The organism is Kitasatospora sp. Ki12, from assembly GCF_054601375.1.
This window is the reverse complement of sequence record NZ_BAAIHT010000002.1, coordinates 224908-340250: the sequence shown is the minus strand read 5'-3', so window position 1 is coordinate 340250 and position 115343 is coordinate 224908. Positions and strand designations below refer to the sequence as shown.

Sequence of the window (115343 nt, the reverse complement as noted above, 5' to 3'; positions counted from 1 at the left end):
GCGCACCGGGTCCGCATCGCCACCGGCGGCGGACAGCTGCACCGGTACGACGAGCAGACCCGGACCCTGCACCTGTCCGACCGGCTGCGCCCCGGCCAGCAGGCCTTCCGGATGGCCACCCAGCTCGCCTACCTGGAACACGACGGGCTGCTGTCCGAACTCGCCGCCCAGGACAGCCCGGAGGCCTCCACCACCTGGTCGCTCACCCGCATCGGGCTGGCCAACTACTTCGCCGCCGCCCTCGTACTGCCGTACACCGCCTTCCACGCGCAAGCAGAGTCGGCCCGCTACGACATCGAGCACCTGGCGGACCACTTCGGCGTCGGCTACGAGACGGTCTGCCACCGCCTGAGCACCCTCCAGCGCTCCGGCCTGCGCGGGGTGCCGTTCTCCTTCGTACGCGTCGACCGGGCCGGGAACGTCTCGAAGCGGCAGTCCGCCACGGCCTTCCACTTCTCCCGTACGGGCGGCACCTGCCCGCTGTGGAACGTCTACGACGCCTTCGCCTCGCCCGGCCGGGTCCACGTCCAGGTCGCCGCCATGCCCGACGGCCGCCGCTACCTGTGGACCGCCCGCGCCGTCACCCGCTCACCCGGCGGCTGGGGCCGCCCGGGCAAGACCTTCGCCATCGGCCTCGGCTGCGAGCTCCGCCACGCCGGACGGCTGGTGTACTCCGCCGGACTGGACCTCGGCGACGAGGCCGCCGCCACCCCGATCGGCCTCGGCTGCAAGGTCTGCGAACGCCCGGCCTGCCCCCAGCGCTCCGCCCCGGCCATCGGCCGCCCCCTGGCCGTCGACGAGGGCACCAGCACCTTCGTCCCGTACGCCGCGCTCGAAGCACCGGGAGAAAGGTGAACCCCGCTGCCCCGGGCCATGGTTGGGGGAACGCCGAAGGCCGGCCGGGGCGACGTGGTGTCGCCCCGACCGGCCTCCGGCGTGGTCGGACGGTCGGACCGGTGACGGGCCTCAGCTCGCCGAGGCGGCCGTCTCGGGGGCCGGGTCCGAGCTGGTCTCCCGGACGGCCGAGGTGACCGGCTTCGGGTTGAGGAGACGTTCGGCGAGGTGGCCGAAGAGCAGCCCGAAGGAGGTCCAGAGGGTGAGCTGGATGGCGAGCGCCGCGAGGCGGAACTGCCAGAGCAGGGTGGCCGAGAAGTCCTCGGGCACCTCGTTGACCGCGGGCAGGAAGGCGTAGGCGAGGCCGACCGCGACGGCGAAGCCGAGGACGGCGACGACGGTCGCGTACCAGGTGCCCAGACGGGGCGCGAGCCGCTTGCCGACGATCACCGCGGCGACCGCCAGCAGCACGCTGAGCGCCATCATCAGGAAGTACAGCGTGGTGCGCTTGCCGATGGTCTCCGGGTCGCCCACCGACGGCGGGTTGGCCGGGTACTTGAGGAACGGCACGACGTAGACCGCGACCAGCGCGACGCCGGACAGCAGGGCCGCCGTGGCGCGCGGGGAGAAGCGGCCGACCCGGCCGAGGGCGAAGCAGTAGGCGAGCGCGGCGATGCCGCCGAGCGAGACGCCGTAGATGAGAACGCCCGTGGCCAGCCCGGCAGTCGACTGCAGGGTGCGGCTGACGATCTCCATCGCGGGTTCGCCGGCGGAGTGGGCGTCCTCGTAGGCGATCGCCGCGTCCACCCGGGGCTCACCGAGCAGGTAGGCGACGACCAGGGCGAGCAGGCCGGCACCGAGGCCGGCCAGCATGCCGCGGACGAGCAGGGATCTGACGGTTGCGGAGTTCATGTGCGGGGGCCCCTGATCAGTGGCAGGGGAAACCGAGCAGGTGGCGGCCGTCGTGCACCCACTCGTGCACGTCCTCGCCGGAGATGAGGGAGGTGGCGCCCTGCTCGGCGCCGACGAAGTAGATGAGGGCCATCAGCAGGATGCCGAAGAACACGGCCCAGGGCAGGATCGCCTTGACGGAGATGGGGGTGATCGCCGGAGCGGCGGGGGTTGCGGTGGCGATGGGGTGAGCCATGGCCGACCTCCTTTGGGGAACACGCGTCCCGTTCGATGGAGCACACCGACGACGGAGGTGGGTCTGACTCGACCGGCCCGGGACGTCAGGTCCGGGGACGAGGCGTCGGGGGACGGGTTCACAGTGGCGCGACCGTGCCGGGTTCTCACCGGGCTTCCACGTACCGTCGTCTTGAGTTGTGGCAGGGACGGTACCGTGTCGCGGGTGCCCGGCCAAGGGTTTCGTACCGGCTCGCGGGCGCGCGACGGGCGCGCGACGGGCCACGAATTCTCGTCCGTATGCGCGCGACGCTGCAGCTGGGGGACAGGAGGAGGGCGAATGACCGTACAGGTGATCTTCGTCGCACCGGCGATGGGGGCGGAACTGCGCGAGGCCAGGTTCGGCGACGACGGGCCGCCGGACGAGGCGGGCCTGGCGGCCGCCCGCGCGGCGGCCGGCTCGCTGCCGGCGGTACCCCGCGGCTTCGCCTCCCCCTCGAACCGGTGCCGGCTCACCGCCGGTGCGCTCGGCGTCACCGCCGAACCGGACGGGGCGCTGGCCGACCTCGACGTCGGCAGCTGGCGGGGCCGCCGCCTCGACGAGCTCGCCGCGACCGAACCGGCGGAGGTCGCGGCCTGGCTGGCCGACCCGACGGTGGCGCCCCACGGCGGCGAGTCGGTCGAAGCCCTGTGCGCCCGGGTCGGCGGCTGGCTGGCGGCCGTGGCCGGGCAGCAGCAGGGCCGGGTGCTGGCGGTGGCCGAGCCCGCCGTGGTCCGGGCGGCCGTGGTCCACGCGCTCGACCTCCCCGCGGCGGCCTTCTGGCGGCTCGACGTCCGTCCGCTCTCCGTCACGGAACTGTCCGGGCGCTCGGGACGGTGGAACCTGCGCTGCGGGGCCGAGCTGACGCACCCCTGAGCGAACGGTCCGCACCGCCGACCGTTCGTCAGCATGCGACGGGCGCGGGCGGCTCGACGGTGGCCCGGACCTGGGCTTTCGGGCTTCGTCACCGTTCTGTCACGCCCCGGTCCGACGGGAACCGGCACCGCGGCGGCGGTGTGTATCGGGGGCAGATGCCGGCACCGACCCGGCACCACCCACCCTCGGAGGAACGTCATGCGGAACGCGCGGTACGGGAAGAACGCCAGAAGAGCCGCCGTCGCCACCGTCTCGGCCGCCACCGCGGCCCTGCTGCTCACGGCCTGCGGGCCCGGCGACGACGGAGCGGGGACGGCCGCGGCCCCGACCGCGGCACCCACCGCGGCACCCACCGCGGCGCCGACCTCGGCGCCCGGCGCCGCGCCCGGTGCGGGGGCGACCGCCCCGAGCAGCACGGCCCCGGCCCCCACCAAGGCCGGAGCCCCGTCCACCGGCGGCCCGTCCACCGGCGGCCCGTCCACCGGAGCCCCGTCCGCCTCCGGCACCGCCGCTCCGGCCTGCGCGGCCGGCGACCTCAAGGTGGAGGCCCACCAGGCGAAGGTGCGGCCCGACGGTACCGGCGTGGGAGCGGCGATCGTCGCCTTCACCAACTCCTCCGCGCACCCGTGCACCGTGCAGGGCTTCCCGACGGTGGCCGGGGCGGCCAACGGCTCCCCGGACCACAACGCCCCGCTCACGGTGACCCACTCCGGCGCCGCCGCCCCGGTGCGGGTGGGCCCGGGCGGGAAGGCCTGGCTGAAGCTCACCTTCGTCCAGGTCCAGGGCGAGGCCGACGGCTACTGCGTCTCCGGCGCGACCCCGGTCGCCTACCCCACCCTCGTGCTCGGCCTGCCCAGCGCCGGCGCCCACCAGGTGGCCCTGGACGACGGCCTCTTCGCCGAGTGCGACAACAAGGTGACCACCACCGCCCTGCTGGCCACCAGCCCGTCCTGACCCGGCCGCCCCCGGGCCGGTCCGGGCTGATCCGATCCGGTCCGGGTCGATGCGGCCCGGCTGAGGAGACGTCAGTCCTGCCGGGAGCCGGCCGGCTCCCGGTCGGGTCAGGCCGCGGGCCGGGCCTCCGGGAGGGCGGGGATGTCGGCGACGCCGTCCAGCACGTAGGTGTGGGGGTGCCCGTCGAAGGCCTCGCGGGTGAGTTCCCCGGTCAGTACGCCGATGACGACCCCGGCCCCGGCGTTGGCGCCGGCCTCGACGTCGACGACGGTGTCGCCGGCGGTCAGCACCCGGCGGGTGTCGATGACGCCGGTCTTCTCCATCGCCCGGTGGATCATGTGCGGGGCCGGACGCCCGCGCGGGACCTCGTCCGAGGTGACGACCGCGTCCAGGTTGCCGCCCTCGCCGACGGACCAGCCGAGCGACTCCAGCAGCGGGTAGGCGACGTCCTCGCTGAAGCCGGTGGTCAGGGCCACCTTGATGCCGCGTCGGCGCAGCTCGGCGAGGGCGGCCTCGACACCGGCGATGGCCCGCGGGGGAGTGGTCCGGTAGGCCTCGCGCAGGAACCCGGCGAAGGCCGCGTAGCTCTCCTCGACCAGCTCCGGGGTCGGGGTGCCGCCGCCGAGGCGGACCAGGGCGGTGATGGCCTCGCGCTTGTCGGTGCCCATCCAGGTCTGGAGGTCGGCCTCGGTGACGCTCACGCCGGTCCGCTCGACGGCGGTGCGCAGCGCCCGGTAGACGGCACCGGCCTCGTCGATGGTGGTACCGGCCATGTCCAGGGCGGCGAGCTCGATCACGGTGTCAGTCCTCTTCGGTGCGGTAGCGGCCGATGACGGTACGGCCTTCGATGGTGTTCTCGATGGTGAAGGTGGCCATGGCCGGGAGGTAGCGGTCGTCGGCGTCCTCCAGCGGCACGCCCTGGCTCGACGTGGTGAGCCGGCGGACGCGCAGCAGCGGGTCGCCGACGGAGACCCGGAGCAGCTCGGCGTCCCGCGGCTCGGCGGCGACGGCGTCGATGGTGTGCCGGGCGCGGTGCAGGTCGACCTCGCGGCGCAGCAGTTCCTGGTAGACCGAGCCGGTGTCCGGGTCGAAGTCGAACAGGATGCGGCCGACCTCGTGGACGAAGGTGGAGCGTTCCAGCATGGCCGGGACGTCGTCCAGCAGCCGCAGCCGGACGAGTTCGACGACCGGCGCGCCCTCGGCGAGGCCGAGCCGGGCGGCCGCCTCCGGGGAGGCCCGGCGCCGGGCCACCTCGACGGTGCTCTGCCCGGGCTCGCGGCCGATGGTGCGGGCCCACTGGGTGAAGGACAGGAACGTGCCGAAGGGCTGGGAGGGCGCCGTACGGCGGGCGACGGGCGGTTTGCCGCGGCCGCCGACCAGGCTGCCCTCGTTGCGCAGCAGGGCCAGGGCCTGGCGGACCGGGCCGCGGGAGGTGCCGAACTCGGCGCAGAGCTGCGACTCGCTGGGCACCGGCCGGCCCTCGGGCCACTCGCCGGACTCGATGCGGCGCTGGAACTCGGCGCCGAGCCGCTGGTGGAGAGGAAGGTCCTCACTTGTCTTCACAAGTCGACTATGACACCTGGGGGCGGAACTTCTCAAGGCGGACGACCTGGTTGTTTCCCAGAACAACCGCCCGCCTCCGATGGTGGTCGAGTGGATGAACGAACGGTAACTTGTATAGACACCTCTTGACGTCGAGGTCGACGAGCCCGGAATCTGGAGCCATGAGCAGCAGCACCGTACCCGCACCCGCCACCGCCGCCTCCCGCACGCACCCGACCGGCGACCCCGGCCGCAGCGACGTGGTGATCGTCGGCGCCGGCATCATCGGCCTGGCCCACGCCTTCGAAGCCCTGAGCAGCGGGCTGTCCGTCACCGTCGTCGAGCGCGACCGGCAGCCCGTCGGCGCCTCGGTCCGCAACTTCGGCCACTGCTGCATCAGCGCCCAGGACGGCGAACTGCTCGCCGTCGCCCAGCGCTCCCGGCCCGGCTGGCTGCGCGCGGCGAAGGCCGCCGGCATCTGGGCCGAGGAGGCCGGCACCCTGGTGGTGGCCCGGTCGGCGACCGAGGCGGCCGTCCTGGAGGAGCTGCGCGCCGAGCGCGGCGGCGACGAGGTCTTGCTGCGCACCGCCGCGCAGACGGCCGCGCTGCTCGGGCGCGCCGACGGCGCCGACGGCGACCTGGTGGGCGGCGCGCTGCTGCCCGCCGACCTGCGGGTGAACCCGCGCGAGGCCGCGCCCGGCCTGGCCCGCTGGGTGGCCGGGCAGCCGGGCGGCCGGGTGCTGTGGGGCACCGCCGTCACCGGCGTCGAGAGCGGGACGGTCCACACCACCCGCGGCCCGGTCCACGGCGACCGGATCCTGGTCTGCGTCGGCCACGACCTGGACTACCTGTTCCCCGACGTCGCCGAGGACCACGAGGTCCAGCGCTGCCGCCTCACCATGGCCCGGGCCGAGGCCCCGGCCGGCTTCCGCACCGACTCCGCGGTGCTGACGGCCACCTCGATGCTCCGCTACGAGGCCTTCGCCGGCCGCCCGTCCGCCGCCCGGCTGCGCGAGGAGGTCCTCGGGCACAGCGCCGAACTGCTGGAGATCGGCGCCAACGTGATGCTCACCCGGCTGCCCGACGGCACGGTGCTGCTTGGCGACTCGCACCACTACGACGCCACCACCCCGCCGTTCGTCGAGGAGCGCACCCACGAGCTGCTGACCGCCGAGATCGCCCGGGTGCTGGGCGTGGAGCGGCTGCGGATCCTCGAACGCTGGCAGGGCGTCTACGCCAGCAGCCCGCGCGGCCCCCTGCTGGTGCGCGACCTGGCGCCGGAGGTGCGGGCCGTCACCGTGACCTCGGGCGTCGGCATGACGCTCTCCTTCGGCCTCGCGGCCGCGACCTTCGACGGCACCCTCGCCGCCACGGCCTGACCGGCCCGCCTGCCTTCTCCGACAGCCCGGGGCCGCCCGGTGGCTCCGGCCACCGGGCGGCCCCGGGCTGTCACCGCTACAGGCTCACCAGCACGATCCCCGCGGCGACGATCGCCGAGCAGATGACGCGGTTGCGCCCGAACGGCTCCTTGAAGACGAGCGTGCCGATGCCCGCCGCCAGCACGACGCTGGTCTCGCGCAGCGCCTCCACCTTGGCTACACCGCCCAGCGACAGCGCCCAGAGGATCAGGCCGTACGAGGCGAGGGCGTTGACCCCGCCGAACACCCCGGTCTTCCACTGGGTGCGCAGGTAGTCGAGCAGCCGCCGGCGCCGGACGACGGCCGCCAGCGCGGGCATCGGGATGCTCTCCAGGACGAACAGGTAGACCAGGTAGCTGATCATCCGCTCGGTGGAGTGCACCCCGGCCGCGTCCGAGGCGGTGTAGCCGGCCACGCACAGCCCCGCGACGACCGCGTACGCGATCGGCACCGCGCGGATCTCGCCGAGCCGGTTGGACAGCACCAGGCTGATGATGCCGACCGAGATCAGCGCGACCCCGAACCAGCCGGTCGGGCCGAGGGGTTCGTCCATCAGGGCGACCGAGATGACCGCCACGGCCAGCGGCGGCACACCGCGGATGATCGGGTACATCTGGCCGAAGTCGCCCAGCTGGTAGGCCCGGACGAGGAAGAGCCGGAAGGCCGTGTTGAGCACGGTCGAGATCGCGACGAACGTCCAGGCGCCCGGGTCGGGCGGGGCGACGAAGGGCATCGCCAGACCGCAGACGACCAGGGCGACGGCGTCGACCATGCCGACGGCCGTCAGCCGGTCGGTGCCGGACTTGACCGCGGCGTTCCAGGAGGCGTGCATGAGCGCCGAGACGAGCGCCAGCACGATCGCGAGGAGGGGAGTGGACACAGTGGGGGTACCGTCGTTCCTTTGCCGGTGGGCTGCGCGCTGTCGTTTGGGCGGCGCGTCGCCGGTGGGGCGACGCGCCTGGGATCAGGCGCGGTTGGACCAGATCCGGAACATGAACCGGTTGACGTCCTCGGCCCGGTCGGTCGCCGGGTCGACGACCCGCGCGGGGAACCGGTCGTGGAAGGCGGTGCGGGTGTGCAGGAAGCGCTCGTCGGCCTGGACCAGGCTCTGGCCCGGCTCCAGCCGCAGCCGGTACTGCACCGGGGTCTGGTCCAGCAGCGTGTCCAGGAAGTCCAGGGCGCGGACCTGTTCGTCCGTCATCGGCTCCCCGGCCCTGGCGTGCGCGGCCTCCATGTACACCCGGAAGTACTTGATCAGCGGCTTGCCGACGGCGTCGTAGCCGATGATCGGGGCGCGGAAGAGCCGCTGGTCCTCGGCCATGCCGCGGTTCTCGAACCAGAAGTCGCCCTCCAGGACGGCCAGGACGTCCGGGTGGTCGAGCAGCTTGCGGTGCACCGTCGCCGCGTCGATCAGGATGCTCTCGCCGCCGACCAGGGCGTCGCGCACGCAGGACAGCAGCAGGTAGTCGATCGGGTCGGGGTCGGCGGTCGCGTCGTTGTGGACGTAGGCGCCCTGTCTGGTCTGGTGGTAGCGCACCCCGCCCTCGATGGTGCCCACCCCGCGGTCGTAGACCTCGATGACCTTCCAGCCCTCGGAGTTCTGCACCGTCGGAACGCCCAGCAGGTTGCCCAGCACCCAGGCGAGGACGCCCTGTTCGAGGATGGTGGTGACCCCGTCGATCCGCTCGTAGAGCACGAAGTGCGCCCCGGAGTCGATGGTCGCCCGGGTGGCCTCGACCTCGGCGGCGAACAGCGGCACCGCCGCCGGGTCCACCCCGAGGGTGTCGATCCGCCGCCCCGCCAGCCCGTCGGCCAGCCGCTTCACGTACCCGGCCACCTCCGCCTGGGCGGCCGGGGAGAACACCCGGTAGCTCTCGTCGGGAACCGGGATCGTGCTGACGAAAGACATCCGTCCTCCACTTGTAGATACTGCTCGCGCTCGGGGCGGCTGATCGACAAGGGGAAGTGAGGCCTGTCTGACGGCATGCCAAATAACCGGCTCAAAACCGGACTTTCCCCCCGTGCTCGACGCTGATGATCACGCCGCGGAGGCGAAGCTAGCACGGCATGTGTGCATCCGGCCAGAACCTGACTATACAAGTGGGCGAGAGCTGGAGACGCCGCTGAGCCTGGGCCGGGAGGTACCCGGGCCCAGGCTCAGCGGTGTGTCTCCGGGGGCGGCTACAGCAGCGCCTCCGAGCCGTGCAGCTCGACGAAGCCGACCACGCGGCGCAGCTGGTCGAAGCTCGTGACGTTGTTGCCGATCAGGTGCACCGAGGCCGGCTGGCCCTGGCGCCAGGCGTGCGCGGCCCGGGAGAGCGCGCCCCACTGGTTCTCCATGTCGCGGTAGTCGACGCTCAGCTGGTTGGCGGTGTAGCGCTCGATGTTGCCGTGGACGCGGTTGAGGATCGGCCCGAACCGGGCGGCCTCGGAGAAGATGGTGATGGCCATCAGCATGCCGCGGTCGACGCGGACCTCGTCCCACTGGGGGACGTTGTAGAGGTCCCGCATCGCGTTGAAGATGTTGTTGGAGCCCAGGTAGAGGTTCTCGCGGGTCGGGCCGCCGTTGATGTTGAGGTAGCTGCCGGTGCGCGGCATGAGGCGCACCTGGACGCCGAGGTCGCTCTGGAACTGCAGCTGCCGGCCGTCCTGGAAGGCCCAGTGCTGGTTGGCCGCGGGGGAGTAGAAGCCCGCGACGTAGAGGTTGTCGGCCCACAGGTAGACGGAGACGAGGTCGGCTCCCGCGTTCCGCACCCGCACCTGGATCAGCCGGTTGGTGTTCCGGGTGGTCTGCTGGACCATCCCACTGTCGGCGCCGGTCGCGTCGCCGTAGCTGTTGCGGTGGATGGCGTCGATCAGGTTCCAGTAGCGGTTGGCGTGCTCGCCGCTGCCGTTGGTAATGCCGGTGATGTCCCAGTCGATGATCGGCCAGCTCTGCTGGGTCGCGGCCCGCTGCGCGGCGGCCGGTTGGGCCTGGTGCACCACTGTCGGGGTCGCGCCGGAGGCGGCGGCGGTGCCGGCCAGGGGGAGGAGCAGGGCGGTGGCGGCGGTCAGGGACAGGAGTGCGGAGTGGGTCCTGGTGAACACGGTTCCTCGTGGATGGCGTGGGATGACCGGAACCCGGTCGGCTCCGATCTGCCGGGCCATCATGTCCGTGCGGGAAGAGTCCACTTGTCCTCGTCGCGCACGCGTTCTGTTCCGTGCGCGAACGCCGCCGCGCCCGTGCCCTGAAGCGGGCGCGTGCGCGGCGGTGGTGCTGGTGTCGGTGGTGGTGCGGGAACCGGGGCGCCGGGGTCAGAAGGCCGAGTGGGCGAACCAGTGGGCCAGCAGGTCCTCGTCGCCGGAGGCCTGGATGCCGGGCGCGGTGCGGTCGAGACGGCCGTAGAGGAGCAGCAGCAGGTCGGCGGCGCCGGCCCGGAGGGTGGCGTCGGCGGGGGTGTCGTCGGCGTCCCGGTCGAGGGCGAAGCCGTCGGGCCGCAGCCGGACCAGCCAGTCGCCGTCGCCGTCGGTGCGGGTGAAGCGGATGGTGCGGTGCTCGGCGCGCAGTTCGGCGGTGTGCGGGGCGAACAGGGTGGCGAAGGGCAGGTTGGTCAGGAACTCGTCGACGCCGTCCGCGGCGAGGGCGGGCTCCACGTCCGCGGTGCGGCCGAGGGCGAGTTCGGCGTCGACGCGGTGGACGAGGGTCTCGAACAGCATCCGGCGCACCCAGAAGCGGGCGTGCTGGTCGGCGCCCCAGGCCCACATCGGGGCGTCGAGGTCGGTCTCCGCGAAGGCGGCGGCGGCCTGTGCGGCGGAGTCGGCGAGCCAGGCGGGGTAGTCCTCGGGGAGTTCGGGCAGCTTCAGGTCGACGTCGCGGCTGCGCGGGGGCTCCTGGATCCGCTGCCGGAGCAGGACGGTGAACCAGCGCTGGACGCTGCCGGCGTGGCGGACGAGGTCGGCGAGGGTCCAGTCCGGGCAGCTGGGCACCGGCAGCGCGGGGTCGGCCCGGTCCACGGCGGCGACGAAGCGGGCGGTCTCGGCGGCGACGGCCGCGCCGTGGTCGAGGGGGGTCATGGGCGGTGTCTCCAGGGGTGCGGGGCTCGCGGCGGCGCCGGATGTTTCAGTACGTGAAGCAATCGGGGCGACGCTAGGCCTGAAAGGTTGAGTTTGTCAAGCATCGCCCCGGTCGCGGTCGCGGTCGCGGTCCCGGTCGCGGTCCGGGTCGTGGTCCCAGTCCTGGTCCATTGCCGCCAGTAGCTCCGGGCCCGGCCACCGCCGCGCCGCGCCCGGGCCGGCCCGCTCGGCCTCCCGGACCAGCGCGGCCAGCCGGGTGTTGGCCGGCGCCGGCAGGCCGTACCGGGCGGCGAGCGCGATCACCTCGCCCTGGAGCGAGTCGATCTCGGTCGGACGGCCGCGTTCGAGGTCTTCCCACATCGACGAGCGGGCCTTGGCGTCGATCCGCAGGCTCGCGGCGGCCACCCGGCGGAAGAGCGCGTCGGGCAGCCCGAGCAGCAGGGGCGTCCAGCGCGGCGGCACCGGGCCGAGCCGGGCGGGCGCGATGCCCGCCGCACCGAAGGCGGCGAGCGCCTCCCGCTGGCACCGGGCCAGACAGGCCCGGTACGCCCGGGTGCCGAGCTGCTCGCGCAGCGGCAGGCCGGACAGCGCGTTCACCGCGTTGTTCAGGTTCATCAGAAGCTTCGCGGCCTGCACCGCGGGCATGTCGGCGCGCAGCTCCAGCCGGAGCCCGCCGGCCCGGGCCGCCGCCGCGAACGGCCGGGCCACCGGGGCGGACTCGACCATCAGCGCGCCGCCGCTGCCCTGGTGGACGGCGGCCGGACCGCTGCGCACCACGTTGTACGGGACCATCCCGGCGAGCACCCGGTGGCCCGGCAGCTCGGCCCGCAGTACCTCCGGGTTGTGCAGGCCGTTCTGGAAGCTGATCACGACCGCGCCGGGTGCGAGGTGTCCGGCCAGTTCGCGGGCGGCGGTGCGGGTGTCGGCGGACTTGACCGTCACCAGCACGAAGTCCGCCGCCGCCGCGGCCGCCGCCCCGGTGGCGACGGTCAGCCCCCGCACCTCCCGCCGCGCCGGGCCGGGGCCGGTCAGCGTCAGCCCGTCCCGTTCGACCTCCGCCATCGCCGCCGGCCGTCCGATCAGCGTGACCTCCGCCGCGGCGGCCAGCATGCCGCCGAGGTGGCAGCCGACGCTGCCAGCGCCGAGGACCGCGATCCGTGATGCTCCGACGGCCGCGTCCCGTGAGGCCGCGACCCGTGGTTCCCGGCGCACCCGATCAGCCGACCAGGTCCGGGTCGCTCGCGGCGATCTGCTCGAACAGCGGCTGCGCCTGGAACCAGCCGGCCAGGTGGCTGCCGACCTGTCCGCGGGTGATCAGGGCGGTCTCCCGGTCGATGTGCTTCGGGGTGCCGGCCGCCATGGCGAGCAGCTGGGCCTGGCAGGAGCGCTCCATCGTGACGAACCACCAGACCGCCTCGGCGACCGACTGCCCGACGGTCAGCAGCCCGTGGTTCTGCAGGATCACCGCCTTGTGGGTGCCGAGCGCGGCCGCGACCCGCTTGCCCTCGTCGACCTCGTTCACCACGCCGCGGTAGTCGCTGTACAGCCCGTGGTCCTCGAAGAACGCGCAGGCGTCCTGGGTGAGCGGGTCGAGGGTGAGGCCGAGGCTGGAGAAGGCCTTGCCGTGCAGCGAGTGCGCGTGGGCGGCGGCGACCGCGTCCGGGCGGGCCGCGTGCACCTGGGAGTGGATCACGAAGGCGGCCCGGTTCACCGGCCGGTCGCCGTGCAGCAGGGTGCCCTCGTGGTCGACCAGGATCAGGTCGGACGCCTTGATCATGCTGAAGGGCATCCCGAACGGGTTCACCCAGAAGCGGTCGGGGTGCTCCGGATCGCGCACGGTGATGTGCCCGGCCACCCCCTCGGAGAAGCCGAACCGTCCGAACAGCCGGAATCCGGCGGCGAGTTGTTCCTTGCGGTACCGGCGTTCGGCGGCCGGCGAGTCGAAGCTCGGCGGCATCGGCAGGGTGACGCCGGACGGCAGCGGTCCGACGGCGGCGGCGAGCGCGGCGGGCAGCGGAGTGCCCGCACCGGAAGGCGGAGGGATGCTCATGGGCCCAGAAGATACAATGCTGTATCCGATACGACAATGGATCCGATACGGCCACACAGCAAGACCGGCCGCCGTCCGAGTGAACCGGGATGCCACCGATGCCCAAGGGTGAGACCAAGCGACGCCCGCGCACCCGCGCGGCCCTGCTCCAGGCGGCGCTGGAGACCTTCGCCGAGTACGGGTTCCGCGCCGCCAGCATCGAGCAGATCTGCGAGCGGGCCGGCTACACCCGGGGCGCGTTCTACTCCAACTTCAGCAGCAAGGAGGAGCTGTTCCTCGCGCTGTTCGACGAGCACAGCGACCGCATCCTGCGGCGGATGACCGAGCTGGTCGACTCGATCGCCACCGAGGACCTCACCGTGCAGGCACTGGTCGACGTCCTCTGCGAGGTCGAACCGGCCGAACGTGACTGGTACCTGGTCAGCACCGAGTTCACCCTGCACGCCATCCGCGATCCGCAGGCCGCCTGGGTGCTCGCCCGGCACGACGCCCGGCTGCGCACCCAGCTGGCCCGCGCCCTCACCGACCACCTCGCCCGGGCCGGCCGCACCCTCACCGCCGACCCGGACGAAGTCGCCCGGCTGCTGATCGCGATCCGCGAGGGCGGGCTGGCCCAGAGCTACGTCGAACCCGAACAGCTGCCGCCGGGCAGGCTCGAACGGCGCTTCCTGGAGCCCCTGCTGACCGCGCTCACCACGGACTCCCACCCGTCCTGAAACGGCCCGCCGGGCCGGCTCGGCCGACCGGGCCCTCCCACCGGTGCCCCCGGCTGCGTTTGCGCAGGTGGGGGCGGGATACTTACCGGCATGGCACGGGTACCGCTGATCGAGGACGACGACTCCGAACGCGAGGCGTCGGCACCAGTCCCGCGCCGACGCGGGCGCGACGTGCGCGCCTGGGCGTCGGGCGCGGCGGACCGCGTCCCGGCCGCGCCCCGCTACGGCCGGTCCGGCCACTCCGGCCGCGCCGGGTCGCTGTGAGCACCCCGCCCCCGTCCGAGCGCCCGGAGCCACGCACTCCCCGGCTGGTCCGGCTGCGCCGCGCCGTCGCCGGGCTGCGCCCGCGGCTGCTGGTGGCCTTCGTCGCCGTCGCCGCCCTGAGTGCGCTGGCCACCGCCGCGCTCACCTACCGGGCCGCGACCAACTCCACCCTCGACCTCACCCAGGACACCACCCTGGACGAGCTGCGCCGCCGCATCGACGTCCGCGCCCCGGCCCTGCCCTTCCCGCCGACCCAGTCCGAACTCGACGTCCTGGCCGCCGAGTTGTCCGGCACCGGCGGCTTCCGCGACTGGCACGTCCTGGCCGCCTACGGCACCGAGCACTCCGCCTGGGCCCAGCCCGTCGACGTCCCGCCGGCGCTGCGGCGCACCGTCGACGGCGGCCGCGCCGCGTTCCAGCGCTTCAGCGCCGAGGGCCACCCCTGGCTCGCCGCCGGCGTCCCCGTGACCTACGCCAAGGGCGGCCCGTCCGGCCTGACCGTCTACGCCGTCCTCCCGCTCGACCGCGAGCAGAGCGCCGCCGACGCGCTGCTGGCCGGCGCCGCCGGGGCCGGGGCGTTCGCCGCGGTCCTCGCCGCCGGGCTCGCCCTGCTCGCCGCCCGCCAGGTGCTGCGGCCGGTCCGGGCCCTGGGCGACGCCGCCCACGCCCTCGCCCAGGGCCGGCTCGACACCCGGCTCACCGTCACCGGGCACGACGAACTCGCCCAGCTCTCCAAGACGTTCAACCACACCGCGCGCACCCTCCAGGGCACCATCGAGGAACTGCGCGCCGTCGAGTCCCAGGGCCGGCGGTTCGCCGCCGACGTCTCGCACGAACTGCGCACCCCGCTCGCCGCCATGCTCGCCGTCACCGACATCCTCGACGAGGACGCCGAACACCTCCCGGCCGACACCGCGACCGCCCTGCGCATGATCAGCAACGAGACCGTCCGCCTCACCCGGCTCGTCAACGACCTCATCGAGATCTCCCGCCTCGACGCCGGAGCCGCCCCGCTGCGCACCGAGTCCATCGACGCCGCCACCGCCGTCCGGGAGACCGTCGACCTGCGCGGCTGGAGCGACCAGGTCGAACTCGACCTGCCCGCGGCCCTGCCCGTACAACTCGACCCGCGCCGCTTCGACGTCATCGTCGCCAACCTGGCCGGCAACGCCCTGCGGCACGGCCGGCCACCCGTACGGCTGCGACTGCGGGAGGCCGACGGCGAGCTGCTGCTGCTCACCGTCACCGACCGCGGGCCGGGCATCCCGCCGGCCGAACTGCCGCACCTGTTCGACCGGTTCTACAAGGCCGACAAGGCCCGGGCCCGCTCCGAGGGCAGCGGGCTGGGCCTCGCCATCGCCCAGGAGAACGCCCGGCTGCACGGCGGACTCATCGAGGCCGCCAACTCGCCGGGCGGCGGCGCGGTGTTCACCCTCGTCCTGCCCCGCGGCATCCTCCCGGAGGAGATGTGACCGTCCGCCACCGTCTGGTCCCCGTCACCGCGGCGCTGCTGCTCGCCTGCGGCTGCTCGATCGCCACCACCGACCCGGTGAAGAGCGGGCGGGCGGCCACCGGCATCCAGCCGGGCACCCGGCTCTACTTCCTCGACCAGCACGGCCTGCGGCTGACCATCCGGCCCGGCGCCCAGCGCGACGGCCTCCAGCGGACCCTGGACGCCCTGGTCGCCGGGCCCGACCGGGCCGAGGCGCACACCGGCCTGTACAGCGAGCTGCCCGCGGGCGGCCGGGTCCAGGCCACCGCCGTGCCCGGCACCGTCACCCTCCGGCTGTCCTGGCCCGCCGCCTCGCTGTCCGCCTCCGCCGTCCAGCAGCTGGTCTGTACCGCCGACGACGCCCCGGCCGAGTCCGGCCCGCCGCCGAGGGTCACCATCGTGAGCAGCGACGGCCCCTCGGCCATCCAGCAGCAGTGCGACCTCCACCGGGACGGCTGACCCGGGGCCCGGCCCACGGGCGGCATGACGGGGGCACCCCCTCCCGAGGGCGGCGGGACGTACGCTGGGCAGCGGCTTACTTCACGGCGTGAGACGACGGCTGGGGACCGCCGAGCGCCAAGGGGCCGGAGAGTGGGCCCCGGGCGTGGGTGACGGACCGACGGGAGGGTTGCCCGTGCACGGGCGAGGCGGGAACACGGTGCGCGACCTGCGCACGGGCAGCCGGGCCACCGTGCTGCGCGGGCTGTACTTCGACGGGCCGCTCAGCCGGCAGGAGTTGGGCGCCCGCACCGGGCTCAGCGCCGGGTCGGTCAGCAATGTGACCGGCGAGCTGCTGGCGGACGGCCTGATCGAGGAGTGCGGCTCGGTCGGGTCCGACGGCGGCCGGCCGCGGACCATGCTCCGGGTCGCCGCCGGCCGCGCCCGGCTGGTGGGCGTCGACGTGGGCGAGACCCAGGTCCGGGTGGCCCTGTTCGACCTGGCCCGCACCGAACTGGCCGCCCGCGACCTGCCGCTCTCCGACCGGGGCCGCGACGCCGGCCACGTGGTGGAGCTGATCCTCGCCGGGCTGGCCGACGTGCTCGAACGCACCGGCACCGCGCCGGAGACGGTGCTCGGTGTCGGCGTCGGGGTGCCCGGCATCGTCGACCAGGGCGCCCCCGGCGCGGACGGGCGGGGCATCGTGGTGCACGGTCAGGCCGTCGGCTGGGACGCCGTGCCGCTCGGCCGGCTGCTGCGGGCCGGTACCGCGCTGCCGCTGTTCGTCGACAACGGCGCCAAGACGCTGGGCCAAGCCGAGATGTGGTTCGGGGCCGGCCGCGGGGCCCGGCACGCGGTGGTGGCGCTGGTCGGTTCCGGGGTCGGCGCCTGCGTCATCGCCGACGGCGCGCGCTACCGGGGGGCGAGCAGCAGCGCGGGCGAGTGGGGCCACACCAAGGTGCACGTCGGCGGCCGGCGCTGCCGCTGCGGCGCCCGCGGCTGCCTGGAGGCCTACGTCGGGGCCGAGGCGCTGGTGGAGCGCTGGGGCGCGGCGCCGCCCGGCGACGAGAAGGCGGGACTGGCGGCGCTGCTGGCGGCCGCCGAGGCGGGGGACCCGGCGGCCGTCGGGCTGCTCGACGAGGCCGCCGAGTACCTGGGGGCGGGGATCGCCGACCTGGTCAACCTGTTCAACCCGGAGCGGATCGTGATCGGCGGCTGGGCGGGGCTGCTGCTGGGGCCCAGGCTGCTGCCCGGCATCCGCGCCGCGGCCACCGGGTACGCGCTGCGCTTCCCGTACGAGCACGCGCTGATCGTCCTCGGCAGTCTGGGGCCGGAGGCGGTCGCCCTGGGGGCCGCCACCCTGCCGCTGTCGGACTTCCTGGACTCCGGCGGGCGGCTGCCGGATCGTTCGCATCTCACCGACGCCGGCGCATAGTTCACGGCGTGAGCTAAGCACACGGAACGGGTTGACAAGTACACGGCGGCGGCCTGAGACTCCCGGTCAGGGACGGCCCCGGGCCAGGCGCCCGGGCGGCGTCCCCGAGTCGATCCCGGTGGGCCCCCGACCGCCCGGTGAGGCGATCCCCCCACGGGCCGCCGCCGCGCGCCACCGGCACCCCCACCCACCTCACCTAGGGACCTGCCGATGAGGCGTTCTTCAGCCCGGCCGCGCACGCCGGCCCGCCCGCGCACGTCAGCCTGCCCGCCCACGCCGGCCCGCCCGCGCACGGCACCGGGGGCGGTCCTGGGCCTGCTCCTGTTCCTCGTGTCCGTCCTGGCGGTGCCGGTCCCGGCCGGCGCCGCCGGTCCACGGCCCGCCCCGGCCGGACCGGCCGCCGCGGCCGCCGCCGACTGCGGCACCGACAACGCCGCCAGGGGCCGCCCGGCCACCGCCTCCAGCGCGGAGAGCGCGGGCACGCCGGCCGCCTCGGCCGTGGACGGCGACCCCGGCACCCGCTGGTCCTCCGCCTTCAGCGACCCCCAGTGGCTCCAGGTCGACCTCGGCGCGGTCCGCCAGGTCTGCCGGGCCGTACTCACCTGGGAGACCGCGTACGGGCGTTCGTACCGGATCGAGGTCTCGGACGACGGCGCGGCCTGGCGCACCCTGTACAGCACCGACAGCGGGGCCGGCGGCACCGAGACCGTCCCGCTCGCCGGGAGCGGCCGCTACGTCCGGCTGACCGGGCTCGCCCGGGCCACCGCCTGGGGCTACTCCCTGTGGGAGTTCCAGGTGAACACCTCCGACGTGCCGCCGGTCCAGGGCGGCGGCGACCTCGGGCCCAACGTGCTCGTCTTCGACCCCTCGACGCCCGGCATCCAGGCCACCGTGGACCGGGTGTTCAAGCAGCAGGAGGCCAACCAGTTCGGCCCCGAGCGCTACGCGCTGCTCTTCAAGCCGGGCAGCTACGGCAACCTCAACGTCCAGCTCGGCTTCTACACCTCCGTTGCCGGTCTCGGTCTCAGGCCCGACGACACCACGATCAACGGGGACGTCACCGTCGACGCAGGCTGGTTCAACGGCAACGCGACGCAGAACTTCTGGCGCTCCGCCGAGAACCTCGCCCTCACCCCGGTCAGCGGCACCGACCGCTGGGCGGTCGCCCAGGCGGCCCCGTTCCGCCGGATGCACGTGCGCGGCGGCCTCGAGCTCTCGCCCGCCGGGTACGGCTGGGCCAGCGGCGGCTACATCGCGGACAGCAGGATCGACGGCAGCGTCGGCAACCACTCCCAGCAGCAGTGGTACACCCGGGACAGCGCGATCGGCGGCTTCAGCAACGGCGTCTGGAACCAGGTCTTCTCCGGCGTCCAGGGCGCACCGGCCCAGAGCTTCCCCGACCCGCCCTACACCACCCTGGACACCACGCCGATCTCCCGAGAGAAGCCCTTCCTCTACCTGGACGGCGCCGACTACAAGGTGTTCGTCCCGGTCAAGCGCACCAACGCCCGCGGCGTCTCCTGGGACGGCGCCGCGCAGGGCGAGTCGCGCCCGCTCAGCCGCTTCTACGTGGTGAAGCCCGGCGCCACCGCCGCGACCGTCAACGCGGCGCTGGCCCAGGGGCTCGACCTGCTCTTCACCCCCGGGGTCTACCACCTGGACCGGCCGATCGCGGTCACCCGGCCCGACACCGTGGTGCTCGGCCTCGGCCTGGCGACCCTGGTGCCCGACAACGGGGTGACGGCCGTCCAGGTCGCCGACGTCGACGGGGTACGGCTCGCCGGTCTGCTCGTCGACGCCGGTCCGGTCCGCTCCTCCGCCCTCGTCCAGGTCGGCCCGGACGGCGCCCGGGGCGGCCACGCCGCCGACCCGACCACCCTGCAGGACGTGTTCGTCCGGGTCGGCGGCGCGGGCGGCGGCTCCACCACCGCCGGCATCGTCGTCAACAGCAACGACGTGATCGTCGACCACACCTGGATCTGGCGGGCCGACCACGGCACCGGCGTCGGCTGGGACGTCAACCCCGCCGACTACGGCCTGCTGGTCCGCGGCGCCGACGTGCTCGGCACCGGGCTGTTCGTCGAGCACTTCAAGAAGTACGACGTCGAGTGGTCCGGCGAACGCGGCCGCACGATCTTCTTCCAGAACGAGAAGGCCTACGACGCCCCGAACCAGGCGGCGATCCAGAACGGCCCCACCCTGGGCTACGCCGCCTACAAGGTGGACGACACCGTCACCGCCCACGAGGGCTGGGGCCTCGGCAGCTACTGCTACTTCAACGTGGACCCCACCATCCGGATGGACCACGGCTTCGAGGCACCGACCCGGGCGGGCGTGCGGTTCCACGACCTGCTGGTCGTCTCGCTCGGCGGCAAGGGCCAGTACAACCACGTCGTCGACACCACCGGCGCCGCCACCTCCGGCACCTCGACCACCCCGTCGACGGTGACGGCCTACCCGTAGCCGGACCGGGGCCCGAGGGGCTGCCGCCGCCGGGCGGCAGCCCTACCGGTCGGCCTCTTCCGGGGCGTTGTTAGCCTGTTCCGCATGATCGGGAAGAGCACGGTCTCGGGCTGGGCGGCGCGGGGCGGTCCGCAGCGGGCCCTGATCCTGGCGAGCTTCGTCAGCCGGGTGGGCAACGGGCTGTTCAACACCGCCTCGGTGCTCTACTTCACGCTGGTGGTGCACCTGCCCGCCGCCCGGGTCGGGGTCGGCCTCACGATCGCGGGGCTGGTCGGCCTGCTGGCCGGGGTCCCGGCGGGCAACCTGGCCGACCGGTACGGGCCGCGCACGGTCTGGCTGTGGGCACTCGCGGTGCAGGCCGCGACGATGGCCGGGTTCGTCCTCATCGACGACTGGGCCACCTTCACGCTCGTCGCCACCCTGGACCGGCTGGCGGCGACGGCCGCGGGCGCCGCGGGCGGTGCGCTGATCGCCCGGGCGGGCGGTGAACGCCCGGCCGCGTTCCGGGCGAGGCTCCGTACCTTCGTCAACCTCGGTGTGGTGCTGGGCACCCTCGGTGCCGCCGTCGCCGTCGCGGCCGGCACCCGCCAGGCGTACACCGCGCTGATCCTCGCCAATGCCGCCAGCTTCGCCTGCGCCGGGCTGATCGCCCTGGGCGGCCTCCCGAACTACCGGCCGCTGCCCCGGCCCGCGGAGCACCACCGGGCGGCGGTGCTGTCCGACCGGCCGTTCGTGACCTTCGTCGCGCTCTACGGCGCGATGGGCCTGCAGTACCAGACCGTCTCCCTGCTGCTGCCGATCTGGCTCTCCGCCCACACCGACGCGCCCCGCTGGACGGTGGCGGCGGTCTACGCGGTCAACAGCGGGGTGTGCGTCCTGCTGCAGAGCCGGATCGGCTCCCGGGTGGAGACGCCGCGTCAGGGCGGCCGGGCGTTCCGCCTCGCCGGGCTGTGCTTCCTGGTCAGCTGCCCGCTGATGGCCCTGACCGCGGACGTCCCGGCGTGGACCGCGCCGGTGCTCGCCGTGCTCGCCGTCGTCGTGCACAGCCTCGGCGAGGTGTGGGAGTCCTCCGGCGGCTACGCGCTCGGCTTCGGGCTCGCCCCCGACCACGCCCAGGGCCAGTACCAGGGCTTCTGGGGCGTCGGCTTCAACGCCGGGCAGGCCCTGGCGCCGGTGGTCCTCACGACGGCGGTCCTCGGCCTCGGCCACGCGGGCTGGCTGCTGCTCGGCGCCTTCTTCGCGGCGCTGGGCGCGGCCGGCCCGCCGCTGGCCGCCTGGGCGGAGCGCACCCGCCGCCACCCGGACCACGACACGGCCCACCCGACACCCGCCGGTTCACCCGCCCCGTGACGCCCGGTCAGGCCGGGCGGCGGGCGCGGACGGCGTGGTGGCCGGCGGCGTGCAGGCGGGCGGTGTCGGGGGTGGGTGGGAGCAGGGGTTCGAGGGCGTGCCAGGCGTCGGTGCAGAGGCGGTCGGCGTCGTGCTCGCTCGCGGTGGCGGCGCCGCACTCCAGCAGGGCGTGGCGGGCGGCGTTGACCTCGGCCTCGGTGGCCTCGCCGTCGCGGACGGTGGCCCACAGGGCGGCGGGCCGGGGGAGCAGGGTGACGGCGTGGGCCAGCGGCAGGGTGACCTTGCCGCCGCGCAGGTCCTCGGCGACCTGCTTGGTGGGGGTGCCGTCCGGGTCGGTGACGCCGCGCAGGTCGGCGACGTCGTCGGCGATCTGGTAGGCGGTGCCGAGCGCCGTCCCCCAGTGCAGCAGCGCCGTGCCCAGCGCGGCGTCGGCGCCGGCGGCGATCGCGGCGATCTGGCAGCAGGCGCCCACCAGGGCCCCGGACTTCAGCCGGTGGGTGGCGAGGACCAGCTCCAGCAGCGGGCCGTTGTCACCGGTGGCCAGGGCGTGGTCCATCTCGCGGTGGTGGCCCTGGACGTCGAGGGCCTGTCCGGCGTGGGCCGCGCGCAGGGCGGCGAGCAGGACCTCGCGCATCCGGCCCTGCAGCGCGGGTTCGTCGGGGGCGGACAGGGCGATGGCCCGGTCGAAGGCGAAGTAGGCGCAGGTGCCCGCGGTGAGGGCGACGGGCACGCCGTACACCGCGTGGGCGGCGGGCTTCGCGCGGCGCACGGCCGAGCCGTCCTGGACGTCGTCGACCACCAGTGAGCCGGTGTGGGCGAGTTCGAGGGCGGCCGCGAGGACGCCGAAGCGCTCGCCGTCGCCGCCGAGCAGGTCGACGATGCTCATCAGCAGGGTGGGGCGCCAGCGTCGGCCGCCCGCGTCCACCATGTGCCGGACGGGTTCCGCGAGGGCCCGGTGCAGGCGCCGGTCGAGGGCGTGCGCGGTGCCGGCGGACAGGCCGCGGTCGTGCCCGCCGGGGAGCCAGACGTCCAGTCCGCCGGGGGAGGGCGGGCAGAGCCGGTCCAGGTGGTGCTCGATCCCGGGGGGCCGGGCCCCGGTGTGCGTGCCGTCCCCGAACGGCCCGACGTCCTCGGCGGGTGCCATAACCATGCGCTCAGCCTAGGGTCGCGCGCGGGGAACGCGGTGGACCGAACGGCGGACGGCGCGCGGTCCGGAACCACTGTCATCCGTATGCCGGGTCCGGGGGCGGGGGTGAGGGGCCCGTCCGGTCCGGTCGGCGATATTTCCGAAGAGGCCTGGTCGGGGTCAACTCCCGGCCGGGGCCAGGATGTTAGCTCGTGTACGGCCGACCCGGCGGGTGGCGGGGCGCCGGTGTTGGCAGGATCCTGACACCACATCAGGTTACCCTTGGGTAATCCACTGATGTCGCCCGGGTGAACGTCCCCGGCCTCTCATGAAGGACCCGTACGTGCTCGATCACCAGTCCCGCCGTTCCGGCCGCCGTCTCGCCGGATCGGCGCTGGCCCTCGCCACCGCCGTCTGCGTACTGCCCGTCGTCCCCGCCTTCGCCGACCAGGCCCCCGTGCCGGCCCCGGCCCCGGCCGCGCAGAGCGAGGCCACCCCGCACCTGGACGCGGTGGAACGGACGCTGCGCCAGGTGTCCCCCGGGCTGGAGGGGACGGTCTGGCAGCGCACCGCGGGCAACCGGCTCGACGCTCCGGCCGACGACCCGGGCGGCTGGCTGCTGCAGACCCCCGGCTGCTGGGGCGACCCCTCCTGCACCGAGCGCACCGGCACCCGCCGGCTGCTCGACAAGATGCGCGAGAACATCTCCCGGGCCACCCGCACCGTCGACATATCCACCCTCGCGCCGTTCCCCGAGGGCGCCTTCCAGGACGCGATCGTGGACGGCCTCAAGGCCTCGGTGGCCGCCGGGAACAGCCCGCACGTACGGATCCTCGCCGGAGCCGCGCCGCTGTACAACATCACCGCGCTGCCGTCGAAGTACCGCGACGAGCTGGTCACCAAGCTCGGCCCCGCCGCCGCCCGGGTCACCATCGAGGTCGCCTCGATGACCACTGCCAAGACCGCGTTCTCCTGGAACCACTCCAAGCTGCTGGTCGTCGACGGACAGAGCGTCGTCACCGGCGGCATCAACAACTGGAAGAACGACTACCTCGACACCGCCCACCCGGTGACCGACGTGGACCTCGCGCTGAACGGCCCGGCCGCCGCCTCCGCCGGCGCCTACCTGGACACCCTGTGGGACTGGACCTGCCGCAACACCGGGGTCTTCTCGGCCGCCTGGTTCGCCTCCACCAACGGCGCCGGCTGCACCCCCGACCTGGAGAAGCGGCACAACCCGCCGGCCGACAAGGTGCCCGCCACCGGCGGCCAGCAGGTGATCGCCGTCGGCGGCCTGGGCGTCGGCATCCGCGACAAGGACTCCGCCTCGGCCTACCGCCCCGGCCCGGTCCCCGCCGTCGACGACCTCAAGTGCGGCCCGATCGGCCTGCACGACAACACCAACGCCGACCGCGACTACGAGACCGTCAACCCGGAGGAGAACGCCCTGCGCGCGCTGATCGCCAGCGCCGGCAGCCGGATCGACATCTCCCAGCAGGACGTCACCGGCACCTGCCCGCCGCTGCCCCGCTACGACGTGCGCACCTTCGACCTGCTCGCGGCCAAGATGGCCGAGGGCGTCAAGGTCCGCATCGTGGTCAGCGACCCCGGCAACCGGGGCACCGTCGGCAGCGGCGGCTACTCGCAGATCAAGTCCGTGAACGAGATCAGCGACACCCTCGCCGCCCGCCTCACCGCCCGCCTCGGCGACCCGGCGCAGGCCAAGGCCACGATGTGCCGAAACCTGCAGCTCGCCCCGTTCCGCGCCGCCCCCACCGCGACCTGGGCCGACGGCCACCCCTACGCGCTGCACCACAAGCTGGTCGCGGTCGACGGATCCGCCTTCTTCATCGGCTCCAAGAACCTCTACCCGGCCTGGCTGCAGGACTTCGGCTACGTCGTCGAGAACCGCACCGCCGCGGCCCAGCTGGACGAGCGGCTGCTCGCCCCGCAGTGGCAGTACTCCCAGACCGCCGCGACGTACGACTACACCCGCGGCCTCTGCCAGGGCTGACACCGGTGAACCGGGGCTGACACCCCACCACCCGGCCCGGGGCCGCCGGAAACCTGGGGGCGATCCCCCCATGCGGCCCCGGGCCGGAGTGTGCCACGGCCCGGGGCGCACCGCGGTCGGCGGTGTTCCGGCAGGCCACGGGGGACTCCGGCGGGTCCGGGGCAGGGGCGGCCTCGGGCGTGGGCGGAATGCGGGGGAGCATCCCCCATGCGGCTCGAGCCGGGCTCGACCGATGCTCAAGGCCCAGGAGGACTCACCGCGCGTCGATCGAGGAGCCGCTCTATGGGGAATGCCCTGTCCGTCAGCGTCGTAGCACTGGATCCCGTCCTGGAGGCGGGAGCCGCCAGCACCCTGGGCAACAGTCCGGAGGTCGCCCTGGTGCTCCCGAACGAGCCCGCCCGGGTGGCGGTCGTGATCGTCGACCAGGTGGACCGCCCGGCCCTGGACCTGGTCACCACCACCCGTGAGCAGGAGCAGCGGCCCGAAGTGGTCCTGGTGGCCACCGAACTGGTCGCCGCCGATGCGCGCCAGGCCATCACCGCGGGCGTGGCCGGACTGCTGCGCCGCCGCGAGGTGACCGCCGACCGCCTGGTGCGCACCGTGCTCTCGGCCGCCGGCGGCGACTGCACCATGTCCGCCGACCTGCTCGACGAACTGCTGGAGCACCGGGAGGGCGCGGCGCGGCCGTACGCCGGCGGCCCCGGCCTCAGCGACCGCGAACGCACGGTGCTGCGGCTGGTCGCCGAGGGCCGGGAGACCGAGGAGATCGCCCGGGAGCTGTGCTACTCGGTGCGGACCGTGACGACCGTGCTGCGCGACATCACCCAGCGGTTCCGGCTGCGCAACCGCGCCCACGCGGTCGCCTTCGCGCTGCGCGGAGGGCTGCTGTGAGCGGCGCGGCGGTGGCCGAGGCGCCGGCCGGGACACTGCCCGGGACGCCGACCGGCCCGTCGTACCCGTCCCCGGCGGCCGACCGGGCGCAGGCCGCCGCGGGCCACCGGCTGCGCGCCTACCTCCGGGCCACCGACCTCGCCGGGTACGAGACCCTCGCCGGCGCGCTGAGACGGGCGGGCGTGGAAGTGCTCGGCAGCCGACCCCTCGACGGACCGCCGGGCGCGGTCACCGTCGCCGTCGGCGGGACGGTCGAGGAGGCCCTCGGGATCTGCCCGCCACCGGGGCCGTCCGGGGCCGAGCCCGGGGTGCTGCTGGTCGCCGAGCGGTTCACCGCGGGCGGGGTGCTGCGCGCCGTGCGCTCCGGCGCGCGGGCCATGCTGCGCGCCACCGACACCGCCCCGCACCGGCTCGCCGCCGCCGTCCGCACCGCGCGGCACGGCGAGGGGATGATCCCGCAGGGCGTGGTGCTGCGGCTGTTCCCCGCCGGGGCGGAGGAGACCGGCACGCCGCGCCCCGGCACGCCGCTGACGGCCCGGCAGTCCCTGGTGCTCGCCCTGGTCGCCGAGGGCCACGACAACGCCGCGATCGCCCGGACGCTGTCCTGCTCCCAGCACACGGTGAAGAACGCCCTCTACGACCTGATGGCGCGGCTGCAGGTCCGCAACCGGGCCCACGCCGTGGCGCACGCCGTCCGGGCCGGGCTGATCTAGAGGCCGCTGACCCGGTGGGGCGCCGTTCCCGGCGCCCCACCGGCCCGCACCCGGCTACTCCCGGGCGTCCGCGGCGATCACCCGCTCGATCACGCCCGCCAGGTCGGACACGTACGGCGGCTTCATCACGCCGAAGTGGTCGCCGCCGATCCGGTGGACCGTCACGCCGCCGGTGGCCAGCTCGCCCCAGCGCCGCACGTAGTCGGCGAACTCCTGGCCGTACGACACCTCGTGGCGCCCCTGGGCCAGTTCGTCGCTGGCGATCAGGTGCAGGTGGAGGGCGAACGGGCGGTGCCGGTAGGCGAGGTCCATCTCCATCACCTCGCGCCAGATCCGCGCCTCGCGCGGCCAGACCTCGCCGATGCCCTCCTCGGGCAGGGTGATCCCGGTCTCCTCGTCGACGTCGTCCACCAGGTGGTCCAGCAGCTCCAGGATCTCCTGGCGCCGGGCCGGGGTGTCGGCCGCGGCGCCGCCCCGCGCCAGCTCGGCGGTCAGCTGCTCCAGCCGCTGGATCAGGGCGAACTCCCGCCAGCCCTCGGCCCGCCGGTGGGCGTCCAGCCCCGGGTCGAGCAGCAGGAAGGTGACCTCCTCGCCGGCGTCCGCCAGCCGGTGGGCCAGCTCCGAGGCGATCCCGCTGCCGCCGCACCAGCTGAACAGCCGGTACGGACCGGCGGGCTGCGCCCGGCGCAGTTCGGCGAGGTAGCGCTCGGCCATCTCCTCGGCACCGGGTGCCGTCGGGCTGTCGTGCGGGCCGGGCCACTCGAAGGCGGCCACCGGGAGGTCGGGGTCCAGGTGCGGGGCCAGCCGCAGGTACCAGTGCGCGCTGCCGCCGCCGGGGTGGACGCAGAACAGCGGGGTCCCGGTGCCTCCCTCGCGGATCCAGACCAGGGCGCCGCCGGTCCCCTCGGCCGTGTCCGTCTCCTCGGCCGCCCGGGCGGACTCCAGCTCGGCGGCCAGCCTGGCCACCGTCCGGTTCTCGATGAAGGAGCGGAAACGCAGCTCCAGGCCGTGCCGGGCCCGCAGGGTGGCGACGATCCGCATCATCGCCAGCGAGTGCCCGCCCAGGTCGAAGAAGTCGTCGTGGACGCCGACCGCGGCCACGCCGAGCGCCTCGCCCCAGGCCTCGCAGAGCGCCCGCTCCAGGTCGGTGGAGGGCGCGGCGTACGCCGAGCCGAGCTGCGGCCGCAGGGCGTCCGGGGCGGGCAGCGCCGCCCGGTCGACCTTGCCGGCCGGGTTGAGCGGGAACTCCTCGACGGCCAGGTAGTGCGTCGGCAGCAGGGCCTGCGGGAGCCGGCCGCGCAGGTGTTCGCGCAGCCCGGCCGGGTCCGCGGTGCGGCCGGGCACGGCCCTGGTGTACGCCACCAGGGTGGCGTCCGGGCCGGCGCCGCGGTGCACGGTGACGGCGGCGGCGGCCACGTCGGGGTGGCCGAGCAGCAGTTCCTCGATCTCGCCCGGTTCGATCCGCAGGCCGCGCACCTTCACCTGGTGGTCGCGGCGGCCGTGGTACTGCAGGGTGCCGTCGGCCGAGCGGGACACCAGGTCGCCGGTGCGGTAGAGCCGGGCGCCGGGCAGGCCGCCGTAGGGGTCGGGGACGAACGCCGCGGCGGTGGCCGCCGGGCGGTTCAGGTAGCCGCGGGCGACGCCGTCGCCGCCGACGTACAGCTCGCCGCGCACCCCGTCCGGCAGCGGCCGCAGGCCCTCGTCGAGGACGTACGCGGACACCCCGGCGATCGGGCCGCCGATCGACGGCGGCCGGTCGTCGCCGGTGGCCGTGACCGGGGCGAGCGTGGCGCAGACGGCGGTCTCGGTCGGTCCGTAGGCGTTGACGAAGGTGGCGTGCCGCGACCAGCGCGAGGCCTGGGCCGCCGAGCAGGCCTCGCCCGCCGAGACCACCACCCGCAGCCGCGGGAAGTCGGCCGGGTCCTGCTGGGAGAGCAGGGACGGCGGCACGGTCATGTGGGTGACCAGGGCGGACTGCTGCCGCAGGTCGCCCGGGTCGGTGTCGGGCGGCGGCAGCACCAGCTCGGCGCCGTGGGTGAGCGTCATCAGCAGCTCCCAGACGTACGCGTCGAAGCTGGGCGAGGCGTACTGGAGCACCCGGTCGCCGGGCCGCACGTCGAGCGGTCCGCACTGGGCCTGGCGCAGGTTGAGGGCGGCCCGGTGCGGGACGCCGACGCCCTTGGGCCGGCCGGTCGATCCCGAGGTGTAGATCAGGTAGGCGAGGGACTCGGGGTCCGTGGGCCCCTCGGGCGCGTAGGGCGGCAGCGCGGCGTACGCCTCCGGGTCGAGCACCTCGACCGTGCCGGGCGCGTCGGGGGGCAGGGTGGGCCGCAGCTCGCGGGTGGTGAGCAGGACGGCCGCGCGGGCGTCGGTCAGCATGTGCCGCAGGCGGTCGGCCGGGTAGGCCGGGTCGAGCGGGAGGAAGGCGCCGCCCGCCTTGAGCACGGCCAGTTGGGCGATGACCAGGTCCGGGGTGCGCGGCAGGTGCAGTCCGACGACCGTGTCGGGCCCGACGCCGAGGGTCCGCAGCCGGTGGGCGAGCCGGGCGGCCCGGTCCTCCAGCTCCGCGTACCCGACGGTCTCCTCGCCGTGGCGCAGCGCCGTCGCGTGCGGCGTCCGCCGGGCCTGGCGCGCCACCAGCTCGTGCACCGACCCGGCCTCGGGGCTCGGCGCCTGGGGGCCGAGCCCGGCGCGCAGCGCCGCCGCCCGGTCGGCCGGGGGCAGGGTCAGGGCGCGCGGGTCGGCCTCGGGGTCGGCGGCCATCGATTCCAGCACATGGCGGTAGACGCGCCCCAGCAGGGCGAGCTGAGGGCGGCCGACCACGGCGGGCCGGGCGCCGAGGCGCAGCACGCCGGGGAAGGTCCAGACCTCCAGGCCGAGTTCGCTCGGGCTGAAGTCGTCGACCATCCCGATGTCGCCGGACTCCCAGTCGAGCACGTGGAAGTCCAGGTAGCCGAAGGCGGCCTCGACCAGCGGGGCGTCGGGCCCCCACTCGCGCCGCATGGCCGGCATCGGGTAGCGGCGGTGGGGCCACAGCTCGGCCTCGTCGGCGAAGACGTCCGCGACCAGCGCGCGCCAGGTCGGCGCGGACAGGTCGGCCGGGAAGGGCACGGTGTTGAGGTACAGCCCCATCACCTCGTCGCCGCGGGCCCGTTCGGGGCGGCCGTTGGTCACCAGGCCGGTGAAGAACCGGGTGCGTCCGGTGGCGACGCCCAGGGCCGCCAGGTGGGCGGTGTGCAGCACGCTCTTCAGGGAGGCGCCGGCGGTCGCGGCGAGCCGGCGCAGGCCCGGCAGCAGGTCCTCGTGGTCGACGTCGACGATGTGGGCCCGCTCGTCCTGCTCGCTGCCGGCCCAGCCCGGGGGCAGCTCGAACTTCTCGTGCCGGCCGATCCGTTCGGCCCAGAAGGCGCGGTCCTCGGCCGAGTCGAGGGCCGCGAGCTCCAGCGCGACGAAGTCGGCGAAGCGTACGTCCGGCGGGGGCGGCAGGTCGGGGCGCTTTCCCTGGCGCAGGGCCCGGTAGAGGGCGATCAGCTCGGCGACCACGGAGGTGTGGCTCCAGCCGTCCAGGATGGCGTGGCACTCGGTGTGGGTCAGCCACCACTCGTGGTCGTCGATCACGTGGACGGCGTACCGCAGCAGGGGGGCGGTGGCGAGGTCGAACGGCCGGCGCCGCTCGGCGGTCAGGAACCCGTCCACCAGGGCCCGCTGGTCGGCGGCCGGCAGGCCGCGCAGGTCCTCGGTGCGGACGGGGAGTTCGGCGTGCCGGTGGACCAGTTGCAGGACCTGGGAGTAGCCGGAGAGGTCGACGGTGGTGCGCAGGATCTCGTGGCGCTCCACCAGCAGCCGCCCGGCCTCCCGCAGGGTGTCGGGGTCGAAGGGCTCCTCGTCGCGTACCCGGTAGCAGGAGACGTTCTGGTAGACCGCCCGGTCGGTGGCGGCGAGCATCTCGAAGACCATGCCGGCCTGGGTCTGCGCCAGCGGGTAGGCGTCGGCCAGTCCGTCCGGCAGCCGTTCCCGGTCCTCCGCGCCGATCAGGGCGAACGGCTGCACCAGCGGTCCGTCGTCCGGCCCGGCGCCGGGGCCCTGGTCCGGTCCTGCGGCGTCCGCGGCGCGGACCAGGGCGGCGAGTTCGCCGACCCGCTGATGGGTGAACAGGTCGTGCACGGCCAGCCGGATCCCCCGCTCGCGCAGGGCGCCGACCACCCGGATGGCGCGCATCGAGTCGCCGCCGAGCTGGAAGAAGCTGTCCCGGACGCCCACCCGGTCCAGGCCGAGGGCCCCGGCGAACGCCTCGGCGAGGGTCTGCTCCAGGGCGTCCCCGGGTGCCACGTACTCCCCGGCCAGCGCGGAGCGGCTGCCGTCGGGGGCGGGCAGCGCCCGGCGGTCGGTCTTGCCGCTGGGGGTGAGCGGCAGGGCGTCGTGCAGCAGCCAGTGGGCCGGGTGCAGCTGGGCGGGCAGCCGGTGGTGCAGGTGCTCGCGCACCGCGGCCGCGTCCACCGCGCGCGGGGCGAGGTGGGCGACCAGCCGGCCGTCGTGGACGGTGACCGCGGCCGCGGCCACGCCCGGCGCGGAGGCCAGCGCCTCCTCGATCTCGCCGGGTTCGACCCGCTGGCCGCGGATCTTCACCTGGTCGTCGAGCCGGCCGAGGTACTCGATCGCGCCGTCGGGCCGCAGCCGGGCCCGGTCGCCGGTGCGGTAGAGCCGCTCGCCGGGGGCGGTGGCGAACGGGGAGGGGACGAAGCGCTCCGCGGTCAGGCCCGGCCTGGCCAGGTAGCCGCGGGCCAACTGCACGCCGCCGAGCAGCAGTTCACCGGCCACGCCGATCGGGACCGGCCGCAGGTCGGCGTCCACCAGGTAGGTGCGGGTGTTGGCGATCGGCCGGCCGATGGTCACGGCCTCGCCGGGCAGGCAGCGGACGGCGGTGACGTCCACCGCGGCCTCGGTCGGGCCGTAGAGGTTGTGCAGCTCGCAGCCGATCCGCCGGTGCACCGCCTCGGCCAGCTCGCCCGGCAGGGCCTCGCCGCTGCAGACCATCCGGCGCAGCGCGGGCAGCGGGGGCAGCTCCCCGGCGAGGAACTCGCGCAGCATGGACGGCACGAAGTGAAGGGTGGTCACGCCCTCCCCGGCGATCAGCTCGGCCAGGTAGGCCGGGTCGCGGTGGCCGCCGGGCTTGGCGAGCACCATGGTGGCACCGGTGACCAGCGGCCAGAACAGCTCCCACACCGAGACGTCGAAGCCGGTCGGCGTCTTGTGCAGGACCCGGTCGTCGGAGCCCAGCCGGTAGGCCTCCTGCATCCAGTGCAGCCGGTTGGTGATCGCCCGGTGCTCCACCACCACGCCCTTGGGGCGGCCGGTCGAGCCGGAGGTGTAGATCACGTACGCCGGGTGGCCCGGTTCGCAGAGCGGCGCCGGGTCCTCGGTGGGCAGGCCGGACAGGTCCTCGGCGATGTCCACCGGGAGGACCCCGCCGTCGGCCGGGGCCGCCCCGGCACTGCGCTGGCCGATCACGACCCGGGCGCCCGAGTCGGCGAGCATGAAGGCCAGCCGCTCCGCCGGGTACTCCGGGTCGAGCGGCAGGTAGGCGCCGCCCGCCTTGAGCACGCCCAGCAGCGCCACCACCAGTTCGGCGCCCCGGTGCAGCCGGACCCCGACCACGGACTCCGGGCCCACGCCGAGGGCGCGCAGCCGGTGCGCCAGCCGGTTGGCCCGGGTGTTCAGCTCCGCGTACGACACCGTGACGCCCTGGTCGCGCAGCGCGGGAGCGTCCGGGACGCGGCGGGCCTGGGCCTCGACCAGGGCGGTGAGGGTCCCGGCGGGGTAGCCGCGGGCGGTGTCGTTCCAGGTCTCCAGCAGCAGGGTGCGCTCGGCCGGGGGCAGGACGTCCAGTTCGTGGACGGGCAGCCCGGGCGCGGCGACGGCGCTCTCCAGCAGCCGGGCCAGCTGGGCGGCGAAGCGCTCGACGGTGGCCCGGTCGAACAGGGCCGAGGCGTAGGTGATCCCGCCGGCCAGCGAGCCGTCGGGCTGCTCGGTCAGGCCCAGGGTGAGGTCCACCTTGGCGCTGCTCTCGCCGACCGGCAGCCGGCCGACGGTCAGCCCGCCGGCCGGTACGGCGCCGGCGGTCGCGGCGTCCTCCCACAGCAGCATCGTGGTGAACAGCGGGTTGCGGGACGGGTCGCGCTCCGGGACCAGCTCGTCCACCAGCAGCTCGAACGGGAGCTCCTGGTGGGCGTAGGCGTCCATCGCGCCCTCGCGCACCCGGCGCAGCAGGTCGGTGAAGGAGGGGGTGCCGGAGAGGTCCGTCCGCAGGACCAGGGTGTTGAGGAACAGGCCCACCATGGACTGGAGTTCGGCGCGGTCCCGGCCGGCCACCGGGGTGCCGACGGCCAGGTCGCGCTGCCCGCTCCAGCGGCCGAGCAGGACGGCGTAGGCGGCGAGCAGGGCCATGAACGGGGTGGCGCCGTGCTCCCGGGCCAGGGCGGTGAGCCGGCCGGCGGTGTCCGCCGGGACGGCCACCGGCACCTGGTCGCCCGCGGAGTCCCAGACCGGCGGCCGGGGCCGGTCGGTGGGCAGCTCCAGCGGGGGGAGACCGGCCAGGCGGTCGCGCCAGAACGCCAGTTGCCGCTCGGACGGGGCGCCGGCCAGCCGCTCGCGCTGCCAGACGGCGTAGTCGGCGTACTGCAAGGGGGAAGGGTCCGGGGTCGTCGAGGCCCCGGAGCACGCCGCCGCGTAGCCGGCGGTGAACTCGGCGACCAGCAGGTCCTCCGACCAGCCGTCCGCCGCGATGTGGTGGAAGGTCAGCAGCAGCGCGTGCTCGTCCTCGGCGAGCCTGGCCAGGGTGGCGCGCAGCACCGGGCCGGTCGCGAGGTCGACCGGGCGGCGCTCGGAGCTGGTCAGGGCGTCGATCCTGGCCTCGGCGGCGGGGCGGTCCAGCTCGCGCAGGTCCAGCTCGTCCAGCGGCACCGGGGACGGCTCGTCGACCAGCTGGACGGGTTCGTCGCCGACCACCGGGTAGCGGGTGCGCAGCACCTCGTGGCGGGCCGGCAGGGCGTCCAGCGCGGTGTGCAGCGCCCGGTGGTCCAGCGGGCCGCGCAGGTGCAGGGCGGCGGTCATCAGGTACTCGGTGCCGCCCGGCCGCATCCGGTCCAGGATCCAGAGCCGGCGCTGGGCGGAGGAGAGCGGCAGCGGGCCGGTGCGGGGGGCCCGGCCGATGCCGTCGGCGGGGCGGGGCGCGGCCCCGCCCTCCAGCCGTCGGCGCAGCAGCTCGGCACGCCGGGCGGAGCGGTCAGCGGTCTCGCTCATCGCACACCTTTCCGGGACAGGAGGTCCTCGATCTCGTCATCGGTCAGCCGGTCGATGTCGGCCTCGACGGCCTCCCGCACCGCGTCGGCCAGGGCGGCCACCGTGGTGGCCTCGAACAGTCGCCGCAGGGGCAGGTCGACCGCGAAGGCCTCGCGCAGGGCGGCGAGGACCCGGGTGGCGAGCAGGGAGTGCCCGCCGAGGGCGAAGAAGTCGTCCCGGGCGCCGACCCGGGGCAGGCCGAGGATCTCGGACCAGACGGCCGCGATCGCCTCCTGGACCGGGCCCTCGGGGGGCAGGTGGACGGCCGTCTCCTCGGCGCCGGCCGGGGCGGGGTCGGGCAGCGCCTTGCGGTCGACCTTGCCGCTGGAAGTCATCGGGAACTCCGCGAGCGGGGTCCAGCGCGCGGGGATCATGTACTCGGGCAGCAGGTCCCGCAGGTGGGCGCGCAGGTCGGCGACCGGCGGGACCTCCTCGCCGGGCCGGGCGACCAGGTAGGCGACCAGCTGCCGCTCGCCGGGCGCGGTGGGCGCGGCGACGACCACGGCCTCCCGCACCGCGGGGTGCCGGGCCAGCGCCGCCTCGATCTCGCCGAGTTCGATCCGCAGGCCGCGCAGCTTGACCTGGCGGTCGATCCGGCCGAGGAACTCGATGGCGCCGTCCGGGCGGCGGCGGACCAGGTCGCCGGTGCGGTAGAGCCGCTGCCCGGGCGCGGTGGCGAGCGGGTCGGGGACGAAACGGTCGGCGGTCAGGCCGGGGCGGCGGTGGTAGCCGCGGGCGAGCCGGACCCCGCCCAGGCAGAGTTCGCCGGGCACCCCGACCGGGACGGGCCGCAGGTCGGCGTCCAGGACGTGGGCCCGGGTGCCGGCCACCGGCCGTCCGATCGGCAGCGCGGCCGAGGCCTGCCGGCCGGCCTCGCCGGCCGCGTCCACCGGGTGGAGCAGGCAGGTGACGGTGGCCTCGGTGGGCCCGTAGTTGCACAGGAAGCGGCCGGGCAGGCCGGTGTCCGCCCAGCGCCGGGCGTCGTCGACGGTGACGACGTCGCTGCCGACGTTCATCAGCTTGAGCGCGGTCAGCCGGCCGAGGTCGGGGGAGTCCAGGACGGCGCGGTAGTAGGCGGGGGTGATCTCCAGGATCGTCACCCCGTACTCGGCGAGCCGGGCGGGGAGTTCGGCCGGGGTCCAGAAGACCGGGTCGCCGACCACGACGGTGGCGCCCGCCACCAGGGTGGCCGCGATCTGGTCCATCGCGACGTCGAAGGTGAGCGCGGACAGCAGCACGACCCGCTCACCCGGGGCGATGCCGTAGGCGTCGGCGATCACCCGGCAGTGGTGGGCGTAGGAGCGGTGCTCGATCATCACGCCCTTGGGGCGGCCGGTCGAGCCCGAGGTGTAGATGACGTAGGCCAGGTCGGCGGGCCCGGCCAACGGCACCGGGTCGGTGTCGTGAGCCGGGTCGGTCGGCTCGCCGTCCTCCCCGGGCTTGTCGTCGACCAGCACGGTCCGGTACCGGCCGCCGGCCGTCCGGTCGGCGAACTCGGCGGTGGTGAGCACGAGTTCGGCGCCGGCGTCGTCCAGCATGAAGGACAGCCGGTCGGCCGGGTGCCGGGGGTCGAGCGGCACGTACACGCCGCCCGCCTTGAGCACGGCCACCAGGGTGACCACCGCCGCCGCGCTGCGCTCCAGGCAGGAGGCGACCACGGTCTCCGGTCCGACCCCGAGGTCGCGCAGCCGGTGGGCGAGGCGGTTGGCCCGGGCGTTCAGCTCGGCGTAGCCGATGCGTTCCTGCCCGGCGATCACCGCGACCGCCTCCGGGGTGCGGCGGGCCGCCCGCTCGATCAGCTGCGGCACGCAGAGCCCGTGCTCGTCGGCCGGGTCCAGGGCGGCGGTGCGGTGCCCGTCCGGGTCGGGCCACAGGTCGAGCAGCTGGTGCCGCTCCGGCTCGGTGAGCAGGCCGAGGTCGCCGAGCCGGGCGTCCGGGGCGGCGGCGACGGCCCGCAGCAGGGTCAGGTAGTGCCCGGCCAGGCGGTCCATGGTGGCCCGGTCGAACAGGGCGGTGGCGTACTCGAACCAGACCCGCAGCCGGCCGTCCTCGTGCTGGGTGACCGTCACCGTGAGGTCGAACTTGGCCACGGCGGGCCCCGCGTCGACCCACTCGGCGGTGGCCGCGCCGAGGGAGGCGGGGAGGTCGTCCGCGTGCTGCAGCTCGAACATCACCTGGAACAGCGGGTTGCGGGAGAGGTCGCGGTCCGGCCGGAGGGCGTCGACCAGGTGCTCGAACGGCACGTCCTGGTGGGCGAGAGCGTCGGCGGACGCCCGGTGGACCTGGTCCAGGAGGTCGGTGAAGCGCGGATCGCCGGCCAGGTCGGTGCGGATCACCAGGGTGTTGGTGAAGAAGCCGACCAGGTCCTCGGTCTCGGGCCTGGTCCGCCCGGCGACGGGGGTGCCGACCGCGACGTCCTCCCGCCCGGTGTGGCGGCCCAGCAGCACCTGGAAGGCGGCCAGCAGCAGGACGAACGGCGTCACCCCGCTGCGGCGGGCCAACTCCGCCAGCTCGCGGCCGAGTTCCGCCGGTACGGTGGTGTCGAAGGTGGCGCCGCGGGTGTCCCGGACGGCGGCCCGCAGCCGGTCGGTGGGCAGCTCGACGGGCACCAGGTCGGCCAGCCGCTCCCGCCAGTGGTCGAGCTGCCCGGCCAGCCCGCCGGCGTCCTCCCGCTCGCGCTGCCAGACCGCGAAGTCCGCGTAGTGCACGGGCTGCGGGGCCAGGGGCGAGGGCTCGCCCGCCGCGAGCGCCCGGTAGGCCCGGTCCAGGTCGGCCAGCAGCAGGCCGGTCGACCAGCCGTCGCAGACGATGTGGTGCAGGGTCAGGGCGAGCAGGTGGTCGTCGGGGGCGATCCGCACGACGGTGACGCGCACCGGCCACTCGGCCGCCAGGTCGAAGGGGCGGCTGCCGGCCTTGGCCGCCAGCCGGTGCGCCTGTGCCTCGGCGTCGGCGGTCCCGGCGAGGTCGACCAGCCAGAACGGCACCGGGCCGGGCGGGTCGATCACCTGCCGGGGGTCGCCGTCGTTCGGCAGGTAGTGGGTGCGCAGCACCTCGTGCCGGGCGGCGACGGCGTCCACGGCGCCGCGCAGCGCCTCGACGTCCAGCGGGCCGCGCAGGCGCACGGCGAGCGGGACGAGGTACTCGTCGCTGCCGGGCTCCAGCTGGTCCAGGAACCAGAGGCGCTGCTGGCCGAAGGAGAGCGGCAGCTCGCCGGTGCGCACCACCGGCCGGATGGCGGGCCCGTCCTCGGGGTCGGCGGCGCGGGCCGCGTCGACCCGGGCGGCCAGCGCGGCGACGGTACGGGCGCCGAACAGGTCGCCGACGGTCAGGTCGACGCCGAGGCCGCGGCGCAGCCGCAGGACCATCCGGATCGCCAGCAGCGAGTGGCCGCCGAGGGCGAAGAAGTCGTCCTCGGCGCCGACCCGGTCCACCTCCAGCACCTCGGCCATCGCCTCGGCGACGGACCGTTCGGCGGCGGTGCGCGGGGCGGTCCACGCGCGGCCCGTGCCGCGCTCGCGGCCCTCGGGCGAGGGCAGCAGCTTGCGGTCGACCTTGCCGCTGGGGGTCAGCGGCAGTTCGTCCAGTTCCAGGACGGCCGAGGGGACCATCGCCTCCGGCAGCCGGGCGGCCAGGTGCGCGCGCAGCTCCTCGGGGCCGGCCGCGGCGCCCGGGACGGGCACCACGTAGGCCGTCAGTTCCAGGTCCCCGGCCGCCGAGCGGTGGGTGGCGACCGCGGCGGCCCGGACCGCCGGGTGGGCGGCGAGCACCGCCTCGATCTCCCCGGGCTCGATCCGCACCCCGCGGACCTTGACCTGCTCGTCCAGCCGGGCCAGGAACTCCAGCGCGCCGTCCGCGCGGCGGCGCACCAGGTCCCCGGTGCGGTACCAGCGCTCGCCGGGGGTCCGCGGGTACGGGTTGGGGGCGAAGCGCTCGGCGGTGAGGCCGGGGCGGCCCAGGTAGCCGCGGGCCAGGCCGACGCCGGCCACGCACAGCTCGCCGGGCACGCCGACCGGCACCAGCCGGTCGTGGGCGTCGACCACGTGGACCCGTACCCCGGTGAGCGGGTGGCCGATCGGGACGACGCCGTCCCGCCGGGTGCCGTCGTACGGCCAGGCGGTGGAGTCGATCGCGCACTCGGTCGGGCCGTAGGTGTTGACGACCCGGACGTCGAGCAGGTCGCGCAGCCGCTCGCACAGCTCGGTGGGCAGCGGCTCGCCGGCCGAGCAGACCACGCGCAGCGCGGTGCAGTCGGCCAGGCCGGGCTCGGCGAGCAGCAGCCGCAGCACCGAGGGGACGAGCTGCAGCACGGTGACGCCGTGTTCGGCGGCGGCCCGGGCCATCACGGCCGGGTCGCGGTGGGCGTCGGCCGGGGCCATTACCACGGTGGCGCCGCACACCAGCGGGGAGAGGAACTCCCAGACGGCGGCGTCGAAGCCGATCGTGGTCTTCTGCAGCAGCCGCTCGCCGGGGCCGAGGTCCAGGTGCTCGACCGACCAGAGCACCCGGTTGCGGATGGCCGCGTGCGGCACCACCACGCCCTTGGGGCGGCCGGTGGAGCCGGAGGTGTACATCACGTACGCGGCGCCCCGGGGGTCGACGGGGACGGGCGCCGTGAGGGCTTCGGTGTCTTTGGAGCCGTCGTCGGGCTGATCGTCGCCCGGCAGGACCAGCCGGGGCCCGTCCGGCAGCCGGTCGCGCAGCGCCTCCTCGGTGATCACCAGGTCCACCCCGGCGTCGGCGACCAGGTACGCCAGCCGGTCGGCGGGGTGGTCGGGGGCGAGCGGCACGTACACCCCGCCCGCGGTGAGCACCGCGAGCAGCGCGGTGACCAGGTCGGCGCCCCGGTGCAGCGCGACCCCGACCGGGGTCTCCGGGGCGACCCCGAGCGCGGTCAGCCGGTGGGCCAGCCGCAGGGTCCGGTCGGCGAGTTCGGCGTAGGTCAGCTTCAGCGGGCCGGCCACCACGGCCACCGCGTCCGGGGTGGCCTCGGCCCGGGCGAGGAAGAGCTCGGGCAGCGACGGACCGGACCACAGCCGGTCGGGGTCGGCGTCGGCGGGGTTCCAGGCGTCGAGCGCCCGTGACTCGGCCTCGGTGAGCAGCTCCAGCCGGTGCACGGGGCTGTCCGGCTGCTCGGCCAGCTGGGTCAGCAGCCGCAGCAGGTGGCCGGCCATTCGCTCGATCCGGGCGTGGTCGAACAGGGCGGTCGGGTAGAGGAAGCGCCCGGTGAGCGAGCCGTCCGGCTCCTCGTCGAGGTGCAGCGAGAGGTCGAAGGCGGAGGTGGTGACGGCGGCCGGGACGAGGCCGACGTCCAGGCCGGCCAGGCGGAACGGCTGCGGGTCGGTGGTGTGCAGCGCGAACGCGGCCTGGAACACCGGGTTGCGGGACCGGTCGCGCTCCGGTGCGAGGTCCGCGACGACCCGGTCGAAGGGCACGTCCTGGTGGTCGTAGGCGTCCAGGACGCTCTCCCGGACCCGGCCGAGCAGGTCGTGGAAGGTCGGTGAGCCGGACAGGTCGGTGCGCAGCACCACGGTGTTGAGGAACATGCCGAGCAGCTGTTCCAGCTCGGGCTGGTCGCGGCGCGAGACCGACACGCCGACGGCCACGTCCTCGCGGCCCGCGTGCCGGGCCAGCAGCAGCTGGTAGGCGGCCAGGTACACCATGAACGGGGTGGCGCCGCGGCCGCGGCCCAGCTCGGTGAGCCGGGCGGCGCACCCGGCGGGCACGGTGAAGGTGACGTCGGCGCCGGCCGGCTCCCAGAGTGCCGGGCGGTGCCGGTCGGCGGGCAGCTCCAGCGGCTCCAGCCCGGCGAGCCGCTCGCGCCAGTAGCCGCGGCGGCGCTCCGTCCGCTCGGCGTCGGCCTCCCAGCGGTCGCGCTCCCACTGGGCGTAGTCCGCGTACTGCAGCGGCGGCGGTTCCAGCGCGGACGGTTGCAGCGGGGACGGCTCGCCGGAGCGGAACGCGCCGTACAGGGCGTCGAGTTCGCGGGCGAGCACGACCCAGGAGCCGGCGTCGAAGGCGATGTGGTGGACGGTCACCAGCAGGGCCGCGTCGGCCTCGCCGAGCCGTACCAGGGTCAGCCGCCAGGGCGCCGCGGTGCGCAGGTCGATCGGGGTCCGCCGTTCGGTGGCGCTCAACTCCCGGAGCCGGTCCAGCTGTTCGGCCTCGGGCAGGGCGCTCAGGTCCACCCGGCGGGGCTCGACCGGCGCCGGGTCGTCGACGATCTGCGAGCCGGCGCCGTCCAGGGCGGCGTAGCGGGTGCGCAGGATCTCGTGCCGGGCGGCGACCTCGGTCAGCGCGGCCGTCAGCGCGGTCTCGTCCAGCGGGCCGCGCAGCCGGATCGCCTCGTGCAGCAGGTACTCGGTCGAGGCGCCGGAGCGCAGCTGGTCGACGAACCAGAGCTGCTCCTGGGCGAAGGAGAGGGGGGAGCCGGTCTCATCGGGTGCCATCGGACGCCTCCCCGGGCGTGTCGGTGCGGGCGGCGCGGGCCTGGGCGGCGTCGGCCGCGGACCAGGGCTCGGCCATGGCCACGGCGATCCGCCGCGGTCCGGTGAAGGGCTCGCGGCCGTGCGCCGCCAGCATGTTGTCGACCACCAGCACGTCGTCGGGCCGCCAGTCGAAGCGGCGTTGCTCGGCGCGGTAGCAGTCCCGCAGGTGGGCGACCACCTCGTCGGGCACCGGCTCGCCGTCGCCGTAGTAGGTGTTGGTGGGCAGGCCGGCCTCGCCGTACATCTCCCGCAGGCCGCCGCAGACCTCGGGCCCCAGCGTGGTGACGTGGAAGAACGCGAGGTGGTTGAACCAGACCGGCTCGCCGGTCTCCGGGTGCCGGTGCACGGCCTCGCGCCGGGCCCTGGTCCGCAGGCCGGTCGCGGTCCACTCGGCGGTCATGCCGTTGCGGGCGCAGTACCGCTCCACCTCGGCCCGGTCCTCGGTGCCGAAGGCCTGCTGCCAGGCCACCCCGAAGCCCTCGGTGAAGTTGCGCACCACCATCCAGCCGCGGGCCGCGAACTCCGCGCGCACCGCCGGGTCGATCGCCGCGTGGACCCGGCGGACGTCGGCGAGCGGGGTCGAGCCGAGCGTCTCGGGCGCCCGTACGCAGTGGAAGAACAGGGTGCGGGGCCAGACGGCCTGGTAGGAGTTCTCGTTGTGGAGGAAGATCTCCTCGGCCGGCGGGTAGTCGGTGGAGGTGTACACCCGGCCCTTGATGGTGCTGCGCGGCGAGGAGCGCTCGGTGTAGGCCAGCGGCTCGCCGGACACCGCCCCGACCACGCCGGCGAACCCGTCGACCCCGCCGACGTCGAAACCGCGCAGCAGGACCGCGCCGTGCTCCAGGAGCCGCCGGCGGAGGAGGGGACGGGCGGCGGGCAGGTACTCGGCCACGGGGGTACCCGGCGCGTCCGCCGACAGGACGAAGGGAAGGGCGGACTCCACGGCGCGCTCTCCCGTGGGATCCGCGGTCGCGGCCGGGCGTGAGGGGTTCGCAGTCATGCGCCTCAGCCTCTCGGGCCGGGCCGGGTGCGGCGAGAGAACAACCAGCAGCCCTGTCGGCAGCGCGTCCTCCGGGCCCGCTGCGTGTCCTTCTCTTCCGGCCCGGGCGGCCGTTCCGCTCTGTGCAGGGGCAGGCCGACGGGCTTCGGCACGCGGGCATGCCGACGGCGGCCGGGACCCCCGTCCGCATCCGTGCGGGGGTCCCGGCCGCCGTCGGGGCCGGTCCTCAGCCGAGCCGCTCCACCGGGAGGCCGGGTCGCTCGGCGGCGGCCGCGACGAACCGGGTGAACGCGGTGGCCAGGTCGCGGGCCGCCGCTCCGGTCAGCAGCCCCTCCGGGTAGTGCAGCCGGCCGTCCAGGGCGCCGCCGTTCTCCCGCAGGTCGACCAGGACGTCGAAGGGGTGCCCGCCCTGCCCGTGGTCGTACGGTTCGGCGACGACCCCGGGGAGGTCGACCCGGCCGGTGAGCGGGCCGAGCAGCTGGAAGCCGGCCTGGGCGACCGGGTTGCGGCTCGGGTCGCGCGGTGGGCGCAGCGCCGTCACCACCCGGTCGAACGGCAGGCCCTGGTGACGGTAGGCGGCGAGCGCGGTGGCCCTGGTGCGGGCCAGTACCTGGGTGAACGGCTCGCGCCGCCCCACCGGGGTGCGCAGCGCCAGGGTGTTGACGAACAGGCCGACCAGGTCGGTGAGTTCGGCCACCGGTCGGTTGGCGGTGAAGGTGGCCACGACCAGGTCGTCCGTTCCGGCGGCCCCGGTGAGCACGGCCGAGAAGCAGGAGAGCAGCGCCATGAACGGGGTGGCGCCGGCCTCGCCGGCCGTCCGGTTCAGCGCGGCGGTGACCGCCGGGTCCAGGGTGAAGTCGACGACGGTGTCCCGCCGTCCGCGCAGCGGCGGCCGGGGGTGGTCGCCGGGCGGCCCCGGGGCGGGCAGCTCCAGGACGGGCAGCGGCGCCCGGAGGTGGCGCAGCCAGTGGTCGAGGTCGGCGGCGGTGCGGTCCGCGGTGTCGGCCTCGGCGCGCTGCCAGGCCGCGTAGTCCGGGTAGTCGACGGGCAGTTCCGGCAGCCGGGGGGCGCGGCCGGCCAGCGCGGCCCGGTAGCACTCGGACAGGTCGCGCCAGAACACGCCCATCGACCAGTCGTCGGAGACGATGTGGTGGACCACCGCGAGCAGCACGTGGTCCTCCGGCCCGAGGGTGAGCAGGACCAGGCGCAGCAGCGGGCCGCGGTCCAGCGCGAACGGCCGGGCCACCTCCTCCCGTACGGCTCGGCGGGCCCGCTTCTCGCGCTCGCCGGGCGGCGCGTCGGTGAGGTCCACCAGCTCCGGGAGGCTCGGCGGGTCCGGGTGCACCACCTGGTGCGGGACGCCGCGGACGGACTCGAAGGTGGTGCGCAGCGCGGCGTGCCGGTTCACGGTCGCCCGCAGGGCCTGGTGCAGTGCGGCGAGGTCGATCCGGCCGCGCAGCCGGTGCGCGTCGTACATGGTGTACTCGGTGCTGCCCGGGGTGAGCCGGTCCAGGAACCAGAGCCGGTGCTGCTCGGAGGAGAGCGGAACCGGCCCGGGCGGGCGCGGCGGTACGGTGCGGCCGGCCTCCGGTGCGGCGGTCGGTCCGGCCGCGTCCAGCAGGGCGGCCAGGTCCTCGACGGTGGGCCGGGCCAGCAGGTCGGCGGGGGAGGGCGCGGCGCCGGTGAGCGCCCGCAGCCGGGAGCAGATCCGGGTGGCGATCAGGGACTGGCCGCCCAGGTCGAGGAAGCGGTCCCGGACGCCGATCGGGGCCACCCCCAGGGCCTGTTCCCAGACGCCGACCAGGGCCCGCTCGGTCGGGGTGCGCGGGGCCAGGTAGGCGGTGGTGAGCTCCGGGCGGCCGTCGTCGGGGGCGGGCAGCGCCTTGCGGTCGGTCTTGCCGCTCGCGGTGAGCGGCAGTTCGGCGAGCCGTACCCAGGCGGTGGGGACCATGTAGTCGGGGAGCAGTTCGCCCAGGTGCTTGCGCAGCTCGGTGAGGTCGGGCGCGTCGGGGACGACGCCGACCAGGTAGCCGACCAGCCGGCTGCCGCCGGTGGCGGCCGGGTGCGCCGCCGCCACGGCGGCGTGCACCTGCGGGTGGGAGGCCAGCGCGGCCTCCACGTCGCCGAGTTCGATCCGCAGGCCGCGGATCTTCACCTGGTGGTCGAGCCGGCCCAGGTACTCGATCCGTCCGTCCACCCGTCGGCGGGCCAGGTCCCCGGTGCGGTAGAGCCGGGCGCCGGGCGGGCCGTACGGGTCGGGCCGGAAGGCGGCGGCGGTGAGGCCGGGCCGGCCGAGGTAGCCGCGGGCCAACTGGACGCCGGCCAGGCAGAGTTCGCCTGCCGTGCCCGGGGGTACGGGCACCCCGTCGGGGTCGAGCAGGTAGGTCCGGGTGTTGGCGACCGCCCGGCCGATGGTGACCGGGGCGCCGGGCAGGCAGCGCTCGGCGGTGACGTCCACCGCCGCCTCGGTGGGCCCGTACAGGTTGAACAGCTCGCAGTCGAGGAGCTCGTGCACCTCGCGGACCAGGTCCGGGCCGAGCGCCTCGCCGCTGCACACGATCCGGCGCAGGTCGGGCAGTTCGGGCGGGCCGCCGTGGGCGCGCCGGGCCCGCAGGTCGGCGAGGAACTCCCGCAGCATCGAGGGGACGAAGTGCACGGTGTCCACCCGCTGTTCGGCCAGCACCCGGTGCAGGTAGGCCGGGTCCCGGTGGCCGCCGGGCCGGGCCAGGACGAGCGTGCCGCCGACCGCGAGCGGGCCGAAGAACTCCCAGACCGACACGTCGAAGGTGGCGGGCGTCTTCTGCAGCACCCGGCTGCCCTCGGCCAGCCCGCAGTCGTCTCGCATCCACAGCAGCCGGTTGACCACCCCCCGGTGCGGCACCACGACGCCCTTGGGCCGGCCGGTCGAGCCGGAGGTGAAGATCGCGTACGCCGGGTGGTCCGGCCCGGCCGCCGGGGCCGGGTCGTGGGAGGGCCGGCCGGGCTCGTCCGCCGGGACGACCGGCCGCACCCCGGCGTGCTCGGCGGCCTCTGCCGTCACCGCGTCGGTGACCAGCAGGGCCGCGCCGCTCTCCGCCAGGACGGCGGCCGTGCGCAGCGGCGGGTGCTCGGGGTCGAGCGGCACGTACCCGGCCCCGGACTTGAGCACCGCCAGGAGGGCCACCACCAGGTCGACCCCCCGCTCCAGCCGGACCCCGACCAGGGCCTCCGGCCCGGCCCCGGCCGCCCGCAGCCGGTGGGCCAGCCGGTTGGCGCGCTCGTTGAGCCGGGCGTAGCCCAGTTCGACGCCCTCGCAGACCAGCGCGACCGCGTCGGGGGTCAGCCGGGCCTGCCGCTCGAACAGCTGGTGGACGCACTGCTCCAGCGGGTACGGCCGGTCGGGGCCGGTCGCGTCCGCCAGGTACCGCCGCAGCTCCGGTGGAGCCAGGGCGGCGGGCCGGGCGGTCACGGCGCGCCGCCGGGGAGGAAGCCGTCCAGCCGGGTGCCGCCGCCCCCGGCCTCGGCGCCGCGGCGCACCAGGTCGGCCAGCGCGAGGTCGAGGATGCCCAGGCCGAACGGGGAGAACACGGTGGTGCGCTTCGGGTCGCGCGGCCGCGGGCCCGGCCCGGCGAGCAGGCCGCCGATCGTGGCGCTGATGAACTCCCGGCCGCCGGACTCCTGTTCGGCCAGGTGCAGCGAGGTGGCGGCGCGGCACACGTGGTCCGGGTCGTCGACCACGTTGACCGCCGAGAGCACGGACTCCACCGTCAGGTCGCGCAGCGAGACGTGCAGCACCAGCGTGCCCGGCCGGCAGGGCGCGGTGTCCAGGTGCGGGGCGGCGGCGGTGGTGGCGAGGCTGACCAGCGGGTGGGCGGCCAGCGCCGCCTCGGGCCGGTCCACCACGGCGGTCTTCAGGCCCGGCTGCTCCCGCGCGCAGCGGGCGGCGAACCCCTCCGCCCGGCCGCGGTCCCGGTCGTACAGGGTGACGGTGTCCAGGGCGGGCAGCACCACCCGGAGGAAGCGGAGCACCTCGAAGTTGATCACGCCGCAGCCGATCAGGGCGGCCCCGGTGTCGGGCTGCTCCCCGGCCAGGGTGGCGGCGGCCAGCGCGGCGCTCGCGGCGGTGCGCCGGGCCGAGACCAGGGACCCCTCGATCAGGGCCTCGGGGTGTCCGGTGCGCATCGAGTTGAGGATGATCGCCGCCGAGGCGCGCTCCAGGCCCAGCTCCAGGTTGCCGGGGAAGGAGGAGATCCACTTCATCCCGGCCACCGGCCGCTCCCCGCCCAGGTAGGCGGGCAGGCCGATGATCCGGTTGCGCTCGTCCTCGGGGAAGCGCAGGAACACCGAGTGCGGGATCGCGCTCTCGCCCCGCGCGTGCCGGACGTAGGCCTCGCGGACCGCCGCGAGCACCTCCCGCTCCCGCCCGTCCAGTGCCTGCCGTACGTCGCGGGCGCCCAGGATCAGCATGCTGCCACCTCCACCGATGGGTCCTTCCACAGGTCGGCGGCGTCGCCGAAGTGCTCGGCCGCCCAGTCGTCGTTGTAGATCGTGTCCAGGTAGCGCTCTCCCCGGTCGGGCAGGACGACGGCGCAGACGGACCCGGCTGGCACCCGCGGGCGGATCCGGTCGAGGGCGCTGAGCACCGCGCCGGAGGAGCCGCCGGCCAGGATCGCCTCCCGGCGGGCCAGCGCGCGGCAGCCCACCAGGCAGTCCAGGTCGTCGACGTGCACCACCTCGTCGGCCAGGTCCGCGCCGAACAGCGCGGGCCGCACCGAGGCGCCGTGACCGGGGATCAGCCGGGGCCCGGCGGTCCCGCCGAAGATCACGCTGCCGACCGCGTCGACGGCCACGATCCGGGTCGTCAGGCCGCGTTCGCGCACGTACTCGGCGCAGCCGCGCAGGGTGCCGCAGGAGCTGGTGGCGCACACCAGGTAGTCGACCCGGCCGTCCAGCTCCTCGACGATCTCCCGCATGGTCTGCCGGTGCGCCCGGGCGTTCAGCGGGTTGGCGTACTGGTCCGGGCAGTAGGCGTACGGGATGCCGGCGACCAGTTCGCGCACCCGGCGCAGCCGCACCGGCAGGTACTCGCCGGTGCCCTGGTCGCACTCGGTCACCACCTCGACCTCGGCGCCCAGGGCCCGCATCACGGCGATGTTCTGCTGGTTGGTCCGGGCGTCCACCACGCAGACGAAGCGCACTCCGAAGTACCGGCACACCTGGGCCAGGCCGATCCCGAGGTTGCCGGAACTGGACTCCACCACCACGGACTTGCCGGGGGTGAGCGCGCCGGAGCGGATCCGGTCGACGAGCATGTTCAGCGCGGAGCGGTCCTTGATGCTGCCGCCGGGGTTGTGTGCCTCCAGCTTGGCGTAGGTGCGGAAGCCGCTGTCCGGGAAGATCCGGGTGAGCTCGACCAGCGGGGTGGCGCCGACGGTGGACAGCACACCGCCGGGCACCCCGTCGGCCGGGGGCGCCGTCACCGGACGCCCGCGCGCGGGTCGCGCCCGGCCCGGGCCGGGGGTGTCGTTGGGGTACGGGTCATGGCGGTACTCCTCGTGAGAGCGTCGGGGAGAGGTCGGACGGGCCGGGCGCCCTAGACGGCGGGCGCGTCCGTCGGGGCGGGGAGCGCCGGGTCGCTCGCCGGGGGGTCGTCGGGGGCGGCCGGGCCCTGCCGGACGGCCTTGCTGAGCGTCACCGCGCCCGCCAGCAGGACCATCCAGACGGCGAGCGCCGCCAGGGCCGTCCCGGTGCCGTACCACTGGAGCAGCAGCCCGCCGGCGAGCGAGCCGAGCGGCAGGGCTCCGCCGGACAGCACGCTGCTCGCGCCGGACACCCGGCCCTGGAGGTGGTCCGGGGTGGTGGAGAGCTGCTGGGTGGCGACGGCGACGTTCCAGATCGGGCCGACGAACCACATCAGCGCGTAGAGCGCGCCGGTGAGGTAGAGGTCGTCGGCGAGGAGCAGGCCGACCGCGAGCAGGGCCCAGGCCCAGTTGGCGCCGATCACCACGGCCGGCAGCGGCAGGCGCCGCCGGCACCAGGAGGCGGCGGTGGAGCCGAGCACGCCGCCCGCCCCCGCGACCCCCAGCAGGACGCCGATCCCGGTGGGGGAGGCGCCGCGCTCGTCGGCGAGCACCACGACGACCAGGAACAGCGCCCGGAACAGCAGGTTGCTGCCGGCGACGGCCAGGGCGGCGGTGCGCAGGAACGGTTGGCGCCACAGCCAGGCGAACCCGGCGGCCAGCTCGGCGAGCGGCTTGGCGGGCGGCCCGGCGCCGTCGGCCGCGCTGTCGGACTCCGGGGCCGCGCCGTCGGACTCCGGGGCCCCGCCGGGCGCGGCCTGGAAGTCCTTGCGGATCAGCAGCAGCGTCACCACGGACACCGCGTAGCTGATCGCGTCCAGCAGGAAGGGCAGCGCCCGGGCCACCCCGAAGAGCGCGCCGCCCAGCGGGGTGCCGAGGGTGACCGCCGCCCGTTCGCGGGCCTCGTTGCGCGACAGCGCCTCGGTCAGCCGGCGTTTCGGCACCAGGTGCGGGACGGCGACGTGGGAGGCCAGCTCGTGGCAGACCGTCAGGCTGCCCTCGACGAAGCCGACCAGCAGGATCTGCGTCAGGGTCAGCCGGTCGAGGGCCAGCGCGAGCACGATGCTCAGCGCGCCGGCCCCCCGGACGACGTCGCACCAGATCATCAGGCGTTTGCGGTCCACGCGGTCCACCAGCGCCCCGGCCGGCAGCGGGAGGAGCAGCAGCGGCAGCAGCGCGGTGAACCCGGCGAGCCCCGCGTCGGCGGCCGAGCCGGTGACGGCCAGGACCAGCAGCGGGTAGGCGACGGTGGCACCCGTCGACCCCAGCATGGACAGGGCCGAGCCGGTCCACAGCAGGACGAAGTCCCGGTTGCGGTGCAGGGGCGGGTCGTCGGCCTCGGGCCGTTCGGCGGCGGCCGTCACCGGGCACCGCCCCGGCGGGCCCGGCGGGCGCCCAGCAGCGGCAGCGCGGCGGCCGCGCCCGCCTCGGGGTAGTCGGGCAGGGCGGCGGCCAGCGCGGCCACCGTGGCGCGGTCGAAGACCGCCCGCACCGGCACGTCCCGGCCGGTCGCCTCGCGCAGCCGCAGGGCGATCCGGGTGGCCAGCACGGAGTGCCCGCCGAGGGTGAAGAAGTTGTCGTGCGCGCCGATCCGCCGGTGGCCGAGGATCTCGGACCAGGCGGCCGCGACGGTCCGTTCGGCCTCGTCCCTGGGCTCGACGAACTCCTGGACGTCCGCGCCGGGTTCGACGGCGGGCAGGCGTCGCCGGTCGACCTTGCCGGAGGGCGTCAGGGGCAGCGCGTCGAGGACCGCGAAGGCGGCCGGGACCATGTAGTCGGGCAGGGTCGCCAGCAGCCGGTCGCGCAGCTCGCCGTGCTCGGGCACCCGGGCGCCGGGCACCGGCTCCAGGTGGGCGACCAGTTCGACCTCGCCGGTCGGCAGGGTCACCGGCTGGACCACTGCGGCCCGCACCTCCGGGCAGGAGAGCAGCGCCGTCTCGATCTCGCCGGGCTCGATCCGGTGGCCGCGGATCTTCACCTGGTGGTCGGCCCGGCCGAGCAGCTCCACGCCGCCGTCCGGGCGCCGGCGGCCGAGGTCGCCGGTGCGGTACATCCGGGCCCCGGGTGCCCCGCCGTACGGGTCGGGCAGGAATGCGCCGGCGGTGGTGCCGGGCCGTCCGAGGTAGCCCCGGGCCGGGCCGGAGCCGCCCAGGTGGATCTCGCCGACCACGCCGTCCGGGGCCGGCTCCAGCCGCCCGTCGAGGACGTACAGCCGGGTGTTGCCCAGGACGGACCACGGCGCCCCGCCGGGGTCGGTGCCCGGCCGGGTGACGGTGGCCCAGACGGTGGTCTCGGTGGGGCCGTACAGGTCCCAGACCCGGGCGCCGCCGGCGGTGAGCCGGTCGGTCAGGTCGGTGGTGAGCCGCTCGCCGCCGCTGAGCACCAGCAGCCCGGCGGGGGCCTTCCAGCCGCCGTCCAGCAGCATCCGCAGGGTGACCGGGGTGGCCTGGACGACGGCCGGGCCGGTCCGGTCGAGCAGTTCGGCCATCCGCAGCGGGTCCCTGGCCTCCTCGGTGCCGGCGAGGACGACCCGGCCGCCCGCGAGCAGCGGGAGGTACAGCTCCAGCACGGAGGGGTCGAAGGAGACCGTGGTCAGCGCGGCCACCGCGTCGTCCGGCCGCAGCGGCACCTGCTCGGCCATGGCGGTCAGGAAGCCGGTCAGGCCGCCGTGGGTGACCATGACGCCCTTGGGCCGGCCGGTGGAGCCGGAGGTGTGGATGACGTAGGCCAGGGCGGCCGGGTCGACGGGGACCGCGGGCGCGGTGTCCGGGTGCGCGGCGATCTCCGCCCGGTGGGCGTCGGTCAGCACCAGCCGGCGGCCCTCGGCGGGCCCGCCGGCGGCGAGCCGGGCGGACAGCGCGCGGTCGGTGACGACCAGGGGGCTGGCGCAGTCGTCGAACAGGAAGCGGATCCGGTCCTCGGGCAGGGCCGGGTCGACCGGAAGGTAGGCCGCGCCGGAGCCGAGCACGCCCAGCATCGCCGTCAGCAGCTCGGGGCCGCGGTCCAGCAGCAGCCCGACCACGGTGCCCGGGCCGGCGCCCAGCGAGCGCAGGTGGTGGGCCAGCCGGTTGGCGCGCGAGCGCAGCCCGGCGTAGTCGATCCGCTGCTCGCCGCAGACCAGCGCCACCGCGTCGGGGGTGCGCTCGGCCTGCCGGTGGAACAGCTCCAGCACGGTCGGTCCGTCCTGCGCCGCGGTGACGGGCGGTCCGGCGGGCAGCAGGGCGCGGCGGTCGGCGGGCGGCAGCGTGACGGCGCGGGGGTCCGCCTGCGGGTCGGCGACCAGGCCGGCCAGCACATGACGGTAGGTCCGGGCGAGCAGGGCGAGCTCCTCGGCGCCGATCCGTGCCGCGGCGGCCTCCAGGAGGACCGTGCCGGGCACGGTGGACACCGAGAGGCCGAACTCGTTCGGCGTCCGGTCCTCGACCTCGTCCGCGTCGATGCCCTCACCGGCCAGCACGTGCATGTCGGTGTAGTTGAAGAACACGTCCACCAGCGGGGTGTCCTGGCCCCAGGCGCGCTGCATGGCGGGCAGCGGGTGGTGCCGGTGCGGCCAGAGCGCGGTCTCCTCGGCGAAGACGGACCGGGCCAGCGCGGGCCAGTCGGCCGCGTCCAGGACCACCGGGAACGGCACGGTGTTGAGGAACATGCCGCGCACCTGGTCGCCGTCGGCCGTCTCGGGACGGGCGTTGCAGACCAGCCCGGAGGTGAACGCCGCCGGGCCGTCGGTGGAGCCGCCGAACAGGCCGAGCACGGTCAGATGGGCGGCGAACAGCACGCTCTTCAATGGGACCCCGGCCCCGGTGGCGACCGCGCGCAGGCCCGGGAGCAGGTCGGCGAAGCCCACCCGGGCGACCCGGTGGACGGCGTCCTCGGCGCCGTCGTCCGTACGGTGCCGCTCCGGGTGCGACCAGCCCTCGGGGACCCGCCACGGGGCGTGCCGGGCGACCCGCTCGCGCCAGAACCCGCGGTCCGCCGCGGACTCCAGGGAGCGGCGCTCCAGCGCGATCGTGTCGGCGAACCGGGTGGCCGGCGGGGCCGGCGGCCGCGGGTCCCGGCCCTCGCGCAACGCCCGGTAGTAGCCGAGGAGTTCGGGCACCAGGGAGTTCTGGCTCCAGCCGTCGAGGATGGTGTGGGCGTAGACGACCGTCAGCCGCCAGCGCCGGTCGTCGGTCCGGTGCGCGACCAGCCGCAGCAGCGGGGCGGCGGCCAGGTCGAAGGGCGTGGACTGCTCGCGCGCCGTGGCGGCGGTGAGTTCGGCCCGGAGCCGCTCGGGGGAGAGCCCGCGCAGGTCGTGGACCTCCAGCGGGATGCGCGCCTCGGCGTGCACCAGCTGGAGCGGCTCGCCGTGGCCGGACAGGTCGACCGAGGTCCGCAGGATCTCGTGCCGCTCGGCCAGCAGCGCGGCGGCGGCGCGCAGCGCGTCGGGCGCGAAGCCGTCGTCCTCCTCGCGCACCGGGTAGCTCAGGACGTTGACGTACATGCCCCGGGCCGCGCCGGCCAGCATCTCGTACGCCATCCCGGCCTGCACCAGGGACAGCGGGTACGCGTCGGTCAGGCCGCCCGGCAGGCGCTCGCGGTCGCCCGGGGCGAGCAGCGCGAAGGGCGCGGTGGGCTCGGCCCGCCGGCCGGCCGCGCGGGGCGCCAGGGCCTCGGCGAGCAGGCCCACGGTCCGGTACCGGAAGAGGTCCTGGACGGAGACGTCGAGCCCCTGCTCGCGCAGCCGGCCGACGGCGCGGATGGCGAGGATGGAGTCGCCGCCGAGGTCGAAGAAGGTGTCGTGCACGCCGACCCGGGAGACCCCCAGGGCCGCCGCCCACGCCCGGGCGACCAGGTGCTCGACCGGGGTGCGCGGGGGGACGTGCTCGGCGGCGGCCTGCGGCACCGGATCGGGCAGGGCCGCGCGGTCCAGCTTGCCGCTCGGCGTCAGCGGAAGCCGGGGCAGGCTGGTCCACGCGCTGGGGACCATGTGCTCGGGCAGCGACAGCCGCAGGTGGGCCTGGAGTCCGGCGGCGGCCGGGGCGGCGGCCGGGTCGGCCGCAACGACGTGCGCGGTCAGCCGCTCGCCGCCGGGCACGCCGTGCAGCGCGGCCACGGCGTCGGCGACCAGCGGGTGGGTGCGCAGCACGGCCTCGATCTCGCCGAGCTCGATCCGGTGCCCGTGCAGCTTCACCTGGTGGTCGCCGCGGCCGTGGTAGCTGATCGTGCCGTCGGGGTTGCGCCGGGCGAGGTCGCCGGTCAGGTAGAGCCGTCCGCCGGGGTTGCCCGGGTCGGGGTCGGGGACGAAGCGCTCGGCGGTCAGCGCGGGCCGGCCGAGGTAGCCGCGGGCGAGCTGGACGCCCGCCAGGCACAGCTGCCCGGGGACGTCCACCGGCACCGGGGCCAGGCCGTCGTCCAGCACGTGGACCCGGGTGTTGGCGACGGGCGTGCCGATGGTGACTCGCTCGCCGGGCCGGCACGGGGCGGCGGTGACGTCGATGCTGGCCTCGGTGGGGCCGTACAGGTTGTGCAGCGCGGCGCCGCCGGTCACCGGGTGGCGGTGGCAGGCCTCGGCCAGGTCGTCGGGCAGGGCCTCGCCGCTGCACAGGACCAGCCGCAGCCCGGCGGGTGGGGCGTCGGCGGGCACCGTGGCGTCGGCGGGCACCGTGGCGTCGGCGGGCGCGGTGGCGTCGGCGGGAACGGTGGCGTCGGCGGGCACCGTGGCCAGGAAGGCGCGGAGCATCGCGGGTACGAAGTGCAGGGTGGTGACGCCCTGGTCGGCGATGACCCGGGCGAGGTAGCCGGGGTCGCGGTGGCCGTCCGGCCGGGCCATCACCAGGGTCGCGCCGGTGATCAGCGGCCAGAACAGCTCCCAGACGGAGACGTCGAAGCTGTACGGGGTCTTCTGCAGCACCCGGTCGGCCTCGGTGAGGCGGTAGGCGTCCTGCATCCAGCGCAGCCGGTTGACCACCCCCTGGTGGGTGCAGACCACGCCCTTGGGACGGCCGGTGGAGCCCGAGGTGTAGATGACGTAGGCCGGGTGCAGCGGGTCCACGGTCACGGGGCTCCCGGACTCGGCGGGCTCCTCGGCCGGCTCGGCGTCCAGCAGCAGGACGCGGGCCCGGTGCGGGGGCAGCGCGGCCGCGAGGTCGGCGGTGGTCAGCACGACCGGCGCGGCGGAGTCCGTGAGCATGTGGGCCAGCCGCTCCGCCGGGTAGCCCGGGTCCAGCGGCAGGTACGCGCCGCCGGCCCGGAGCACCGCCAGCAGCGCCACCGGCAGCTCCAGCCCCCGGTTCAGGCAGACGGCCACGGTGCGCTCCGGGCCGACGCCCAGCGCCCGCAGCCGGCGGGCCAGCGCCTCGGCGCGGGACTGCAGCCCGCGGTAGTCGAGTTCGTCCTCCTCGAAGCGGACGGCGACCGCCGCCGGAGTGCGCTCGGCCTGCCGCTCGACCAGGACGTGCAGCAGCTCGCCCTCGGGGTAGCGCACCGAGGTGTCGTTCCACCGCTCCAGCCGGGCGCGCTCCTCGGGCGAGAACAGGGTGGCACCGGTCACGGTCGTGCCCGGGTCGTGGGCGACCGCGTCCAGCAGCGCGGTGAAGTGCTCGGCCAGCACGGCCGCCCGCTCCGGGGTGAACAGCGCGGTGGCGTACTCGACCACGCCGGAGAGCGAGCCGTCGGGCGCCTCGGTCAGGTGCAGCGTCAGGTCGAACTTGGCGCTGTGCCAGGGCGTCGGGTACGGGGTGGCGCTCAGCCCTGCGCCGCCGAAGCCGGCGCCGGCGCCCGCCCCGTTGTAGGCGAACATCACCTGGAACAGCGGGTTGCGGGCGAGGTCGCGCTCGGCGCCCAGCTCGTCCACCAGCCGCTCGAACGGGACGTCCTGGTGCGCGAAGGCGCCCAGCGCGGTCTCCCGGACCCGGTCGACGGCCTCCTCGAAGGTCGGCTCCCCGGACAGGTCGGTGCGCAGCACCAGGGTGTTGACGAAGAAGCCGAGCAGCTCCCGGGCCTCCGGCCGGGTGCGGCCGGCCAGCGGGGCGCCGACGGTGACGTCCGAGCGGCCGGCGTGCCGGGCCAGCAGCAGCTTGAACGCGGCCAGCAGCAGCATGAACGGGGTCGCGCCGCGGGTCCGGCCCCAGGCGGTCAGGGCGCGGGCCGTCCCGGCCGGCACGGTGAACGGCAGGATCGCGCCCGCCGGGTCGAAGACCGGCGGCCGGGGCCGGTCGGCGGGCAGCTCCAGCGCGGCCGATCCGGCCAGCTTCCGCCGCCAGTAGTCGAGCTGGCCGGCGGTCGCGGCGGCCGAGTGCGCCTCGCGCTGCCAGCCGGCCCAGTCCGCGTACTGCACCGCGGGCGGCGCCAGCGGGCTGGGCCTGCCCTCGGCGAACGCCGGGTAGAGGGCGCCGAGTTCGGCGGCGAGGACGCCGACCGAGTGGCCGTCGAAGGCGATGTGGTGGAAGGCCAGGACGAGGACGTGGTGGTCCTCGGCGAGGCGGACCAGCCGGGCCCGTAGCGGGGTGCCGGCGGTGAGGTCGAAGGGGGTGCGGGCGAGCTGCCCGACGAGCCCGTCCAGCCGGTCCCGCGCGTCGTCCGCGGGCAGCCCGGCGAGGTCCACCAGCTCGAACTCCGGTGCGGCCTCGGCCAGCGGCAGCTGCCGCGGTTCGCCGTCGACCTCCAGGTAGCGGGTGCGCAGCACCTCGTGACGGGCCGACACCTCGGCCAGCGCGCGGCGCAGCGCGGTCACGTCCAGCGGGCCGCGCAGCTCCCAGCCGACCGGCAGCACGTACTCGGCGGTGCCGGGGCGCAGCTGCTCCAGCAGCCACAGCCGCTGCTGGGCGAAGGAGAGCGGCAGCGGGCCGCCGCGGGCGACCCGGGGGAGGGCCTGCTCGGCGGCGCCGCCGGGAGCGGCGGGCCGGGCCGAGCCGCGCAGCAGGCCGTCCAACAGCGCCCGGCGCCGCTCGGCCTGCCCGGTCGGGTCGGCCGTGCCCGTCGCGTCGGCCGGGTCGGTCAGGTCGGAAGCGCCCGTCGTGCCGGCCGAGCCGGTCGGGTCGGCGGGGGGAGGGCCGGTCAGCGGAGCGCTCATCCCTCGATCACCTGAGACAACATCGACTCCACCTCTGCATCGGAAAGTTGCTCGACCCGCTCGGTGATCGCCACCCGCAGCCGTTCGGCGAGCAGGGCCGGGGTACGGGCGTCGAACACCGCGCTCACCGGCAGCTCGACCGGGAAGCGCTCGCCCAGCAGGGCGGTCACCTCGGTGGCCAGCAGCGAGTGCCCGCCGAGCTCGAAGAAGTCGTCGTGCACGCCGATCGCGGCCACCGAGAGCAGTTCGGACCAGACCTCGACGACGGCCTGCTCGACCGGGGTGCGCGGCGCGGTGACCGGCGCCTTCGCCGGGTCGTCGCCGGGGGTCGGCAGCGCGGCCCGGTCCACCTTGCCGTTGGGGTTCAGCGGGAGCGCGGGCAGCCGCACCCAGGCGGTCGGGACGAGGTATTCGGGCAGCAGCCCCCGCAGGTACTCGCGCAGCGGGCGGCCCGGCCGGTCGAGGGTGTCCGACACCACGTAGCCGACCAGTTGCTTGTCCCCGGCCGGGGTCGGCCGCACCGCGGCCACCGCCGCCCGGACCTCCGGGTGGTTGCCCAACGCGGCCTCGACCTCGCCGAGTTCGATCCGGTGGCCGTTGATCTTGACCTGCTGGTCGCGCCGGCCGTGGAAGAGCAGCAGGCCGTCGGCGCCCTCGGTGACGAGGTCCCCGGTGCGGTAGAGCCGGGCGCCGGGCACCGTGCCGTACGGGTCCGGGACGAAGCGCTCGGCGGTGAGCGCCGGGCGGCCGTGGTAGCCGCGGGCCACCCCCGGCCCGCCGACCAGCAGTTCGCCGGACTCGCCGGCCGGCACCCGGGTGACGCCGTCCTCCGCCACCACGTACAGGGTGGTCCGGGTGATGGCCCGGCCGATCGGGATCGAGCCCCGGGTCTCGGCCAGGGTGACCCCGCGCCGCGCGGCGCAGAAGGTGGTGCACTCGGTCGGCCCGTAGCCGTTGACCACCTCCACGCCCCGCTCCACCAGCATCCGCACCTCGGCCGGCGGCGCCACGTCCCCGGCGACCAGGACCTGGCGCACCGTCGCCAGCGCGCCGGGCCGGGTGCGCACCACGTGCTGGAACAGCCCGGTGCTCAGCAGCGCCACGCTGACGGCGTGCCGGCGCACCGCCTCCTCGATCGAGGCCGCCGTCGGCACGCCCTGCGGCAGCACGGCGAGCCGGGCGCCGTTGCACAGCGCGCCCCAGACCTCGAAGGTGGAGAGGTCGAAGGAGAGCGGGGCGAGCATCAGCACCACCTGCCCCGGGTCGAGGTCCGCGTAGTCGGCCTCGTGGACCAGGCGCAGCACGTTGCGGTGGGTGACCCCGACCCCCTTCGGGCGGCCGGTGGAGCCCGAGGTGTACATCACGTAGGCCAGGTCGTCCGGCACGGCCCCCGACGCGGGAGCCGTGGTCGGCAGGCCGGCCGCCGCCGACCAGTCCGGCTCGATCGCCACCCGCTCCAGGCCGGTGGCCGCGAACCGGCCGGCGAGCTCCGGCTCGACCAGCAGGACCCTGGCGCCCGAGTCGGCCACCATGAAGGCGAGCCGCTCGGCCGGGTACTCCGGATCCAGCGGCAGGTAGTGACCGCCCGCCTTGAGCACGGCCAGCAGCGCGGTCACCACCTCCGGGCTGCGCTGCGCGCACACCGCGACCGGGGCGTCGGGACCGACCCCGCGGGCGCGCAGCAGATGGGCCAACTGATTGGCCCGGGAGTCCAGTTCGGCGTAGGTCAGCCGCCGTCCGCCGAACTCCAGGGCCGTCACGTCCGGCGTGCCCGACGCCCGTCCCGCGAACCACTCGTGCACGCACCGGTCGGGCAGGGGTGCGTCGGCGCGGCCAACCACGGTGTTCATGCCGGCCGGGTCTCCCGCTCCATGCGCACCCGCAGGCTCAGCGGACGCATGTCCGTCCAGACGGTGTCGATGTGGTCCAGGCAGTCCTGCTTGGGGCCCTCCGTGCCCTCCCGGTGCCAGCCCAGCGGGAGCTCCCGGTCGGCCAGCCAGATCGAGTACTGCTCCTCGTCGTTGCGGACCACCCAGTACGTGCGCGGGTCGGTGCTCTCGTCGGCCATTCCGCTCTCCTCTCGCAGGGGCGGGCGCCCGCTCGGCCGGGGCGCCGCGACAGGAAGACTCGCCCGCCGCGGGCCGGGCGCCATAGGGAAGAAGCGGCCGAGAATCCGGCAGCCCCGCTGCCCGCAGGACTGCTGGTCCTTCTCTTCTGCCGGCCCGCGCCGCGCCGGAATGCTGGCCGGACCCCGCCGCGTCGGAAAGGACACACATGACCGTCGAACGGACCGCGCCGGCCGCGCCCGGAGAGCCGCCGGCCCCCGGCGACCACGCCCTCTTCGAGACCATGGAGGCCGACGTCCGGCTCTACTGCCGGAAGTTCCCGGTGGTCTTCGAGCGGGCCAAGGGCGCGGAACTGTACGCGGAGGACGGCCGGGTCTTCCTCGACTTCTTCTGCGGCGCCGGCGCCCTCAACTACGGCCACAACCCCGACCCGATCAAGCGGAAGCTGGCCGCCTACCTCGCCGCCGACGGCGTCAGCCACGGCCTGGACATGTACACCGTCGCCAAGCGGGACTTCCTGGCCAGGATGGACGAGGTGCTGCTGCGCCCGCGCGGACTCGACCACAAGGTCCAGTTCACCGGCCCGACCGGTACCGACGCCGTCGAGGCCGCCCTCAAGCTGGCCCGCAAGGCCACCGGGCGCCGCGGGCTGGTCGCCTTCACCGGCGGCTTCCACGGCATGTCGCAGGGCTCGCTGGCGGTCACCGGCAGCCGGCGCGCCCGCCGGGCCGGCGGCGTCCTCGCCCAGGACGTCACCTTCGTCCCCTACGAGGACGGCCCGCACGGCGCGTTCGACTCCATCGGCTACCTGGAGCGGCTGCTCACCGACCCGTCCTCCGGCACCGACCTACCGGCCGCCGTGATCGTGGAGCCGCTCCAGATGGAGGGCGGCGTCTACCCGGCCTCGGCGGACTGGCTGCGCCGGCTGCGGGACCTGACGGACCGCCACGGCATCCTGCTGATCGCCGACGAGATCCAGTCCGGCTGCGGGCGGACCGGAACCTTCTTCGCCTTCGAGCAGTCCGGCATCGTCCCGGACCTGATCACCCTCTCCAAGTCCATCGGCGGCTACGGGCTGCCGCTCTCCCTGGTGCTGCTGCGCCGCGACCTCGACTGCTGGGAGCCCGGCGAGCACACCGGGACCTTCCGCGGCAACCAGCTCGCCTTCGTCGCGGCCACGGCCGCCTGGGACTACTGGGAGCAGCCGGAGTTCCTCGACGCGCTGGCCGACAACGCCGAGCGGCTGCGCGAGTTCGGCGAGACCGTCCTCGCCAAGGTGCCCGGCGTCACCGCGCGCGGCCGGGGCATGGTGCTCGGCCTCGACCTCGGCGCGGCCGGCGGCCCCGAGCGGGCCGAGCGCGTCCAGCGGTACTGCTTCGACCAGGGCCTGGTGGTCGAACTCGCCGGCCGGCACGACGAGGTGGTCAAACTCCTGCCGCCGCTGGTGATCGACCGGGCCTCGCTGGAACGCGGCCTCACCGTCGTCCTCGACGCGATCCTGGCCGGGTGAGCGCCGTGACCAGCCGACGCCACCTGATCTCCGTCGACGACCTCGCCGACGGCGAGCTGTACGACCTGGTCCGCCGGGGCGCCGAGTTCGCGGCCGGCCACGCCGAGGACGCCCGGCCGCTGCGCGAGCACGTGGTCGGCATCCTCTTCCGCAAGACCTCCACCAGGACCAGGACGGCCTTCTCCGCCGGAGCGCTGCGGCTCGGCGCGCAGATCATCGGCTACGGCCCCGACGACCTCCAGCAGAACACCGGCGAGACCGTCGAGGACACCGCCCGGGTGCTGTCCGGGATGCTCGACGTGCTGGTCGCCCGGACGACCGGCCCCGAGGCCGAGCTGCGGGCGCTGGCCGACCAGCAGACCATGGCGGTGATCAACGCGATGAGCGCCGAGGAGCACCCGACCCAGGCCCTCGCCGACCTCACCACCCTGCACCGGCACTTCGGCCGGGTCGACGGGCTGCGGGTGCTCTACGCGGGGGAGGGCAACAACAGCGCCTCCGCGCTCACCCTCGCCCTGTCCCGCTACGCCGGCACCGAACTCCACCTGCGGACACCGCCCGGGTACGGCGTCCACCCCCGCTACGTGGAGCGGGCCTCGGCCGAGGCCGGGCGCCGCGGCGGCCTGGTCGAGCAGCGGCACGACATGGCCGACCTGCCGGAGGTCGACGTCGTCTACACCACCCGCTGGCAGACCACCGGCACCAGCAAGCCCGACCCGGACTGGCGCTCGGTGTTCGACCCCTTCCGGGTGGACGACGCCGTCATGGCCGCCACCTCCGCGCCCGTCTTCCTGCACGACCTGCCCGCCCACCGGGGGGAGGAGGTCACCGCCTCCGTGCTGGACGGGCCGCTCAGCCTGGCCTTCGGGCAGGCGGAGAACAAGTACCACAGCGCGCGCGCCGTCCTGGAGTGGTGCACGGCCGGGACCGGCTGAGCGCGCGGTGGCACGGCGGCGCGGTGGCGGCGTCGTGAACGGTCGGCCCGGCGCGCCGCCCGTTCACGGCCCGTGCGCCGCGCCGCCGCTCCCGGCCGGCCGGGACGCACCGGTGCTCACGTCCCCTCAGGCGTGTCCTGCGGATCCTTGCCGGGTCCGTGACGCCAGGGCACGCCCTGGGCCGCACCGGTGGTCACGGCCGGCGCCGGTCCGGGGCGAGCTCCGCCGCCAGTCGGCAGAGCTCGCCCCGGTCGGCCGCCCCGGTCTTCTGCACCAGGCTGGCCAGGTGCTTCTCGACCGTACGCGGGGAGATCGACAGCCGCCGGGCCAGGTCCTGGTTGCCGGGCCGGTCCACCAGCAGCGCCAGCACCTCGTACTCGCGAGGGGTGACGCCCCGCTCCCGCAGCGCGGCCGGGATGCGGTCCCGTCCGGTGCGGCGCTGCCCGACGCTCGCCCCCGCCTGCCGGAGCAGGGCCCGGCAGGCGCCCGCGACGGACGGCACGTCCAGCTCGTGGAAGTACTCCTCCGCGGTGCGCAGCCAGCTCACCGGATCGCCCCAGCCGTCGGCCAGCGCGGCCTCGGCGACCAGCCGCAGGCCCAGCCGGTGGGCGGTCGGGAAGCGGTCGGGGTCCTGCCGCAGCCGCTCGACCTCCGCGGCGGCCTCCGCGCCCCGGCCCCGGCGGCCGAGCAGCACCGCCCGGGCCAGGGCCAGGAACGGACGGTTCCAGGCCAGTTCCGCGCCCGGGGCGCCGGCGACCGCCTCGTACTCGGCCCAGCCCGCCCGGCCGGCCAGGACGGCGAGCAGCGGGTCCAGCCCGTACCGGCCGGACAGGTAGAAGACGCTCGGGTGCCGGGCCTCCCACTCCGCGGTGGCGGCGAGCTCGGCCTCGGCGCCGGCCCGGTCCTCCTCCAGCAGCGCGCACACCGCCCGGCACAGCCCGAGCACCACCGGGGTGAGCAGCGAGCCGTCGCCCCCGGCCTGGCGGAACAGCCGCAGCTCGCGCTCCATGTCCCGGCGGCGGCCGCGGTGGGCGGCGAGCGTCGCCGAGGTCAGCCGCAGGTAGCGGTGGGTGGCGAGGTTGCCCATCCGCAGGCTGGTGTCCAGCCAGCGGTCCACGATCGTCTCGGCGGTGGCGGGGTCGCCGCGCAGCACGGCGTTCATCGCCAGCAGGCTCTCGGTGTGCTGGGTGCGCACCAGCGAGCCCAGCTCCCGGGCGGCCTCCCCGGCCTGCTCCAGCCGGCGGGCGTCGCCGGTGCGCAGGAAGGCGTTGGCCCCCAGCCGGAGCAGGGCCTCGAACCGCCAGTTGGGCAGGCCGTGCGTCTCGGCGACGGCCAGCATCCGCTCCAGGCAGGCGTCGGCCGCGTCGAAGCCGCGCTCGCGGGCGAGCAGGGCGAGCAGCTGCAGCGCCTGGCAGGCCAGCACCGGCGGCCCGGTCCGCTCCGCCTCCTCGGCGGTCTCCCGGGCGATCCGCTCGGCGTCGTCCACCCGGTCCCGCTCGCCGGGCAGCAGCGCCAGGTGCCCCTCGACCACCGCCAGCGCGGCCGTCTGCTCGGGCCGGCCCCCGTCGTGCAGCAGCGCCCGGGCCGCCGAGACCTGGGTGACGGTGTCGGGGCCCCGCTCGGCCACCACGGCCGCCCAGGCCAGCCGGGTGCGCAGCGCGACCTCCCGCTCCGGGCTCAACGCGGCGGAGCTGGCCGTCGGCAGGTCGTCGGCCAGCGCGAGCGCGCGGTCCAGCCGGCCGGCCTCGACCAGCGCGTACGCCAGCGACTCGGTGACCGCCGTCCGGTCCGTCGGGGCCGCCAGTTCCACGGCCCGCTCCAGCAGCCGGACGGCCGAGGCGGAGGCGCCCTCGGCCAGCGCCTGCCGCCCGGCCTCGGCGTAGAGCAGGGCCGCGCCGTGGTGGTCGCCGGCCGCGACGAGCAGCCGGGCCACCAGCCGGCCGTGGTCGGCCGCGTACGGCGGTCCGGCTTTGCGCAGCGCGGCGGCGGCCCGGCGGGCGAGCGCGGCCCGCTCCGCCGGGGCGACGCTCTCCAGCACCGCCTGCGCGGTGATGGCGTGCCGGAAGCCGTACCCCTCGGGCGCACCGGGGTCGGGCACGATGAAGTCCGCCTCGGCCGCGGCGCGCAGCCGGGCGAACAGGCCGGGATCGTCGTCCCCGGTGACGAGTTGCAGGCAGTCCACCGAGAACCGGGGGCCGAGGGTGGCCGCCGTCAGCAGCAACTCCCGTACCGGCGCGGCCAGTCGGCCGAGACGCAGGCCGCAGCCGTGCACCACACCGGCCGGCACCGTGGTGGCCAGGTCGCCGGTCACCCGCCAGCCGTCGCCGTCCCGGCGCAGCGCGTCCGAGCCGACCAGCTCGGCCAGCAACTCCTCCACCAGGTACGGGTTCCCGCCGCTGCGCTCGGCCAGCCGGGCGACCACCGCGGACGGCACCCGGGCCACCGGCACGCCCAGGCAGCCCGCGGCCAGCGCCCCGACCTCGGCGGTGGTCAGCGGCGGCAGCTCCGCGACCGACGCCACCCGGCGCCGCTCGGCCCCGCGCACCAGGTCCAGCGCGTTGCCCGGCTCCGGCCGCAGTGTCGCGACCAGCAGCACCGGCACCCGGTCGAGGTGGTCCACCAGGTACTCCACCGCGCCGACCGTCTCGGCGTCCGCGTCGTGCAGGTCCTCCAGGGCCAGCACGCAGCCGGACCGGCGGCCGACGACGGCGAGCAGCCGTAGCAGCGCCTCGGCGAGCTCCACCACGCTCTCGGCGTAGCCGGGCCCCGCCGCGGACCGCCACTCCGGCACCAGCCGGCCCAGGGCCGGCCGGTACGGCAGCAGCTCCGGGTCCCCGGGGGGTCCCCCGGCGTGGAAGCACGAGTAGAGCGCCTCCACCAGCGGGCGGAACGGGGTGTCCGCCCCGGTGGTGCTACTGCGGCCCCGGAGCACCGGCAGCCCGGCCGCCACGGCCCGTCCGGCGCAGTCGTCGACCAGCCTGGACTTGCCGATGCCGGCCTCGCCCACCAGGAACACCGAGCGCCCGCCGTCGCCGTGAAGGCGCGTCAGGGTTCTTCGGAGCAGCGAGGTCTCGGCCGTCCGGCCGACGGTCACCGGTGATGAGGTCCGCATGGCCGCAGGCTATTGGGCCTCGGACGGCTCCGGAAGAGCGGAATCGGGCATTCACCGCCCGACCGACCGGCAGGTTCCTGCCGGAACGCGCCGGTGGCCGGGCGGTGACGGGTGTCCGGGCGGTGGCGACGGCGCGCCGGGTGCGGCTGACGGCGGGCCGCTCGGTGCCGACGGCGGCCGGGCCCGGACGGGCGGGGGCTACTCCTCGTGGTAGCTCATCGTCGTCCACGGGTCCCCGGTCTCGGCCATCCGGGCGGTCCCGCCGCCCAGCAGCACGGAGCGGCGGGCGAGCCGGCTGCCCGGGTGCAGCCTGATCGCGCCGGCCGGGTGGTCGGCGGCCACGCTCTCGTGGCCGTCGGACCGCTTCCACCGGCGGACCGCCTCCGGCGCGGACGTTCCGGCGGGCTGCCCGACGGCCGGCCTGCCCGCGGCGGGGGTGGTCTCGGCGAGCGGTCTGGCCGGGGTGTCGGTTCGGTTCAAGGGGTTCACCCTTCTCTCTTCGAGGGTCACGGCGCCACGGAGGACGGCCGATCGAGCGTCACGGCGTCACGGTGGACGGCCGCTGGTGGGTCACGGCGTCCTCTTGGGACGGCCGCGTCGAACTCGGCGCCAGGAGCAGCGCCGAAGCCGTACGGTGGGCGAAGCCGAGCCGGAGCAGCCCGTGGCCGACCCCGGCCAGCCCGAACAGCAGGCCCGGGACGGCCAGGCCGTCGGGGGTGCCGCAGACCGGCCCGGTGCGGGCCAGCGCGTCCAGCAGCGCGGCCGCGCGGCGCGCCCGGCCGCGACCGGCGGCCGCACCGGGAGCCCGGCCGAGCAGTTCCAGCACGCCCGTCTCGCCGTGGCAGAGGCTGTGGTCGGGCCGCGGACCGGCCGCCACGGCCGCGCGGACGGCGGCCCCGGCCCAGGCGGCGAGCTCCGGGTCGGCCGCTGCGGCCCCGCTGTCGACCACGGCGAGCGCGATGCCGGGCGCGCCCTCGCAGCAGGACCCGCCGGGCGCCCGTCCGGCCACGGACGAGCGGAGCGCGGCCAGCCCGGCGCGCTCGTGGGCGGCGCCGCCGCCCGCCCGGGCGAAGGCCAGCAGGGCCCAGCCGAGGCCGGCGGTGCCGGTGGCGAAGCCCGCGGCGGGTGCCTGTGCCGGTGACCGGTCGGCTCGGTCGGGCTGGTCTAGTCGGTCGAGGAGGCGGTCGGCGCAGAGCCGCGCGCCGGCCCAGGCCTCGGGGTCGCCGGTCTCCCGGTGCACCGCGAGCAGGGCCGCGAGTCCGCCGGCCGTGCCGTCGGCCAGCCCGGACGGCTCCTCGGCCTCGGCGGCGGCCGCGGTGAGCCGGACGGCGGGCCCGACCCAGTCGAGCACCTCCCGGTCCGCCAGCAGCCCGCCCACCTGCGCCAGCGCCCAGGTGAGGCCGCCCAGGCCGGCCCAGGCCCCTGAGCCGACCAGCGGCAGGTCCTCGGGCCGGGCGGCGAGCCGGTCCAGCAGGTCCGGTACCGGCCGCAGCGCGTGGCGGGCCACCTCGGCGTAGCGGTCCGTGCCGGTGAGCGCGGCGAGTTGGGCGAGGAACAGGGCCGGCCCGGGGTAGCCGCCGCCGAGGTCGGCGCCGGCCGGGGCGAGCCGCCAGTACCGGTCGGCGACCAGGTCGAGGCCGAGCCAGTTCGCCCGCTCCGCCGACCGGTGCGCCCCGTCGACCAGCCGGTCGCCGAGGGCCTGGGCGGCGGCGAGCAGCCGGTCGGGCTCCGGGGCGGGGGCGTCGGGCGGTTCGGCCCGCGCCGCCGTCGCGGCCGGTCCGTGGGCGGGGCGGGTGGAACGGGCCGCCATGGCCGCGCGGACGATCCACTCCTGCCCGGCGGGGTCGGTCGTGCCCAGGGCGGTGAGCCGCTCGGTGACCCGGTCGAGGCCGGGGCGGTCCAGGAGGCCGGGGAACGGCCGGCCCCGGCCGCCGCGCAGCTCCGTCCCGCCGGGGCGGGTGGTGAACAGCGGTACGTCGCCGTCCCGGAGCTCGGCGACCTCCTCCTCGATCAGCGCGGCCGGGCCGGGGCGGGCGGACTCGCCGGTGCCGAGGGTCCGCAGCAGCGCCTCGCGGTGCGCCGCGTCGCGCAGCACGTCGGGGTGGGTCGACTCGTCGAGCAGCGTCGCGTACTCCTCGGTGGCCCGCAGCACCACCCGGACCTCGTCCTCGGCGAAGGCGCTCAGCAGTCCGCGCGGGCCGGTGAGGTCGGCGAGTCCCGCCGCGAGCGCCCGGCGGCCCGCGCGGAAGCCGGCCAGCAGGGCGTCCAGGTGGTCGGCCGGATCGGAGTCGGCGCCGTCGAGCCGCGGCCGGTTCTCGGCACCGGGGAACTCGGCCGCACCGCGGACCAGCCGCATCTCGTCGGTGCCCGCCGCCGCCCAGCGCACGGCCCCGCTCGGCGAGCCGGCGCCGACGTCGCCGCCGAGCCCGGAGGCGTCCAGGGCGCGCTCGTCACCGAGGACCAGCCGCGGCAGCAGACCGGTGCGGTGCGCCGAGGCCTGCAGCGCCAGCGCCGCCGGGTCGCTCTGCCACGGATCGTCCTCCGGCCGGTCCGGGTCGGCCGGCGCGGGCGGGTGGAAGAGGGTTTCGAGGTCGACCGGCACGGGGTGCTCGCCGCAGGCGATCAGGTTCCCGGCGTGCAGATCGGTGGCGTCCAGGGCGTGCAGCAGGGCGAGCCAGGCGCCCTGCCGCAGGTAGAACCGCTCCACCTCGGCCGGTTCGGCGCAGGGGCGCCGCTCGATGAACTCCAGCCAGCCGTAGCCGGGTCGCTCCAGCAGGGCCGGGGTGCGCAGGCCGGGGGTGCCGGGCCGGGCGTTGAACCAGCCGACCAGGTCGGCGAGATGGCGGTGGACGGCCGTCGGCCTCGGCCGGTACACCAGCCGCCCGCCGCCGGCGAAGCGCAGCACCGCGACCGCCCGCCCGCCCCGGTGCCCGTCGCCGGCGCCGCGCCGGACCGCCACCAGCGGGCCGGGGTCGGTGCCGTGGAACAGGGCCCCGGTCAGCTCCCGCCGGTCGGCGGCGAACCGGGTTAGCAGCTCCGCGAAGGCGTCGGCGGCGGCCAGGCAGTTCTGCGCCAGGATCCTTGCCAGCACCGGGTATTCGCCGAACAGCGCGCGGAGCCCGGCCGGTGCGGCCATCCGCCGGACGAAGTCGCGGAAGCGGTCGGCGGGGGTGCCACCCGCCAACACCCCTTCCTCCCTGGCCACGTTGAGCTCCAGGACGAGCGTCCGGGCGGCCTGCCGGGCCAGCGTGTCGGTGAGCCCGGCGACGAACTGCGCCCGTACGGCGGGCAGATCGACCGCCTCGAGGGGCAGGGCCGCCGGCAGCCCGGCACCGGCCAGCCGGGCCAGCGGCGCCACGACGGCCCGGAACCCGCTGACGCCGGGCAGGTCTCCGGCGGGTGACTCCCGGTCGGGCCCGTCCCCGTACAGGAGGGGGGCGGTCGGGGCTCCGGTCAGCGCCTGGTCGACGAACGCCGCCCAGGCGGGCCGGGCCGCCCGGGCCCGGTCCGGCGCCGGAATCGCGGGCAGCCACCAACCGCCGGATCCGGAAGCGGCGTTCGCGGTTGTGGGGGCCGTAGCAATCACAGTGCAGAGGGTGACATCGTGTGGAGGATTGCACAAGGGTGTGATCTCCAGGTGTCGATCACGTGATCGTCCGGCTCTCGGCCCGGGGCCCGTCCTCAGTGGAAGTACAGCGCCGCCTTCTCCAGGACGTGCGAGGTGAACATCCCGCCCCAGGCGAAGCCGCCCCGGTACATCGTGACCCGGGCGGCCCCCGGAGCCGCCGCCTCCACCGCGACCGGCCGGGCGATCAGCGTGGCCCCGAGCACCCGTCCGTCCGCGCCCGCCCACCGCGCCGCCGCCGGGTCGACGGTGTCGCCGATCAGCGCGGGCAGGATCATCGCCGCGTTGCGGGCGCCCGCCAGCCCGCTGCGGACGCTCCCCGCGTACTCCATCGCCCAGCTCGTGAAGTCGGCCAGCGCGGCCTCGTCGACCCGGTGGACGGCGGCGGCGAGCACGAACAGCTCGACCTTGGTGCCGAACCACCGCGCCTTGCGGTCCGACCGGCTGCCGATCACCACCCGGACCCCGCGCCAGCTCCCCTCGGTCACCTGGCAGCCGTCCGCCGCCAGGCGCCCACGGAGTCCTTCCAGATAGGCGGTCGCCGAGTCCGCCGTCGGCGCGCTGTCGAACTGATGCTCCGTCATGGGGGGATCCTGCCCCACCCGCCCGGCATCGGAAAGGCCGCGGGCGCGCGAACCTCAACCATGGCGAGGTCCGCGCGGCCGCGGTCCAGTACCAGGTGACCCATGGGTGAATCCATCACATGACAAACCGGCGAGTTGAAAAATTCTTCATATCCTTAGATCCTGGCCCCATTCCGAACGACTGGACAATGTGAGCATGAGCGACAACCTTCCCCCCTGCCCGAAGTGCGCCGGCGAGTACACGTATGAGATGGACGCCATGATGGTCTGCCCGGAGTGCGGCCACGAGTGGGCGCCCACCGAGGCGGGCGAGGCCGGGGCGGGCGAGCGGGTGATCAAGGACTCGGTCGGCAACGTGCTGAGCGACGGCGACACCGTGACGGTGGTCAAGGCCCTCAAGGTCAAGGGCAGCGCCTCCGGCATCAAGGCGGGCACCAAGGTTCGCAACATCCGCCTGGTCGACGGTGTGGACGGGCACGACATCGACTGCCGGATCGAGGGCTTCGGGGCCATGCAGCTCAAGTCCAGCGTGGTCAAGAAGGCCTGACCCCCGGCCCCCCGGCCCATGGCCCCCTGGGGTCGCCCGCCCCGCCGTCCGTACGCCGACGGCGGGGCCGGCCGGGCCGCGTGCCGCCGGAGTACTGGCGGTGATCCGCTCCGAGGACGATGATGTCGCGGTGCCGCCCCGCGGCCCGGTCCGGACCCGTCCCCTCGGAGGCGTCATGCTGAACCTGTCGGTCCTGCTCGAGGACTCCGCCCGTACGCACCCGGACCGCGACGCGGTGGTGCTCGGCTCGACGCGGCTGACCTACGCCCAGGTCGACGCCGCCGCGAACCGGGTCGCCAACCTGCTGGTGGAGAGCGGGATCCGGCCCGGTGACCGGGTGGCGCTGAGCTGTCCCAACCTGCCGCAGTTCCCGGTCGTCTACTACGGCATCCTCAAGGCCGGCGGGGTCGTCGTCCCGCTGAACATCCTGCTCAAGTCGCGCGAGGTGGCCTACCACCTGCGCGACGGCGAGGTGAAGGCGTACTTCTGCTTCGAGGGGATGCCAGGCCTGCCGATCGGGGAGGAGGGCCGGCGGGCGTTCGCGGAGGTCGAGGGCTGCGAGCACTTCTTCCTGATCACCGCCGATCCGGCCGCGCCCTCGCCGGTCGCGGGGGAGGAGACCCTGGACGCGGCGCTGGCCGGCCGGTCCCCGGTCTTCGACCCGGTGGCCACCGAGGCGACCGACACCGCCATCATCCTCTACACCTCGGGCACCACCGGTCAGCCCAAGGGTGCCGAACTCTCCCACGTGAACACGGTGATGAACGTGCTGGCCTGCAACCGGGTGTTCCGGAGCGCGCCGGCCACCGACAGCCACCTGCTGTGCCTGCCGCTGTTCCACACCTTCGGCTCCACCGTCCAGATGCACACCGGCTTCTCGACGGCCGCGACCCTCCACCTGGTGCCGCGCTTCGACGCGGCGGAGGTGGTGCGGCTGATGGAGACCGAGGAGATCACCTTCTTCGCCGGGGTCCCGACCATGTGGTGGGCCCTGCTGGGCGCCCTCGCCGACACCGTCGACGTGGACCGGATCGCCCGCAACCTGCGGATCGGGGTCTCCGGCGGCGCCCCGCTGCCGGTGGAGCTGCTCGGCCGGATCGAGGAGCGGCTCGGGATCAGGGTCCTGGAGGGGTACGGCCTCTCCGAGACCTCGCCGGTGGTGACCTTCTCCGACCCCGGCCGCGCGCCGCGCCCCGGTTCCGTCGGGGTGCCGATCTGGGGCGTCGAGCTGAAGCTGATCGACGAGGACTGGTCGGAGGTCACCGGGCCCGGCGCCGTCGGCGAGATCGCGGTCAAGGGCCACGCCGTGATGAAGGGCTACTACAACCGGCCCGGGGCCACTGCCGCCGCTATCAGGGACGGCTGGTTCCGGACCGGCGACCTGGCCCGCCGGGACGAGGACGGCTTCTACTACATCGTCGACCGGGTGAAGGACATGATCATCCGGGGCGGCTTCAACGTGTACCCGCGCGAGGTCGAGGAGGTGCTGATGACGCACCCCGCGATCAGCCTCGCCGCGGTGGTCGGCGTGCCGCACGAGAGCCACGGCGAGGAGGTCAAGGCGTACGTGATCCTGCACCCCGGCGCCTCGGCCACCCTCGAGGAGCTGATCGCCTGGGGCAGGGAGCAGATGGCCGGCCACAAGTACCCGCGCATCGTGGAACTCGTCGAGGCCCTGCCGATGACCGCCACCGGCAAGATCCTCAAGCGCGAGCTCACCTGACCGGCCATCAGTCGACCGGCCCGGTTCTCACCTGACCGGCTCGCGCCGCTCGACGGCGTCGAAAGCGGGCGCGAGCGGGGCCAGTGCCGCACGGAGCCGGTCGGGCAGCGAACCGGAGGGGACCACCAGTCCTCCGGCGCCGGTACCCGCGAGGGCCCCCGCAGTCCCGGCCGGGCGGAGCCAGCCCTCCAGCGCGATGCGCACCGCCGCGGCCACGCTCGCCGCGAGCACGCGGGCGGTGGACTCGCCCGCGTCCTCCAGGCGTTCGGCGAGTACCGCCGTGAGCGGGGGCTCGATGTCGGCGGTGGCATCGAGGAAGGCCTCGCGCAGCGCGCTCCGGGTGGTGATCAGCAGCAGTGCCCCGTGCTCGCGCTCACCGGTGCCGGTGTACTGCTCGACCACCGCGTCGGTGACGGCGTCGGCCAGGCGGACCCCCGCGGGCCGGGCCGCGACCGCCGCCGCGACCCGGGCCTCCCGGTCCGCGGTGACGGCGGAGACGATCGCCTGCTCGCGGCTGGCGAAGTAGTTGTTGTAGGTGCGCGGTGAGACCCCGGCCGCCTCGGCGATGTCCTCGACCCGCACCCCGTCGGGGCCGCGTTCCACGGCCAGCCGCAGGGCCGCCTCGCGCAGCGCCGCGCGGGTGGCCTGCTTCTTCCGCTCCCGCAGTCCCGGTGGTGGTGTCGTCACGGGGTCAGCGTTCCACACCGGGCTGCGCGCCCGCAAACTTGCGTGCCAGCACATATGCGTACGAGAAAACTTGCGTGCACGCAAAAGTCCTGTCAGTCTCGACCAGGCCGGGGCCGACCGGTCCCGACAGGTCCCGACAGGGAGGGCATCGTCGTGCGGGCAAGAGGAATGACCTACGACACCGGATTCGTCGTGCACGGGCGGACGTCCCGCGAGCACTTGGACCCCGCGGTGGTCCGGCGCGAACTCGCGATCATCCGCGACGACCTGCACTGCAACGCGGTCCAGATCGTCGGCGGCGACCCGGACCGGCTGGAGGCGGCCGCCGCCGCTGCCGCGGAGCTCGGACTGGAGGTCTGGTTCTCGCCGTATCCGCTGGAGCTGGATCCGGAGCAGATCCTCACGCTCTTCCGGGACTGTGCCGAGCGGGCGGAGAGGCTCCGATGGGAGGGGGCCGCGGTGGTGTTCGTCGCGGGGGTCGAGCTGAGCGTGATGAACCGGGGGTTCCTGCCCGGGGAGAGCCCCGAGGAGCGGGTCGAGCAGCTGATGGCCCGCCCCGAGCGGCGGGCCGACGCGATGCGCGACCTCGGGGTGCGGGTCAACGCGTTCCTCCGCGAGGCCGCGGCCGCCGTCCGCGAGCGGTTCCGGGGCGCACTCACCTACGCGTCCATCCAGTTCGAGCAGGTCGACTGGACCCCGTTCGACTTCGCGACGTACGAGCTGATCCGCTCCGCCGAGGTCGCCGACCGGTTCCGGGAGGCGGTGCGCACCCTGGCCCGGGGCCCCAAGCCGCTCGCTGTCACGGGGTTCGGCACCGCGGCCTACCGTGGCGCGGGCGACCGAGGCGGGCGGGTGCTGGAGGTGGTTGAGCACGACCCGGAGACGAGGGCCCCCGCACGACTGAACGGCGTGTACGAGCGTGACGAGGCCGGCCAGGCCGCCTATCTGAGCGAGCTGCTGGAGATCTTCGAGACCGAGGGCGTGGACAGCGCGTTCGTCTTCCTGTTCGCCCTGCCCGGCTACCCGCACCGCCCGGACGGCGACCCCAGGGACGACCTGGACCGGGCCGGCCTGGGCATCGTCAAACTCCTCGAAGGCCGCCGGGGGCAGGCCTACCCCGACATGGAGTGGGAGCCCAAGGCCGCCTTCGCGGCCGTGGCACAGCGGTACCTGCGCTAGGTACCTGAGCTGAGTACCTGCGCTGAGTACCTGGGCAAAGTACCTGCGCCGGCTAGGCCGGGAAGCTGTCGATGAACGCCTCCCGGCCGCCGGCCAGGTCGAGCGGCTCCAGCTCGGCGTCGTAGTCGACCCACCACACCACCGGTACGGTGGGCGCCAGTTCGTGCAGCGCGGTGTAGATGACGGTGAGCGGCGCGGAGTGCGGCTCCCGGTCCTCGAAGGAGAAGGCGCCGTGCCGCAGGTTGTAGGACACCTCCGCCCACCGGCCGGGCTCGACCTCGGCGTGGACCTCCAGGAAGTTCTCGAAGGCGCCGCTCACGGTGGCGTCCGGCCAGTGGCGGCGGACGCACTCCGTCAGCTGCTCGCCGGTGAAGGTCCACGGTCCGGCCTGTTCGCGGTCGGCGCTGACGTAGAAGGTGGATCCCACGGGGTGTTCTCGCTTCTCTCAGTGATGTGGAACGGTGCCGCGGACCGGGTGCCCGGTCGTGGCGGTCACCGTCACGGTACGACGCGGACGTTCCCGGTGACGCCCTTGGCGGTCATCAGGGCCTGGAAGTAGGAGCTGGCCTTGCCGTCGTTGGTGATGAGCTCCAGGTGGTTGACCTTGTTGCGGGGGTCGTTGAGCGCCGAGGCGTACTTGTCGAGCTTCTTCGCCTCGCCGTCCATCGTGTTCTCGTACACGAAGTCGAAGACGCCGTCCGCGTTGTCCAGCCGGAAGGGGGACTTGCAGCTCTTCTGCTGGCCGATGTACTTGGCGTCGATCGCGGCGCCGTCCTCGGGGCGCACGCCGTCGGCGTCCATGCCCAGCTCGCGGCCGGTCTCCGGGTCGGTCACGCCGGTGTACAGCCGGTACTCGGTCGACCCGGCCACCCGGACCTGGTAGGCCCGGCGCGCGTCGATCTTGGGGTCGCCCTTGACGGAGGGGCCCAGCGCCTGGAAGGTGCGGCCGTCCTGCTGCATCTGCGCCATCCAGGTCCGGACGGCGGCCTGGTCCTGCGGCGACAGCGCCGGGAAGGGGCTGTTCGGGTCGCGGGGCAGCGGCGGCATGCCGGGCGTGACGGTGAACGGCGGGGGCTTGGGCGCGGGGGCGGCCGCGGCGTCGGTCGCCCCGGCCAGGACGACGGCGGTGGTGGCGACGGCGGTCACCGTGGCGCCGACGGGGATCAGGCTCGCCGCCGCCGCGTCGACCACGGCCGCCGCCTCGGCCAGGACGGCGAGTTCCGCGCTGCCCTCGACGGCCGCGGTCATGGCGGCCGCCGCGGTGCCGGCCTCGGCGACGATCGCCGCCTCGCCGCCGGCCGCCGCCACGTCGGACCCGCCGAGGGTGAAGACGGTCAGCAGGATGCCGGCCCCGGCGACGATGCCGGCGGTGATCGCGAGGTCCTCCAGCGTGTCGCGCAGGTCCTCGACCTGCTTGGCGTAGGCCTCGCAGGCCTGGCCGAGCTTGAACGCGGCGTTGGTGATGCTGTTCAGCAGCGGGCCCTCGGTGGCGCAACCGTCGTGCACCTTGGCCCAGTTCTGGGCGAAGGAGGTGACGGCGCCGGAGGTGCTGGAGGCGGTGACGCGCAGCACCCGCTTGTCGCCCTCGGCGCCGAGCTTGCTGACCAGCTCGGCGAAGTGCTTCCAGTCGCTCGCCGCCTGGCGGAGCTTGTCCGGATCGCCCTGCGGCCAGAACTCCTTGAGGATGTCGTGGATCGCCCCGCTGTCGTTGTGCCCGGCGGCGGAGCGGAGCTTGGCCTTGGCGACCTGCTCGTCGCACTGCGGGTTCGCCGACTCCGGGAGCTTCTGCGGCGCCATCATCGAGGCCGCGACGTCGGCGTCGGTCTGCAGGTAGTTGATCGCCATCGTGTACAGGCCGTTGGCCGTCCCGCCGAGCTGGCCGACGACCTGGGCCATCGCGTCGACGAGCTTCTGCGCGGCCGGATCGAACGTGGCGGCGAACTTGGTGCCGGTGTCGTCGTCGCCGGCCATGCCCGCGGTGGCGTCCGTGGCGAACACCAGACTGCGGTAGATCTGGGCCGCGGCGTTCTGCAAGTCGGTGAACCCGGCGGAGGACAGCAGCATGTCCGCCGGTTTGACGTGGAAGTCCGTCATGGTGTCCCCCCGATACGTCCTGACACGGCCACGGTAGCAAGCGATGCGGACCGTGACACGTCCCGGGACGGGAGTTCCCATCGCAGGTCAGGAGCGGTGACGGGGTCTTCGCCCGATGCGCACGGCTCCGCCGCGGGTCCTTCGCGAAAGGACCCGCGGCGGAGCGGCGGTGCGGCGGGCGCAGCGGCGGCTGCGGCGGTCAGCGCAGCCCGGCGAACAGGTCGTTCTCGGGCAGGTCCGCGCCGGTGGAGTCCTTGACCCGGACGAAGGTCTCCACGCCCCACAGGTCGTTGAACCGCTCCTTGCCCATGCGCAGGAAGAAGATGTTCTCGCCCTGGCTGGCGTGGGCGGCGAGGGCGTCGAACTTCTGGTCGCCGAACGCGGTGGTGTCCACCCAGGTGCTGACCTCCTCGTCGGGCAGCCCGATCGAGTGCAGGTCGACGGCCTCCGTCGGGTCCTCCGGCTCCTCGAAGTCCGCGCCGAACTCGCGCATGACCTCGCCGAACCGCTTCATCATCGAGTGCGGCGCCGTCGTCCAGTACACCTTGGGCTCCGCCTCGACCAGCTCCAGCGCCGCCATGGTGATGCGGTGGGCCTGGATGTGGTCGGGGTGGCCGTAGAACCCGTTCTCGTCGTAGGTGACGACCACGTCGGGCTGGTAGCGGCGCATCAACTCGGCGAGCCGGGCGGCGCCCTCCTCGACCGGGGTCTGCCAGAAGGAGCCGGGCGCGTCATTGGTCGCCCAGCCCATCATGCCGGAGTCGGCGTACTCCAGGAGCTCCAGGTGACTGACCTTCAGCACCTCGCAGGAGGCCTCCAGTTCGGTACGGCGCATCGCGGCGACGGCCGCCGGGTCGTGTCCCGGGTCACCCGGCTTGACACCCCCCGGTCCGTCGCCGCAACCGCCGTCGGTACACGTCACCAGGACCGTACGGATGCCCTCCGCCGCGTACCGGGCCAGCACACCCCCGGTGCCACTGGCCTCGTCGTCGGGGTGCGCGTGCACCGCCATCAGCGTCAACGGCCGGTCAGCCATGAAAACCATCCTCCGGGTCTGAAAGTGCTCGGTTCCGAGTCTGCGCTACGACGGCAAGCAGCCGCCCCGCATTATCGGGGGCACCGGTGACAACCCCAAGCGATCACTTGGGTAATCCCGATGAATCCCTGGGATTGACTTGGATCATGGTGGATTCGATCATCGCTGCATGGCCCGGGCGGCAACCGGCCCGGCCTCGCGCGTCCCGTAGCCACGGGCGGCGGGGCCGTGCGGTGCCGACCCACGACGTGCCGAGAGGAATCCATCGTGTCCGTTCCACCCGTTCCACCCGTTCCCTCCGTTCCCTTCGTTCCCTCCGTTCCACCCGCTCCTTCCCTTCCCTCCGTTCCACCCGCTCCCGCCGAGGAGCGCCGCACCGGGCCGACCGGGGCCGGGCGCCGCCGGACGGTGGCGGTGCTCGGCCCCGGCGGCGTCGGCGGGCTGCTGGCCGCGGTGCTGTCCCGGGCCGGCCACCGGGTGATCTGCCTGGCGGGCGAGTCGACGGCGCACACGCTGCGCCGTGACGGCATCCGCGTCCGCAGCCCGCAGTTCGGGGAGTTCACCGCCCCGGTCGAGGCGCGCACCGAACTGCGCGAGCCCGTCGACCTCTGCCTGGTGACCGTCAAGCAGACCGCGCTGACCGGGGCGGCGGCCCGGATCGCCCCCGAGGCGGTGGCCGACGGGGTGCTGGTGCCGCTGCTCAACGGCGTCGAGCACGCGGACGCACTGCGGCTGCGGTTCGGCGCGGAGCGGGTGGTCCCGGGGGTGGTGCGGGTCGAGTCGACCCGGGTCGCGCCCGGGGTGGTCGAGCACGGCAGCCCGTTCACCGAGATCGACCTGGCCGGGCCGCCCGAGCGGCTCGCGGACCTCGCCGGGCTGCTGCGGGGCGCCGGCGTCCGGACCCGGGTGATCGAGGACGAGCCGACGGTGCTCTGGGGCAAGCTCGCCTTCCTGGCGCCGTTCGCGCTGCTCACCACCCGCTACGCGCTGCCGATCGGCCCGGTCCGGACCGGGCACCGCGAGGAACTGGCCGCCCTGGTCGCCGAGGCCGCCGCCGTCGGCCGGGCCTGCGGTGCCGCCGTCGACCCCGGGCGCACCCTGGCGCTGTACGACGCCTTCCCGGCGGTGGCGAAGTCGTCGATGCAGCGGGACGCGGAGGCCGGCCGGCCCCTGGAGCTGGACGCCGTCGGCGGCGCGCTGCTGCGGGCCGCCGAGCGGCACGGGGTGCCCGTCCCGCTGGCCGCCCGCCTGGTGGCCGAGCTGACGGCGGGGGCCGCGCCGGCCTCCTGACCGGGAAAGTCGGGTGCGTCGATGAACGGTCGGCCCCTAGCCTGGGTGGGTGAACCTCTCGCACCTCGGCACGCCGCTCGGGCCGATGACTCGCGTCCACGGCGGGTTCGCCAACCGGATGTACCGGCTCGACACCGACCAGGGCTCGTTCGCGGTGAAGGAGTTGAACCTCGCCGACCGCCGCTGGGCCTATCGCGTCGAGGACGTGTTCAGGTTCGAGCGGGCGGCCTTCGCCGCCGGCATCCCGATGCCGGAGCCGGTCTCGGCCGACGGGCACACGCTCGTGCACCGATGGGTCGAGGGAGAAGAGGTGCCGGAGGCGCCGGTGTCGGCGGCGTACGCGTTCGAGATCGGTGAGATCCTCGCGCGGGTCCACGCGCTCGACGTCGTGTGGACCCGCGGGCCGGTCGAGGAACCGGTGTCACGGGACTGGCCCGAGCTGGCCGCGCGGGCGGCGGCGACCGGGCAGCCGTGGGCCGAGGAACTCGCCTCCCACGTCGACACGTTCCTCGCGATCGCGCACCTCGTCGACACCTGCGAACGGCCGGGCCCCGTCGTGCTGACCCACGGGGACATCCACCCGTGGAACCTGCTCGCCCGAGAGGGCCGGCCGGTGGTGCTCGACTGGGAGCTGTCGGGGATGCTCGACCTGTCCGGCGAGCTCGGCTCGACCGCGCTGAGCCTCGCGAAGGGGCCCGGCTTCGACGACATCAGGCCCGCCGTCTTCCGCTCGGTCCTCGACGGCTACGTCGCGGGCGGCGGAGCGCTGCCGCCGCCCGGTCCGAGCTGGTTCGTGTTCATGATCGGCGGCTGGCTGGGGCACGCAAGGTGGAACATCCTCCGCTGCCTCGCCGGTGTCGAGGCGAGCACCGGCCCCGACCTCGCCCTGTCCCACCAGTCCGCGCGCGACGGCGTCCGCGGCCTCCCCGACCTGTACGCCCGACTCCCGGAGCTCGAGGCACTGCTGGTCTGACACGCCCTATTCCGTCGCGTCCGGCGGGAAGGGGACCGGGTAGGCCTCGGCGAAGTCGGCCGAGCGGGAGACCGCGCGCCACTTGGTGTCGTCGGCGAGCAGTCGGCGGTCCATGGCGATGGATCCCTCGGCCGCGTTGACCCCGAGCGGCAGGTGGTCGGGGATGTCGCGCCGCTTGGCCATCCGGACCAGGATCTCGGCGGCGCGGACCGGGTCGCCGGCGACGCCGGCCCCGTCGCCGTTCTGCCGCAGCCGCCGGTTGACGGCGCCGACCGTCTCCTCGTACGCCTCCGGGATGTCGTGGACGACCATCGAGGAGCCGGCCCAGTCGGTGCGGAAGCCGCTGGGCTCGACGACCAGCACCTTCACGCCGAACGGCGCGGTCTCGGCGCGCAGGACGCGGCTGAACCCGTCGATGGCGAACTTCGCCGCCTGGTAGGAGGCGATGCCGGGCGAGCCGCCGACCCGCCCGCCCATGGACGAGAACTGGACGACCAGGCCGCCCTTCTGCTCGCGCAGCAGCGGGATCGCGGCCTTGGTGACGTGGTAGACGCCCCAGAAGTTGGTCTCGAACTGGGCGCGGAAGTCGGCGTCCTCGGTGGTCTCGATCGGCGAGACGTTGGCGTAGCCGGCGTTGTTCACCAGGACGTCGATCCGGCCGAAGTGCGTCCGCGCCTCGGCGAGGGCCGTACGGGCGGCCTCCGGGTCGGTGACGTCGAGCGCGATCGGGCGGATCCGGTCGCCGAACTCCTCGACGAGGTCCGCGAGTTGTTCGGGGCGCCGGGCGGTCGCGGCCACCCGGTCGCCGGCCTCCAGGGCGGCGCGGACGAGGGTGCGGCCGAAGCCGCGCGAGCTGCCGGTGATGAACCAGGTCTGTTCCATGTCATTAGTAAAACACTGTTGCGTTAATAGCGCAACGGCGTTGCGGTAATACGGCAACGCTGTCGCGCTACGCTGGCCGGGTGGAAGCAGCAGCATCGGAGTTCCGGCGGGCGCGCTCGCCCGAGGCCAAGCGGCAGCGCGAGGCCTCGATCCTGGAGGCGGCCCGGGCGCTCGGCCGGGAGCGCGGCATCAGGGACGTCTCCCTGACGGACATCGCCGCCGCGGTGGGGATGCACAAGTCGGCCCTCCTGCGGTACTTCGAGACGCGCGAGGAGATCTACCTGCGGCTGACCGCGGAGGGCTGGCAGGAGTGGTCGGACGCGCTGACCGAGCGGCTGCGGGAGGCCGAGGACCCGGGCCCGGCCACCGTGGCGCGCGCCTTCGCCGCCACCCTCGCGGCCCGCGGGATGTTCTGCGACCTGCTCGCCCACGCGCCGCTCAACCTGGAGCGCAACGTCTCGCTCGACGCGGTGCGCGAGTTCAAGCTCGCCACCCGCGCCGCCCGTGAACCGATCACCGCGGCCGTCCGCGCGCAGGTGCCCGCCCTGGACGACCAGGACGTCGTCGACCTGGTCGCCACCGCCGTCGCCCTGGCCGGGGCGATGTGGCAGATCGCGAACCCGGGCGCGGAGGTCGCCGCCCTCTACCGCAGCGACCCGCGACTCTCCCACGCCGTCATCGAGGTCGAACCCCGGCTCGCCCGCATCCTGACCGCGACGATCCTCGGCCTGGCCACGGCGGCCGGCACCGCCCAGGACTGACCACCGGTCACGCCCCGGGCGGCGGCCGGCCGCGCACGGCGGAGGGGGCGGCCGCTCAGCCGAAGTCGGGGATGGGGTGGTCCGGGGCGAGGGCGGCGGCGATCCGCTGGGCGATGGTGTGGGCGCTGTGGCCGCCCGGCGCGTTCGGGCCGTTGGTGGTGGACACGGCGATGGCCAGGTGTTCGCAGGGCAGGTAGTCCTGGGAGGCCGAGTAGCCGAAGAACAGCGGGTGCTGGGAGATCCAGTCGTTCAGGACGAGGACGCCCATCCCGTAGTGGGTGGCCTCGGTCTGCGCGATGCAGACGGTCTCCGGGCAGGTGTCGGTCGGTGTGCCGAGGCCCACCGTCCCCGGGTTCAGCAGCTGCCGGTAGCCGGCGGGGGAGAGCAGTTCGCCGGAGCCGACGCCGACGGCCGAGCGGGCCAGGTCGCAGATGTCGGTGGTCTCCACCGCGCCGGGGGCGGTGGTCCACGAGGGGTTCCAGAAGGTGGATTCCTCGTAGCGGCCGCGTTCGGCGGTGAAGGCGTGCAGGACGGGTGTCGGGATGTCCGGCGTGTGGCTGTCGGCGGTCTCGCGCAGTCCGAGCGGGCCGAGGACCTCCTGCTGGATCAGGTCCTCCAGCGGCTGTCCGCTGACCTTCTCCAGCGCGGCGCCGAGCAGGACGAAGTTGGCGTGCGAGTAGCTCCAGTTGCTGCCCGGCTCGTAGAGGAGGTCCGGGCCGGTGGACAGGGCCACCAGCTCCTCGGCCGTCCACTGCCGGAACGGGTCGGCGTACACGGCCTCGCTGAAGCCGGGGACCTTGACGTAGTCGACCAGGCCGGTGGTGGAGGCGCCGAGCATCCGCAGCGTCATCCGCCGGCCGTAGTCGTCCGGCAGGCCGGGCACCCACTGGCCGACCGGGTCGTCCAGGCCGACCCTGCCCTGGTCGACCAGCCGTAGCAGCGCCGTACCCAGGTAGCTGATCGCGATGTTGCCGTTGCGGAAGTGCATGTCGGGCCGGGCCGGGACGCCCGTCATCGACTCGCCGAGCGCGGTGGTGAGGAGTTCGCGGCCGTCGACGGTGACCTTCAGGATCACGGACTCGAGGTCCATCTGCGCCTTGGCCTGCTCGGCGATCCGCAGGACGTCGAGCGCCTGGCCGCGCTCCGGCTGCGGGGAGCTGACGCAGGGCCGGCGGTGGGCCTTGCCGCGGTCCTCGCCGCCGGCCGTGGCGGTGCCGGCCGTGGCGCCGGCGGTGGTGACGGGGGCGCAGAGGGCGAGGAGCGCGGTGGCTGCGGCGAGGAGCGGCAGGGGGTTCCGGCGGGAGGGTCTCATGGCCCGGAGTATCGGCCGGGCCCGCTCCGCTACCCGGACGGCGGGCGCCGACCCGCGTGAACATCACCCGTCGGGCCCGCGCGGACGCGCCCCGGTCCGGTCAGCCTGCGGCTAGCAGCCCGTCCACCAGCGCGCGGAGCCCGTCCTCGTAGGTGTCCTCGGCGGTCAGCGCCTCCCAGCGCTCGCCGGCCTGCGCGAGGCGGGGCAGCTCGTCCGGGTCGAGTCCGGCGAAGACCTGCTCGCGGTAGGTCGGGCGGTCGTCCGCGCCGCGGCGGCGGGCGGCGGTGACCCGCACCACGATCTCGCCGGCGGTGTAGTACCAGATCGCTCGGTAGCCCCGGACGGCCCGTTCGAGCGACAGTCCGCAGTCGACCAGGCCGTCGACGATCTGCTCGACGAACCACAGGGCGTGGGTGGACATCAGGTCGTCGGCGGTCAGCACCTCCACGATCCAGGGGCAGGCGGCGAGCGCCTGGTGGATCGCGGACGCGGCGGCGACGACCCGCTCGCGCGGTTCGGCCGGCAGCGCGGTGGGGCGCAGGGCCTGCGCGGCGTAGTCGTCCAGCAGCAGGACGAGCAGTTCCTCCTTGTTGCGGACGTGGTGGTAGAGCGCCATCGGCGTGCTGCCGATCTCGGTGGCGAGGCGACGCATCGTCAGTTTCCCGACGCCCTCCTCGGTGACGATCCGGCGGGCCGTGCCGACGACCTCCTCCCGGGAGATCCGGGGAGGCCGGCCGGTGGCCTTGCGCGGTGCGGAGGGCTGCTGCATGCCCCCATCATCTCCCGGGCCTCGACAGCGGAGATCGTCCGGGGGTACTTTCCTTACATGTACGAAAACTACGCGGGGGTGTCCCACCCCCGCGGCGGACCAGCACCTGGAAGGAACACCCTCATGACGACGACCCCGACGACTCCGACGACTCCGATGACTCCGACGACCCCGGCCGCCCCGATCGCCACCGTCGACCTGTTCGCCGCGGCCCTGCACATCCACCCCGACGGCGACCTCCGGGCCACCGAACGCCGGATGACCGGCGGCGACCCCGGCGCCTGGCAGATCGCCACCTTCCACGTGGAGACCGACGCCGACGTGCACGCCGACCACTGGGAGATGCACCCCGAGGCCGAGGAGGCGGTCTGCTGCCTGGCCGGCGGCGTCCGCGTCCACTTCCGCCCCACCGCGCCCGGTGCCACCGAGGAGACCGTACGGCTGGCGGCCGGCTCGGCGGTGATCGTCCCCCGGGGGCGCTGGCACCGCCTGGAACTCGACGCCCCCAGCGACCTGATGTCGATCACCCTGCGCACCGGCACCCGCCTCGAACGGCGCGACGGCACCCGCCTCGAACGGCGCGCCGGCGCCCACTGACCCCGGCCGGCCCGCCCCGCGTGGTACCGCGGTACTACGAGCCCGTCGAGGATCGGCCCCCGGTACCACGGTTCCGGCCGCCCCCCGCCCCTAGCGTGGAAGGCGAGGGCGGCCGGGACGGACCGGCCCCGGACCACAGGGATGACCGATGATCGAGGCGCACCAGCTGACGAAGCGCTACGGCGAGAAGACGGCCGTGGACCGGCTGGACTTCACGGTCCGGCCGGGCACCGTGACGGGCTTCCTCGGGCCCAACGGCGCGGGCAAGTCCACCACGATGCGGATGATCGTCGGCCTGGACGCCCCCACCGGCGGAACGGTCCGGGTCAACGGCCGCCGCTACGCCGAGCACGCGGCGCCGCTCCAGGAGGTCGGCGCGCTGCTGGAGGCCAAGTCGATCCACCCCGGCCGCTCCGCCTTCAACCACCTGATGGCCCAGGCCCACACCCACGGCATCCCGCGCCGCCGGGTCGAGGAGGTCATCGAACTGACCGGCCTGACGTCGGTGGCCCGCAAGCGCGCCGGGGCGTTCTCGCTCGGCATGGGCCAGCGGCTCGGCATCGCCTCCGCCCTCCTCGGCGACCCGGCCACCGTGATGCTGGACGAACCGGTCAACGGCCTCGACCCCGAGGGCGTCCTGTGGATCCGCAACCTGCTCACCGGGCTCGCCGCCGAGGGACGCACCGTCTTCGTCTCCTCCCACCTGATGAGCGAGATGGCCCTCGTCGCCGACCACCTGATCGTCGTCGGACGGGGCCGGCTGCTCGCCGACACCACCGTGCAGGAACTGGTCCGCCAGGCCGGCGGCGACGTCGTCAAGGTCGTCACCGCCGACCCGGCCGCGCTGCGCGCCGCCCTCGCCGGACCCGACGTGGAGATCACCGGCCGGGCCGGCACGGACGAACTGCTGGTCACCGGCCGCACGGCCCGCGAGATCGGCCTCGCGGCCGCCGAGCAGGGCATCGCCCTCTTCGAGCTCACCCCCCGGACGGTCTCCCTGGAGGAGGCGTTCATGGAGCTCACCCGCGACGCCGTCGAGTACCACGGCACCACCACGGCCACTGCCGCCACCGGCACCGGCACCGACACCGACACCCCGAGGAGCGCGGCATGAGCACCGTCGCACCGAGCCCGACCGCCGCGCCCGCCGACCCGAGGCCCGCCCGTCCGGCGTACAAGGTGACGGCCGCGCGGGTGCTGCGCGCCGAGTGGGCCAAGCTCTGGTCCCTGCGCTCCACCTGGATCACCCTCGGGCTGTCCCTGCTCTTCCTGGTCGCCTTCGGCCTGATCGCCGCGTTCCAGTTCAAGTCGCGGATCGACGGCGGCCGGCCGATGGACCGCGACTTCGCGGAGGCGAGCGCGCTGCGGCTCTCGCTGTTCGGCACCAACTTCTCCCAGCTGAGCCTGGGCGTCCTCGGCGTGCTGGTCGCCGCCGGCGAGTACTCGACCGGCATGATCCGCTCCACGCTGGCCGCCGTGCCGCGCCGCCTGCCCGTGCTCTGGTCCAAGGCCGCCGTGTACGGGGTGATCGCGCTGCTCCTCGGCACCGCCGGGGTGTTCGCCACCTTCCTCGCCGACAGCCGCATCGTGGCCGGCACCCGGGCGGCGATGACCCTCTCCGACACCGGGGTCGTGCGCGGCCTGCTCGGCGCCGGACTCTACCTCGCACTGGTCGGCGTGATCGGCGTCGCGCTGGGCGCGCTGCTGCGCTCGGTGGCCGGCGGGATCGCCGTCCTGGTGGCCGCGCTGACGCTGGTCCCCGGGCTGACCCAGCTGCTGCCCAGTTCGTGGCAGGACCACATCGGCCCCTACCTGCCCAGCCACGCGGGCGAGGCGATGTTCGCCCTCCAGCACGACGGCACCCTGCTGTCGCCGACCGCTGGGCTGGTCGTCTTCCTCGGTTGGACGGTGCTCGCCCTCGCGGGAGCCGCGGTACGGCTGCTGCGCACCGACGCCTGAGCCACCCGGGGCGCCCGGGGCGGGTGAGCCGCCCCGGGCGTCCTGAGACACTCGGGCGTCCTGAGACACTCGGGCGTCCTGAGACACTCGGGGTGCGGCGCCGGAACCGACCGGCGCCGCTTCCGCGACCGCGACTCCCTACGACCGCGAACGACCGCGAACGACCGCGAACGACCGCGACTCCGTACGAGCGCGACGAACCACCGCCACGGAGGTGCCACCGGTGAGCGACCACGCCACCTCCACGGCCCCGGCCGCCGGAGCCGGACCGTACCCGTTCACCGGAGCCGGACCGTACCCGGCCGCCGGGGCCGACACCCTCTCCGCCCATCCGCTGTACGCACGCCTGGCCCGGATCGGCCAGCGCCTGCGGCAGGCGGACCGCGACCACCCCTGGGCGCTCGACGCCGCCGTGGTCGCCGGCGTCGTCCTCCTCTTCTGCCTGCCCGACCTCTTCCCGGGGTACGGCAACGAGGGCCCGCGCGAGCACCGCCTCGTCCTCGCCCGGCCGCCGCTGGCCGCGATGCTGGCGCTGCAGGCCGGCCTGGTCGTCCCGCTGCTGTGGCGCCGGCGCCGGCCCACGGCGGCGTTCGTCACGATCATGGCGGTGTTCGCCCTGCAGTGGTCGCTGAACGTCGGCCTGCGCGCCGACGTCGCCCTGCTGGTCGCCCTCTACAGCCTGGCCCTGCACGGCCGGCTGCGGCACCTGGCGTGGTCCTGTGCCGCCATGGCCGGCGCCGTCTCCCTGGTCGCGGTCGCGATCTCCGACGGCGGACTGCCGATCGGGGACGCGCTGTTCTTCCTGTTCAGCGCCACCACCGCGGCCGTCGCCGTCGGCATCGCGGTGCGGATCCGCCGCGCCCAGCTCGCCGGGCTGCGCGAACGCGCGGCCCGCCTGGAGATCGAACGCGACCAGCGCAGCCGGCTCGCCACCGCCACCGAACGCACCCGGGTGGCCCGCGAGATGCACGACATCATCGGCCACAACCTGTCCGTCATCGTCACCCTCGCCGACGGCGGGGCGTACGCGGCCCAGGCCGCCCCCGAACGCGGCCGGGAGGCCCTGCTGCTGATCGGCGACACCAGCCGCCAGGCGCTCGGCGAACTGCGGCGGATGCTCGGCGTCCTGCGGGACCAGGGCGACGAGGCCGCCGAGTTCACCCCGCAGCCGGGCATCGCCGACCTCGACGGGCTGTGCACCCGCATCCGCGCCGCCGGACCGCGGGTGGTGTACACGGCCGCCGGGGACCTCGACCGCCTGGACCGGGGCGTGCAGCTGATGGCCTACCGGATCGTCCAGGAGTCGCTCACCAACACCCTCAAGCACGCCGGGCCGGACACCCGCGCCCACGTCACCCTGTCCGCCGAGGCCGACCGGCTGCGGGTCCGCGTCCAGGACAGCGGCCCGCCCCCCGGCGTCCGTCCGCCCGTGCACCCGGGCGGCGACGGCCACGGCCTGGCCGGCATCCGGGAGCGCGCGGCCCTCTACGGCGGAACCGTCACCGTCGGCCCCGGCCCCGGTGCAGGATGGACCGTGGAGGCCGTACTCGACCTCACCCCCGATCCGACAGGCGGCCCGACGTGACCACCGTCCTCATCGTGGACGACCAGCCACTGCAGCGCTACGGCTTCCGCATGCTGCTGGAGAGCCAGGCCGACACCCAGGTCGTCGGCGAGGCCGCCCACGGAACGGAGGCCGTCCGGCTCACCGCCGACCTGCGGCCGGACGTCGTGCTGATGGACATCCGGATGCCCGGCATGGACGGCATCGAGGCGACCCGCCAGATCGTCGCCGCCGGCGGCCGCTCCCGCATCCTCGTCCTCACCACCTTCGACCTCGACGAGTACGCCCACGCCGCGCTGCGCGCCGGCGCCAGCGGCTTCCTGCTCAAGGACGCCCGCCCCGAGGAACTGCTCTCCGGCATCCGCTCGGTCGCCGAGGGCGACGCCGTCGTCGCCCCCGCCGTCACCCGTCGGCTCCTCGACACCTACGCCCACCGCCTGCCCGTGCGCCCGCCCGGCACGGCACCCGCCGCCGACCCCCGGCTGGAGGCGCTGACCGACCGCGAACGGCAGATCCTGGTCGCCATCGCCCACGGCTGGACCAACGGCGAGATAGCGCAGCGCCTGGTCCTCGCCGAGTCGACCGTCAAGACCCACGTCAGCCGGGTGCTGGCGAAGATCGGCGCCCGGGACCGCGTCCAGGCGGTGATCTTCGCCTACGACCGCGGCCTGACCAGGCCCCAGCCGCCCATCTGAGCGGGGATCACGGCCCGCCCGGCTCGGACCCCCGCTTGCGGGCCGACGCTCCGGCACCCTTCGGCCGGGAGATGCGCCCATCCTCCGCCTTGCGATGCACACACCTCAACGCCGCCCCGCCCGCCCTAACGCGCGGACGACGGGGGTTGGACAACGGGCCCCAGGGCGCCGACGGTGAGCCAGGCGGTGGCGAGGAGCCAGCCGCCGAGGACGTCGAGCGGCCAGTGGACCCCGAGGTAGACGCGGCTGAGGCCGATCGCGAGGGCGAACAGCGCGGCCTCCGCGATCGCCGTCGGGGCCGCCGACGGGTGGGCCCGGGCGACGGCCAGTGCCAGCAGGCCGGCGGCGAGCGCGGCGGTGAAGGAGTGGCCGGAGGGGAAGGCGAACCCGGACGCGTCCGTCGCCCAGGTCGTCGCGGGCGGCCGGGGCCGGCCGCAGGCGTGCATCACCCCCAGCCGCAGGAGCTGGCCCGCGACCAGCCACAGCACCGGGGCGAGCAGCAGGAGTACGCCGCGGCGGGGGTCGCGCGGCGCGGGGGCGGCCCGGAGGGTGACGGCCCCGGCGGCGAACGCGAGCAGGTACGGCACCGGGCCGGAGCCGAGCCAGGTCAGCGCGACGGCCGCGCTGCGGGCGCCCTCCGGCCGGTGGGTGGCGGCCCAGTCGTCGGCGGACCGTTCGAACGGGAACGGCGCCCAGCCACGGGTGGCCAGCAGCACGGCGAGCCCCGTGAACAGCAGGGCGGCGGTGAGGGCGACGAGGGCGACGAGGGGCAACGGGCCGCCGAGCCGCCGGGCCCGGCCCGGTGAGTGGTTCATCGACGGTGCCGCCTTTCCTCGCGCTGCCTTTCTCCCTGCACCCGGCCGGTGCGATCGGTCAGTCGCCGTCAGTCGCCGTCAGTCGCCGTCAGTCGCCGTCAGCCGCCGTCTGCCGCCCGCGCCCGGCCGGTCGCCGGACGGCGAGCAGCGCGGTGTCGTCGGTGAGCCGGTCGCCGGTGTGCCGGACGACGGCGGCGGCCACGTCGTCGACCAGCCGTTCGGGGTCGGCCGCCCCGGGCTCGCGGGCCAGCCGGTCGAGGTGGGTGCGGAGGGGGAAGAACGTGCCGTGCCGGTCGCGGGCCTCGGTCACCCCGTCGGAGACGATCAGCACGGTCTCGCCCGGGTCCAGCCGGACCCGGTGGACCGGCGGCAGACCGCCCGCGAGGTGGGCGAGGCCGATCGGCGCGCCGTTGCCCGGCGGCAACTGCCGTACGCCGCCGGGGCCGAGGACGTGCGGGCTGTCGTGGCCGAAGTTGACCACCTCGACCTCGCCCGGCGACCCGGTGGGGAAGGAGATGACGACGGCGGTGGCGAACCGCTCGTCCTGGGCGCCCATCCGGACGGAGAACACGTTCTGCCGGTGCAGCCGTTCCTCCAGCCAGGAGGCGACGTCGGCCAGGTCCTCCTGGCGGTAGCCGGCCTCCCGGAAGCAGCCGACCAGGGCCGCCGCGGTGGAGACGGCCGGCAGGCCCTTGCCCTGGACGTCGCCGAGGATGACCCGGGCGCCGTACGGGGTGGCGAGGACGTCGTAGAAGTCGCCGCCGACCCTGGCCTCGACGTCGGCCGCCAGGTAGCGGGCGGCCGAGTCGACGCCGCCCCAGCCCGGCGGGACCGAGCGCAGCACGACCTGCCGGGTGGTCTCGGCGGTGCCCTGGAGGTGACGGACGTAGGCGACGGCCCGGGCGCGGTAGACGCTGAGCGGGACGGCGAGGGCGGATCCGGCGATCACCAGCAGGTAGTCCTCGATCCCCTGGTCCTTGACCCAGATGCTGTCCAGCACGGGGTAGCCGGCGATCGCGAGCGCGGCGAACACGGTGGTGAGCAGCGGGTCGCACAGGCCGGCGGCGACCACGGGCACCAGGACCAGCCAGCTGACGGACGAGAAGTCCGCGGGCGTCGCCGCCGCCACGGCCACCACCGCCGCGAGCAGCGCGGTGGGCACCAGCCAGGAGCGGTGGCCGTACCGGATCAGCAGGGGCAGGGGCGGCCGCGGTGCCTCCTCGGAACCCACCCGGCCACCGCCCTCCTCGGCCCGGTGTGCCGCGGGGCCGCGCGCGGGGCGCGGCGGGCGCGGCCGCCGGGCCTGCTCTCCATCCCCGCGCCCGGTGCGAAGCCGTGGGGCGGAGCCGTCGCGGCCAGGCTAGGCGACCGGGCCGGGTGCGGAGGGGGCCGCGCCCCCGGTCGTCGCACGATCGGACCAGTCGCCGCCACGGGTCGGCCCGGGGCGGACGGTCGACGCAGGACACGTTGTGTCCTATGGTGAACATTGTGTTCTGAAGCATCGTTCCTCCGACACCCCCGGGAACCGAAGGAGAACCACGGCATGGCCGACACGTTCGAAGCGGGCAAGTCCGAACTGGTGGACCTCGCCCACCGCCGGATGGAGACCGCGATCCCCGACAGCGGCTGGACGGTGCGCCAGAAGCTCGCCCTGACCTGCCGCATCCTGTTCGACGCCGGGCACGACTCCGGCCTGGCCGGACAGATCACCGCCCGCGCCGAGCGCCCGGGCACCTACTACACCCAGCGCCTCGGCCTCGGCTTCGACGAGGTCACCGAGCCCAACCTGCTGCTCGTCGACGAGGACCTGAACGTCCTGGAGGGGGACGGGATGGCCAACCCGGCCAACCGCTTCCACAGCTGGGTCTACCGCGCCCGGCCGGACGTCAACTGCGTCATCCACACCCACCCGCCGCACATCTCCGCCCTGTCCATGCTGGAGACCCCGCTGGTCGTCTCGCACATGGACACCTGCCCGCTGTACGAGGACTGCGCGTTCCTGGAGGAGTGGCCCGGCATCCCGGTGGGCAACGAGGAGGGCGAGCTCATCGCCGCCGCGCTCGGCGACAAGCGGGCCCTGCTGCTCGCCCACCACGGCCAGCTGGTCGCCACCGGGACGATCGAGGAGGCCTGCACCCTCGCCCTGCTCTTCGAACGGGCCGCCCGGCTGCAGCTGCTGGCGAGCGCCGCCGGCCGGATCCGGGAGATCCCCGGGCCGCTGGCGCGGGAGGCGCACGACTGGATCTCCACCCCCAAACGCGGCCAGGCGAACTTCGCCTACTACGCCCGCCGCGCCCTGCGGGCCGGCCACGGCGACGCCGTCCCGGGCGCGACCGGCTCCACCCCTGCCTCCGTTCCCGCCCCGAAGGAGTCCTGAGATGGCCACGACCGCCCTGGAAGGCGTCATCGCCTACCCGGTCACCCCGTTCTCCCGCACCGACGGCGGCCCGGACCTCGCCCGGCTGGCCGAGCTGATCGACCGCCTGATCGCCGCCGGCTGCCACGCGATCGCCCCGCTCGGCTCCACCGGCGAGAGCGCCTACCTCGACGACCGGGAGTGGTACGACGCCGCCGAGGCCTCGGTCGCCGCCGTCGCGGGCCGGGTGCCGACCGTGGTGGGCATCGCCGACCTCACCACCCGCGGCGCCGTCCGCCGGGCCCGGTACGCCGAGCACGTGGGCGCGGACGTGGTGATGGTGCTGCCGCTGTCGTACTGGAAGCTGGACGAACGGGAGGTCACCCGGCACTACCAGGAGATCGCCGGTGCGATCGGCATCCCGCTGATGGTCTACAACAACCCGGCCACCGCCGGGGTGGACCTTCCGCCGGAGCTGCTGCACCGGCTGGTCGACCGGGTGGAGAACATCACCATGGTCAAGGAGAGCAGTGGCGACGTCCAGCGGATGCACCGGCTCGTCCAACTGTCCGACGGCGCGCTGCCGTTCTACAACGGGTCCAACACGCTGGCGCTGGCGGCGTTCGCGGCCGGCGCGGCCGGCTGGTGCACGGCCGCGCCCTGCCTGATCCCGGAGCTCACCCTGGAGCTGTACCGGGCGGTGCGGGCCGGTGAGCTCGACGCGGCCCGGCGGGTGTTCCACCGGCAACTGCCGCTGCTGCGGTTCCTGCTCGGCGGCGGTCTGCCGACCACGGTCAAGGCCGGGCTGGCGTTGCGGGGTCTGGACGTCGGCGAGCCCCGCCTCCCGCTGCTGCCGCTGGACGAGGAGCGGACGCGGCTGTTGGCCGGGCTGCTGGCCGAGGCGGCGGCACCGGGCGCCTGACGCCGCGGGCGCCCGCCGCGCCTCAGGGCAGGGTGGGGACGGGATCCGAGGAGCCGGCCGGGTCGTCGTGGATGACCACGAGGATCTCGGCCGGCTCCGCGCCGGTGCTCCGGCAGCGGTGCGGCAGCGCCGAGTTGAAGTAGACGCTGTCCCCGGGGCCGAGTCGTACCGTGCGCTCCGGGAACTCCAGCTCCGCGGTGCCCGCGTGCACGAAGAGGAACTCCTCGCCCGCGTGGCACTTGTACGCCGACCCGGTCGGGTCGGTCGGCGGGTACATCACGAACGGCACCATCCGCTTGCCGCTGAGGCCGGTCGCGATGCCCTCGTAGTGCGGGGTGCCGGGGCCGGCCCCCTCGGCGATCGGGGTGCGCTCGCCGGCCCGCACCACGGTGACGAGCTCGGGCTCCACCTCGTCGGAGAACAGCCGGCCGACGTCGACGTTGAGCGCGTGGGCCAGCTTGAGCGCGGTCGAGATCGACGGGTCGCTGAGACCGCGCTCGACCTTGGAGAGGTAGCTCTTGGTGACCCCCACCTGCTCGGCCAGCGCCTCCAGGCTGAGCCGGTTCTGCTTCCGCAGCACCCGCAGTCTGCCGCTCATGCGCCACCCCTCACCCGCGGAATCGTCCGGTCCAGTATCCCACCGCGGGCCGGCCGGCTGACCTGGCGGTCACGACGCACCGGCCTCAGCCCTCCCGGGCCGCCGCGGTGGTGACGGCCGTGGCGATCAGCCAGCCGAGCAGCGGCACGCTCAGGGAGATGGGCAGCGGCCACAGGGTGGTGGTGAAGAGGAAGCTGCCGAGCATGGCGGCGCCGGCCGTCCAGGAGGCGCCGAGGACGGGGACGGCCAGGGCGGTGTCGCGCGGCCAGGCCAGGCCGTACGCCGTCAGCGCCGTACCCGCGCCGATCAGCAGGGCCAGCTCGAAGGAGGTCAGTACGGGGGTGCTGCGGACGGTGGCCCGGTGGCCGTGCCAGGAGACCTCGATCACCCGGCCGTTCCAGACCTTCAGGTCGACGTCGGTGCCGACCTGGGCCTCGTCGTAGAAGGCCTCGCCCACTTCGAGGGTATGGGCGGGAGCCTCCTCCCGGCCGACCGTCATCTTGTAGGTGGTGGAATCGCTGGTCTCCTTGTACGTCAGCGCCCGGACCTTGCCGGTCTCGTGGCGCACACAGGCGGTGCCCGGCGCGGTGCCCGCCGCGCCGCAGACCGGAGCCGTCCGGTGGGCGGCCATCTCGTGGTAGGTCGCCACGAACCAGCCGAAGCCGGCGGCCACGGTGGCCAGGCCCGCCAGCACCAGCAGGCCCCGGGCCAGCACGCGGGCGACCGTCCTGAAGGCCCCGGGCGGCCTGGCGTCCTCGGTCCGTGCGTCCATCGCAACCCCCTCGATCGTGGCCGGGCACCTCCCCGATGCCCAGCAGGATGATCTCAGGGGCGGCGCCACCGGGGGAACAACTCGGCTTTCCTGTAGCACAGTTGTCGACGGTCTGCGGTGAGGCCGCGACGCGGGAGGGCCGTCAGTAGTCCAGGGCGGCCGCCGTGGCGAAGGCGGTCATGACCACCCAGCCGAAGACGGGGATCCCCAGGGTGACCCCGAACGAGCACTGCGAGACGGTGTACACGAGGCTGCCGAAGGTCGAGAGGACGAGGACGCCGACGGCGACGCCGCTCGGCGCGCCCGAGCGGGACCAGGACAGTCCGTGGGCGGTGAGGGCCGATCCCAGCGCGACCAGCAGGCCCACCTTGAGGGAGGTCAGCCAGGGCGTGCTCGGGATCGGGTCCCGGTGCCCCCGGTAGAAGACCTCGGCGACCCGGTCGTGCCAGATCGTCAGGTCCACGTCCGCGCCGACCTCGGTGTCGTAGTAGAACTCCTTGCTGACCGAGTAGCCGTCGCCGGGCGCGGTCTCCCTGCCGATGGTCAAGTGGTAGACGGTGCTGTCGCCGCTGTTGTCGACGTTCTTCGCGACCACCTTGCCGGTCTCGTGCCGGGCGCAGTCCGTGCCGGGCGCGGCCGCCGCCGTGCCGCAGACCGGGGCGGTGCGGTAGGCGCCCCCCGCGTCGTACGCGTCGATGAACCACTCGAAGCCGAGCACGGTGGAGGCCAGCCCGGCCGCCAGGAGCAGGCCCTGGGCCAGGACGCGGGCGGCCACCCCGACGATCCGCCGGAGGCGGCGGGGAGGTCTGGCGTCCTCGATCCGAGCGTTCATCGCAACCCCCTCGACCGTGACCCGGCACCCAGCAGGATGATGACAGCGGCGTGGCCGCCGGGGGAACAACCCGGGCTTCCTGTAACGCGGTTGGGAACCTCCCGTGGCGGGGCCGTGACGGAGCCGGAGGTCAGTCCTCCCGGGCGGAGAACGTGGCGCCGGCGGTCATGCCCAGCCAGCCGAGGACCGGGACGACCAGGGCGGTGGCCGTGGACGTGGGCTCGGCCGCGATCAGGGAGCTGCCGAGGAAGGCGAAGAGGGCGACGGAGGCGGCGACGGCGGCGGGGGCCGGCGAGGCGCGCCAGGACAGGCCGTACGCGGTGAGCGCCGATCCGAGCGCGACCAGCAGGGCCACCTCGAGCGAGGTCAGCCAGGGCGTGCTCCGGGTCGGGGCCCGGTGGTCCCGGTAGGAGACCTCGGCGACCCGGCCGTGCCAGAGTGCCACGTCCACCTCCGTGCCGATCTCGGTCGCACGGTAGAAGTCCCAGCTGACCAAGTAGTTGCCCCGGTGCCCCGCCTCCCGGGTGACGGTCAGCCAGTACTGGTCGCCAGCCCCCTCGCCGCCGTCGGAGACGTCCCGGGCCGTCACCTTGCCGCTCTCGTACCGGGCGCAGTCGGTGCCGGGCGCGGCCGCCGCCGTGCCGCAGACCGGGGCGGAGCGGTAGCCGCTCACCTGGTCGATCGCGCCGACGAACCAGCTGAAGCCGAGCACGGTGGTGGCCAGGCCGGCCGCCAGGAGCAGGCCCTGGGCCAGGACGCGGCCGGCCGTCCCGGTGATCCGTCCGGGGTGGCCGGGCGGCTTGGCGTTCTCGGTCCGAGCGTTCATCACAACCCCCTCGATCGTGCCCGGGCGCCTCCCCGGGTGCCCCGGCACGATGATGACAGCGGCGTGACCATGGGGTGAGCAAGCAGCGGCGCTTGTAGCGGAGTTGTGAAACTCGGGCCGGACCGGGACGGGCCGGGGCGGTCAGAGGAGCGTTACGGCGGCGGTGATCACGGCCAGCCAGCCGAGCAGGGGATTCCCAGGACGAGGACGAGCGGCCACTGCCAGGGGATGAGGAAGGTGCTCCCGATGTAGGCGCAGGGGCCGATGACGACGGCGGCGCCGAGGCGGGCGTCCCCGGTGTCACGGCGCGACCGGGTCAGGCCGCGCACGGTCAGCGCCGATCCCGCCGCGACCAGGGCGGCCACCCCCAGGGACGGCAGCCGGGTCCCGACCGGGTTCTCGGCGCTGTGTCCGTGGTACGAGACCTCGGCGACCCGGCCGTGCCAGAGCCTCAATTCCACGTCGGCGCCGATGGCCGTGGACTGGTAGAAGTCCTGGTCGACCTCGAAGGTCTGCGCGGGCGCCGTCTCACGCGCCACTGTCAGCAGGTAGGCGCCGTCGGTCTTCCGTGCCGTCACCCGGCCGCTCTCGGACCGGACGCAGTCCGTACCGGGCGGGGCCGCCGTCGTGCCGCAGGCCGGCGCCGTGTGGTGGGCGACCGCCTCGTCGTGGGTGTCGAGGTACAGCCCGAAGCCGAAGGCGGCGGTGGCGAGCCCGGCCAGGACGAGCAGCCCCTGTGCCAGGAGCCGGCCTGGCGATCCCGCCGTCCGTCGGGGCCCGCCGGATGCCCCCGGGTCCCTCTGCCATGTCTCCATCGCCACCCCCACAGCCGCGTCCCCGGACGCCCTTCCCGGGCACCCGGCGGGGATGATTCCAGGGCGGCCGGTCGGCGGGGGAGTGGCCCGGCGGGTTTGTGACGTGGTTGTGGAACTCCGGCCGGGGGCGGCCGGTCAGGGCAGCAGCAGGGCGGCGAGCTCGTCGAGCAGTTCGGTGACCCGGCGGGCCTGGTCCGGGTCCGGTACGGCCTTCGCGATGACCGGTTCGGCGGGCTGGGCGGCGCGGGCGCGGACGGCGTTCCGGGCCCGGTCGGAGACGGTCAGCAGGGTGCGCCGCCCGTCGGCCGGGTCGGCGGTGGCGTCGAGCAGTCCGCCCTCGCGCAGTCGGGCGACCGAGACGGAGACGTGGCTCTGGGCGAAGCCGGTGCGGGCCCGGATCTCCTGGACGGAGGTGGCGGGGTGGCGGTACACGTCGGAGACCACGGCGAGCTCGCCGGCGGTGAGGTGCGCGGAGGCCGCGTCGGTGACCATGGCGCGGCCGAGGTCGGTCAGCCGCTTGCCGAGTCTGAGGAGTTGCACGCCGTCCATGTCCGGAAGGATACATCTTCACCGATGCATCTGTAGCGATGTAGATTGTCGGGCATGACGCCCTCCGAACCCGTGCCGCCCGCCGAACGCCTGACGCCTTCCGAGCCGCTGACGCCCGCCGAACCGCTGGCGCCCGCCGAACCGCTGGCGCCCGCCGAGCCGCTGAGCCCGGTCTCCCGCACCGCCCTGTCCGTCGCCCGGGTCCGGGCCTACGAGAGCTCCCGCCCCGACCCGCTCTTCGTCGACCCGTACGCCGCCGCCTTCGTCGAGGCCGCCGGGCTGCCGCTGCCCACCTCCGGGTCCGGCGGCGACCTCGCCAAGGCCCTGGTCGCGCACGGCATCCTGCGCACCCGCTTCTACGACGACCGCCTCCTCGCCGCCGGCGCCGACCAGGTCGTGCTGCTCGCCGCCGGCCTGGACACCCGCGCCTACCGGCTGGACTGGCCCGCCGGCACCCGGGTGTTCGAACTCGACCTGGGCCCGGTGCTGGCCTTCAAAGAACAGGTCCTGGACGGGATCGGTGCCCGGCCGAGGAGCGGGCGCACCACCCTGCCCGCCGACCTGCTGGACCCGGACTGGCCCGCCCGGCTGGTCGCGGCGGGCTTCGACCCGTCGCGGCCCTCGGCCTGGCTCGCCGAGGGCCTGCTGGTCTACCTCTCGCCTGAGGAGGCCGCCGGCCTGCTCACCGCGGTGGCCGGCCTCGCCGCCCCGGGCAGCCGACTGCTGACGGAGAAGGGCGGGGACGTCGCCGCCACCCCGCAGGACCCGGCCCTCGCGCACATCACCGACCTGTGGCGCGGCGGCCTCGGCCCCGACACCCACGGGTGGCTCGACCGGCACGGCTGGACCACCGGGCTCACCGCCCTGGACCGGGTCGGCGCGACCTACGGCCGTCCGCTGTCGCGCCCCTCCACCCGGGGCTTCATCGAGGCCGTCCGGCGGACCGGGGACTGAGCACACCGCCGGGGCACGCCCGGCCGCCGCCCCGGCGGCGTCATGTCCATGCGCTGGTCGATCACCCAGTCCGGCCGCCCCCGGCTGGTGCGCGCGACCACTCGTTGCGCCCCGCGGCGCGTTGCTTCAATCGCCGTGTCGATCAATCGGCGAGTCGAGGACGGTGGCGGAACGTGGACCTGAACACGGTGGTGGAGCTGCGCGACGCGCGGCGGCGCGGGACCTGGCGGCCGGGGGACGCCTGGCTCGGCGGCGGGACGTACCTGTTCTCCGAGCCGCAGCCGCACATCCGCCGGCTGATCGACCTCGGCCGGATGGGCTGGGAGCCGGTGCGGCTGACACCCGCCGGGGACCTGGAGATCGCCGCGACCTGCACGATCGCCCAGCTCTCGCGCTTCGCCCGGGCGCTGGACCGGCCGGCCGCGCCGCTGTTCGAACAGTGCTGCCGGGCCTTCCTCGCCTCCTGGAAGATCTGGCACATGGCCACCGTCGGCGGCAACCTGTGCAACGGCCTGCCGGCCGGGCCGATGATCTCGCTGACCGCCGCCCTGGACGGCGTCTGCACCCTGCTGTCCCAGGACGGTGCGGTGCGCCGGCTGCCGGTCGCGGACTTCGTGACCGGCGCCGGGGTGAAGGACCTCGGGCCCGGTGAACTGCTGCGCTCGGTCGTCCTGCCCGCCCGGGCCCTGGAGCGGCGGACGGCCTTCCGGCAGGCCTCCCTGTACGGGCTCGGCCGCTCCGGCGCGCTGCTCGTCGGCACCCGCGACCCGCTCGACGGCGAACTGGCGCTCACCGTCACCGCCTCGACGGTGCGGCCGATCCGGCTGCGCTTCGCCCTGCCGCCGAACGCCGGGGCGGTCCGCGAGGCGGTCGGGTACGGGGTGCGGCCCGAGGAGTACTACGACGACATCCACGGACTTCCCGCCTGGCGGCGGCACATGACCTTCCGCTTCGCCGAGGAGATCCGCCGCGAGCTGGTCGAGGAGGCCGGGAGATGACGTACTCGATCCGGGTCAACGGCGAGGACTTCGACGCCGAGCCGCGGGCCGGCCAGTGCCTGCGCACCTATCTGCGCGAGCGCGGCTGGTTCGGGGTGAAGAAGGGCTGCGACGCGGGCGACTGCGGCGCCTGCACCGTGCAGGTGGACGGCGAGCCGGTGCACAGCTGCCTCTACCCGGCGCTGCGCGCCGAGGGCCGTACCGTCACCACCGTGGAGGGGCTGGCGAAGGACGGCGAACTCCACCCGGTGCAGCAGCGGTTCCTGGACGCCCAGGGCTTCCAGTGCGGCTTCTGCACGGCCGGGATGCTGATGACGGCCTCCGCCTTCACCGCGGAGCACCTGGCCGACCTGCCGCGGGCGCTGAAGGGCAACCTGTGCCGCTGCACCGGCTACCGGGCGATCGAGGACGCCGTCCGGGGCGTCCGGCACACCGAATCGCCGTGCGCGGGGAAGGCCGTGGGCCGCAGCCCGGGCGCCCCGGCCGGCCCGCAGGTGGTGACCGGCACCGCCCGCTACACCTTCGACCTGGACGTCGAGGGCCTGCTGCACATGAAGCTGCTGCGCTCCCCGCACCCGCACGCCCGGATCGTCGCCGTCGACACCTCGGCGGCCCTGCGGGTGCCCGGGGTGGTCGCCGTGTTCACCCACGAGGACGCCCCCGACCGGCTCTACTCCTCGGCCCGGCACGAGCACCCCACCGAGGACCCGGACGACACCCGGGTCCTGGACGACGTGGTCCGCTTCGTCGGCCAGCGGGTGGCGGCGGTGGTCGCCGAGAGCGAGGGCGCCGCCGAGGAGGGCTGCCGGCGGATCGCCGTCAGCTACGAGGAACTCCCGTACGTGCTGGACCCGGAGGAGGCCATGCGGGCCGGGGCCCCGGTCATCCACCCGAAGGGCCCGGAGTCCCGGATCGCCCGTGCCGAGAGCAATGTCTGCGGCGAGGCGCACGGCGAACTGGGCGACGTCGAGCGGGGCTTCGCCGAGGCGGACGTGGTCTACCAGGAGACCTTCCGCACCCAGCGGGTCCAGCACGCCAGCCTGGAGACCCACGGCTGCGTCGTCTCCTTCGAGCAGAACGAGGCGACGGGGCGGGAGCGGCTGGTGGTGCGCTCCTCCACCCAGGTGCCCTTCCTCACCCGGCGGGCCCTGTGCGACCTCTACGGTCTGCCGATGGACGCGGTCCGGGTGGTGGCCGGCCGGGTCGGCGGCGGGTTCGGCGGGAAGCAGGAGATGCTGACCGAGGACATCGCGGTGCTCGCGGCGCTGCGGCTGCGCCGGCCGGTCAAGCTGGAGTTCACCCGGGCCGAGCAGTTCCACGGGGCCACCACCCGGCACCCGTTCACGGTCACCGTCAAGCTCGGTGCCAGGAGCGACGGCACCCTGACGGCCCTGCAGTACCGGGTCGTCGCCAACACCGGCGCGTACGGCAACCACGGGCCGGCGGTGATGTTCCACAGCGTCGGCGAGTCGATGGGCGTCTACCGGGCGCCGCACAAGAAGGTCGACGCCTACTCCGTCTACACCAACGGCGTGCCCGCGGGCGCCTTCCGGGGCTACGGCCTCGGCCAGGTCACCTTCGCCGTGGAGTCGGCGATGGACGAACTCGCCCGGCGGCTGGGGATCGACCCGCTGGTGCTGCGCGAGCGCAACGTCATCGGCCCGGGCGAGCACATGGAGGGCCCGCTCGGCGAGGAGGAGGACCTGCACATCGCCAGCTACGGCCTCGACCAGTGCCTCGGCGTCGTCCGGGCGGCCCTCGCGGACGGCACCAGCGCCGAACTCGCCCCCGAGGGCTGGCTGGTGGGCCAGGGCTTCGCGATGGCGGCGATCGCCTGCGGCCCGCCCGGCGGCCACTTCGCCGACGCCACCGTACGGCTCCTGGAGGACGGCAGGTACGAGGTCGCCGTGGGCACCGCGGAGTTCGGCAACGGCACCACCACCGTCCACCAGCAGATCTCCGCCGGGGCCCTCGGGACCACCGTGGACCGGATCACCGTCCGGCAGTCCGACACCGACCTCGTCCGCCACGACACCGGGGCCTTCGGCTCGGCCGGCACGGTCGTCGCCGGCAAGGCGGTGCTGAAGGCCGCCGAGGCGCTCGCCGAACGGATCCTCACCTTCACGGCGGAGTACGCCCGCACCCCGCGCGGCCTGCTGCGGCTGACCGCCGACGCGGTCGAGTGCGCCGGGCGGCGCGCGGTGCCGCTCAAGGAGGTCTTCGAGGCGGCCGGGGGCAGGGGCGTCGTGCTCTCCGCCGACGGGCACTTCGGCGGCTCGCCGCGCTCGATCGCCTTCAACTCCCAGTGGTTCCGGATCGCCGTCGACCCGGACACCGGCGAGATCCGGATCCTGCGCAGCGTCCACGGCGCGGACGCCGGGAAGGTGATGAACCCGCTGCAGTGCCGCGGCCAGGTCGAGGGCGGCGTCGCCCAGGCGCTCGGCGCCACCCTGTTCGAGCAGGTGCTGGTCGACGGGCGCGGCGAGGTCACCACGGCCGGGTTCCGCCGCTACCGGCTGCCCGCCTTCGCGGACGTGCCGCGCACCGAGGTGCACTTCTCCGACACCTCCGACACCATCGGCCCGCTCGGCGCCAAGTCCATGTCGGAGAGCCCGTTCAACCCGGTCCCGCCCGCCTTCGCCAACGCCCTGCGGGACGCCACCGGGATCCGCTTCACCGAGGCGCCGTTCCTGCGGGACAAGGTCTGGCGCGCCCTGGACGAGCACCGCCGGCGGCCCGCCGCACCGTGAGCGCGGCGCGGTCCACTGTCGGGACCACCGGACCGCGACCCGGCCCGCAGCCCTGCCGTCAGGTGATCACACAAGAGGAAAACACCGGCTTCCTCCTTGTGTTTACGATGCCTGGCACGCGTTGGACATCGCATGTGCGAGACCCCACCTCGCGGATGGCGCACAAGGAGCACAGCATGATCGTCGGAGACCTCCTGGAACTGGACGACCTCCACATCGAGGTCGCCTGGGCGAGCCCCCACCTGCTCGACCGCGAGGTGACCGGCGTGACCTCCACCGACCTCCAGGACCCGGCCCGCTACCTGCAGCGCGGCGAACTGGTCCTCTCCGGCCTGGTCTGGTGGCGGCCGGACGAGGGCCAGGGGGCGATGCGCTTCGCCAACTCCCTGCGCACCGCCGAGGTCGCCGCGCTCCTCGCCGGCGAGGGCACCCACGGCAGCGTCCCGCCCGAGCTGGTCGAGGCCTGCCGCCGGCACGGCATCCCCCTGCTGTCCGTCCCGGCCGGGACCAGCTTCCGCTCCGTCACCGACCGCGTCTACCTCCGGCTGTGGGGCGACCTCCAGGCGCACGCCGAAGGGCAGGCGGCCCTCCCGGCCGCCGCCCGGCGCGCCCTGACCCAGCTCATCCGCGACCAGGCCGCCCTGGACCACCTGCTGGAACGGGCCGTCACCGACCTCGGCCTGCCCGCGTGCTCCCTGACCACCGGCGCGGGCCGGGTCCTGGGCACCTCCGAACCCGCCGCCGAACCCGCCGCCGCACCCGCCCCGAAGCTCCCCGCGCCCTCGGGACTCTCCGTGCGCCACACCGGGCCGGCGCCCGTCCCGGTCGGCCCGCCCGGCGAATCCCCCTTCGACGGCTGGCTGCTGCGCCCCCACACCGAACCCGGCCCGGCCGCCACCGCCCTGCTGCACGGCCTGGCCGAACTGCTCACCCCGCTCGCCACCCGGGAGCGGGCCACCGCCACCGCCCAGCGGCAGACCGGCACCCGGCTGATCGAACTGCTCGACTCCGGCGGCGACACCGAGGCCGAGGCCGAACGCGCCCTCGCCCTCTCCGGCCTGCCCCCGCACCGCCGGCTCACCGCCGTCGCCGCCCGGATCGACGGCGCCCCGGCGACCTGGACGGCCGCCGCCCTCGCCGAAGCCCTCCACGAGCTGGACGCCCCCTTCGTCGCCGCCCCCGACGGCCGGGGCGGCGCCGCCGCCCTGTCCCCGGCCCCGGAGGAGCGCGTCGCCCAGGCCCTGCGGAGCGCCCTGCCGCGCCTGGACGCCGCACTGACCGGAGGGCGGCGCCTGCGCCTGGGCACCGGCGCCACCGTCGACCCGCTCGTCCGCGAGCTCCGGGCCGCACTCGTCCAGGCCCGCTACGCCCTGCACGTCGAGCCGCCCGGGACGGTGGGCCGCAGCGCCCGGATCACCTCGCTGGAAACCCTGCTCCGGGGCGTCCCCGCCGAGATCACCGCGGACTTCCGCCGCCGGGTGCTCGCCCCGCTGATCGAGCACGACCGGACGAACACCGTCTCCCTGCTGGACACCCTGGACGCCTTCCTGCGGCACAGCGCCTCCTGGTCGAGGACCGCGGAGGCGCTGCACCTGCACGTCAACACGGTGCACTACCGGATCAAGCGGATCGAGGAGCTGACCGGCCGCAGCCTGCTGAAGCTGGAGGACCGGCTCGACCTGTGGGCCGCGCTGCGCTGCGCGCCCGCGTGATCTCCATGCCCGCGTGACTCCACGCCCGCGTGATCCTCCGCGCCGGGCCCGCTCAGGCGGCCACCGCCTCGACCACCGACAGCACCGTCGGGGTGGGGACCACCCGGGAGAGCCGCAGCCCGGCCCGGGCGAAGAGGTCCGCGAAGTCGCCCTCGGTGCGCTCGCGGCCGGTGAGCGAGGCCATCATCATCAGGTCCAGGGCCTTGGACTGGTGGGGCGCGTTGCCCGCCGGGACCACGGCGTCCAGCACCAGGACCCGGCCGCCCGGGCGCAGGGCGCGGCGGCAGTGCCCGAGCAGGGTGACGCAGCCGTCGTCGTCCCAGTCGTGGGTGATCCGCTTGAGCAGGTGGACGTCGCCGTCCGGCACGGAGGCGAAGAAGTCGCCCTCCCGGGGCGTCCAGCGGCCCGCGATCTCCTGGTGCGCCGCCAGGCGGTGCCCGGCGAGGACGTGGGCGCGGTCGTAGAGGACGCCCTCCAGGCCCGGGTTGCGGCGCAGCACCTCCAGCAGCAGGCCGCCGTGGCCGCCGCCGATGTCCACCACCGTGCCGCTCGCCGGCAGCTCGCAGGCGGCGGCGATCAGCGCGTTCTCCGGGTCGGACATCGCGGCCATGCCGACGTGGAAGACGGCGGCGGTCCGCTCGTCCTTGGCGAAGTGGTCGAAGAACGGCATGCCGAACAGGTTCTCGAAGGCCGTGGTGCCCTCGGTCAGGCAGTGCGTCAGCTCGCCGGCGGGCCGCCACATGGTGGGGTCGGTGAGCATCAGGACGGCCGCCCGGGCGGAGTACGGGGCGTCGCCGCGCAGGGCCTGTCCGGCCTCCGCGAGGGCGAAGCGGCCCCGCCCGTCCTCCGTCACGACGCCCCGGGTGGCGAGCAGCCGCAGCACCCGGTGGAGGTTCCGGGCGTCCGTGCCGGTGGCGGCGGCGAGTTCGGCGGGGGTACGGGGGCCGTCCGCGAGGTGGTCGGCCACCCCGGTGTCGGCGGCGGCCCGCAGGGCGGCGGGGAAGAGGAAGCCGAGGGCCTCGTCGACGAGGAAGGCGGCGGAGTCCCGGAGGGCCGCCTCCTGCCCGTCCGCCCCGGGCCCCGCCGCCGCCGTACCCGCTGCCGCGTCCGTACCCGCTGCCGCTGCCTCCGCCGGGCCGCCGCTGGTCCGGTCCTCGTCCTGACGCATGCCGTCCTCCTGCTCGGTTCGGCCCCCGCCCGGGGAACCTGCCCAGGCGGGGCCGGGCCGAAGCGCGGCGTCACCCGGGCGTGTGGCCCCGATCCGGCCCCGGGTCAACGGTTCTGACGGCATGTCACCTCTGAGCGGGTTCAGGTGGCCAGGTGTCGGCGGCCAGCACGCCGGTGGCGTAGGCCCGGGCGACCAGGGCGGTGCGGTTGGGCACCCGCCAGCGCCGGGAGAGCCGGGCGAGGTGGTAGTTGACGCCGTCCGCGGTGAGTCCGATCTCCCGGGCGATCTGCGCGGTGGTCGCGCCCCGGGCCGCCGCGGCGAGGATCCGCGCCTCCACCGGGCTGACCTCGGCGCGCGGGCCCGGCGGCGCCTCCCGGGGCGCCTCGACGGTGCGCAGCGAGAGCAGCAGGTTCGGGGTCTGCTCCGGGGTGTCGCTGACCAGGTCGACGGTCATCTCGCCGCACCGCTCGCCACCGCCGACGGGCGTCCAGGAGACCCGGGCCGGGTACTGCGAGCGGCGGTGCAGCCGGACGGCCTCGGCCAGCGCCTGCAGGGTGTCGCTGTCCCGGAGGGTGAAGAACTCCAGGATCTTCCGGTTGTGCAACTGTCCCGGCAGCAGGCCGAACTCGGCCGCCATCGCGCGGTTGACGATCAGGACCCGGCCGCCGAACTCGACCACCGCGATCGGCAGCGGCACGTGGTCCAGCAGGCGCAGCGCCCGGTTGCGCCAGACCACCGCGGCGTCCTGCCCGCTCCCGGGCACCGGCCCGCAGCCCGCGGTCGGTGAGATCTCCACACTTCCTCCCCGTTCGTCCCGCCGGGGCAGAGCTGACGGTTCGTCGGCAAGCCCGCGGATCTTCCGGGTACTACACAATCATGTAGTGATCGCGGCCCGGCTTCCCTCCCGGTGGGCACAGAGTGGAGGGAGCCGAATTTTCCGCTGCGGGAGGGACCCACCGATGACCGAGACCATCACCGAGCCGAGGCGCCAGGCCGACGCCGACGCCGACGCCGATGCGGGCACCGACGGCGCTGCCGCGGCCGGGTCGCGGGCCGTGCCCACGATCGACATCTCCTCGGCGCCGCCGGTCGCCGCCCCGATGCTGCGGACCATGGAGCTGGCCAGAGAACACGGCCCGGTCTTCGTCCAGCGGATGCACGGCCGCGACCTCATGATGGTCAGCGGCCTGGAACTGGTCGAGGAGCTGGCCGACGAGACCAGGTTCACCAAGTCGATCGGCCCGGGCCTGGAGAACGTCCGCCAGTTCACCGGCGACGGCCTGTTCACCGCGTACAACGACGAGCCCAACTGGGCCAGGGCGCACGACATCCTGATGCCCGCCTTCGCGCTCGGCTCGATGCGCACCTACCACCCGGTGATGCTGACGGTGGCCCGCCGGCTGATCGACTCCTGGGACCGCCGGGAGGCCGCCGGACTGCCGGTGGACGTGCCCGGCGACATGACCCGGATGACCCTGGACACCATCGGGCTGGCCGGCTTCGGCTTCGACTTCGGCTCCTTCGAGCGGGACGAACCGCACCCCTTCGTGGACGCCATGGTGCGTTGCCTGGAGTGGGCGATGAACAAGCTCACCCGGGACCCGGAGCTGGACCACACCGAGCGCGACACGGCCTTCCGGGCCGACTCCGACTACCTGGCCGCCGTGGTGGACGAGGTGATCGCCGCCCGCGCCGGGGAGGACGAGCAGGGCCCGGCCGAGGACCTGCTCGGCCTGATGCTCGGCGCGGTCCGCCCCTCCGACGGCACCCGGCTGGACGCGGAGAACATCCGCAACCAGGTGATCACCTTCCTGATCGCCGGCCACGAGACCACCTCCGGCGCGCTCTCCTTCGCGATGTACTACCTGGTCAAGAACCCGGCCGTGCTGCGGGAGGTCCAGCGCGAGGTGGACGCGCTCTGGGGCGGACAGGCCGACCCGGAGCCCTCGTACGAGGACGTCGGACGGCTGCGGTACACCCGGCAGGTGCTCAACGAGGCGCTGCGGCTCTGGCCGACCGCGCCGGCCTTCAGCCGCGAGGCGCGCCAGGACACCCTGCTCGGCGGGTGGATCCCGCTGCGCGCCGGGGAGACGGTCTTCGTGTCGACCCCGATGCTGCACCGCGACCCGGTGTGGGGCGACAACCCCGAGCTGTTCGACCCCTCCCGGTTCGACGCCGAGGCCGAGGCGGCCCGCTCCCCGCACGCCTTCAAGCCCTTCGGCACCGGCGAACGCGCCTGCATCGGACGGCAGTTCGCGCTGCACGAGGCCACCATGCTGCTCGGCATGCTGGTCCACCGCTACCGGCTGCTCGACCACGCCGACTACCGGCTGACCATCAAGCAGACGCTCACCATCAAGCCCGACGAGTTCACCCTCGGCCTCGCCCGGCGCACGCCCGCGCCCCTGGCCGCCGAGCCCGCGACCGCCCCGGACACCCGGGCCGGCGCCGCCGCCGAGCGCCCCGGCCGGGTCCGCCAGGGCACCGGGCTGCTGCTCCTGCACGGATCCAACTACGGTGCCGGCCGCGAGTTCAGCCGCCAGCTGGCCGAGGCCGCCGCCGACCTCGGCTGCGACACCGAGATCGCCGCGCTGGACACGTACGCGGACGGACTGCCCACCGACCGCCCGGTGGTGATCACGGCCGCCTCGTACAACGGGCAGCCGACGGACGACGCGGCCGCCTTCGTCCGCCGCCTCCAGGAGGACGGCGGCGCGGAAGGTAGGGCGGAGGGCGTGCGGTACGCGGTGCTCGGCATCGGCGACCGCACCTACGCGGCCACCTACCAGCGCGTCCCGGCGCTGATCGACGACCGGCTCGCCGCCCTCGGTGGCACCCGGCTGCTCGCCCGCGCCGAGGCCGACGCCTCGGGTGACCTCTCCGGCACCGTACGGCAGTTCACCGAGGCGCTGCGCCTCGCCCTGCTGGAGAGCTACGGGGACGCCGACGCGCCCGCCGAGCCGCGGCAGGAGGCCGGGTACACGGTGACCGAGGTGACCGGCGGCCCGCTCGCCGCGCTGGCCGCCCGGCACGGCATGGCCGAGCTGACCGTCACCGCCGTCGACAGCCTGACCGACCCGGCCTACCCCCGGGTCAAGCGGATGGTCCGCCTCGCGCTGCCCGAGGGCGTCGGCTACCGGAGCGCCGACCACCTCACGGTGCTCCCGGCCAACGACCCGGCGCTGGTCGAGCGGGCCGCCCAGCTGTTCGGCGCCGACCCGGAGACGGTGCTCACCATCGTGGCCCACCGGCGCACCGGCCTGGCCGTCGACCGCCCGCTGACCGTACGCGAACTGCTCACCCACCACGTCGAGTTGCAGGACCGGCCGACCGCCGAGCAGCGCGCCGCGCTGGCCGCCGCCAACCCCTGCCCGCCCGAGCGGGCCGCGCTGGCCGCCCTTCCCGACGGCGACCCGCGCACCCTGCTGGACCTGATCGAGGACCACCCGGCCCTGCGGGGCAGCCTGACCTGGCCGGTGCTGCTGGAACTGCTGCCGCCGATCCGGCCCCGGCACTACTCGATCTCCTCCTCGCCCGACTGGGACGCGACCGAGGTGGACCTGATGGTCTCCGTGCTCAGCGCCCCCGCGCGATCCGGCCGGGGCACGTTCCGGGGCACCGGCTCCGGGTACCTCGCCCGGGTCGCCGAGGGGGACACCGTGCTGGCCCGGGTCCAGCCCTGCCGGGAGGTGTTCCGGATCGGACACCGCACCCCGGTGATCATGATCGCGGCCGGCACCGGCCTGGCACCGTTCCGCGGCGCGGTCCTCGACCGCCGCGCCCTGCTCTACAAGGGCGCCGAACTCGCCCCCGCACTGCTCTACTTCGGGTGCGACGCGGCCGAGTCGGACTACCTCCACCGGCTGGAGCTGGAGAAGGCCGAGCAGGAGGGCGCGGTCTCGATGCGGCCCGTCTTCAGCGAGCGGCCGCAGGACGGGCGGCGCTTCGTGCAGGACCGCCTCGCCGCGGAGGCGGCCGAGGTCTGGGACCTGCTGGAGGCCGGCGCCGAGGTGTACGTCTGCGGCGACGGCGCGCGGATGGCGCCGGGAGTACGGGCGGCGTTCCGGGAGCTGTACCGGGAGCGGACGCCGGGGGCCGACGAGCAGCGGGCGCAGGCCTGGCTGCAGGGGCTGATCGAGGCTGGCCGGTACGTCGAGGACGTGTACGCGGGCTGAGCACCCGGCCCCGACACGGCCGTCGGCCCGCCGCGCTGTGCGGCGGGCCGACGGCCGTTCCGTGGGAGGGCGGGGGATCAGTACACGTTGACCCCGTACGCGGTGAGCGCGGCGTTGACGGGCTGGAAGAAGGTCGTGCCGCCGACGGTGCAGTTGCCGCTGCCGCCCGAGGTGAGGCCGAGCGCCTTGGTGCCGTCGTACAGCGGGCCGCCGGAGTCGCCGGGCTCGGCGCAGACGTCGGTCTGGATCAGCCCGCGTACGGTGCCGCCGCCGTCGCTGTAGCGCACGGTGGCGTTGAGCCCGGTGACCTTGCCGCCGTGGACGCCGGTGGTCGAACCCCGCCGGGTGACCTGCTCGCCGACGACCGCGTTCGGCGCGGAGGTGAAGCCGCCCGGGCGGCTCAGGGCGGAGTTGTCGTAGCGGACCAGGGCGTAGTCGTGGTCGGGGAAGGTCGAGCTGAGGGTCGGCCCGATCGAGGTGTGGTGGGCGGCGTCGGTGTACCACTGGGAGGCGACGTTGCCGCAGTGCCCGGCCGTGACGAAGTAGTAGCCGTGGCTGTCCCGCACGTTGAAGCCGAGCGAGCAGCGATACTTGCCGCCGTAGATGGCGTCGCCGGCGGCGAGCAGCGGGGTGAAGGCGCCGGGGACGTGCCGGACGGTCAGGACGGAGGTGTCGCCGCCGGCGGCCTGGGCGAGCCGGTCGAGCGCCTCGGTGGGCACGGTGCTGTCGGCGGTCACCACCACCCGCCCGGCGGCCTCGTCGACGTACCAGGCGGTGCCGTCGACCTCGGCGCGCAGGACGGCGTCGCTGACGGCCGCGAGCTGTTCGGGCCGGGCGGAGCCGGTGGGGTCGGCCGCGGAGCCGGTGGGGTCGGCCGCGGCGCCCGGCACGGCGACCGCGGTGGCGGTCAGCAGGCCGAGGGCGACGGCGAGCAGCCGGGTACGGCGTCGGGTGGTGCCGGGGCGGGGGGTCCTGCGCTTGGTCCTCACCGGTCTCCTCCTGGGAGTGAGAGGCCCCTGGGGATGGGGGCGTGAGGCGCGGTCAGACGGTGGGCGGCCCCGGCGTGCTGTTCGGAAGCACGGCGAATGATCTGCCCCTGACAGCGCTGACCGGAAGTATCAGGAAACGGACAGGTCAGTACAAGCGTCCCGGCCGGGTGTCGGCGGACCCGCGCGCGGTCGGCCGACTGCATGGGTCCGCCGTTCGGAGGAGCGGGCCCCGGCCGCCGCCCGGAGCGGAAAGTGTTATCGGCGCGGCCGGGCGGGGTCTCCGAGGCGTGGGAACGGGCGCACGATGCCGCGGGTGAGGGTCCGCGGCGGGACCGCGGGGTTCTAAGGGGCGCTCCGCGCGGAGGTGAGGTCCTCCGCCGCGTCCGCTCCCCGGCGCCGCCGGACCGTCCCGTCCGGCCGGCGCGCCCGGCGGTCCGCCCGTTACCCCCACGACGGCGGACCGCCGGGGTTCACCCGGCAAGCCCGTCCGCCCTGTGGGGCCCGTCAGGCCCGTGAAGCCCGTCGAGCCCGCCGGGGGCCCGGCCTCAGCCGTTGCCGAAGAAGCCGAGGGCGCCGACCGCGCAGACGCCGCCCGCTCCCATGAAGACCGGGGTCAGCACCTTGAGCTCGATCCAGCTGCCGGCCCGGAACCGCATGCCCTTCGGCGGGCCGATCGGGTACCAGCGCTTGCGCCCGATCGGGATCGGCCACAGCACCGGGCAGCCCGAGACGGTCAGCGCGTCGCCGAGGCAGTGCACCAGGGCGCCGAGCGCGATCGGCAGCCCGATCCACAGGTACTCCTGGCCGGGCTGGTCGAAGAGCCAGTGCGAGCCGTTGCCGGGCCGGTCCAGGACCTCCGCGAGCATCCAGGCGCTGGTCGCCCCCAGCAGCCACACCAGGACGTCACTGGACACCCGGGCATGACGCCACAGCAGGCCCTCGATCGCCAGCACCATGTGCACGAACAGCACCGCCAGCACGCCCCAGCGGCCGCCGAACCCGGCCACCGCCGCGGCGCCCGCCCCGCACAGCAGCGCCCACGGCCAGGTGTGCGTCAGCGTCCGGTGGCCGCCCGAGCGGCGCGGGTCGCCCTTGCCCCGGGTGGCCTTGTAGACGGCGTACGAGAGGTTGTCGATCACCTCGCAGAGCGCCCGGGACACCGGCCCGAACGCCCTGGATATCGTCGCCGCCTTGTGGTCGAGGTCGGGTGCCAGGGCGGCGCCCGCGCAGATCAGCGCCCCCGCCAGCAGGACCGGCCAGGGCATCGGTTCCCCCATCCCGGCCGCGACCGCGCCGACCCCCAGCCAAGCCGCCGCGCCCGACAACGAATGCGCCGGTCCCATCATCTCCGTACACCCACCGATCCTGATCAGCTCCGTCCTCAGCGTGAGGACCTGACAGCACGGCAGCCTATCCGTCCAAGATCACTAACCGTGACGGCGGAACCGGGGGAGGGGTTCGACGACGGGCTCTACGGTCGGCTGAGCCGCCAGATCTGCTCCTCGCCGGACTCGGCCGGGGCGGTCGCCTCGGCGGGGCGGCGCAGCCGGACGGTGAAACCGAGCCGGGCCGGGACGGCGCCGCTGGCCAGGTTCGCCGGGTCGTGGACGATCTCGACGTGCTCCACCCCGGGCAGCCGGAACGCCTGCTCGACCAGGGCGGCCGCGGCCCGGGTGGCCAGGCCGCGCCCGGTGGCGGCGGGGTGCAGCCAGTAGCCGATCTCGCGGACGTCGTCCGGGGTCTCCTCCCGCCGGTGCAGCCCGCAGGCGCCGACGACGGCGCCGTCCAGCACGATCGCGTAGGCGTAGTCGGCACCGCTCGCCCAGCGCTCCGCCCGGGCGGCCAGGTACTCGGCGGTCCGGGCGCGGCTGTGCTCGCCGGCCCACGCCATCCACGGCCGCAGGTGGTCCAGCGACTCCTCGATGACCCTGCAGAGCTCGGGCAGGTCCGCCTCGCCCGCGAAGCGGCGCAGCGTCACCTCGCCCAGGACGATGACGGGCTGGGGCGACGCGTGACCGGCCGGGGTTTCCGGTGCTTCCAGGGGTTCCATGGAGGAAGGATCGTCCGTACCCGCCCCACCGGGCAAGCGGATTACCTGATTCCGGAAGGCGGGGTGAGGTCCGGGCCCCGGGGGGGTGCCGGGCCCGTACGAGGCCTGCCCGCCCTGTCCGTTCATCGCGCCCTCCGTGCACCGGGGCGTCCGTCCGTGAGCACCGTAACGCGGTGTGTCCGATTGTCGGTGTCCCGGTGCAGACTGGAAGCTCCCACTCGTGGTTGATGGCAGAGACGAGACGCCATGAACGAGTACGACGGTGAACTCCCCGACGGTGAACTCCCCACTCCCGACCAGGCCTTCAGCACCGCACTCAACCGCCTCCTCGACCTCGACCGACCCGACCTCGACCGACTCCTCGACCTCGACCGACTGATCCCCAGGCCGTCGATCCCCCGGCAGCGCGGGAGTTCGACCGGGCACCGGGTGGCGGAGCCCGTCCCGGGAGGCGAACGGCGGCGCCGCACGCCGTCCCCGCCGCTGCCGCCCAGGACCACGGGGGAGGCGTACGCCCCGCCGGTGACGGCGAGCGTGCCGCCGCCGGCCGGCCGGGTCATCCCGCCGGTACGGGCGGGCCACTGCTCGGCCGGCCGGATCCCGTGCGATGCGACCGGGGCGCGGCTGTACCCGGGCGGCTGGTTCTGCGACGACCACCGCCCGTAAGGGCCGCGGTGGCCTTTTCGTACCGGCGCCGGTACGGGGAGGCCACCCGATCAGGCGCCCTGGAGGGCGGCGTCCCGGAGGGAGGCGGACAGGGCGCGCGCCTCGTGCTCGGTCATCCGCGGCGTGTCGTACGGGAGGCCGTTGACCCAGCGCTGGGCCAGCCGGGCGATCCGCTCCCCGTACCGGGCCGCGGTGATCAGGTCGCCGGGCGACCCGGCCCGCTCCGACCCGAGGTCGGCGTGGCTCTGGCTCATCAGCCCCAGCCAGGAGCCCAGCCGGTTCACGTCGTCGCGGTGGCCGCCGCTCCAGTTGTTGCCCGGCATGTCACCCACGCCGATCCACTGCATGCCCATCTGCGCGCCGAAGACCGCCAGTTGCTCCAGGACCATCAGCTTGTCGCCGCTCTGCGAGGCGGACATGGTGAAGCCGCCGGCCAGCTTGTCCTTCCACGCCTGGGTGAGGAACGGCGTGAACGCGGCCTCCATGAACGCCTTGAACACCGCCGACACACTGCCCATCAGCGTCGGGCAGCCGAACACGATCGCGTCCGAGCGGTCCAGCAGCGCCAGCACCTCCGGGTCGTGCCAGCGGCCGGCGACCACGTCCTCCGCCCGGATCCCGACGATGTGCACCCGGGCACCCGGCACCAGCCGGGCCCCGTCCGCGAGGTGCTCGGCCAGGACCCGGGTGTGCCCGTGCACCGAGTGGAAGACCACCGTCACCGTGACCTCCGGTGCGTCCTGCCCGCGCTCGACCTCATTGACCGTCATGACTTCTCACTGCTCCTGTTCGTGGGGCCCTGCTCGTTCGGTTCGTGGGGGCCCCTGCCTGCCCAGCCATCACACCGCGCGCCCGGCAGACCATCAACGCCGAACTCCGACCCCCAGCGATCGGTCCCACCGATCGATCGGGTTAGCCTGCTCCCGTGGACAGGATCGAACTGGAAGCGTTCGTCGCCGTCGCCGAGGAACTCCACTTCGGCCGCGCCGCCGCGCGCCTGCACCGGGGCCAGCCGACCGTCAGCGACGCCGTCAGACGGCTGGAGAACACCCTGGGCGGGCGGCTGTTCCACCGCACCAGCCGCCGGGTGACGCTGACCGACCTCGGCGAGGCGCTGCTGCCCGACGCCCGCGCCGCCCTGGCCCAGCTGCGCCGCTTCCAGCAGCGCGGACGCTCCCTGGCCGCCGGCGAGGCCGCCCGCTCCACCCTGGTCGTCGCCCACGCCGAGTACACCGGCCAGCAGCTGCTGCTGCGCTGCCTGCCCCGGCTGCGCGAGCGGTTCCCGGACGTGACGATCGTGCCGGAGGCCATGCCGACCACCGCCCAGGTCACCGCCCTGCGGGCCGGCACGATCGGGCTGGGCATCGGCTGGGCGACCGGCGACGTCACCGGCGTCCGCGCGCGGGTGCTGTCCACCGAGCGGTTCATGGCACTCGTCCCCGCCGCGCACCCCCTCGCCGGGCACACCGAACTGAGCGCCGCCGAACTGTCCACCACCGATCTGCTCACCTGGCCCCACCAGATCAACAGCGGCCTCTGCGACCGGCTGCTGTCCGCCTTCCACATCGGCGGAGCGGACCTGCGCATCATCCGGACCGCCGACAGCGTGCACGCCATCGCCGCCCACGTCGCCGCCGGAACGGGCATCGGCATCACGGTCGAATCCGCCCTCGACCACCGGCCGCCCGGCCTGCGGGTCATCCCGCTCACCGGCCCCTCGACCACCGCCGACCAGGTCGTCCTCACCCCCGCCGAGCCCTCGGACACCGCCGCCGCCCTGCGCGACCTGCTGCTGCACGCCTCGACTGACGCACCCGCCCCCGCCCACTGAGCGACCCACGGCCCGGGGAGCCGGCCGGGTCGTTGGGTACGGCAGACTGCTCGCCACGGGGGCGTCACACGAGGGAGGGGGCGGGCCGGTAGTGGACTCGACGTCCGTCGCGGAGGCGCTCGGCAGCTGCCGGGCCCGGCTGTCGGAGTGCGCCCGCTGAGACCGGTCGGGGCGCGGACCGCTCAGCGCGGGCCGGTCAGCCCGCTCCAGGTTCTCCGCGTACCAGCCACGTCGGATCGAGCGGGACCAGGTGGCCGGTCAGCTCGCGCACGTCGGCCGGGACGTCGGCGCGGGCGAGCAGGTCCGGGAGGAGGCGGGTGGTGTACGCCCGGTGCGTCTCCGGGCTGGTCCAGAGGGTGGTGACGAGGTAGCGGTCGGCGGCCAGCCGGGTCACGGTGCCGGCCAGCATGCCGTCGGCCGCCGCCATGCCGGGGGACCAGACCCGGCGCTGGACGTCCAGGAAGTGGCCGGTACGGCCCGGGCGGAGCCGGCAGTCGGCGGCGCGCAGCACGGTGGCGCGGGCCAGTGCGTCGGGGAGGGAGGCCGCCGCCCCCGGCACGGTGAGCACGACCGGGCCGGCCGCCACCTCGATCGCCGTCCAACTGCCCTGCTGCGCCGCCGCCTCGGCGACCGGGTCGTGACGGTCGCGCAGGAAGCGGAGGTACGCGGGCTCGTCGGCCCACAGGGCGAGCAGCAGGGCCCGGTCGGAGTCCGGCGCCCAGCCCCCGGTCTGCCCGATCAGGCCCGGCTGGTCGGAGATCGCCGACCAGCGCCGCTGGCCGTCGGCGAACACCCCGCGCGCTCCGGGCCGTACCCGGCAGTCGATCCACTTGCCCCACATGCGGCCCATCCTGCCGCCCTGGCCCGGTGCACCGTCCATCGGTCCCGGGTCGCGAGGGAGGTCGGCCGGGGGACGTAGGCCGTACGGGCGCGATGGCTGGATCTTGCAGAGTCCTGTCATTGCCGCCATCGCCGCTCCCGGGCGAGGGTGGGGGCATGGACGACGCACTCCGACTTCCGCACCTGGTCGTGATCCCGGTCTTCGCCGGGGTGAACGCCGTGGACGTGACCGGGCCCGCCGAGGTCTTCGCCCTGGCCGGGCGGCTGCTCGCGCCGGGCCGGCCCGGGTACGAGGTGCGGGTCTGCGCCGAGCGGAGCGGGCCGGTGGACACCTTCTCGGGGGTGCCGCTGTACGTGACCGCGACGCTCGACGAGTCGCGGGTGCGTCCGGACACCGTGCTGGTGCCGGGGCGGGTGGACCTCGGGCCGGACGGGCCGGTGCCGCGGGTCGATCCGGCGGTGGTGGCCTGGCTGCGGGAGGCCGGCCCCCGGGCCGGGCGGGTCGCGTCGGTGTGCGCGGGCGCTCATGTGGCCGCCGCGGCGGGGCTGCTGGACGGGCACCGCGTCACCACCCACTGGGCGACCGCCGAGCGGCTGGCCGCCGACCACCCGGCCGTCGAGGTGGACGCCGACCCGGTGTTCATCCGCTCCGGACGGCTGTGGACCAGCGCGGGCCTGACCACCGCGATGGACCTCACGCTGGCCCTGGTCGCCGAGGACCACGGCGACGACCTCGCGCTGGAGATCGCCCGGATCATGGTGATGTACCTCCAACGCCCGGGAGGCCAGAGCCAGTTCAGCGTCCCGCTCGCCCACCGCACCGGCGGCCGCGCCGACCTGCGCGGCCTGCGCCGGTGGATCGGCGAGCACCTGGACGCCGACCTGTCGGTACCCGCGCTGGCCGACCGGCTCGCCATGAGCGAACGGCACTTCGCCCGGGTCTTCCGCGCCGAGACCGGCACCACACCCGGGGCGTACGTCGAGGAGCTGCGCCTGGAGGCCGCCCGCCGGCTGCTGGAGCGGACCGGCCACCCGCTGCCGGGTATCGCCCGGGCCTGCGGGCTCGGCTCCGTCGAGACGCTGCACCGGGTGTTCCGGGACCACCTCTCGACCACCCCCGGGGACTACCGGCGCCGCTTCCGCGTCGGCCCCGTCGGCACCCACTGACCGACGATTCGTCATTCCGACGAGCGCTCCGATGAACATTCCGATGAAGGAGAACCATGAAGATCACCGCCACCCACATCGGCACCGCCACCGTCCTGCTGGAGATCGGCGGACTGCGGCTGCTCACCGACCCGGTCTTCGACCCCGCGCCCGCCGAGTACCGGCCCGGCCCGGTGGTGCTGCGCAGCACCGAGGGCCCGGCGGTCGGTGTGCACGAGCTGCCCCCGGTGGACGCCGTGCTGCTCAGCCATGACGAGCACCCCGACAACCTGGACGCCACCGGCCGTACGCTGCTCGTCGGGCGCCCGGTGCTGACCACGGTCAGCGGGGCGGCCCGGCTGGGCGGCGGTGCCCTCGGGCTGGCGCCGTGGCAGACCCGCGAGCTGACCGTCGACGGCCGGACCCTGCGGGTCACCGGGACGCCCGGGCTGCACGGCCCGGTCGGGGACGTCACCGGCTTCGTGGTGGAGGTGCCGGGGGAGGAGGAGGCCCTGTACGTCTCGGGCGACACCGTCCACTTCCCCGAACTGGACGGGATAGGGCGGCGGTTCACCATCGGCACCGCTCTGCTGCACCTCGGGGCCGCCCGGTTCGAGGCCTTCGGCGGCGGGGAGCTGATCACCATGGACGCGGCGCAGGCCGCGGCGCTCACCGCCTCGCTCGGCGCCCGCCGGGTCGTCCCGGTGCACTACACCTCGTGGGAGCACTTCACCGAGGGCCGGGAGGAGACCACCGCGCACTTCGCCGCGGCGGGCCTGGCCGACCGGCTGCACTGGCTGACCCCTGGCGTGCCGGAGCTGCTCGGCTAGCGGACTGTCGAGGACCGTGCCGTTGTACGACTAATCCACCCCTGCGAGTGGTTCCGGCGTATCGCTCCGGGTCTTCCCCCGGCCGGGACACCTATAAAGGGCCCGTCATGTTGATCAACTGATGGGCTCTCACCATGTTGCAAGCCGCTCTGCGGGTGCTCGCCGCCGTTTCGCTCGCCTCCGCCGTCTCCACCGTCGCCGTCGCCCCGGCGGTTGCCGCCCCCGCCCCCGCATCCGCGCCCGTCGTGGCGGGCCCGCGGGCGGCCGCCGACGACGACCTGACCAGCCCCTGCGGGCCGGTCGGCGACTACCGGGCCTCGGACTGGTGGCGCACCACGACCGAGCCGCAGATCGCCCAGACGGTCGCGGCCACCGCGACGAGCGAGCGGTGGCAGTGGCGCAACGACGTCAACACGCTCTGGCGCGGTGACACCCGGGAGACGGTGGAGGACATCTTCCGCGCCGGCTTCACCCCCCGGGGCGAGGCGGTGACCCCGCTCGCCGAGTACATCGTCAAGGGCGGTGGTCAGAACAGCGCGCACCTGAGCACCAGTTGTGCGATGTGGGTGGCCCAGAAGTTCGCCACCTACGGGGCCGCCAAGACGGGCTGGGTCTACGAGATCTACGCGCCCGGCGGCATCGACGTCAACGCCACCGCCCGGCTCAACGAGTACCAGTCCCCGTACCTCTGGAACAAGGAGATCGACTTCCCCGGCGGGGTCGAGGGCAAGTACCTCAAGAGCGCCTGCAAGTACCACCTGACCGCCACCGACCCGGACACCAAGGTCAGCACCTTCGAGAACCTCGGCTGCAAGTCCAACCCCGACTTCGCGCCGTACCAGTAGCCGTACCCGTACGAGTAGCGGTAGCGGAAGCAGACCCTAGCGGGCGGCCGCCGGGGGCAGCCGTTCCAGGATCCGTTCCATGCCGCTGGTCCAGTTGGCCTCCAGGGCGGTGACGGCCTGGTCCACGTCGCCGTCGAGGAGGCACTGGGCGATCCGCTCGTGCTCCTCGGCGGCGCGTTCGAGGATCTCGTGGTCGCCGACCACCACCCGTTCGTAGCGGTGCAGGGTCAGCTTCAGCGAGTCGATCATCTCGCGCAGCCGGGTGTTGGCGCAGCCGGAGAGCAGCAGCGCGTGCCAGGCGTCGTCGTAGCGCTCTATCGTGCCGTGCGGTGCCAGCGGCGCGGAGAAGGCGCGGGCCTCGGCGAGCAGCCGGGGCGCGATCGCGGACAGGTGCGCCGGGTCGGAGGTGCGCAGGGCCAGTGACTCCAGGGCGATCAGGATCGCCGTGAGGTCGAGGAACTCCTGCTTGCCGGTGGGGGCGAAGCGGAAACCCTTGCCGCGTTCGCTGGTGATGATGCCCTCGCGCTCCAGGCTGATCAGGGCCTCGCGCAGGGGGGTGCGGCTGACGCCGAGCTCCTCGGCGAGGTGGACCTCGTTGATCGACTCGCCGGGGGTGAACCGGCCGCGGCCGAGCTGCTCCAGGAGTTCGTCCTTCACCTGCTCGCGCAGCGGACGCCGCTCGATCGCCATCGGGCTTCCCTTCTTTCCGGTTCCGTAGCGTACCGGCCGGGCGACCGGCACCATCCGCCGGGCGCTCGGCTCGGACGGCCGGGCGCCCGGCCGCGGGGTGGTCAGGCGGTGCCGGCGCCGTCGACGGTGATGACCGCGCCGCTGACGAAGGCGGCGGCGTCACTGGCCAGGAAGGCGACGGTCTGGGCGATGTCCCGGGGCCGGCCGATCCGGCCGAGCGGGCGGTCGGCGGCGTCGGCGTAGAAGGCGTCCGGGTCCTCGCCGAGCTGGCGGGCCTCCTCGGCGAGCATGCCGGTGTCGGTGTCGCCGGGGCAGACGCAGTTGACCCGGATGTTGTCCGGCCCGTGGTCGATGGCCATGGCCCGGGTCATGTTGACCACGGCGCCCTTGGAGGCGCAGTACGAGACGGCCCGGCCGCCGCCCTTGACGCCCCAGCCGGAGCCGGTGTTGACGATGCTGCCGCCGCCGTCGGCGGCCATCAGCGGGACGACCAGTCCGCTGAGCAGCATCACCGAGCGGACGTTGACGGCCATCACCAGGTCCCAGTCCTCGTCGGTGATCTCGGTGACGGTGGAGCGGCGTATGATGCCCGCGTTGTTGAACAGCACGTCCACGCCGCCGTGGTGGTCGACGGCGGTGCGCACGACCCGTGCGCAGTCGTCGCGGCGGGAGACGTCGCAGCGTACGAAGGTGCCGCCGACGTCCTTGGCGGCCTGCTCGCCGCGTTCGGCGTCGAGGTCGGCGAGGACGACGGCCGCGCCGAGTTCGGCGAGCAGGGCGGCGGTGGCCCGGCCGATGCCGGAGGCGGCGCCGGTGACGATCGCGCGCTTGCCGTGCAGGTCGATCATGGGGAACTCCTCTGCAAGGGGTGGGGCGGTGGGTCAGGCGGAGAGGCGGTGGACGGCGGCCGAGCGGCGGCCGGTGATCACCCGGAGGTACCCGGAGAGGGCGTCGTCCAGGGCGGGGTCGCCGGTGTCCAGCAGCAGGGGGCGGCCGGCCAGGGCGGCGAGTTTCGCCTCGGTGGCGAGGACGAGCAGCCGTTCCCGGCCCGCGCGGCGCAGCAGTTCGGGGGTGAGCTGCTGGTTGCCG

The 115343-nt window shown here is 75.1% G+C and carries 89 protein-coding genes (2 of these 89 only partly in view); 39 read left to right on the top strand and 50 right to left on the bottom strand.

The window, feature by feature from the left end:
* Nucleotides 1–855 carry the 3' portion of a short-chain fatty acyl-CoA regulator family protein gene (locus ACYP53_RS19155; protein WP_459648226.1) on the top strand. It extends 552 nt beyond the left edge of the window, so the window shows 855 of its 1407 coding nt (coding positions 553–1407); its start codon lies beyond the left edge, outside the window; its stop codon occupies nucleotides 853–855.
* A gap of 111 nt (nucleotides 856–966) precedes the next feature.
* Here the strand turns inward: ACYP53_RS19155 and ACYP53_RS19150 are convergent, their stop codons facing one another.
* Entirely contained in the window at nucleotides 967–1746 is a 780-nt protein-coding gene (locus ACYP53_RS19150; RefSeq protein ID WP_189914148.1) for a CbtA family protein, read from the bottom strand.
* 16 nt (nucleotides 1747–1762) lie between these two features.
* Complete coding sequence (locus tag ACYP53_RS19145) at nucleotides 1763–1981, bottom strand: CbtB domain-containing protein (RefSeq protein ID WP_189914147.1); 219 nt, start codon at nucleotides 1979–1981, stop codon at nucleotides 1763–1765.
* 318 nt (nucleotides 1982–2299) lie between these two features.
* Between ACYP53_RS19145 and ACYP53_RS19140 the strand changes: the two genes are divergently transcribed.
* Nucleotides 2300–2875, top strand: a complete 576-nt coding sequence (locus tag ACYP53_RS19140; protein WP_459648225.1) for a histidine phosphatase family protein — start codon at nucleotides 2300–2302, stop codon at nucleotides 2873–2875.
* Between the two features lie 198 nt (nucleotides 2876–3073).
* Nucleotides 3074–3829 (top strand): DUF4232 domain-containing protein, encoded by a 756-nt coding sequence (locus ACYP53_RS19135; RefSeq protein ID WP_459648224.1) that lies wholly within the window; start codon nucleotides 3074–3076, stop codon nucleotides 3827–3829.
* 107 nt (nucleotides 3830–3936) lie between these two features.
* Here the strand turns inward: ACYP53_RS19135 and ACYP53_RS19130 are convergent, their stop codons facing one another.
* Together ACYP53_RS19130 and ACYP53_RS19125 are read right to left on the bottom strand one after the other, a co-directional pair.
* Nucleotides 3937–4626 carry a phosphonatase-like hydrolase gene (locus tag ACYP53_RS19130; protein ID WP_459648223.1) on the bottom strand — a complete coding sequence of 230 codons (690 nt, stop codon included), beginning with the start codon at nucleotides 4624–4626 and terminating at the stop codon, nucleotides 3937–3939.
* Between the two features lie 4 nt (nucleotides 4627–4630).
* Nucleotides 4631–5392 carry a GntR family transcriptional regulator gene (locus ACYP53_RS19125; RefSeq protein WP_459648222.1) on the bottom strand — a complete coding sequence of 254 codons (762 nt, stop codon included), beginning with the start codon at nucleotides 5390–5392 and terminating at the stop codon, nucleotides 4631–4633.
* Nucleotides 5393–5553: 161 nt separating this feature from the next.
* Here ACYP53_RS19125 and ACYP53_RS19120 point away from each other — a divergent pair, with 161 nt between their 5' ends.
* Nucleotides 5554–6750, top strand: a complete 1197-nt coding sequence (locus tag ACYP53_RS19120) for a TIGR03364 family FAD-dependent oxidoreductase (RefSeq protein WP_459648221.1) — start codon at nucleotides 5554–5556, stop codon at nucleotides 6748–6750.
* 76 nt (nucleotides 6751–6826) lie between these two features.
* Here ACYP53_RS19120 and ACYP53_RS19115 read toward each other — a convergent pair whose 3' ends face one another.
* The 6 genes from ACYP53_RS19115 to ACYP53_RS19090 form a co-directional block, all read right to left on the bottom strand.
* Nucleotides 6827–7669: an EamA family transporter gene (locus tag ACYP53_RS19115; protein ID WP_459648220.1), complete on the bottom strand. Its 843-nt coding sequence runs from the start codon at nucleotides 7667–7669 to the stop codon at nucleotides 6827–6829.
* 84 nt (nucleotides 7670–7753) lie between these two features.
* Entirely contained in the window at nucleotides 7754–8698 is a 945-nt protein-coding gene (locus tag ACYP53_RS19110; protein WP_459648219.1) for a TauD/TfdA family dioxygenase, read from the bottom strand.
* A gap of 272 nt (nucleotides 8699–8970) precedes the next feature.
* The gene (locus ACYP53_RS19105; RefSeq protein WP_189926495.1) at nucleotides 8971–9876 is read right to left on the bottom strand and encodes a ribosome-inactivating family protein; all 906 of its coding nucleotides are present in this window, start codon (nucleotides 9874–9876) and stop codon (nucleotides 8971–8973) included.
* 207 nt (nucleotides 9877–10083) lie between these two features.
* Nucleotides 10084–10842, bottom strand: coding sequence for a maleylpyruvate isomerase family mycothiol-dependent enzyme (locus ACYP53_RS19100; RefSeq protein WP_459648218.1), 759 nt, complete (start codon nucleotides 10840–10842; stop codon nucleotides 10084–10086).
* Nucleotides 10843–10938: 96 nt separating this feature from the next.
* Nucleotides 10939–12054 carry a 2-dehydropantoate 2-reductase gene (locus tag ACYP53_RS19095; RefSeq protein WP_459648217.1) on the bottom strand — a complete coding sequence of 372 codons (1116 nt, stop codon included), beginning with the start codon at nucleotides 12052–12054 and terminating at the stop codon, nucleotides 10939–10941.
* Nucleotides 12055–12058: 4 nt separating this feature from the next.
* Nucleotides 12059–12892, bottom strand: a complete 834-nt coding sequence (locus ACYP53_RS19090) for a class II aldolase/adducin family protein (protein ID WP_459648216.1) — start codon at nucleotides 12890–12892, stop codon at nucleotides 12059–12061.
* A 98-nt stretch (nucleotides 12893–12990) separates the two neighbouring features.
* Here ACYP53_RS19090 and ACYP53_RS19085 point away from each other — a divergent pair, with 98 nt between their 5' ends.
* The 7 genes from ACYP53_RS19085 (at nucleotide 12991) to ACYP53_RS19055 (ending at nucleotide 21050) form a co-directional block, all read left to right on the top strand.
* Nucleotides 12991–13608 (top strand): TetR/AcrR family transcriptional regulator, encoded by a 618-nt coding sequence (locus tag ACYP53_RS19085; RefSeq protein ID WP_189926489.1) that lies wholly within the window; start codon nucleotides 12991–12993, stop codon nucleotides 13606–13608.
* A 90-nt stretch (nucleotides 13609–13698) separates the two neighbouring features.
* On the top strand, nucleotides 13699–13872 hold the full coding sequence (locus ACYP53_RS19080; protein WP_189926487.1) for a hypothetical protein: 174 nt from the start codon (nucleotides 13699–13701) through the stop codon (nucleotides 13870–13872).
* Complete coding sequence (locus tag ACYP53_RS19075; protein WP_459648215.1) at nucleotides 13869–15344, top strand: ATP-binding protein; 1476 nt, start codon at nucleotides 13869–13871, stop codon at nucleotides 15342–15344. Before ACYP53_RS19080 ends, ACYP53_RS19075 begins: the two co-directional genes overlap by 4 nt.
* Nucleotides 15341–15823, top strand: coding sequence for a GerMN domain-containing protein (locus ACYP53_RS19070; protein WP_459648214.1), 483 nt, complete (start codon nucleotides 15341–15343; stop codon nucleotides 15821–15823). The genes ACYP53_RS19075 and ACYP53_RS19070 overlap by 4 nt, the downstream gene beginning before the upstream one ends.
* Nucleotides 15824–15998: 175 nt before the next feature.
* On the top strand, nucleotides 15999–17237 hold the full coding sequence (locus ACYP53_RS19065; RefSeq protein ID WP_189926483.1) for an ROK family transcriptional regulator: 1239 nt from the start codon (nucleotides 15999–16001) through the stop codon (nucleotides 17235–17237).
* A gap of 210 nt (nucleotides 17238–17447) precedes the next feature.
* Complete coding sequence (locus ACYP53_RS19060; RefSeq protein ID WP_189926482.1) at nucleotides 17448–19700, top strand: discoidin domain-containing protein; 2253 nt, start codon at nucleotides 17448–17450, stop codon at nucleotides 19698–19700.
* An 84-nt stretch (nucleotides 19701–19784) separates the two neighbouring features.
* Nucleotides 19785–21050: an MFS transporter gene (locus tag ACYP53_RS19055; RefSeq protein WP_459648213.1), complete on the top strand. Its 1266-nt coding sequence runs from the start codon at nucleotides 19785–19787 to the stop codon at nucleotides 21048–21050.
* A 7-nt stretch (nucleotides 21051–21057) separates the two neighbouring features.
* Here ACYP53_RS19055 and ACYP53_RS19050 read toward each other — a convergent pair whose 3' ends face one another.
* Nucleotides 21058–22200 carry a polyprenyl synthetase family protein gene (locus ACYP53_RS19050; RefSeq protein ID WP_459648212.1) on the bottom strand — a complete coding sequence of 381 codons (1143 nt, stop codon included), beginning with the start codon at nucleotides 22198–22200 and terminating at the stop codon, nucleotides 21058–21060.
* Between the two features lie 319 nt (nucleotides 22201–22519).
* Here ACYP53_RS19050 and ACYP53_RS19045 point away from each other — a divergent pair, with 319 nt between their 5' ends.
* The 3 genes from ACYP53_RS19045 (at nucleotide 22520) to ACYP53_RS19035 (ending at nucleotide 25794) form a co-directional block, all read left to right on the top strand.
* Complete coding sequence (locus tag ACYP53_RS19045; RefSeq protein ID WP_459648211.1) at nucleotides 22520–24190, top strand: phospholipase D-like domain-containing protein; 1671 nt, start codon at nucleotides 22520–22522, stop codon at nucleotides 24188–24190.
* 282 nt (nucleotides 24191–24472) lie between these two features.
* Entirely contained in the window at nucleotides 24473–25081 is a 609-nt protein-coding gene (locus tag ACYP53_RS19040) for a helix-turn-helix transcriptional regulator (RefSeq protein ID WP_189926472.1), read from the top strand.
* Entirely contained in the window at nucleotides 25078–25794 is a 717-nt protein-coding gene (locus tag ACYP53_RS19035) for a helix-turn-helix transcriptional regulator (protein ID WP_459648210.1), read from the top strand. Before ACYP53_RS19040 ends, ACYP53_RS19035 begins: the two co-directional genes overlap by 4 nt.
* A 54-nt stretch (nucleotides 25795–25848) precedes the next feature.
* Here ACYP53_RS19035 and ACYP53_RS19030 read toward each other — a convergent pair whose 3' ends face one another.
* From ACYP53_RS19030 to ACYP53_RS18985, 10 genes are all read right to left on the bottom strand, one after another.
* The gene (locus tag ACYP53_RS19030; RefSeq protein WP_459648209.1) at nucleotides 25849–33093 is read right to left on the bottom strand and encodes an amino acid adenylation domain-containing protein; all 7245 of its coding nucleotides are present in this window, start codon (nucleotides 33091–33093) and stop codon (nucleotides 25849–25851) included.
* Nucleotides 33090–39578: an amino acid adenylation domain-containing protein gene (locus tag ACYP53_RS19025; RefSeq protein ID WP_459648208.1), complete on the bottom strand. Its 6489-nt coding sequence runs from the start codon at nucleotides 39576–39578 to the stop codon at nucleotides 33090–33092. The genes ACYP53_RS19030 and ACYP53_RS19025 overlap by 4 nt, the downstream gene beginning before the upstream one ends.
* Nucleotides 39565–40560, bottom strand: a complete 996-nt coding sequence (locus ACYP53_RS19020; protein WP_459648207.1) for a TauD/TfdA family dioxygenase — start codon at nucleotides 40558–40560, stop codon at nucleotides 39565–39567. The genes ACYP53_RS19025 and ACYP53_RS19020 overlap by 14 nt, the downstream gene beginning before the upstream one ends.
* Nucleotides 40561–40843: 283 nt before the next feature.
* The gene (locus tag ACYP53_RS19015; protein ID WP_459648206.1) at nucleotides 40844–44065 is read right to left on the bottom strand and encodes an amino acid adenylation domain-containing protein; all 3222 of its coding nucleotides are present in this window, start codon (nucleotides 44063–44065) and stop codon (nucleotides 40844–40846) included.
* Entirely contained in the window at nucleotides 44062–45063 is a 1002-nt protein-coding gene (gene sbnB / locus ACYP53_RS19010) for a 2,3-diaminopropionate biosynthesis protein SbnB (protein ID WP_459648205.1), read from the bottom strand. Before sbnB ends, ACYP53_RS19015 begins: the two co-directional genes overlap by 4 nt.
* Nucleotides 45057–46076 (bottom strand): 2,3-diaminopropionate biosynthesis protein SbnA, encoded by a 1020-nt coding sequence (gene sbnA, locus ACYP53_RS19005; protein ID WP_459648204.1) that lies wholly within the window; start codon nucleotides 46074–46076, stop codon nucleotides 45057–45059. Before sbnA ends, sbnB begins: the two co-directional genes overlap by 7 nt.
* Nucleotides 46077–46189: 113 nt before the next feature.
* A complete protein-coding gene (locus ACYP53_RS19000) occupies nucleotides 46190–47539 on the bottom strand; it encodes an MFS transporter (RefSeq protein WP_459648203.1) in 1350 nt (449 codons plus the stop codon).
* On the bottom strand, nucleotides 47536–54225 hold the full coding sequence (locus ACYP53_RS18995; RefSeq protein ID WP_459648202.1) for an amino acid adenylation domain-containing protein: 6690 nt from the start codon (nucleotides 54223–54225) through the stop codon (nucleotides 47536–47538). The genes ACYP53_RS19000 and ACYP53_RS18995 overlap by 4 nt, the downstream gene beginning before the upstream one ends.
* Nucleotides 54222–56075 (bottom strand): amino acid adenylation domain-containing protein, encoded by a 1854-nt coding sequence (locus ACYP53_RS18990; protein ID WP_459648201.1) that lies wholly within the window; start codon nucleotides 56073–56075, stop codon nucleotides 54222–54224. Before ACYP53_RS18990 ends, ACYP53_RS18995 begins: the two co-directional genes overlap by 4 nt.
* Nucleotides 56072–56293: an MbtH family protein gene (locus ACYP53_RS18985; protein ID WP_189925032.1), complete on the bottom strand. Its 222-nt coding sequence runs from the start codon at nucleotides 56291–56293 to the stop codon at nucleotides 56072–56074. Before ACYP53_RS18985 ends, ACYP53_RS18990 begins: the two co-directional genes overlap by 4 nt.
* 206 nt (nucleotides 56294–56499) lie before the next feature.
* Between ACYP53_RS18985 and ectB the strand changes: the two genes are divergently transcribed.
* Both ectB and ACYP53_RS18975 read left to right on the top strand, forming a co-directional pair.
* Nucleotides 56500–57801: a diaminobutyrate--2-oxoglutarate transaminase gene (gene ectB, locus ACYP53_RS18980; RefSeq protein ID WP_459648200.1), complete on the top strand. Its 1302-nt coding sequence runs from the start codon at nucleotides 56500–56502 to the stop codon at nucleotides 57799–57801.
* Nucleotides 57798–58736, top strand: a complete 939-nt coding sequence (locus ACYP53_RS18975; protein ID WP_459648199.1) for an ornithine carbamoyltransferase — start codon at nucleotides 57798–57800, stop codon at nucleotides 58734–58736. Before ectB ends, ACYP53_RS18975 begins: the two co-directional genes overlap by 4 nt.
* 193 nt (nucleotides 58737–58929) lie before the next feature.
* On the opposite strand, the gene ACYP53_RS18970 is transcribed toward ACYP53_RS18975, so the two are convergent.
* From ACYP53_RS18970 to ACYP53_RS18955, 4 genes are all read right to left on the bottom strand, one after another.
* Complete coding sequence (locus tag ACYP53_RS18970; RefSeq protein WP_459648198.1) at nucleotides 58930–61848, bottom strand: helix-turn-helix transcriptional regulator; 2919 nt, start codon at nucleotides 61846–61848, stop codon at nucleotides 58930–58932.
* A 198-nt stretch (nucleotides 61849–62046) separates the two neighbouring features.
* Nucleotides 62047–62328: a hypothetical protein gene (locus ACYP53_RS18965; protein ID WP_189925039.1), complete on the bottom strand. Its 282-nt coding sequence runs from the start codon at nucleotides 62326–62328 to the stop codon at nucleotides 62047–62049.
* A 58-nt stretch (nucleotides 62329–62386) separates the two neighbouring features.
* Nucleotides 62387–65434: a type 2 lanthipeptide synthetase LanM family protein gene (locus ACYP53_RS18960; RefSeq protein WP_459648197.1), complete on the bottom strand. Its 3048-nt coding sequence runs from the start codon at nucleotides 65432–65434 to the stop codon at nucleotides 62387–62389.
* Between the two features lie 95 nt (nucleotides 65435–65529).
* The gene (locus ACYP53_RS18955; protein ID WP_459648196.1) at nucleotides 65530–66057 is read right to left on the bottom strand and encodes a hypothetical protein; all 528 of its coding nucleotides are present in this window, start codon (nucleotides 66055–66057) and stop codon (nucleotides 65530–65532) included.
* A 196-nt stretch (nucleotides 66058–66253) separates the two neighbouring features.
* On the opposite strand from ACYP53_RS18955, the gene ACYP53_RS18950 reads away from it, so the two are divergent.
* Together ACYP53_RS18950 and ACYP53_RS18945 are read left to right on the top strand one after the other, a co-directional pair.
* Nucleotides 66254–66604 (top strand): zinc ribbon domain-containing protein YjdM, encoded by a 351-nt coding sequence (locus tag ACYP53_RS18950; protein WP_189925045.1) that lies wholly within the window; start codon nucleotides 66254–66256, stop codon nucleotides 66602–66604.
* Between the two features lie 175 nt (nucleotides 66605–66779).
* Nucleotides 66780–68327, top strand: a complete 1548-nt coding sequence (locus ACYP53_RS18945; RefSeq protein WP_459648195.1) for a long-chain-fatty-acid--CoA ligase — start codon at nucleotides 66780–66782, stop codon at nucleotides 68325–68327.
* 27 nt (nucleotides 68328–68354) lie between these two features.
* Here ACYP53_RS18945 and ACYP53_RS18940 read toward each other — a convergent pair whose 3' ends face one another.
* Entirely contained in the window at nucleotides 68355–69014 is a 660-nt protein-coding gene (locus ACYP53_RS18940; RefSeq protein ID WP_459648194.1) for a TetR/AcrR family transcriptional regulator, read from the bottom strand.
* Between the two features lie 168 nt (nucleotides 69015–69182).
* On the opposite strand from ACYP53_RS18940, the gene ACYP53_RS18935 reads away from it, so the two are divergent.
* On the top strand, nucleotides 69183–70193 hold the full coding sequence (locus ACYP53_RS18935) for a hypothetical protein (protein WP_459648193.1): 1011 nt from the start codon (nucleotides 69183–69185) through the stop codon (nucleotides 70191–70193).
* A gap of 52 nt (nucleotides 70194–70245) precedes the next feature.
* On the opposite strand, the gene ACYP53_RS18930 is transcribed toward ACYP53_RS18935, so the two are convergent.
* The 3 genes from ACYP53_RS18930 to ACYP53_RS18920 form a co-directional block, all read right to left on the bottom strand.
* The gene (locus tag ACYP53_RS18930; RefSeq protein ID WP_189925062.1) at nucleotides 70246–70620 is read right to left on the bottom strand and encodes a hypothetical protein; all 375 of its coding nucleotides are present in this window, start codon (nucleotides 70618–70620) and stop codon (nucleotides 70246–70248) included.
* A gap of 71 nt (nucleotides 70621–70691) precedes the next feature.
* A complete protein-coding gene (locus tag ACYP53_RS18925) occupies nucleotides 70692–72287 on the bottom strand; it encodes a restriction endonuclease fold toxin-2 domain-containing protein (protein ID WP_189925064.1) in 1596 nt (531 codons plus the stop codon).
* A 199-nt stretch (nucleotides 72288–72486) separates the two neighbouring features.
* A complete protein-coding gene (locus tag ACYP53_RS18920) occupies nucleotides 72487–73323 on the bottom strand; it encodes a PIG-L family deacetylase (RefSeq protein ID WP_189925071.1) in 837 nt (278 codons plus the stop codon).
* 408 nt (nucleotides 73324–73731) lie between these two features.
* Between ACYP53_RS18920 and ACYP53_RS18915 the strand changes: the two genes are divergently transcribed.
* The gene (locus ACYP53_RS18915; RefSeq protein ID WP_459648192.1) at nucleotides 73732–74613 is read left to right on the top strand and encodes a ketopantoate reductase family protein; all 882 of its coding nucleotides are present in this window, start codon (nucleotides 73732–73734) and stop codon (nucleotides 74611–74613) included.
* Between the two features lie 49 nt (nucleotides 74614–74662).
* Nucleotides 74663–75586 carry a phosphotransferase family protein gene (locus ACYP53_RS18910; RefSeq protein WP_459648191.1) on the top strand — a complete coding sequence of 308 codons (924 nt, stop codon included), beginning with the start codon at nucleotides 74663–74665 and terminating at the stop codon, nucleotides 75584–75586.
* Nucleotides 75587–75592: 6 nt separating this feature from the next.
* Here ACYP53_RS18910 and ACYP53_RS18905 read toward each other — a convergent pair whose 3' ends face one another.
* A complete protein-coding gene (locus tag ACYP53_RS18905) occupies nucleotides 75593–76468 on the bottom strand; it encodes an SDR family NAD(P)-dependent oxidoreductase (protein ID WP_459648190.1) in 876 nt (291 codons plus the stop codon).
* An 80-nt stretch (nucleotides 76469–76548) separates the two neighbouring features.
* On the opposite strand from ACYP53_RS18905, the gene ACYP53_RS18900 reads away from it, so the two are divergent.
* A complete protein-coding gene (locus ACYP53_RS18900; protein ID WP_459648189.1) occupies nucleotides 76549–77229 on the top strand; it encodes a TetR family transcriptional regulator in 681 nt (226 codons plus the stop codon).
* A gap of 55 nt (nucleotides 77230–77284) precedes the next feature.
* On the opposite strand, the gene ACYP53_RS18895 is transcribed toward ACYP53_RS18900, so the two are convergent.
* Nucleotides 77285–78541, bottom strand: a complete 1257-nt coding sequence (locus tag ACYP53_RS18895) for a serine hydrolase domain-containing protein (protein WP_459648188.1) — start codon at nucleotides 78539–78541, stop codon at nucleotides 77285–77287.
* A gap of 100 nt (nucleotides 78542–78641) precedes the next feature.
* On the bottom strand, nucleotides 78642–79310 hold the full coding sequence (locus ACYP53_RS18890; protein ID WP_459648187.1) for a TetR/AcrR family transcriptional regulator: 669 nt from the start codon (nucleotides 79308–79310) through the stop codon (nucleotides 78642–78644).
* 156 nt (nucleotides 79311–79466) lie between these two features.
* On the opposite strand from ACYP53_RS18890, the gene ACYP53_RS18885 reads away from it, so the two are divergent.
* The 5 genes from ACYP53_RS18885 to ACYP53_RS18865 all read left to right on the top strand — a co-directional run bounded on the left by ACYP53_RS18885 (nucleotide 79467) and on the right by ACYP53_RS18865 (nucleotide 84125).
* Nucleotides 79467–79907, top strand: coding sequence for a cupin domain-containing protein (locus tag ACYP53_RS18885; protein ID WP_189925140.1), 441 nt, complete (start codon nucleotides 79467–79469; stop codon nucleotides 79905–79907).
* A 148-nt stretch (nucleotides 79908–80055) separates the two neighbouring features.
* Nucleotides 80056–81021: an ABC transporter ATP-binding protein gene (locus ACYP53_RS18880; protein WP_459648186.1), complete on the top strand. Its 966-nt coding sequence runs from the start codon at nucleotides 80056–80058 to the stop codon at nucleotides 81019–81021.
* A complete protein-coding gene (locus ACYP53_RS18875) occupies nucleotides 81018–81866 on the top strand; it encodes an ABC transporter permease (protein ID WP_459648185.1) in 849 nt (282 codons plus the stop codon). The genes ACYP53_RS18880 and ACYP53_RS18875 overlap by 4 nt, the downstream gene beginning before the upstream one ends.
* A 334-nt stretch (nucleotides 81867–82200) precedes the next feature.
* Nucleotides 82201–83451 (top strand): sensor histidine kinase, encoded by a 1251-nt coding sequence (locus ACYP53_RS18870; protein ID WP_459649786.1) that lies wholly within the window; start codon nucleotides 82201–82203, stop codon nucleotides 83449–83451.
* Nucleotides 83448–84125 (top strand): response regulator, encoded by a 678-nt coding sequence (locus tag ACYP53_RS18865; protein WP_459648184.1) that lies wholly within the window; start codon nucleotides 83448–83450, stop codon nucleotides 84123–84125. Before ACYP53_RS18870 ends, ACYP53_RS18865 begins: the two co-directional genes overlap by 4 nt.
* A 125-nt stretch (nucleotides 84126–84250) precedes the next feature.
* On the opposite strand, the gene ACYP53_RS18860 is transcribed toward ACYP53_RS18865, so the two are convergent.
* Together ACYP53_RS18860 and ACYP53_RS18855 are read right to left on the bottom strand one after the other, a co-directional pair.
* Complete coding sequence (locus tag ACYP53_RS18860) at nucleotides 84251–84940, bottom strand: phosphatase PAP2 family protein (protein WP_459648183.1); 690 nt, start codon at nucleotides 84938–84940, stop codon at nucleotides 84251–84253.
* Nucleotides 84941–85028: 88 nt separating this feature from the next.
* Complete coding sequence (locus ACYP53_RS18855; RefSeq protein WP_459648182.1) at nucleotides 85029–86171, bottom strand: PP2C family protein-serine/threonine phosphatase; 1143 nt, start codon at nucleotides 86169–86171, stop codon at nucleotides 85029–85031.
* 312 nt (nucleotides 86172–86483) lie between these two features.
* On the opposite strand from ACYP53_RS18855, the gene ACYP53_RS18850 reads away from it, so the two are divergent.
* Nucleotides 86484–87317, top strand: coding sequence for an aldolase (locus ACYP53_RS18850; protein ID WP_459648181.1), 834 nt, complete (start codon nucleotides 86484–86486; stop codon nucleotides 87315–87317).
* A gap of 1 nt (nucleotide 87318) precedes the next feature.
* Nucleotides 87319–88218 carry a dihydrodipicolinate synthase family protein gene (locus ACYP53_RS18845; RefSeq protein WP_459648180.1) on the top strand — a complete coding sequence of 300 codons (900 nt, stop codon included), beginning with the start codon at nucleotides 87319–87321 and terminating at the stop codon, nucleotides 88216–88218.
* A 22-nt stretch (nucleotides 88219–88240) separates the two neighbouring features.
* On the opposite strand, the gene ACYP53_RS18840 is transcribed toward ACYP53_RS18845, so the two are convergent.
* The 6 genes from ACYP53_RS18840 to ACYP53_RS18815 form a co-directional block, all read right to left on the bottom strand.
* Complete coding sequence (locus tag ACYP53_RS18840; protein WP_459648179.1) at nucleotides 88241–88816, bottom strand: helix-turn-helix domain-containing protein; 576 nt, start codon at nucleotides 88814–88816, stop codon at nucleotides 88241–88243.
* 85 nt (nucleotides 88817–88901) lie between these two features.
* On the bottom strand, nucleotides 88902–89588 hold the full coding sequence (locus ACYP53_RS18835; RefSeq protein WP_459648178.1) for a hypothetical protein: 687 nt from the start codon (nucleotides 89586–89588) through the stop codon (nucleotides 88902–88904).
* 142 nt (nucleotides 89589–89730) lie between these two features.
* Nucleotides 89731–90420 carry a hypothetical protein gene (locus ACYP53_RS18830; protein WP_189925108.1) on the bottom strand — a complete coding sequence of 230 codons (690 nt, stop codon included), beginning with the start codon at nucleotides 90418–90420 and terminating at the stop codon, nucleotides 89731–89733.
* A 130-nt stretch (nucleotides 90421–90550) separates the two neighbouring features.
* Nucleotides 90551–91246, bottom strand: a complete 696-nt coding sequence (locus ACYP53_RS18825; RefSeq protein ID WP_459648177.1) for a hypothetical protein — start codon at nucleotides 91244–91246, stop codon at nucleotides 90551–90553.
* Between the two features lie 167 nt (nucleotides 91247–91413).
* Nucleotides 91414–92061, bottom strand: coding sequence for a hypothetical protein (locus ACYP53_RS18820; protein ID WP_459648176.1), 648 nt, complete (start codon nucleotides 92059–92061; stop codon nucleotides 91414–91416).
* Nucleotides 92062–92196: 135 nt separating this feature from the next.
* Nucleotides 92197–92610, bottom strand: a complete 414-nt coding sequence (locus ACYP53_RS18815) for a MarR family transcriptional regulator (protein ID WP_459648175.1) — start codon at nucleotides 92608–92610, stop codon at nucleotides 92197–92199.
* A gap of 54 nt (nucleotides 92611–92664) precedes the next feature.
* Between ACYP53_RS18815 and ACYP53_RS18810 the strand changes: the two genes are divergently transcribed.
* The 4 genes from ACYP53_RS18810 to ACYP53_RS18795 all read left to right on the top strand — a co-directional run bounded on the left by ACYP53_RS18810 (nucleotide 92665) and on the right by ACYP53_RS18795 (nucleotide 99024).
* On the top strand, nucleotides 92665–93564 hold the full coding sequence (locus ACYP53_RS18810; RefSeq protein ID WP_459648174.1) for an SAM-dependent methyltransferase: 900 nt from the start codon (nucleotides 92665–92667) through the stop codon (nucleotides 93562–93564).
* Nucleotides 93565–93737: 173 nt separating this feature from the next.
* Nucleotides 93738–94562, top strand: a complete 825-nt coding sequence (locus ACYP53_RS18805) for an FAD binding domain-containing protein (protein ID WP_459648173.1) — start codon at nucleotides 93738–93740, stop codon at nucleotides 94560–94562.
* The gene (locus ACYP53_RS18800; RefSeq protein ID WP_459648172.1) at nucleotides 94559–97312 is read left to right on the top strand and encodes a molybdopterin-dependent oxidoreductase; all 2754 of its coding nucleotides are present in this window, start codon (nucleotides 94559–94561) and stop codon (nucleotides 97310–97312) included. The genes ACYP53_RS18805 and ACYP53_RS18800 overlap by 4 nt, the downstream gene beginning before the upstream one ends.
* 176 nt (nucleotides 97313–97488) lie before the next feature.
* On the top strand, nucleotides 97489–99024 hold the full coding sequence (locus ACYP53_RS18795; RefSeq protein WP_459648171.1) for a PucR family transcriptional regulator: 1536 nt from the start codon (nucleotides 97489–97491) through the stop codon (nucleotides 99022–99024).
* A gap of 52 nt (nucleotides 99025–99076) precedes the next feature.
* Here the strand turns inward: ACYP53_RS18795 and ACYP53_RS18790 are convergent, their stop codons facing one another.
* Nucleotides 99077–100192: a methyltransferase gene (locus tag ACYP53_RS18790; RefSeq protein WP_459648170.1), complete on the bottom strand. Its 1116-nt coding sequence runs from the start codon at nucleotides 100190–100192 to the stop codon at nucleotides 99077–99079.
* Nucleotides 100193–100316: 124 nt separating this feature from the next.
* Nucleotides 100317–100988, bottom strand: coding sequence for a LuxR C-terminal-related transcriptional regulator (locus ACYP53_RS18785; RefSeq protein WP_459648169.1), 672 nt, complete (start codon nucleotides 100986–100988; stop codon nucleotides 100317–100319).
* Between the two features lie 163 nt (nucleotides 100989–101151).
* On the opposite strand from ACYP53_RS18785, the gene ACYP53_RS18780 reads away from it, so the two are divergent.
* Complete coding sequence (locus ACYP53_RS18780; protein WP_189925132.1) at nucleotides 101152–104367, top strand: bifunctional cytochrome P450/NADPH--P450 reductase; 3216 nt, start codon at nucleotides 101152–101154, stop codon at nucleotides 104365–104367.
* A 77-nt stretch (nucleotides 104368–104444) separates the two neighbouring features.
* Here the strand turns inward: ACYP53_RS18780 and ACYP53_RS18775 are convergent, their stop codons facing one another.
* The 3 genes from ACYP53_RS18775 to ACYP53_RS18765 form a co-directional block, all read right to left on the bottom strand.
* Nucleotides 104445–105356: a S1 family peptidase gene (locus ACYP53_RS18775; RefSeq protein WP_459648168.1), complete on the bottom strand. Its 912-nt coding sequence runs from the start codon at nucleotides 105354–105356 to the stop codon at nucleotides 104445–104447.
* Between the two features lie 545 nt (nucleotides 105357–105901).
* Complete coding sequence (locus ACYP53_RS18770) at nucleotides 105902–106702, bottom strand: metal-dependent hydrolase (RefSeq protein ID WP_459648167.1); 801 nt, start codon at nucleotides 106700–106702, stop codon at nucleotides 105902–105904.
* A 125-nt stretch (nucleotides 106703–106827) separates the two neighbouring features.
* Complete coding sequence (locus ACYP53_RS18765; RefSeq protein WP_189925573.1) at nucleotides 106828–107406, bottom strand: GNAT family N-acetyltransferase; 579 nt, start codon at nucleotides 107404–107406, stop codon at nucleotides 106828–106830.
* A 246-nt stretch (nucleotides 107407–107652) separates the two neighbouring features.
* Here ACYP53_RS18765 and ACYP53_RS18760 point away from each other — a divergent pair, with 246 nt between their 5' ends.
* Complete coding sequence (locus ACYP53_RS18760) at nucleotides 107653–108072, top strand: hypothetical protein (protein WP_459648166.1); 420 nt, start codon at nucleotides 107653–107655, stop codon at nucleotides 108070–108072.
* Between the two features lie 50 nt (nucleotides 108073–108122).
* Here ACYP53_RS18760 and ACYP53_RS18755 read toward each other — a convergent pair whose 3' ends face one another.
* Complete coding sequence (locus tag ACYP53_RS18755) at nucleotides 108123–108842, bottom strand: flavodoxin family protein (RefSeq protein WP_459648165.1); 720 nt, start codon at nucleotides 108840–108842, stop codon at nucleotides 108123–108125.
* Nucleotides 108843–108997: 155 nt separating this feature from the next.
* Between ACYP53_RS18755 and ACYP53_RS18750 the strand changes: the two genes are divergently transcribed.
* Nucleotides 108998–109903, top strand: a complete 906-nt coding sequence (locus tag ACYP53_RS18750; RefSeq protein ID WP_459648164.1) for a LysR family transcriptional regulator — start codon at nucleotides 108998–109000, stop codon at nucleotides 109901–109903.
* Between the two features lie 196 nt (nucleotides 109904–110099).
* Here the strand turns inward: ACYP53_RS18750 and ACYP53_RS18745 are convergent, their stop codons facing one another.
* Nucleotides 110100–110783: a DUF4937 domain-containing protein gene (locus ACYP53_RS18745; RefSeq protein ID WP_459648163.1), complete on the bottom strand. Its 684-nt coding sequence runs from the start codon at nucleotides 110781–110783 to the stop codon at nucleotides 110100–110102.
* 116 nt (nucleotides 110784–110899) lie between these two features.
* On the opposite strand from ACYP53_RS18745, the gene ACYP53_RS18740 reads away from it, so the two are divergent.
* The 3 genes from ACYP53_RS18740 to ACYP53_RS18730 all read left to right on the top strand — a co-directional run bounded on the left by ACYP53_RS18740 (nucleotide 110900) and on the right by ACYP53_RS18730 (nucleotide 113564).
* Complete coding sequence (locus tag ACYP53_RS18740; protein ID WP_459648162.1) at nucleotides 110900–111910, top strand: GlxA family transcriptional regulator; 1011 nt, start codon at nucleotides 110900–110902, stop codon at nucleotides 111908–111910.
* 56 nt (nucleotides 111911–111966) lie between these two features.
* Nucleotides 111967–112719, top strand: a complete 753-nt coding sequence (locus tag ACYP53_RS18735; protein ID WP_459648161.1) for an MBL fold metallo-hydrolase — start codon at nucleotides 111967–111969, stop codon at nucleotides 112717–112719.
* A gap of 134 nt (nucleotides 112720–112853) precedes the next feature.
* Nucleotides 112854–113564 carry a scabin-related ADP-ribosyltransferase gene (locus ACYP53_RS18730; protein WP_459648160.1) on the top strand — a complete coding sequence of 237 codons (711 nt, stop codon included), beginning with the start codon at nucleotides 112854–112856 and terminating at the stop codon, nucleotides 113562–113564.
* A 36-nt stretch (nucleotides 113565–113600) separates the two neighbouring features.
* Here the strand turns inward: ACYP53_RS18730 and ACYP53_RS18725 are convergent, their stop codons facing one another.
* The 3 genes from ACYP53_RS18725 to ACYP53_RS18715 all read right to left on the bottom strand — a co-directional run.
* Nucleotides 113601–114254 (bottom strand): GntR family transcriptional regulator, encoded by a 654-nt coding sequence (locus ACYP53_RS18725; protein ID WP_189925586.1) that lies wholly within the window; start codon nucleotides 114252–114254, stop codon nucleotides 113601–113603.
* Nucleotides 114255–114355: 101 nt separating this feature from the next.
* Nucleotides 114356–115102, bottom strand: a complete 747-nt coding sequence (locus ACYP53_RS18720; protein WP_459648159.1) for an SDR family NAD(P)-dependent oxidoreductase — start codon at nucleotides 115100–115102, stop codon at nucleotides 114356–114358.
* A gap of 33 nt (nucleotides 115103–115135) precedes the next feature.
* Nucleotides 115136–115343: the final stretch of an ATP-NAD kinase family protein gene (locus tag ACYP53_RS18715; RefSeq protein ID WP_459648158.1), read on the bottom strand. The gene runs 923 nt beyond the window's last position; only the last 208 of its 1131 coding nucleotides appear in the window; its start codon lies off the right edge, out of view; its stop codon occupies nucleotides 115136–115138.

Bases quoted from the DNA above. Each gene is read 5' to 3' on its own strand.
- ACYP53_RS19150 (WP_189914148.1), bottom strand. From the start codon at position 1,746: ATGAACTCCGCAACCGTCAGATCCCTGCTCGTCCGCGGCATGCTGGCC.
- ACYP53_RS19145 (WP_189914147.1), bottom strand. From the start codon at position 1,981: ATGGCTCACCCCATCGCCACCGCAACCCCCGCCGCTCCGGCGATCACC.
- ACYP53_RS19140 (WP_459648225.1), top strand. From the start codon at position 2,300: ATGACCGTACAGGTGATCTTCGTCGCACCGGCGATGGGGGCGGAACTG.
- ACYP53_RS19135 (WP_459648224.1), top strand. From the start codon at position 3,074: ATGCGGAACGCGCGGTACGGGAAGAACGCCAGAAGAGCCGCCGTCGCC.
- ACYP53_RS19120 (WP_459648221.1), top strand. From the start codon at position 5,554: ATGAGCAGCAGCACCGTACCCGCACCCGCCACCGCCGCCTCCCGCACG.
- ACYP53_RS19110 (WP_459648219.1), bottom strand. From the start codon at position 8,698: ATGTCTTTCGTCAGCACGATCCCGGTTCCCGACGAGAGCTACCGGGTG.
- ACYP53_RS19100 (WP_459648218.1), bottom strand. From the start codon at position 10,842: ATGACCCCCCTCGACCACGGCGCGGCCGTCGCCGCCGAGACCGCCCGC.
- ACYP53_RS19090 (WP_459648216.1), bottom strand. From the start codon at position 12,892: ATGAGCATCCCTCCGCCTTCCGGTGCGGGCACTCCGCTGCCCGCCGCG.
- ACYP53_RS19085 (WP_189926489.1), top strand. From the start codon at position 12,991: ATGCCCAAGGGTGAGACCAAGCGACGCCCGCGCACCCGCGCGGCCCTG.
- ACYP53_RS19080 (WP_189926487.1), top strand. From the start codon at position 13,699: ATGGCACGGGTACCGCTGATCGAGGACGACGACTCCGAACGCGAGGCG.
- ACYP53_RS19060 (WP_189926482.1), top strand. From the start codon at position 17,448: ATGAGGCGTTCTTCAGCCCGGCCGCGCACGCCGGCCCGCCCGCGCACG.
- ACYP53_RS19055 (WP_459648213.1), top strand. From the start codon at position 19,785: ATGATCGGGAAGAGCACGGTCTCGGGCTGGGCGGCGCGGGGCGGTCCG.
- ACYP53_RS19050 (WP_459648212.1), bottom strand. From the start codon at position 22,200: ATGGTTATGGCACCCGCCGAGGACGTCGGGCCGTTCGGGGACGGCACG.
- ACYP53_RS19040 (WP_189926472.1), top strand. From the start codon at position 24,473: ATGGGGAATGCCCTGTCCGTCAGCGTCGTAGCACTGGATCCCGTCCTG.
- ACYP53_RS19030 (WP_459648209.1), bottom strand. From the start codon at position 33,093: ATGAGCGAGACCGCTGACCGCTCCGCCCGGCGTGCCGAGCTGCTGCGC.
- ACYP53_RS19025 (WP_459648208.1), bottom strand. From the start codon at position 39,578: ATGGCACCCGATGAGACCGGCTCCCCCCTCTCCTTCGCCCAGGAGCAG.
- sbnB (WP_459648205.1), bottom strand. From the start codon at position 45,063: ATGCTGATCCTGGGCGCCCGCGACGTACGGCAGGCACTGGACGGGCGG.
- ACYP53_RS18995 (WP_459648202.1), bottom strand. From the start codon at position 54,225: ATGAGCGCTCCGCTGACCGGCCCTCCCCCCGCCGACCCGACCGGCTCG.
- ACYP53_RS18990 (WP_459648201.1), bottom strand. From the start codon at position 56,075: ATGAACACCGTGGTTGGCCGCGCCGACGCACCCCTGCCCGACCGGTGC.
- ACYP53_RS18985 (WP_189925032.1), bottom strand. From the start codon at position 56,293: ATGGCCGACGAGAGCACCGACCCGCGCACGTACTGGGTGGTCCGCAAC.
- ectB (WP_459648200.1), top strand. From the start codon at position 56,500: ATGACCGTCGAACGGACCGCGCCGGCCGCGCCCGGAGAGCCGCCGGCC.
- ACYP53_RS18970 (WP_459648198.1), bottom strand. From the start codon at position 61,848: ATGCGGACCTCATCACCGGTGACCGTCGGCCGGACGGCCGAGACCTCG.
- ACYP53_RS18955 (WP_459648196.1), bottom strand. From the start codon at position 66,057: ATGACGGAGCATCAGTTCGACAGCGCGCCGACGGCGGACTCGGCGACC.
- ACYP53_RS18950 (WP_189925045.1), top strand. From the start codon at position 66,254: ATGAGCGACAACCTTCCCCCCTGCCCGAAGTGCGCCGGCGAGTACACG.
- ACYP53_RS18945 (WP_459648195.1), top strand. From the start codon at position 66,780: ATGCTGAACCTGTCGGTCCTGCTCGAGGACTCCGCCCGTACGCACCCG.
- ACYP53_RS18935 (WP_459648193.1), top strand. From the start codon at position 69,183: ATGACCTACGACACCGGATTCGTCGTGCACGGGCGGACGTCCCGCGAG.
- ACYP53_RS18925 (WP_189925064.1), bottom strand. From the start codon at position 72,287: ATGACGGACTTCCACGTCAAACCGGCGGACATGCTGCTGTCCTCCGCC.
- ACYP53_RS18920 (WP_189925071.1), bottom strand. From the start codon at position 73,323: ATGGCTGACCGGCCGTTGACGCTGATGGCGGTGCACGCGCACCCCGAC.
- ACYP53_RS18905 (WP_459648190.1), bottom strand. From the start codon at position 76,468: ATGGAACAGACCTGGTTCATCACCGGCAGCTCGCGCGGCTTCGGCCGC.
- ACYP53_RS18895 (WP_459648188.1), bottom strand. From the start codon at position 78,541: ATGAGACCCTCCCGCCGGAACCCCCTGCCGCTCCTCGCCGCAGCCACC.
- ACYP53_RS18890 (WP_459648187.1), bottom strand. From the start codon at position 79,310: ATGCAGCAGCCCTCCGCACCGCGCAAGGCCACCGGCCGGCCTCCCCGG.
- ACYP53_RS18885 (WP_189925140.1), top strand. From the start codon at position 79,467: ATGACTCCGACGACCCCGGCCGCCCCGATCGCCACCGTCGACCTGTTC.
- ACYP53_RS18880 (WP_459648186.1), top strand. From the start codon at position 80,056: ATGATCGAGGCGCACCAGCTGACGAAGCGCTACGGCGAGAAGACGGCC.
- ACYP53_RS18875 (WP_459648185.1), top strand. From the start codon at position 81,018: ATGAGCACCGTCGCACCGAGCCCGACCGCCGCGCCCGCCGACCCGAGG.
- ACYP53_RS18860 (WP_459648183.1), bottom strand. From the start codon at position 84,940: ATGAACCACTCACCGGGCCGGGCCCGGCGGCTCGGCGGCCCGTTGCCC.
- ACYP53_RS18850 (WP_459648181.1), top strand. From the start codon at position 86,484: ATGGCCGACACGTTCGAAGCGGGCAAGTCCGAACTGGTGGACCTCGCC.
- ACYP53_RS18845 (WP_459648180.1), top strand. From the start codon at position 87,319: ATGGCCACGACCGCCCTGGAAGGCGTCATCGCCTACCCGGTCACCCCG.
- ACYP53_RS18840 (WP_459648179.1), bottom strand. From the start codon at position 88,816: ATGAGCGGCAGACTGCGGGTGCTGCGGAAGCAGAACCGGCTCAGCCTG.
- ACYP53_RS18835 (WP_459648178.1), bottom strand. From the start codon at position 89,588: ATGGACGCACGGACCGAGGACGCCAGGCCGCCCGGGGCCTTCAGGACG.
- ACYP53_RS18830 (WP_189925108.1), bottom strand. From the start codon at position 90,420: ATGAACGCTCGGATCGAGGACGCCAGACCTCCCCGCCGCCTCCGGCGG.
- ACYP53_RS18825 (WP_459648177.1), bottom strand. From the start codon at position 91,246: ATGAACGCTCGGACCGAGAACGCCAAGCCGCCCGGCCACCCCGGACGG.
- ACYP53_RS18820 (WP_459648176.1), bottom strand. From the start codon at position 92,061: ATGGAGACATGGCAGAGGGACCCGGGGGCATCCGGCGGGCCCCGACGG.
- ACYP53_RS18815 (WP_459648175.1), bottom strand. From the start codon at position 92,610: ATGGACGGCGTGCAACTCCTCAGACTCGGCAAGCGGCTGACCGACCTC.
- ACYP53_RS18810 (WP_459648174.1), top strand. From the start codon at position 92,665: ATGACGCCCTCCGAACCCGTGCCGCCCGCCGAACGCCTGACGCCTTCC.
- ACYP53_RS18800 (WP_459648172.1), top strand. From the start codon at position 94,559: ATGACGTACTCGATCCGGGTCAACGGCGAGGACTTCGACGCCGAGCCG.
- ACYP53_RS18795 (WP_459648171.1), top strand. From the start codon at position 97,489: ATGATCGTCGGAGACCTCCTGGAACTGGACGACCTCCACATCGAGGTC.
- ACYP53_RS18790 (WP_459648170.1), bottom strand. From the start codon at position 100,192: ATGCGTCAGGACGAGGACCGGACCAGCGGCGGCCCGGCGGAGGCAGCG.
- ACYP53_RS18780 (WP_189925132.1), top strand. From the start codon at position 101,152: ATGACCGAGACCATCACCGAGCCGAGGCGCCAGGCCGACGCCGACGCC.
- ACYP53_RS18770 (WP_459648167.1), bottom strand. From the start codon at position 106,702: ATGATGGGACCGGCGCATTCGTTGTCGGGCGCGGCGGCTTGGCTGGGG.
- ACYP53_RS18765 (WP_189925573.1), bottom strand. From the start codon at position 107,406: ATGGAACCCCTGGAAGCACCGGAAACCCCGGCCGGTCACGCGTCGCCC.
- ACYP53_RS18760 (WP_459648166.1), top strand. From the start codon at position 107,653: ATGAACGAGTACGACGGTGAACTCCCCGACGGTGAACTCCCCACTCCC.
- ACYP53_RS18755 (WP_459648165.1), bottom strand. From the start codon at position 108,842: ATGACGGTCAATGAGGTCGAGCGCGGGCAGGACGCACCGGAGGTCACG.
- ACYP53_RS18745 (WP_459648163.1), bottom strand. From the start codon at position 110,783: ATGGACGGTGCACCGGGCCAGGGCGGCAGGATGGGCCGCATGTGGGGC.
- ACYP53_RS18740 (WP_459648162.1), top strand. From the start codon at position 110,900: ATGGACGACGCACTCCGACTTCCGCACCTGGTCGTGATCCCGGTCTTC.
- ACYP53_RS18735 (WP_459648161.1), top strand. From the start codon at position 111,967: ATGAAGATCACCGCCACCCACATCGGCACCGCCACCGTCCTGCTGGAG.
- ACYP53_RS18730 (WP_459648160.1), top strand. From the start codon at position 112,854: ATGTTGCAAGCCGCTCTGCGGGTGCTCGCCGCCGTTTCGCTCGCCTCC.
- ACYP53_RS18725 (WP_189925586.1), bottom strand. From the start codon at position 114,254: ATGGCGATCGAGCGGCGTCCGCTGCGCGAGCAGGTGAAGGACGAACTC.
- ACYP53_RS18720 (WP_459648159.1), bottom strand. From the start codon at position 115,102: ATGATCGACCTGCACGGCAAGCGCGCGATCGTCACCGGCGCCGCCTCC.